Annotated in this window: 98 protein-coding genes, 3 tRNA genes and 1 other RNA gene (1 of these 102 running past the window's edge); 55 read left to right on the top strand and 47 right to left on the bottom strand. The window is 71.7% G+C overall.

The window, feature by feature from the left end; genetic code table 11:
* Positions 1 to 113 precede the first annotated feature (113 nt).
* Positions 114 to 1,061 (top strand): cyclase family protein, encoded by a 948-nt coding sequence (locus ACZ6N8_RS15075; protein ID WP_466010391.1) that lies wholly within the window; start codon positions 114 to 116, stop codon positions 1,059 to 1,061.
* 2 nt (positions 1,062 to 1,063) lie between these two features.
* On the opposite strand, the gene ACZ6N8_RS15080 is transcribed toward ACZ6N8_RS15075, so the two are convergent.
* Complete coding sequence (locus tag ACZ6N8_RS15080) at positions 1,064 to 2,884, bottom strand: VanW family protein (RefSeq protein WP_466010393.1); 1,821 nt, start codon at positions 2,882 to 2,884, stop codon at positions 1,064 to 1,066.
* 182 nt (positions 2,885 to 3,066) lie between these two features.
* On the opposite strand from ACZ6N8_RS15080, the gene nudC reads away from it, so the two are divergent.
* On the top strand, positions 3,067 to 3,984 hold the full coding sequence (gene nudC, locus ACZ6N8_RS15085) for an NAD(+) diphosphatase (protein WP_466010395.1): 918 nt from the start codon (positions 3,067 to 3,069) through the stop codon (positions 3,982 to 3,984).
* Here the strand turns inward: nudC and ACZ6N8_RS15090 are convergent.
* Together ACZ6N8_RS15090 and ACZ6N8_RS15095 are read right to left on the bottom strand one after the other, a co-directional pair.
* Positions 3,981 to 5,183, bottom strand: a complete 1,203-nt coding sequence (locus ACZ6N8_RS15090) for a polysaccharide biosynthesis protein (RefSeq protein WP_466010397.1) — start codon at positions 5,181 to 5,183, stop codon at positions 3,981 to 3,983. The genes nudC and ACZ6N8_RS15090 overlap by 4 nt on opposite strands.
* On the bottom strand, positions 5,180 to 9,478 hold the full coding sequence (locus tag ACZ6N8_RS15095) for an alpha-(1->3)-arabinofuranosyltransferase (RefSeq protein ID WP_466010399.1): 4,299 nt from the start codon (positions 9,476 to 9,478) through the stop codon (positions 5,180 to 5,182). The genes ACZ6N8_RS15090 and ACZ6N8_RS15095 overlap by 4 nt, the downstream gene beginning before the upstream one ends.
* A gap of 167 nt (positions 9,479 to 9,645) precedes the next feature.
* Between ACZ6N8_RS15095 and ACZ6N8_RS15100 the strand changes: the two genes are divergently transcribed.
* From ACZ6N8_RS15100 to ACZ6N8_RS15110, 3 genes are read left to right on the top strand one after another with little or no spacing between them, the layout of a single operon-like run.
* Positions 9,646 to 11,523, top strand: coding sequence for a hypothetical protein (locus ACZ6N8_RS15100; RefSeq protein WP_466010886.1), 1,878 nt, complete (start codon positions 9,646 to 9,648; stop codon positions 11,521 to 11,523).
* Entirely contained in the window at positions 11,524 to 13,275 is a 1,752-nt protein-coding gene (locus ACZ6N8_RS15105; RefSeq protein WP_466010401.1) for an MmpA family trehalose lipid delivery protein, read from the top strand.
* Between the two features lie 35 nt (positions 13,276 to 13,310).
* Positions 13,311 to 13,505 carry a hypothetical protein gene (locus tag ACZ6N8_RS15110; protein WP_139584335.1) on the top strand — a complete coding sequence of 65 codons (195 nt, stop codon included), beginning with the start codon at positions 13,311 to 13,313 and terminating at the stop codon, positions 13,503 to 13,505.
* Here the strand turns inward: ACZ6N8_RS15110 and ACZ6N8_RS15115 are convergent.
* Both ACZ6N8_RS15115 and ACZ6N8_RS15120 read right to left on the bottom strand, forming a co-directional pair.
* Positions 13,490 to 14,668 carry a glycosyltransferase family 4 protein gene (locus ACZ6N8_RS15115; RefSeq protein WP_466010888.1) on the bottom strand — a complete coding sequence of 393 codons (1,179 nt, stop codon included), beginning with the start codon at positions 14,666 to 14,668 and terminating at the stop codon, positions 13,490 to 13,492. The two genes, ACZ6N8_RS15110 and ACZ6N8_RS15115, sit on opposite strands and share 16 nt — an antisense overlap.
* Before the next feature lie 115 nt (positions 14,669 to 14,783).
* Positions 14,784 to 16,037 carry an acyltransferase family protein gene (locus tag ACZ6N8_RS15120; protein WP_466010403.1) on the bottom strand — a complete coding sequence of 418 codons (1,254 nt, stop codon included), beginning with the start codon at positions 16,035 to 16,037 and terminating at the stop codon, positions 14,784 to 14,786.
* 111 nt (positions 16,038 to 16,148) lie between these two features.
* On the opposite strand from ACZ6N8_RS15120, the gene pgfA reads away from it, so the two are divergent.
* From pgfA to ACZ6N8_RS15135, 3 genes are all read left to right on the top strand, one after another.
* A complete protein-coding gene (gene pgfA, locus ACZ6N8_RS15125) occupies positions 16,149 to 17,366 on the top strand; it encodes a cell envelope lipid trafficking protein PgfA (protein WP_466010405.1) in 1,218 nt (405 codons plus the stop codon).
* A gap of 382 nt (positions 17,367 to 17,748) precedes the next feature.
* The gene (locus ACZ6N8_RS15130) at positions 17,749 to 18,363 is read left to right on the top strand and encodes a DUF6230 family protein (RefSeq protein WP_466010406.1); all 615 of its coding nucleotides are present in this window, start codon (positions 17,749 to 17,751) and stop codon (positions 18,361 to 18,363) included.
* A 71-nt stretch (positions 18,364 to 18,434) separates the two neighbouring features.
* A complete protein-coding gene (locus tag ACZ6N8_RS15135) occupies positions 18,435 to 19,964 on the top strand; it encodes a DUF6114 domain-containing protein (protein WP_466010408.1) in 1,530 nt (509 codons plus the stop codon).
* A gap of 66 nt (positions 19,965 to 20,030) precedes the next feature.
* On the opposite strand, the gene ACZ6N8_RS15140 is transcribed toward ACZ6N8_RS15135, so the two are convergent.
* Positions 20,031 to 21,701 carry a DUF885 domain-containing protein gene (locus tag ACZ6N8_RS15140; protein WP_466010410.1) on the bottom strand — a complete coding sequence of 557 codons (1,671 nt, stop codon included), beginning with the start codon at positions 21,699 to 21,701 and terminating at the stop codon, positions 20,031 to 20,033.
* Between the two features lie 128 nt (positions 21,702 to 21,829).
* Here ACZ6N8_RS15140 and ACZ6N8_RS15145 point away from each other — a divergent pair, with 128 nt between their 5' ends.
* Positions 21,830 to 22,807, top strand: a complete 978-nt coding sequence (locus ACZ6N8_RS15145; RefSeq protein WP_466010412.1) for a DMT family transporter — start codon at positions 21,830 to 21,832, stop codon at positions 22,805 to 22,807.
* Between the two features lie 6 nt (positions 22,808 to 22,813).
* On the opposite strand, the gene ACZ6N8_RS15150 is transcribed toward ACZ6N8_RS15145, so the two are convergent.
* Complete coding sequence (locus tag ACZ6N8_RS15150; RefSeq protein ID WP_466010414.1) at positions 22,814 to 23,884, bottom strand: PHP domain-containing protein; 1,071 nt, start codon at positions 23,882 to 23,884, stop codon at positions 22,814 to 22,816.
* Between the two features lie 29 nt (positions 23,885 to 23,913).
* Entirely contained in the window at positions 23,914 to 24,678 is a 765-nt protein-coding gene (locus ACZ6N8_RS15155; protein WP_466010415.1) for a M23 family metallopeptidase, read from the bottom strand.
* Positions 24,679 to 24,743: 65 nt separating this feature from the next.
* Here ACZ6N8_RS15155 and ACZ6N8_RS15160 point away from each other — a divergent pair, with 65 nt between their 5' ends.
* The 4 genes from ACZ6N8_RS15160 to ACZ6N8_RS15175 all read left to right on the top strand — a co-directional run bounded on the left by ACZ6N8_RS15160 (position 24,744) and on the right by ACZ6N8_RS15175 (position 26,624).
* The gene (locus tag ACZ6N8_RS15160) at positions 24,744 to 25,133 is read left to right on the top strand and encodes a hypothetical protein (protein ID WP_466010417.1); all 390 of its coding nucleotides are present in this window, start codon (positions 24,744 to 24,746) and stop codon (positions 25,131 to 25,133) included.
* 88 nt (positions 25,134 to 25,221) lie between these two features.
* Positions 25,222 to 25,389, top strand: a complete 168-nt coding sequence (locus tag ACZ6N8_RS15165; RefSeq protein WP_167454701.1) for a hypothetical protein — start codon at positions 25,222 to 25,224, stop codon at positions 25,387 to 25,389.
* A 118-nt stretch (positions 25,390 to 25,507) separates the two neighbouring features.
* A complete protein-coding gene (locus ACZ6N8_RS15170; RefSeq protein WP_139587623.1) occupies positions 25,508 to 26,035 on the top strand; it encodes a tRNA adenosine deaminase-associated protein in 528 nt (175 codons plus the stop codon).
* Positions 26,036 to 26,180: 145 nt separating this feature from the next.
* On the top strand, positions 26,181 to 26,624 hold the full coding sequence (locus ACZ6N8_RS15175) for a nucleoside deaminase (protein ID WP_466010890.1): 444 nt from the start codon (positions 26,181 to 26,183) through the stop codon (positions 26,622 to 26,624).
* A 137-nt stretch (positions 26,625 to 26,761) separates the two neighbouring features.
* Here ACZ6N8_RS15175 and deoD read toward each other — a convergent pair whose 3' ends face one another.
* Complete coding sequence (deoD, locus tag ACZ6N8_RS15180; RefSeq protein ID WP_074315244.1) at positions 26,762 to 27,469, bottom strand: purine-nucleoside phosphorylase; 708 nt, start codon at positions 27,467 to 27,469, stop codon at positions 26,762 to 26,764.
* A 75-nt stretch (positions 27,470 to 27,544) separates the two neighbouring features.
* Between deoD and ACZ6N8_RS15185 the strand changes: the two genes are divergently transcribed.
* Positions 27,545 to 27,631, top strand: a tRNA-Ser gene (locus ACZ6N8_RS15185).
* A gap of 57 nt (positions 27,632 to 27,688) precedes the next feature.
* On the opposite strand, the gene ACZ6N8_RS15190 is transcribed toward ACZ6N8_RS15185, so the two are convergent.
* Positions 27,689 to 28,438, bottom strand: a complete 750-nt coding sequence (locus tag ACZ6N8_RS15190) for an SDR family oxidoreductase (RefSeq protein ID WP_466010419.1) — start codon at positions 28,436 to 28,438, stop codon at positions 27,689 to 27,691.
* A 120-nt stretch (positions 28,439 to 28,558) separates the two neighbouring features.
* On the opposite strand from ACZ6N8_RS15190, the gene ACZ6N8_RS15195 reads away from it, so the two are divergent.
* A complete protein-coding gene (locus ACZ6N8_RS15195) occupies positions 28,559 to 29,191 on the top strand; it encodes a TetR/AcrR family transcriptional regulator (protein WP_466010421.1) in 633 nt (210 codons plus the stop codon).
* Between the two features lie 4 nt (positions 29,192 to 29,195).
* On the opposite strand, the gene ACZ6N8_RS15200 is transcribed toward ACZ6N8_RS15195, so the two are convergent.
* Positions 29,196 to 29,366, bottom strand: a complete 171-nt coding sequence (locus ACZ6N8_RS15200; RefSeq protein ID WP_466010422.1) for a hypothetical protein — start codon at positions 29,364 to 29,366, stop codon at positions 29,196 to 29,198.
* A gap of 356 nt (positions 29,367 to 29,722) precedes the next feature.
* Between ACZ6N8_RS15200 and ACZ6N8_RS15205 the strand changes: the two genes are divergently transcribed.
* From ACZ6N8_RS15205 to ACZ6N8_RS15220, 4 genes are all read left to right on the top strand, one after another.
* Positions 29,723 to 30,313 carry an AAA family ATPase gene (locus ACZ6N8_RS15205; protein WP_466010424.1) on the top strand — a complete coding sequence of 197 codons (591 nt, stop codon included), beginning with the start codon at positions 29,723 to 29,725 and terminating at the stop codon, positions 30,311 to 30,313.
* 15 nt (positions 30,314 to 30,328) lie between these two features.
* Complete coding sequence (locus ACZ6N8_RS15210; RefSeq protein ID WP_466010425.1) at positions 30,329 to 31,807, top strand: SIR2 family NAD-dependent protein deacylase; 1,479 nt, start codon at positions 30,329 to 30,331, stop codon at positions 31,805 to 31,807.
* On the top strand, positions 31,804 to 32,700 hold the full coding sequence (locus ACZ6N8_RS15215; RefSeq protein ID WP_466010427.1) for a radical SAM protein: 897 nt from the start codon (positions 31,804 to 31,806) through the stop codon (positions 32,698 to 32,700). The genes ACZ6N8_RS15210 and ACZ6N8_RS15215 overlap by 4 nt, the downstream gene beginning before the upstream one ends.
* A gap of 79 nt (positions 32,701 to 32,779) precedes the next feature.
* A complete protein-coding gene (locus ACZ6N8_RS15220; protein ID WP_466010891.1) occupies positions 32,780 to 33,298 on the top strand; it encodes a deoxycytidylate deaminase in 519 nt (172 codons plus the stop codon).
* 109 nt (positions 33,299 to 33,407) lie between these two features.
* Here the strand turns inward: ACZ6N8_RS15220 and ACZ6N8_RS15225 are convergent, their stop codons facing one another.
* From ACZ6N8_RS15225 to ACZ6N8_RS15240, 4 genes are all read right to left on the bottom strand, one after another.
* Complete coding sequence (locus tag ACZ6N8_RS15225) at positions 33,408 to 35,837, bottom strand: hypothetical protein (protein ID WP_466010428.1); 2,430 nt, start codon at positions 35,835 to 35,837, stop codon at positions 33,408 to 33,410.
* 158 nt (positions 35,838 to 35,995) lie between these two features.
* Complete coding sequence (locus tag ACZ6N8_RS15230) at positions 35,996 to 36,490, bottom strand: hypothetical protein (RefSeq protein WP_466010429.1); 495 nt, start codon at positions 36,488 to 36,490, stop codon at positions 35,996 to 35,998.
* 92 nt (positions 36,491 to 36,582) lie between these two features.
* Positions 36,583 to 37,137 carry a hypothetical protein gene (locus ACZ6N8_RS15235; RefSeq protein WP_466010431.1) on the bottom strand — a complete coding sequence of 185 codons (555 nt, stop codon included), beginning with the start codon at positions 37,135 to 37,137 and terminating at the stop codon, positions 36,583 to 36,585.
* 85 nt (positions 37,138 to 37,222) lie between these two features.
* Positions 37,223 to 38,212 carry an aldo/keto reductase gene (locus tag ACZ6N8_RS15240; protein WP_466010432.1) on the bottom strand — a complete coding sequence of 330 codons (990 nt, stop codon included), beginning with the start codon at positions 38,210 to 38,212 and terminating at the stop codon, positions 37,223 to 37,225.
* Between the two features lie 188 nt (positions 38,213 to 38,400).
* Between ACZ6N8_RS15240 and ACZ6N8_RS15245 the strand changes: the two genes are divergently transcribed.
* Positions 38,401 to 38,640, top strand: a complete 240-nt coding sequence (locus tag ACZ6N8_RS15245; RefSeq protein WP_466010434.1) for a flavin reductase — start codon at positions 38,401 to 38,403, stop codon at positions 38,638 to 38,640.
* Between the two features lie 13 nt (positions 38,641 to 38,653).
* On the opposite strand, the gene ACZ6N8_RS15250 is transcribed toward ACZ6N8_RS15245, so the two are convergent.
* Positions 38,654 to 39,490: a class I SAM-dependent methyltransferase gene (locus ACZ6N8_RS15250; RefSeq protein ID WP_466010436.1), complete on the bottom strand. Its 837-nt coding sequence runs from the start codon at positions 39,488 to 39,490 to the stop codon at positions 38,654 to 38,656.
* Positions 39,491 to 39,595: 105 nt separating this feature from the next.
* Here ACZ6N8_RS15250 and ACZ6N8_RS15255 point away from each other — a divergent pair, with 105 nt between their 5' ends.
* Complete coding sequence (locus ACZ6N8_RS15255; RefSeq protein ID WP_466010437.1) at positions 39,596 to 39,964, top strand: SCO4402 family protein; 369 nt, start codon at positions 39,596 to 39,598, stop codon at positions 39,962 to 39,964.
* 98 nt (positions 39,965 to 40,062) lie between these two features.
* Here the strand turns inward: ACZ6N8_RS15255 and ACZ6N8_RS15260 are convergent.
* Positions 40,063 to 40,147: transfer RNA gene (locus tag ACZ6N8_RS15260), tRNA-Ser, on the bottom strand.
* 82 nt (positions 40,148 to 40,229) lie between these two features.
* On the opposite strand from ACZ6N8_RS15260, the gene ffs reads away from it, so the two are divergent.
* Both ffs and ACZ6N8_RS15270 read left to right on the top strand, forming a co-directional pair.
* An RNA gene (ffs, locus tag ACZ6N8_RS15265) (signal recognition particle sRNA small type) lies at positions 40,230 to 40,319 on the top strand.
* Positions 40,320 to 40,509: 190 nt separating this feature from the next.
* Positions 40,510 to 43,350 carry a DNA polymerase III subunit gamma and tau gene (locus ACZ6N8_RS15270; protein WP_466010439.1) on the top strand — a complete coding sequence of 947 codons (2,841 nt, stop codon included), beginning with the start codon at positions 40,510 to 40,512 and terminating at the stop codon, positions 43,348 to 43,350.
* Here ACZ6N8_RS15270 and ACZ6N8_RS15275 read toward each other — a convergent pair.
* Entirely contained in the window at positions 43,247 to 43,987 is a 741-nt protein-coding gene (locus ACZ6N8_RS15275) for a DUF998 domain-containing protein (RefSeq protein ID WP_466010441.1), read from the bottom strand. The genes ACZ6N8_RS15270 and ACZ6N8_RS15275 overlap by 104 nt on opposite strands.
* Positions 43,988 to 44,203: 216 nt before the next feature.
* Between ACZ6N8_RS15275 and ACZ6N8_RS15280 the strand changes: the two genes are divergently transcribed.
* The 7 genes from ACZ6N8_RS15280 (at position 44,204) to ACZ6N8_RS15310 (ending at position 51,350) form a co-directional block, all read left to right on the top strand.
* On the top strand, positions 44,204 to 44,512 hold the full coding sequence (locus tag ACZ6N8_RS15280; protein WP_244296072.1) for a YbaB/EbfC family nucleoid-associated protein: 309 nt from the start codon (positions 44,204 to 44,206) through the stop codon (positions 44,510 to 44,512).
* Between the two features lie 8 nt (positions 44,513 to 44,520).
* Complete coding sequence (gene recR, locus ACZ6N8_RS15285) at positions 44,521 to 45,114, top strand: recombination mediator RecR (RefSeq protein WP_357989293.1); 594 nt, start codon at positions 44,521 to 44,523, stop codon at positions 45,112 to 45,114.
* A gap of 243 nt (positions 45,115 to 45,357) precedes the next feature.
* A complete protein-coding gene (locus ACZ6N8_RS15290) occupies positions 45,358 to 47,031 on the top strand; it encodes an ABC transporter substrate-binding protein (RefSeq protein WP_357989292.1) in 1,674 nt (557 codons plus the stop codon).
* 99 nt (positions 47,032 to 47,130) lie between these two features.
* Positions 47,131 to 48,138, top strand: a complete 1,008-nt coding sequence (locus ACZ6N8_RS15295; RefSeq protein ID WP_466010442.1) for an ABC transporter permease — start codon at positions 47,131 to 47,133, stop codon at positions 48,136 to 48,138.
* Between the two features lie 65 nt (positions 48,139 to 48,203).
* Positions 48,204 to 49,163, top strand: a complete 960-nt coding sequence (locus ACZ6N8_RS15300; RefSeq protein ID WP_466010893.1) for an ABC transporter permease — start codon at positions 48,204 to 48,206, stop codon at positions 49,161 to 49,163.
* A gap of 103 nt (positions 49,164 to 49,266) precedes the next feature.
* Positions 49,267 to 50,253 (top strand): ABC transporter ATP-binding protein, encoded by a 987-nt coding sequence (locus ACZ6N8_RS15305; RefSeq protein WP_466010444.1) that lies wholly within the window; start codon positions 49,267 to 49,269, stop codon positions 50,251 to 50,253.
* On the top strand, positions 50,250 to 51,350 hold the full coding sequence (locus tag ACZ6N8_RS15310) for an ABC transporter ATP-binding protein (protein WP_357989289.1): 1,101 nt from the start codon (positions 50,250 to 50,252) through the stop codon (positions 51,348 to 51,350). Before ACZ6N8_RS15305 ends, ACZ6N8_RS15310 begins: the two co-directional genes overlap by 4 nt.
* A 53-nt stretch (positions 51,351 to 51,403) precedes the next feature.
* On the opposite strand, the gene ACZ6N8_RS15315 is transcribed toward ACZ6N8_RS15310, so the two are convergent.
* Both ACZ6N8_RS15315 and ACZ6N8_RS15320 read right to left on the bottom strand, forming a co-directional pair.
* Positions 51,404 to 51,796 (bottom strand): hypothetical protein, encoded by a 393-nt coding sequence (locus tag ACZ6N8_RS15315; RefSeq protein ID WP_466010446.1) that lies wholly within the window; start codon positions 51,794 to 51,796, stop codon positions 51,404 to 51,406.
* Positions 51,796 to 52,437, bottom strand: coding sequence for an HNH endonuclease family protein (locus tag ACZ6N8_RS15320; protein ID WP_466010448.1), 642 nt, complete (start codon positions 52,435 to 52,437; stop codon positions 51,796 to 51,798). The genes ACZ6N8_RS15315 and ACZ6N8_RS15320 overlap by 1 nt, the downstream gene beginning before the upstream one ends.
* Before the next feature lie 107 nt (positions 52,438 to 52,544).
* Here ACZ6N8_RS15320 and ACZ6N8_RS15325 point away from each other — a divergent pair, with 107 nt between their 5' ends.
* On the top strand, positions 52,545 to 54,038 hold the full coding sequence (locus ACZ6N8_RS15325) for an MFS transporter (protein WP_466010450.1): 1,494 nt from the start codon (positions 52,545 to 52,547) through the stop codon (positions 54,036 to 54,038).
* A gap of 31 nt (positions 54,039 to 54,069) precedes the next feature.
* Here the strand turns inward: ACZ6N8_RS15325 and leuA are convergent, their stop codons facing one another.
* Together leuA and ACZ6N8_RS15335 are read right to left on the bottom strand one after the other, a co-directional pair.
* Positions 54,070 to 55,821, bottom strand: coding sequence for a 2-isopropylmalate synthase (gene leuA / locus ACZ6N8_RS15330; protein WP_466010451.1), 1,752 nt, complete (start codon positions 55,819 to 55,821; stop codon positions 54,070 to 54,072).
* Between the two features lie 237 nt (positions 55,822 to 56,058).
* Positions 56,059 to 57,330: an MFS transporter gene (locus tag ACZ6N8_RS15335; protein ID WP_466010453.1), complete on the bottom strand. Its 1,272-nt coding sequence runs from the start codon at positions 57,328 to 57,330 to the stop codon at positions 56,059 to 56,061.
* Positions 57,331 to 57,398: 68 nt separating this feature from the next.
* On the opposite strand from ACZ6N8_RS15335, the gene ACZ6N8_RS15340 reads away from it, so the two are divergent.
* Entirely contained in the window at positions 57,399 to 58,391 is a 993-nt protein-coding gene (locus ACZ6N8_RS15340) for an ArsR/SmtB family transcription factor (protein WP_466010454.1), read from the top strand.
* A 6-nt stretch (positions 58,392 to 58,397) separates the two neighbouring features.
* Here the strand turns inward: ACZ6N8_RS15340 and ACZ6N8_RS15345 are convergent, their stop codons facing one another.
* Together ACZ6N8_RS15345 and ACZ6N8_RS15350 are read right to left on the bottom strand one after the other, a co-directional pair.
* A complete protein-coding gene (locus tag ACZ6N8_RS15345; protein ID WP_387114535.1) occupies positions 58,398 to 58,928 on the bottom strand; it encodes a nitroreductase family protein in 531 nt (176 codons plus the stop codon).
* Positions 58,929 to 59,012: 84 nt separating this feature from the next.
* A complete protein-coding gene (locus ACZ6N8_RS15350) occupies positions 59,013 to 59,804 on the bottom strand; it encodes a hypothetical protein (RefSeq protein ID WP_466010455.1) in 792 nt (263 codons plus the stop codon).
* Between the two features lie 257 nt (positions 59,805 to 60,061).
* On the opposite strand from ACZ6N8_RS15350, the gene ACZ6N8_RS15355 reads away from it, so the two are divergent.
* Together ACZ6N8_RS15355 and ACZ6N8_RS15360 are read left to right on the top strand one after the other, a co-directional pair.
* Positions 60,062 to 61,327, top strand: a complete 1,266-nt coding sequence (locus ACZ6N8_RS15355; protein WP_466010456.1) for an aspartate kinase — start codon at positions 60,062 to 60,064, stop codon at positions 61,325 to 61,327.
* A gap of 5 nt (positions 61,328 to 61,332) precedes the next feature.
* Positions 61,333 to 62,394 carry an aspartate-semialdehyde dehydrogenase gene (locus ACZ6N8_RS15360; RefSeq protein WP_466010458.1) on the top strand — a complete coding sequence of 354 codons (1,062 nt, stop codon included), beginning with the start codon at positions 61,333 to 61,335 and terminating at the stop codon, positions 62,392 to 62,394.
* A gap of 14 nt (positions 62,395 to 62,408) precedes the next feature.
* On the opposite strand, the gene ACZ6N8_RS15365 is transcribed toward ACZ6N8_RS15360, so the two are convergent.
* Entirely contained in the window at positions 62,409 to 63,830 is a 1,422-nt protein-coding gene (locus ACZ6N8_RS15365; RefSeq protein WP_466010460.1) for a GGDEF domain-containing protein, read from the bottom strand.
* Between the two features lie 176 nt (positions 63,831 to 64,006).
* Here ACZ6N8_RS15365 and ACZ6N8_RS15370 point away from each other — a divergent pair, with 176 nt between their 5' ends.
* The 3 genes from ACZ6N8_RS15370 (at position 64,007) to ACZ6N8_RS15380 (ending at position 67,422) form a co-directional block, all read left to right on the top strand.
* Positions 64,007 to 64,786: a phosphodiesterase gene (locus tag ACZ6N8_RS15370; protein WP_466010462.1), complete on the top strand. Its 780-nt coding sequence runs from the start codon at positions 64,007 to 64,009 to the stop codon at positions 64,784 to 64,786.
* Between the two features lie 11 nt (positions 64,787 to 64,797).
* The gene (locus ACZ6N8_RS15375; RefSeq protein WP_466010463.1) at positions 64,798 to 65,466 is read left to right on the top strand and encodes a histone deacetylase; all 669 of its coding nucleotides are present in this window, start codon (positions 64,798 to 64,800) and stop codon (positions 65,464 to 65,466) included.
* A gap of 228 nt (positions 65,467 to 65,694) precedes the next feature.
* On the top strand, positions 65,695 to 67,422 hold the full coding sequence (locus ACZ6N8_RS15380) for a bifunctional metallophosphatase/5'-nucleotidase (RefSeq protein WP_466010465.1): 1,728 nt from the start codon (positions 65,695 to 65,697) through the stop codon (positions 67,420 to 67,422).
* A gap of 534 nt (positions 67,423 to 67,956) precedes the next feature.
* Here ACZ6N8_RS15380 and ACZ6N8_RS15385 read toward each other — a convergent pair.
* On the bottom strand, positions 67,957 to 69,240 hold the full coding sequence (locus ACZ6N8_RS15385) for an MFS transporter (protein WP_466010467.1): 1,284 nt from the start codon (positions 69,238 to 69,240) through the stop codon (positions 67,957 to 67,959).
* Between the two features lie 86 nt (positions 69,241 to 69,326).
* On the opposite strand from ACZ6N8_RS15385, the gene ACZ6N8_RS15390 reads away from it, so the two are divergent.
* Complete coding sequence (locus ACZ6N8_RS15390; RefSeq protein WP_466010468.1) at positions 69,327 to 69,800, top strand: hypothetical protein; 474 nt, start codon at positions 69,327 to 69,329, stop codon at positions 69,798 to 69,800.
* Between the two features lie 47 nt (positions 69,801 to 69,847).
* Here ACZ6N8_RS15390 and ACZ6N8_RS15395 read toward each other — a convergent pair.
* Positions 69,848 to 69,924, bottom strand: a tRNA-Pro gene (locus ACZ6N8_RS15395).
* Between the two features lie 97 nt (positions 69,925 to 70,021).
* Entirely contained in the window at positions 70,022 to 70,915 is an 894-nt protein-coding gene (locus ACZ6N8_RS15400; RefSeq protein ID WP_466010470.1) for a metallophosphoesterase, read from the bottom strand.
* A gap of 25 nt (positions 70,916 to 70,940) precedes the next feature.
* On the opposite strand from ACZ6N8_RS15400, the gene ACZ6N8_RS15405 reads away from it, so the two are divergent.
* Positions 70,941 to 71,396 carry a GatB/YqeY domain-containing protein gene (locus ACZ6N8_RS15405; RefSeq protein ID WP_466010471.1) on the top strand — a complete coding sequence of 152 codons (456 nt, stop codon included), beginning with the start codon at positions 70,941 to 70,943 and terminating at the stop codon, positions 71,394 to 71,396.
* 86 nt (positions 71,397 to 71,482) lie between these two features.
* Here ACZ6N8_RS15405 and ACZ6N8_RS15410 read toward each other — a convergent pair whose 3' ends face one another.
* Complete coding sequence (locus ACZ6N8_RS15410; protein WP_466010473.1) at positions 71,483 to 73,921, bottom strand: penicillin-binding protein; 2,439 nt, start codon at positions 73,919 to 73,921, stop codon at positions 71,483 to 71,485.
* Positions 73,922 to 74,328: 407 nt separating this feature from the next.
* Between ACZ6N8_RS15410 and ACZ6N8_RS15415 the strand changes: the two genes are divergently transcribed.
* Positions 74,329 to 74,649 (top strand): WhiB family transcriptional regulator, encoded by a 321-nt coding sequence (locus ACZ6N8_RS15415; protein WP_030328078.1) that lies wholly within the window; start codon positions 74,329 to 74,331, stop codon positions 74,647 to 74,649.
* Between the two features lie 6 nt (positions 74,650 to 74,655).
* Here the strand turns inward: ACZ6N8_RS15415 and bagB are convergent, their stop codons facing one another.
* From bagB to ACZ6N8_RS15430, 3 genes are read right to left on the bottom strand one after another with little or no spacing between them, the layout of a single operon-like run.
* A complete protein-coding gene (gene bagB / locus ACZ6N8_RS15420; RefSeq protein ID WP_466010475.1) occupies positions 74,656 to 75,804 on the bottom strand; it encodes an ATPase BagB in 1,149 nt (382 codons plus the stop codon).
* Between the two features lie 57 nt (positions 75,805 to 75,861).
* On the bottom strand, positions 75,862 to 76,839 hold the full coding sequence (gene bagA / locus ACZ6N8_RS15425) for an ATPase BagA (protein ID WP_387114582.1): 978 nt from the start codon (positions 76,837 to 76,839) through the stop codon (positions 75,862 to 75,864).
* 26 nt (positions 76,840 to 76,865) lie between these two features.
* A complete protein-coding gene (locus tag ACZ6N8_RS15430; protein WP_466010894.1) occupies positions 76,866 to 77,483 on the bottom strand; it encodes an Rv0361 family membrane protein in 618 nt (205 codons plus the stop codon).
* Positions 77,484 to 78,021: 538 nt separating this feature from the next.
* On the opposite strand from ACZ6N8_RS15430, the gene ACZ6N8_RS15435 reads away from it, so the two are divergent.
* The 7 genes from ACZ6N8_RS15435 to ACZ6N8_RS15465 all read left to right on the top strand — a co-directional run bounded on the left by ACZ6N8_RS15435 (position 78,022) and on the right by ACZ6N8_RS15465 (position 85,837).
* Positions 78,022 to 78,507 carry a hypothetical protein gene (locus ACZ6N8_RS15435; RefSeq protein WP_466010477.1) on the top strand — a complete coding sequence of 162 codons (486 nt, stop codon included), beginning with the start codon at positions 78,022 to 78,024 and terminating at the stop codon, positions 78,505 to 78,507.
* A 44-nt stretch (positions 78,508 to 78,551) separates the two neighbouring features.
* Positions 78,552 to 78,707, top strand: a complete 156-nt coding sequence (locus ACZ6N8_RS15440) for a DUF4177 domain-containing protein (RefSeq protein WP_007466198.1) — start codon at positions 78,552 to 78,554, stop codon at positions 78,705 to 78,707.
* On the top strand, positions 78,704 to 79,165 hold the full coding sequence (locus tag ACZ6N8_RS15445) for a RidA family protein (protein ID WP_364372334.1): 462 nt from the start codon (positions 78,704 to 78,706) through the stop codon (positions 79,163 to 79,165). The genes ACZ6N8_RS15440 and ACZ6N8_RS15445 overlap by 4 nt, the downstream gene beginning before the upstream one ends.
* A gap of 123 nt (positions 79,166 to 79,288) precedes the next feature.
* Positions 79,289 to 80,125: an MBL fold metallo-hydrolase gene (locus ACZ6N8_RS15450; RefSeq protein ID WP_466010479.1), complete on the top strand. Its 837-nt coding sequence runs from the start codon at positions 79,289 to 79,291 to the stop codon at positions 80,123 to 80,125.
* Positions 80,122 to 83,706 carry an adenylate/guanylate cyclase domain-containing protein gene (locus ACZ6N8_RS15455; protein WP_466010480.1) on the top strand — a complete coding sequence of 1,195 codons (3,585 nt, stop codon included), beginning with the start codon at positions 80,122 to 80,124 and terminating at the stop codon, positions 83,704 to 83,706. The genes ACZ6N8_RS15450 and ACZ6N8_RS15455 overlap by 4 nt, the downstream gene beginning before the upstream one ends.
* 133 nt (positions 83,707 to 83,839) lie before the next feature.
* On the top strand, positions 83,840 to 84,319 hold the full coding sequence (locus ACZ6N8_RS15460) for a hypothetical protein (protein ID WP_466010482.1): 480 nt from the start codon (positions 83,840 to 83,842) through the stop codon (positions 84,317 to 84,319).
* A 30-nt stretch (positions 84,320 to 84,349) separates the two neighbouring features.
* A complete protein-coding gene (locus tag ACZ6N8_RS15465; protein ID WP_466010484.1) occupies positions 84,350 to 85,837 on the top strand; it encodes a serine/threonine-protein kinase in 1,488 nt (495 codons plus the stop codon).
* On the opposite strand, the gene ACZ6N8_RS15470 is transcribed toward ACZ6N8_RS15465, so the two are convergent.
* The 10 genes from ACZ6N8_RS15470 to ACZ6N8_RS15515 all read right to left on the bottom strand — a co-directional run bounded on the left by ACZ6N8_RS15470 (position 85,824) and on the right by ACZ6N8_RS15515 (position 97,287).
* Positions 85,824 to 86,165, bottom strand: a complete 342-nt coding sequence (locus tag ACZ6N8_RS15470; protein WP_364372349.1) for a hypothetical protein — start codon at positions 86,163 to 86,165, stop codon at positions 85,824 to 85,826. The genes ACZ6N8_RS15465 and ACZ6N8_RS15470 overlap by 14 nt on opposite strands.
* A 101-nt stretch (positions 86,166 to 86,266) precedes the next feature.
* The gene (locus tag ACZ6N8_RS15475; protein ID WP_466010485.1) at positions 86,267 to 87,430 is read right to left on the bottom strand and encodes an acyl-CoA dehydrogenase family protein; all 1,164 of its coding nucleotides are present in this window, start codon (positions 87,428 to 87,430) and stop codon (positions 86,267 to 86,269) included.
* On the bottom strand, positions 87,430 to 89,406 hold the full coding sequence (locus ACZ6N8_RS15480) for an ATP-binding protein (RefSeq protein WP_466010486.1): 1,977 nt from the start codon (positions 89,404 to 89,406) through the stop codon (positions 87,430 to 87,432). The genes ACZ6N8_RS15475 and ACZ6N8_RS15480 overlap by 1 nt, the downstream gene beginning before the upstream one ends.
* Positions 89,407 to 89,478: 72 nt before the next feature.
* Positions 89,479 to 91,080 carry an acyl-CoA carboxylase subunit beta gene (locus ACZ6N8_RS15485; protein ID WP_466010488.1) on the bottom strand — a complete coding sequence of 534 codons (1,602 nt, stop codon included), beginning with the start codon at positions 91,078 to 91,080 and terminating at the stop codon, positions 89,479 to 89,481.
* Positions 91,077 to 92,273, bottom strand: a complete 1,197-nt coding sequence (locus ACZ6N8_RS15490) for an acyl-CoA dehydrogenase family protein (RefSeq protein ID WP_466010490.1) — start codon at positions 92,271 to 92,273, stop codon at positions 91,077 to 91,079. Before ACZ6N8_RS15490 ends, ACZ6N8_RS15485 begins: the two co-directional genes overlap by 4 nt.
* Positions 92,270 to 93,889 (bottom strand): acyclic terpene utilization AtuA family protein, encoded by a 1,620-nt coding sequence (locus ACZ6N8_RS15495; protein ID WP_466010896.1) that lies wholly within the window; start codon positions 93,887 to 93,889, stop codon positions 92,270 to 92,272. Before ACZ6N8_RS15495 ends, ACZ6N8_RS15490 begins: the two co-directional genes overlap by 4 nt.
* Before the next feature lie 56 nt (positions 93,890 to 93,945).
* Positions 93,946 to 94,743 (bottom strand): TIGR03084 family metal-binding protein, encoded by a 798-nt coding sequence (locus ACZ6N8_RS15500; protein ID WP_466010492.1) that lies wholly within the window; start codon positions 94,741 to 94,743, stop codon positions 93,946 to 93,948.
* A 36-nt stretch (positions 94,744 to 94,779) separates the two neighbouring features.
* Complete coding sequence (locus ACZ6N8_RS15505) at positions 94,780 to 95,415, bottom strand: TetR/AcrR family transcriptional regulator (RefSeq protein ID WP_466010493.1); 636 nt, start codon at positions 95,413 to 95,415, stop codon at positions 94,780 to 94,782.
* Between the two features lie 338 nt (positions 95,416 to 95,753).
* Complete coding sequence (locus tag ACZ6N8_RS15510) at positions 95,754 to 96,497, bottom strand: metallophosphoesterase family protein (protein ID WP_466010494.1); 744 nt, start codon at positions 96,495 to 96,497, stop codon at positions 95,754 to 95,756.
* Between the two features lie 112 nt (positions 96,498 to 96,609).
* A complete protein-coding gene (locus tag ACZ6N8_RS15515) occupies positions 96,610 to 97,287 on the bottom strand; it encodes a Crp/Fnr family transcriptional regulator (RefSeq protein ID WP_007073398.1) in 678 nt (225 codons plus the stop codon).
* A 143-nt stretch (positions 97,288 to 97,430) separates the two neighbouring features.
* Between ACZ6N8_RS15515 and ACZ6N8_RS15520 the strand changes: the two genes are divergently transcribed.
* The 6 genes from ACZ6N8_RS15520 to ACZ6N8_RS15545 all read left to right on the top strand — a co-directional run bounded on the left by ACZ6N8_RS15520 (position 97,431) and on the right by ACZ6N8_RS15545 (position 102,715).
* The gene (locus tag ACZ6N8_RS15520) at positions 97,431 to 98,093 is read left to right on the top strand and encodes an adenosylcobinamide amidohydrolase (RefSeq protein WP_466010495.1); all 663 of its coding nucleotides are present in this window, start codon (positions 97,431 to 97,433) and stop codon (positions 98,091 to 98,093) included.
* A 56-nt stretch (positions 98,094 to 98,149) separates the two neighbouring features.
* Positions 98,150 to 99,325 (top strand): CapA family protein, encoded by a 1,176-nt coding sequence (locus ACZ6N8_RS15525; protein ID WP_466010497.1) that lies wholly within the window; start codon positions 98,150 to 98,152, stop codon positions 99,323 to 99,325.
* A 41-nt stretch (positions 99,326 to 99,366) separates the two neighbouring features.
* Entirely contained in the window at positions 99,367 to 100,155 is a 789-nt protein-coding gene (gene nth / locus ACZ6N8_RS15530) for an endonuclease III (RefSeq protein WP_387114631.1), read from the top strand.
* Positions 100,152 to 100,784, top strand: coding sequence for a TlpA family protein disulfide reductase (locus ACZ6N8_RS15535; RefSeq protein WP_466010499.1), 633 nt, complete (start codon positions 100,152 to 100,154; stop codon positions 100,782 to 100,784). Before nth ends, ACZ6N8_RS15535 begins: the two co-directional genes overlap by 4 nt.
* A complete protein-coding gene (locus ACZ6N8_RS15540; protein ID WP_466010501.1) occupies positions 100,781 to 101,473 on the top strand; it encodes an NUDIX hydrolase in 693 nt (230 codons plus the stop codon). The genes ACZ6N8_RS15535 and ACZ6N8_RS15540 overlap by 4 nt, the downstream gene beginning before the upstream one ends.
* 63 nt (positions 101,474 to 101,536) lie before the next feature.
* The gene (locus ACZ6N8_RS15545) at positions 101,537 to 102,715 is read left to right on the top strand and encodes a MarP family serine protease (RefSeq protein ID WP_466010503.1); all 1,179 of its coding nucleotides are present in this window, start codon (positions 101,537 to 101,539) and stop codon (positions 102,713 to 102,715) included.
* Positions 102,716 to 102,728: 13 nt separating this feature from the next.
* Here the strand turns inward: ACZ6N8_RS15545 and ACZ6N8_RS15550 are convergent, their stop codons facing one another.
* From ACZ6N8_RS15550 to eccCa, 4 genes are all read right to left on the bottom strand, one after another.
* A complete protein-coding gene (locus tag ACZ6N8_RS15550) occupies positions 102,729 to 103,424 on the bottom strand; it encodes a phosphatase PAP2 family protein (RefSeq protein WP_466010505.1) in 696 nt (231 codons plus the stop codon).
* Between the two features lie 37 nt (positions 103,425 to 103,461).
* Complete coding sequence (locus tag ACZ6N8_RS15555; RefSeq protein WP_466010506.1) at positions 103,462 to 104,250, bottom strand: phosphatase PAP2 family protein; 789 nt, start codon at positions 104,248 to 104,250, stop codon at positions 103,462 to 103,464.
* A 58-nt stretch (positions 104,251 to 104,308) separates the two neighbouring features.
* On the bottom strand, positions 104,309 to 105,628 hold the full coding sequence (gene mycP, locus ACZ6N8_RS15560; protein WP_466010508.1) for a type VII secretion-associated serine protease mycosin: 1,320 nt from the start codon (positions 105,626 to 105,628) through the stop codon (positions 104,309 to 104,311).
* Positions 105,629 to 105,702: 74 nt separating this feature from the next.
* Positions 105,703 to 109,683, bottom strand: coding sequence for a type VII secretion protein EccCa (gene eccCa, locus ACZ6N8_RS15565; RefSeq protein ID WP_466010510.1), 3,981 nt, complete (start codon positions 109,681 to 109,683; stop codon positions 105,703 to 105,705).
* Between the two features lie 101 nt (positions 109,684 to 109,784).
* Here eccCa and eccD point away from each other — a divergent pair, with 101 nt between their 5' ends.
* Positions 109,785 to 111,188, top strand: coding sequence for a type VII secretion integral membrane protein EccD (gene eccD / locus ACZ6N8_RS15570; RefSeq protein ID WP_466010512.1), 1,404 nt, complete (start codon positions 109,785 to 109,787; stop codon positions 111,186 to 111,188).
* Between the two features lie 31 nt (positions 111,189 to 111,219).
* On the opposite strand, the gene ACZ6N8_RS15575 is transcribed toward eccD, so the two are convergent.
* The gene (locus ACZ6N8_RS15575; protein WP_139583140.1) at positions 111,220 to 111,726 is read right to left on the bottom strand and encodes an inorganic diphosphatase; all 507 of its coding nucleotides are present in this window, start codon (positions 111,724 to 111,726) and stop codon (positions 111,220 to 111,222) included.
* Between the two features lie 557 nt (positions 111,727 to 112,283).
* Between ACZ6N8_RS15575 and dacB the strand changes: the two genes are divergently transcribed.
* Positions 112,284 to 113,714, top strand: the 5' portion of a protein-coding gene (gene dacB, locus ACZ6N8_RS15580; RefSeq protein ID WP_466010898.1) for a D-alanyl-D-alanine carboxypeptidase/D-alanyl-D-alanine endopeptidase. It continues 30 nt past the right edge of the window; the window shows 1,431 of its 1,461 coding nt (coding positions 1–1,431); it begins with the start codon at positions 112,284 to 112,286; its stop codon lies beyond the right edge, outside the window.

Genomic DNA, 113,714 nt, shown 5'->3' on the forward strand with positions numbered 1-113,714 from the left:
GGTGTGGGAGAGTAGGACGCCGCCGGACAATCATTCCAGAACGGGTCACCCTCACGGGTGACCCGTTCTGCGTTTCCCGGACCGTTTCCGCAGCCGGAGGAGTTGACGCTGAGATGGCCGCAGTGCGACCGACGCAGGACGACGTGCTCGGGTACTTCGACACGTTGTCGAACTGGGGACGCTGGGGCGACGACGACGAACTCGGGACCCTGAACCACATCACCGACGAGGTCCGGCTGGCGGCGGCGCGGGCCGTACGCCACGGCAGGAGCGTGTCCTGCGCGTGGGAGGTTGCCGTGCCGGACGACATGGAGCGGTCCACGACCACGTGCCCGCGCGCCGTCGAGATGCCGGGCGCCGAGAACATGCCGCCCGCCTTCCACGCCGACCGGCGCTGGGGCTTCTCGTCGGAGCGGCTCGGCCTCATGTTCCACGGCAACACCCTCACCCACGTCGACTCGCCGGCTCACATCTTCTGGGACGGCAGCATGTACAACGGGCGGCCGTCCTCGCTTGTCGACGCGGCAACGGGATCGGCCTGGGCGGCGGTCACGGCGGCGGCGAACGGGATCATCACGCGTGGCGTCCTACTGGACGTGGCCGGGGCCCGCGGCGTGCCGTGGTTGGAACCGGGGCAGGGTGTGTTCCCCGACGATCTTGAGGAGGCCGAACGCCGCCAGGGCGTACGTGTGCGACCAGGCGACGCGGTGCTCCTGCGCACCGGCTACGGCCGATCCCGGCACGAGAGCGGGCCGGCAGGCGGATTCAGCCAGGCCGGCTGGCACGCGTCCTGCCTGCCGTGGCTCCACGAACGCGACGTCGCGCTGATCGGCGCCGACACCCCTCAGGACGTTCAGCCGTCGGGGTACGACGACGTGTTGATGCCAGTGCACGCCGTGAGCCTCGTCGCGATGGGCCTCTGGCTGCTCGACAACTGCGACCTGGAGGCGTGCGCGGCAACCGCTGCCGAACTCGACCAGTGGGACTTCCAGCTCGCGGTCGCGCCGGTCCGCTTCGCCGGCACGTCCGGCAGCCCGGTCAACCCGATCGCCACCTTCTGACCTCAGGACGGCTTCGGGCCGCAGACGTAGCGGGGTTCCGCGTCGTAGCGCCAGCTGAACTTCTCCCGCTTGACCACCACGCCGCCCTTCTTGATGACCCGGAAGGCGTCCTGGGTGAAACCGTTTATGCCGTTGCTCGGAATGCACGACGGACCGGGTTCGAGGTGGATGACCTTCGGCGTGGTGATGTTGCGGCGCGGGCCGTACTCGGTCTTCACGCTGTCGTAGATCTTCGTGCTCCAGATCGACACGGTCACCGAACTCGACGTGACCGACGTGTCGATGAGCAGGCCGTACTCGGTGTTGTTGCGGAACTTGAAGTCCAGGTCCGGCCAGAAGATCGTCGACTCGATGACCGCCGGGTACCTGTCGAACCAGTACGAGTGCGGCTTGTGCTCGACGTCCTCCAGGCCTGCGTAGTAGGTGGCGTTGAACAGCGTCGTGGTGAACTGCGAGGTGCCGCCGCCGACGCCCGGCACCAACTTGCCGTCCAGGATCACCGGGGCATCCCGGTAGCCCTGCGCGTAGCCCCGTTCGCCGGTGTGGCCGTTCAGCGAGAACGTCTTGCCGGGCAGGACTACGGTGCCGTCCACCTCCTTGGCGATGGTGGCGATGTTCTGGCTGCGCGACGACGCCATGCCGCCGGTGAACCGGGTGGTGAATGTGGAAACCCGCTCCTTGATGCCCAGGCCGGCCAGTTTCTCGGCGGTCAGCGCCGGCGGTGTCGGCTTCAGCTCGCCGGTGACCTCGCGTCCCTCCGACTTCGGCAGCACCGCCAGTAGGTCGCGGCCCAGATCGGCCGTGTCGAGCTGCTGGCCGGGCCGGCCCTCGACGACCTTCGGCTGGCCGCCGGAGATGGTCATCGTGGCGTCCTTCGGCGGCACCTCGATGGCGTTCAGGTCGTCGCCGAGTGCCGTGCGCAGCCGCTTGACGTCCACGCTCGGGGTCAGCTTGCCGGTCTTGTCGGCGGTGAACCGCAGACTCTTCGCGATGGCGGCGGGCGGTACCTTCACCGAGCCCTTGTCGGTACGCAGCGTGACCGGCGCTGCCACCGCCGGCTTCGCCAGCTCGGTGACGAGCTTCTCCAGCTCCTCCGCAGTGGTCGCCGGGTGGCTCTCCACGAGCGGCACGGTGATCGGGTCACCGGCCAGCCAGCCGGCGCGGACCAGGTCGGCGGAGCGCTGCGGGTCGAGTGCCAGCCCCGGCTTGGGCTGCACGACCTTCGGGGTGGTGCCCTTGAAGGTGATCGCCGGCATGGTCATCCCACGGGCCTCGTCGCCGACTGCCTGGCCCAGTGCCGCGTCCAGCCGGCCCACGTCGATGGTGACCACCGGGTCGACGGTGCGGGAGCCGACCAGTCGACTGACCGGGTGCGCGTCGGCCTCGGCCGCCGCCGCGACGGTGGCGGGTACGTCGATGGCCAGCCCCACGTCCGCCGGGTTGATCTCGGCGGTGCGCTGCCCGACGGTGACCCGCAGCGGCGCGGCGAGGGCCGCCGCGCGCCGGTCCAGCTCCGCGCGCAAAGCGCGGTCCGCGTCGGTACGGCTCCGGCCGCCCAGTTCGGCGCCGAGCACCGTGGTGCCCCTGGGGACGTCTCCGGCGTACGCCCAGGCACCGGCGCCCGCCACGGCGGCGAACACACCACCTGTCACGCCGGCCGCGAGGAGGATCCGCATCCGGCGACCACGGCGTGGGGTGTCCTCCGGCTCACCGACGGCCGGCGCGGGCACTGTTGCCGGGCCGTCGTCGGGCCAGGTGACCGCGGTGACCTGCACGGTGGGCCGGTCGTCGGCGGGTGGACTTTTTTCGCCGTACAGCGTCACTACAACCTCGATCGCCAGGATGTCGCGGGAGGTCCACCCTCCCGGAGGACACCTACGGTAGCCAATGGCCAGCCGTGGTCGTGGGCTGCGCCCACCCGCGCGGGTACGGCGTGTCGGCCGGCGTGTCGTGCCGGGGCGGGGGCGGTGCCGGTGACGTGCCGCCGACCTGGCACGGTGACGGGGTGGGTGCTGCGGAGCGGGTGCTGGCGTACGGCGGTGGTCGGTTGGACCGGGCGGGTGCGCTGCGCACCGACGCGACCCGGCTGGACGCGCTGCTCGACAAGTCGGACACCGTCGTCCTGCCGCTGTGGCGGGACCGCTGTCTCGTCGACGGGGACGGTCCGGTCCGGTTGACCGCCGAGCGGGCGTCGCTCGCCCGGTCCGCCGCCGGTGAGACGGTCTTCCTGGGCCTCGACGGTGACGCCGCCGTGTTCGCCGTGGACCTGTCCGGGCTCGACGAGCGGTCCGCCGTCGAGATGGCAGGTGCGGTGCGGTCCACAGACGTACGGGCGCTTGTCGGTCGGCTCGACGCGGACGGCGCGGCCGTGCAGGCGTACGCCCGGGGGTTGCTGCACTGGCACCGGCAGCAGCGGTACTGCGGCACCTGCGGCGCGACGGCAGTGATCGGCGGCGGCGGACACGTCCGGACGTGCACCGGCGCGGAGTGCGGACGGCTGCTGTTCCCCCGCATCGAACCGGCGATCATCGTGCTGGTCGAGGCGCCCGGCCCGCCGGGACGCTGCCTGCTGGCCCGGCACGCCGGTGCGGCCCCCGACGCGTACTCGACGTTGGCCGGCTTCGTCGAGGTCGGTGAGAGCCTGGAGGACGCGGTCCGTCGCGAGATGGCCGAGGAGGCCGGGATCATCGTCACCGACGTGACCTACCAGGGCTCGCAGGCGTGGCCGTTCCCCGCCGGCCTGATGGTGGGCTTCCGGGCCACCGCCACGTCCGAGGAGGTACGTGTCGACGGCGAGGAGCTGCTGGAGGCACGCTGGTTCACCCGGGCGGACCTGCGGGAGCGGGTGGCCTCCGGTCGTACGCTCGGCCGGGTCGACGCGATCGACCACCGCCTGCTGCACGACTGGCTCGCGGAGAGCTAGACGGATCGGCGGGCGGGCAGCGCCATCAGCACAGTCGTCACGAGGGCCGTGCCGAGGGCGAGCAGGAGGAGATCGGAGACGGTGCGGGGTCGCGTGATCGCCGCGACGGTGACGAGCCCGGCCGTGCCCACCCACAGGGGTGCCGCGGGCCACCGTACGCCGGCCGCGAGACGGTCGTTGAGCAGCACAAACGCCACCGCGTAGAGCCCACCGACCGTGGCGAAGATCGGCGCGTACCGGCCCAGGTGGGTGTAGTCCGGTCCACCGGCGAGCCGGAAGGCCAGCCCGCCGGCCAGCGTCGACGCGAGCACCAGCACCAGACCGCACCCACCGGTCACGGCGAGAGCCACGGTACGGCTGCGGCGGTCGCCGCGCGCCAGACGTGGCAGGGCGAGGACGGCGGCGACCTGCGGCGCCCACAGCGCGCCCTTGCTCAGGACGGTGCCCACCGCGTACGCCCCGGACCCGGACGGGGGAAGCAGTTGCCGGGCCAGGAGCAGGTCGGCGTAGGAGACGACGAGCATCGCCAGGGTCGCGCCGCAGCCGGCGGTCACCTGGGCGACTGTCAGTCGTGGCGCGGTGGTCGACCGGTCGGGTGTGCGGGCGATCCGGGCCAGCACGACCGGGGTGAGCGCGGCGGTCAGCGCGCCGGCCGTGAGCGCGCCGGTCAGCCCGGTGCCGAGCAGCAGCCCGGCGATCACTCCGCCGTACCGGCCGGCGGCGAGCAGGGCCATCGCGGCGGCCAGGCGCAGGAACCGTTGGCTGCCCTGCAACTCGCCGAGCGAACGGGACGACAACACGACCGCGGCGGTGGTGACCGCCAGCAGTGCGGGTACCTCGACGGGCAGGTCCAGGGCGGTGACCAGCAGCGGTGTCGCCAGGATCAGCGCCGTGGCGCTCACGGCGGCGGTCACCGCGGTGAGTCGCCTCGTGTCGGACGAACCGTGCCGGGCGTGGTGCACGGCCACGGCCAGTTGCAGGCCGAGGCCGGGTACGGCGGCGATCGCCACCAGACCCAGGGCTGTGGCGAGCGCGCTGAGGCCGGCCGGGTCGAGCCGGCGGGCGGCGAGGACCGGCACCAGGTAGGCCAGGCCGTTGACGAGGACGCCGGCCAGGGTGACGGCGGCTCCGGCCGCGCCCAGGCCTGTGCTGCGTCCGCCCGTCGGGGCCGTCTCCGTCGTCGGCTCGGGACGGCTCATGTGATCTCGCTGAGGGCGGGCGCGGTCGGTTCCGGCTGCTCGTCCGGGGCGGTGCGCTGGGCGGGAGCGGCGGGTGCCGCGGTCGGCCTGATCCGGCGTACGGGTCGTCGGCGGGCGGCGGTGGAGATCCAGAGGGCACCCAGCGCGACGACGATCGCGAGCTGCGAGGCGGCGTCGGTGTGCCGGTGCGCCGACTCGAGGTAGAGCCATCCGGCGAGCACGACGAGCCCACCGGGGAGCCAGGTCTCGACAGCCCGGCTGATCATCCGGGCCCGCCGGGGATCGGTCGTCCAGGGCAGGCGGCGCGGTCCGGGTACGGCAAGCATGAACCCGGCCGCCACGAGCAGGCCACCGATGAGCCCGCTGGACAGCACCAGCGCGCCGGCGCCCACGGCCAGCAGCGGCAGGGACCGGGTGAGTCGGCGCCTGCCGCGCGGTACGGCGGTGCTCCCGGCCGGCGTGCGCTGCGGCAGCACCGCGAGGAGGACCACCACCGCCAGCAGGATGCCGCCGAGCAGCAGACCCGCCCGGTACGTGGTGTCCGGGGCGAAGCGCAGCACCACCTCGCCGGAGACGCCGGCGGGAAGGACCCAGCCCTGCTGCCAGCCGTCCACCACAAGTGGCGTGAGCGTCCGCCCACCGATTGTCGCCTGCCAGCCGGTGTTGGTGTTCTCCCGCACGGCGAGCACCCGGTCGACGGGGCGCTCGTCCACCCGTACCCGTCGTTCGGTGGCTGCCCACGACTCGACCTGGACGGGACTGGCGGCCACCGCCGGGGCGGGCGCGACCTTCTGCGGCACGAGGGCGACAAGGGTCGGTGCGGCAAGCGTGCCGGCGGTGGCGACGACGCGGTGCTCGCCGCGGTCCAGGTCCAGGCGCCTGGGTGTCTCCCTGCCGCACGGCGTGACCGGCATGTCGCGCAGCTCGAGCAGGTCGCGCAGGGTGCCGCTGAGGGTGGTGGTGACCCGGGCCGTGCCGACGGCGAGCGTCGGCCCCGATCCGCAGGCCAGCTTCAGGGGGGTGTCGAGGCGCGGCGTGACGGTGGACGCCCCGGGCAGCACTGTCACCTCACCGACCGCGACGGGCAGCGTCTCCGGCAGCCGCAGCTTGTACGGGTCGGTGCTGGTGGCGGACGGCTTGTCGAGGAACTGGATGGTGATCTCGTCGGTGCGCATCGGCGGGTCCAGGCGGAGCAGCCCGTCGTCGCCGACCAGGCTGCTGCGGAAACCGTCGTCGCCGACCACCCGGACACTGCCGATGCGCGTGGCCGCCGCCTCGTCGTCGACGGAGAAGCGGAGCCCACTGATGGTCTGCGGCTTGAGCCACTTGAGGCGCAGGATCGGGGCCTCGTCGTTGGCCGCCGGCGACCAGCTGGTCGCCGGATTGCCGTCGAGCACCACCCCGGCCCGGCCGGTCGGGTCGGGCACCGACGTCGAGGAGGCGCTGATCTGCGGCGCGAGGCGCAGCGGCTGCGCGTCGGCCACCAGCTTGTCGACTGTCGCGTCCAGGTCCGGGCCGGGTGTCGGCCGCGCCCACAGCCGGGCGTCGTACGCGCCGGCGCTGGGCAGGGTCAGGGTCCGGTCGACCGTGGACGCGTCCTCGGAGCCGCGGACGGCGTCGGTGGAGCAGCGGGGCCGCCCGTCGACCGAGAAGCAGGCAGGTGTGCTGGGGGCCGCCGACATCACCACCGTCGCCGGTTGCGTGGTGGCCGGTGCGGCGGGAAGCACGAGGGTCCGGCCGGTCCTGATCCCGGGAATCTTGATCTCGGCGATGCCCACCGACCCGTTGCCGAACGGGCGGAGGTCGTACGCGCCGTCGACCGAGACCTGGACGTCGCGGGTGGCGTGCACGCCTGGCAGTTCGAAGACCATGTGGTCGGTGAACTGCTCGATCGTGCGGCTCTCGTACCCGGCGGTGACTGTCACCGTCGTGGGCAGCGCGTCGGCCTTCAGGTCGAACCACACCTCAACCCTCGTGACCCGTGTCGCGTTCGCGAGGGCAACCTCGATCCACTGCCTGTCGCTCGGCGCGTACGGGGCGGACTGCCAGGAGGTCGCCGGGTTGCCGTCCATCGCCGCGTACGGCTGGTGCTCCGGACGGGTGCCGCCGGGCGAGTCGACCTGCGACCTCGCCGTCGAGGCGCGGACCGCGCTGATGCCCTCGAAGCGGGCCACGGTGGATCGCTCCGCGCCCCACTCGGGCAGGTAGTCGTGTGCCGGCGCCGACACGTCGAAGGTGTCGTCGGCGGTCAGGGTCTGCGAGGAGTTGTCGCGCAGCCGGCCGAACGACACGTCCCGCCTGCGCAGCCCGTCGGTCATGGCGACCGACCCGGCGTCACCGGGCGGCGCGTCGCCGGCCAGGACCGTGGGCGCCGCGCTCAGTTGACCCGCCGCGGCGAGGTCGAGAAGCGACTCGGGGCCGCCGACGACCGTGGTCACGTCGTCCCGGTCGTAGGCGACCACCGGATCGACGGCCCGGTCGACCCGGTAGACCTCCAGCGCGCGTACCGGCACGTCGAGGCCCTGGTCGCGGAACTCGTCGGGAGACGACGGGCCGCCGCGTACCGGGCCGAACGAGGTGACGAGGGTCAGCCCCGGTGAGCGGTCCAGGGCCTGCCGGACCACCGCCGGGCGGGCCGTGTCGGAGCGGCCGTGGTCGAGGTCGGCGCGGAACAGGACGTGGCTGATCCCGGATCGGGCGAGCAGGTCGGCCAGACCGGTCGAGCCGGCGCCGGTGGCGAGCGTCGCCTCGATGGCGTCCAGCAGCCGGATCGTGGTGGGCGGCGTGAACGGGATGGCGTTGCGGACGGCCCACCGGCTGTCCAGCAGCGGCTGGGTGATCTCGTCCGTGGTGCTGCCCCAGTCGTACGACGGGAAGCGCGCCCCGGGAACGACGAGGACCCGGCCGCGGCCCGTGTTCGCGTCGAGCCAGTCGGTGGCCTCGTGCCAGTAGCCGGGCACGTTCTTCACGCTGCCCGGCGTGGCGAGACCGCCGGCGAGCGCGGGCGTGGCGACCCCCGCCACGGCGACCATCGCCACGCCGGCGGTGAGCCAGGCGCGCGCGACGGTACGTGGGCGCTGCCGTTCGGGTGCCGTGCGGGCCGCCCGGACGGCAAGGCCGATCAGGTGCGCCATGCCGAGCGCCAGCGGCAGTCGCAGCAGGACGTCGAACTTGTGCACGTTGCGCAGTGGCGCGCCGACGCCGTCGAGGAACTCCTGCTGCGGCCCGGCGAGGATGTTCGGCAGATCGCCGACGTGGCCGAGACCGACGAGCGCGGCGCCGAGCACCAGACCGGTGACGAGGAACCGGCGGTGCGGCATGCCGCGTCGGGACAGCCCGAGGACGCCGAGGGCGGCGACCGTCAGGGTGGCGGCGACCAGCAGCGACTCGTTGCCGAGCCGCGAGCCGGACGGGATCGTCGGACCGAACGCGGAGCCCAGGTACGCCACCCAGTAGGAGGCGCCGCGCAACGTCGTCACCGCGTCGGTGACGCTCGTGGTGTTCCGGGCGGTCTCGATGTAGTCGAGGAACGGTGGGCTGTACCGCCCGAGGACCAGCAGCGGCACCAGCCACCATGCCGTGGCCAGGGCGACCGCGCCGCACCAGGCGGCCAGCGCGGTGACGCGACGGCGTACCGGCGTGAGGGTGGCGAGCCAGAGCAGGGCGAGCGGCACCACCGCGGCCACGGCCGTGGCGTTGACGCCGCCGGCGCAGGCCACGGCGACCGCCGACCCGGCGACGGCACGCCGCAGCGGGGTGGTGCCCTTGGCCAGACCCACGAGGGGGATGAGCACCCACGGGGCGATGGCGCTCGGCCACGCCTCCACCGACGACCAGCCGAGCTGGGTGAGGATCCGGGGCGACAGCGCGAAGGCGACACCCGCGATCATGCGTCCGGCGGGTGTGCCGATGCCGAGCCGGCCCGCGAGCCGCACCGCACCCAGGTACGCGACGCAGAAGAGCAGTGCCCACCACAGCCGCTGGACCACCCACGGCGCGAGACCCAGTTCCGACCCGAGCAGGAAGAACGGACCCATCGGCCAGAGATATCCGTACGCCTGGTTCTGGAGCTGACCGAACGTGCCGGTCGGGTCCCACAGGTGCAGCGAGCGCAGCAGCCACCCGGCCGGGTTCACGTTCAGGTCGACCTTGGTGTCGGGGACGACCTGCCCCGGGGCCTGCTGGAAGGCGAGGGCGGTGAGCGCGATGCAGATGGTCAGGTGCCGGAAACGCCGGGCGGTACGCCGGGTACGACTGGACGCCGGAGCGACGTCACCTGTCACCTCTGCACGCATTTCGGCTCCTGTCTCCGCCAGCCGGACACGCACGCGCAGCCGACATGTGTCGCGCGACGTTATCCGGACCGGGCACGGACTGGCGACCTGGGGCGCTGCGGTGGCGTTATCGGGAGAACGGCCGTCCCCACGGCGTGTAAGCGTGTGGCAGGCTGCCGACCATGTCAATGCCAGAAGCTGAGGCCGAGACGCGTCCGGGGGGTGTCGACGGCGACGGCGACGGGCCGGGGCCGGTCGGCCGATGGCTCCGGGCCGACCGGGTTCGCGCGGTCGCGGTCGCCCTCCTCGTCATGTCCGTCGCCTGGCGTGCCGGCCTCGCCGCCCGTGGCTGGTTCTCCCAGGACGAGTTCGTCATCGCCGCGCAGGTCCTGGACACCAGGCTGGACGTGGACTACCTGATGCGGACGTTCAACAACCACCTCATGCCGGGCGGTCTGCTGGTGGCCTGGGCGATGGTGCGGGTGGCCGGCTTCGCCAGCTGGCCGTGGGTGCTGCTGCTCGCGTTCGGTCAGGCGGCGGTCGGCTTCGCCCTGTACCGGCTGCTGCGGGACCTGCTCCGGCCGGGCTGGGGACTGCTGATCCCGCTGTGCCTGTTCGTGTTCAGCCCGCTGACGCTCGAGGTGTCGTCGCTGTGGCTGGTCGGCCTGCTCGTGTTGCCGACACAGCTGGCGCTGGTCCTGGCGGTGTCGGCCCAGGTGCGGTACGTGCGGACGGGCCGCCTGCGGCACCTCGTCACGGTCGCCGTCTGGGTGGTGTTCGGGCTGCTCTTCGACACCAAGGCCCTGCTGATCGTGCCGCTGCTGTTCCTGCTCACCGCCTTCCTGTTCACGTCGGGGCGGGCGTGGCGCAGCCTGGTGACGACAGTGCGTCGGTACTGGCCGGCGTGGCTGGTGCTCGGGGTGCTCTCCGGGGCGTACCTGGCGTTCTATCTGACCCGCCCGGCTCGCGAGCTGGACGAACCCACGTCGGTCGGTCAGGTCCTCACGTTCCTCGGTGACCTGGTCGGCGACACTGTCGTACCGGGTCTGCTCGGTGGGCCCTGGCGGTGGACGTACGCCGGTGACGGGCCACCGCTTGTGGATCCGTACGAGGTCGCCAAGTGGTTGTCCTGGGCGGTGCTGGTGACGCTGGTCGTGGTCACGGTGCGGCGACGCCCGTCGGCCGGGCGGGCCTGGCTCCTGCTCGTGTGCTACCTCGGCCTGGTCGCGGCGCTCTTCGCGGTGACCCGGCTCGGTGGGCCGCTCGGCCCGCTGGTGGGCGTGATCCCCCGGTACGTCGCCGACGTGGTGCTCGTCGCCGCGATCTGTGTGGGCGCGGCCCTGCTGGGCACGAAGGACGCCAACGAGGACGACGTCTCCGCGTGGCCGGTGCCGACGGTCCTGCGGGAGCCGGGGGCCTTCGCGGTCGGCCTGGTCTCGATCATCGTCCTGCTGGCCGGCATCGGGGTGGGCACGCTGTGGAGCACTGCCCGTTTCGGGGACAACTGGAGCACCAAGCACGGGCGGGACTACCTCGCCACGGCGCAGGCCGAGCTGGCCGCCGCGCCGCCGACCACCGTCTTCTTCGACACCACCGTTCCGGAGCGGGTGGTGGCTGGGTACTTCTGGCCGGACAACCTCCAGTCGCACTTCTTCCGGCCGGCGGAGCGCAGGCCCACGTTCGTCGAGCTGGCCGAGAGGCCGTCGACGTTCGACGAGTCCGGCCGGATCCGTCCGGTAGCCGTCGAGGGGCGCAAGATCGTGCCGGGCCCGGTGGCCGACTGCGGGCACCTGGCCGAGGGCGGGCGGACCACCCGGATCATGATGGACGGCTACCTGGAGGAGTGGCCGTACGTGGTGCAGTTCGGTTACCTCAGCTCGGGGGACTCGACGGCGCTGTTCCAGCTCGGCGACGCCACCCGGGAGATCACCCTGCGGCGTGGTCTGAACGAGGTGTTCTTCCTGATGGAGGGCGGCGGAGACTCCGTCCGGATCACCGTGGCCACCCCGGGGGTGGGGGTGTGCACCCAACTGATCACCGTCGGCCGGGCGGTACCGGCGGCGTGAATGGTTGACCGACCCGCCGACGTCGACACCCCGCGACGGTGGGCGCGGGACACACTGCCGCTGTACGTCGCGGCGGTGACCGTCACGGTGCTGGTGCTCGCTCCGTTGGCCGCACCCGGGTACGCGCTGCTGTACGACATGGTGTTCGTACCCCGGCAGCCGTTGACCTGGGATCTCGTCGCCCCGGCGCAGAGCCTGCCCCGCGCGGTGCCGATGGACGCGCTGGTCTCCCTGGTCACCCAGCTCGTCCCGGGCTGGTTGGTGCAGCGGTTGGCGCTGGTGGGGGCGGTGCTGCTGGCCGCCGTCGGGGCCGGCCGGCTGGTGCCGACCGACCGCCTCGCCGTCAGGTTGTTCGCCGCCGTGGCGTACGCGTGGACGCCGTACCTCGCCGAGCGGCTGCTGATCGGGCAGTGGGGGCTGCTGCTCGCGTACGCCGCGCTGCCCTGGTTGGTGCGGGCGGCGCTGGCGCTGCGGGAGGGTCGTGACGGCGCGCTGGCCCGGGTGGTGCTCGCCGCGGCTCCCGCCGCGATCACGCCGACCGGCGGGCTGATCGCGCTGGGTGTGGTTGTCCTGCTGGTGCCGCAGCGCCGCATCCCGGGCCGCCCGCTGACCCGACCTGTTCTCCTGAGCGCCAGGCGGGCGCGCGAGATGAGGTACGCGGTGGCCGGTCTGACGCTGCTCAACGCTCCCTGGGTGGTGGCGGCCCTGGTCACCGGCGCCGGTGGGTCCTCCGATCCGGCGGGGGTGGGGGCGTTCGCGGCGCGCGCCGAGAACTGGGCCGGTCCGCTGGTGGCGCTCGCCGGTACCGGTGGCATCTGGAACGCGCAGGCCACCCCGGGCAGCCGAGCCGCGCCGCTGGTGCCGCTGGCGACCCTGCTGCTGCTGGTCCTCGCCGGTGTCGGTGTCGGGCTGCTGCGGCGTCGGCTGCCGGCGGGTACGACGTTGCGGCTGGGCGTGCTGGCCGGGGTCAGCTTTCTTCTCGCCGCGTTCGCTGTGCTGCCCGGCGGGGACGCGGTGCTGCGCTGGGCCGTGGTGCACCTGCCCGGTGCGGGGCTGCTGCGGGACGGCCAGAAGTTCCTGGCCCCGTACGCCCTGCTGCTCGTGGTGTGCGCGGCGCTGGGCGCCGAGCGGCTGGTGGCCCGGCTCGACCGGGAGGTGGCGGGGGTGGTGCTGGCCGGGCTGCTGCTCCTGCCGGTGGCGGTCATGCCGGACCTGGCGTTCGGCGGCGCCGGCCGCGTCCGGCCGGTGAGCTATCCGGCGGAGTGGCGGACGGTGGCCGCGATCATCGAGGAGGAACCGGGAGAGGTCCTCTCGCTGCCACTGAACGCCTACCGGGGGTACCCGTGGAATCCCGACCGGGTGGTCCTGGACCCGGCGCCCCGCTACCTGCCGGGCACGGTCCTGATCGACGACAGGCTCCGGGTCGGCGACGTCGCGGTGGCCGGAGAGAATCCCCGGGTCCGCGAGATGCGCCAGGCGTTGGCCGAGGACCGGCCGGTCTGGACCACCGGGGTGCGCTGGGTCCTCGTGCAGCACCAGGTCTCCGGCGACCTGCCCCCCGGAACGCTCGACGGCCTGGAACTCATCCACCAGGGGCCACTCCTGAGCCTGTACCGCAATCCGACGATCGTGCCGGGACCCGAGGCGTCGGGGCCGGCCCGGCTGGCCGTCGTCGTGGCGCTCGGCATCGCCCTTCTGGTGGTCGTGGCTGCCAGCTTTTCGGCGCTACACCGGCGAGCTACCGCGTGGTAACGTCCGCTCGCACGTCTCGCCATTGGAGGATTGGCATGCGTAGAGCACTGACCCTGGTCGTGTCCGGCCTGGTGGCGGCGTTGCTGGGGATCCTGGCCCTCGGTGGGCTCTCGGCCGCCGCGACCGCCACCGACGAGGAGGCCGCCACCGAGGCCAAGAACGTCTCGGAAGCGGCCAAGCGCAACGGAAAGCAGGACCCGTACGCCCCCGAGGTTTACGGCAACAGGTAGGACGGCTCGCCCCGCTGCTGCACCGGGCGGGGCGACTCCGCATTCTCCAGCAGGGCCGCGAAGCGTCCACCCGCGACCTGCCAGGTGAAACTCGCCGCGTGCTCCCGGGCCTGCGCGCCCATCTCGCGTCGCATCTCGTCGCCGTGCAGAAGCGTGCGCACCTTCATCAGGTAGTCGTCGATGCCGTCGGCCAGCAGGCCGGTACGCCCGTCGACGACCGCCTCGGCCACGCCCCCGGCCTCCCGGAACGCCACCGTTGGCGTACCCGCCGCGCCGGCCTCCACGATCGTCAGCCCCCAGCCCTCCTTCAGCGACGGGGTCAGGGCGACCCAGGCCGAGGCGAGCAGGGCTGCCTTCTCCTCCTCGGTCACGAAGCCCCGGAAGTCCACCCGTTCGGTGATGTCCAGCTCCGCGGCCATCTCCCGCAGGTGCGGCTCCCACCAGCCCTGGCCGGCGACCACCAGCCGCAGTTGGGGCAGCTCGTCGGCGAGCGCCGCGACGGCCCGCAACGCCACCTCGACCCGCTTGTGCGGCACCAGGCGGTTCAACGTCACGAGCAGCGGGAACGGCGCCCGCTCGACGTCGGTGGGGGGCAGTTCCGGGGTGCCGTTGTGCACGACTGCCACCTGCTCGGGCGGCACGCCTAGGGTGGCCAGCTCCCGGCGGGTGGCCTCGGAGACGGTGACGTATCGGCACCGCCGGTAGACACGTACGGCGAGGGACGACTCGATCCACCAGCCGAACCGGGCGGCCCACTGTGGAAGAACCACAGGCCACTGCTCGCGGTGCACGTGGTGGATCAGCTTGACCACCGGCCGTCGTGCCCAGAGCGGGGCCAGGAACGGCAACCCGTTGCAGACGTCGACGAGGATGTCGGGCCGGCCGCCGCGCCGCGCCGCGAGCGGGCCGGCACCCAGCGCGCCCGCCAGGTAGCAGAGCGCCGCCCACAGGTAGACGGTGTGCCGCCCACCGCGCCGTACCACCCGGACGCCCGCCTCGTTGACCTCGTCGGCGGGCGCCTCGCTGTGTGCGGCGCAGAAGAGGGTGGCGCGGAAACCACGCGCCACCAGCTCGGCGGCGATCCGTTCCACGTACACCTCGGAACCGCCGCCCTCGGGGTTACGGGTGTCCCGCCAGTTGAGGAACAGCACGTGTCCGGGCATGCCGAAGCTACGCTCCACGCGAACCCTACTCTCAAGTAATTTAGGGACGCGCGTCACACTAGGGGTTGGGGCAGCCGCCCGGCAATGCCCGACGGGCCAGCGCTTGCCGACTCCGCTACGCGCCGGCCGTCGGCACCGGGGCGCCCGCGGCGACGGCCGGCGGAACGGGTGCCGCCTCGACCGGTGGAACGGGTGCCGGCGCTGGCGTCGCCCGTCGGCGCCGCCGCTGCGTACCGAGAAGTTGCAGTGGACGTTCGACTCCGTAGTAGCTGACCGCCGCGTACACCAGGCCGAAGGCCATGGTCAGGGCGAAGGTGTTGAGCAGTCCGCCGCTGAACAACGGCCTGTCGTCGAGCAGGTAGATGAGTTCGATGACCAGCGGATGCCACAGGAACAGGCCGTACGAGACGGCGCCGAGCCACCGGGCGGAGGAGCTGGCGAAGACCTCCTTGACCCGACTCGGCCCACCGAACGCCACAGGGACCAGGATCAGCACCGCGATCGCGAGGTACAGGGCCAGCTTGACGGCGAACTCGGCTGCCGTGGGACCGGCGAGGTCGCGGGGACCGGCGACTGGCGTCGTCGCGATCGCCATGAGGGCGACGGCCGCGGCCCAGCAGGCGAGCGGCGCGGAGGCGAGGTCGTCCAGCACGCGGAAGGCGGCGGGAGCGGTCCCCGTGCGCAGGGCGACGTGCGCCGCGCCCAGGGCCATGCCGGCGCCGAACCACCCGCCGTACGACGGGAGCCACATGGTGTGCAGCGCGTTGTCGAGCAGGCCGAACCCCATCATGGTGAGCCAGCCCGCGGTCAGCAGCGCCCCCGCGCTGACGATCGCGATGGTGCGGACGGGACGCCAGGACCGGCCAACGGCGAGGACTGCGACCAGCGGCAGGAGCAGGTAGAAGGCGACCTCGGTGGCGAGGCTCCAGGTCTGGCTGAGCCCGTACCGCAGCTCGCCGGGCTGGTAGATCTGCGTGAAGGTGAGGTGGCGGATCCAGTCGCCGGCGGACGCCGGCCGGTTCTGCGGCAGGACGACGAGGCAGACCAGCACCGCCAGCCAGTAGGCGGGCAGGATCCGCAGGGCGCGGCGCCACAGGTAGCGGCCCGCGCGCGGCCGGGGCCGGCCCGTCGCGGCGCTCAGCGCCCAGGGCCGGAACAACAGAAACCCGGAGAGTACGAAGAAGATGGCGACGCCTACGTCGAGGCGTGCCAGCCAGCCGCCCCAGGTGGTGTTCATGGTGACGGCGGTCTGGAACCCGACGTGGTGGCCGACGACCGCCACGGCGCCGATCGCTCGCAGCGCGTCGAGGGCGGGGAGTCGGCCGGCTACCGAAGGCTCCGAAACTGTTGGCGCGGCGGCTGCGGACATCTGGACATCCAGGGGGTCGCTTTGAAGTTGACTGGGGAGTAACCTCCCGCCATGTTAAGGATCGGGAGCCCCGGACAACAGGTCGTAGGGCGGCAGGTTACAGGAGGATGAGTGAAGCTACGCGTGGGCGCCGCGCTCTTTGGGCTCGGCGTCTTGTTGCTGGTCTTCGCGGCTGGGCTGCCGTTCTACGTGGCGCCCGCCGTGTCCAAGCTCCCCTATGACCTCGAACCAACGACGTCCATCGCCGAGGCGAAGGACGCGAAGTTTTTGAAGATCACCGCAAGCGGAAGCTCGGTGAGCATCGAGGTCCCGCAGGGCAACCTGCGGTCCAGTGTCGAGGTCATTCCGCAACCCGACGACACGAAGAACCGGCTTCCGAAGGAGCTCAAGGGCGACGCGGTGATCTGGGACGTTTTCCAGACCGTCAAGCGTGTCGACACCGAGGAGGTGGTCAGCCAGTACAGCACCGAGTTCGCTCTCTACCGGATCTCGGGCGCGGCCGCCCCGTGGAAGGACCAGTGGCTCAACGAGAGCGGGGCGAACGAGACCCCGGTCGGCAACGTGAACTACTCCGGTCAGCTCTACAAGTTCCCGTTCGGCACCGGCAAGCGGGACTACCAGGTGTTCGACCGTGACCTGAAGCGGGCGCTCCCGGCGAAGTTCACCGGCACCGAGAAGATCAAGGGCATCGAGACGTACCGCTTCGAGCAGCGGATCGAGAACGAGGTGCTGGCGACTCCGGAGGCCAGCATCCAGACGCTTGTCGGCAAGTTCGCCCCCGGCGCGACAAGCGGTCAGATCGTCTACAGCAACACCCGGACGGTCTGGGTCGACCCGGTGACCGGCTCCTACATCAACGTCCGGGAGCAGCAGCACAAGGAGCTGCGCCCGAACACCGGCACCCCGACCGTGCTGCTGGACGCGGACTTCAACTACACCGACGAGACGGTGACCCGCAGCGCCGACACGGCCAAGGACAACCGTTTCAAGATCGGCCTGATCAGTCTCTGGGGCCCGATCGCCGCAGGTGTCCTCGGTCTGCTCGCCCTCATCGCGGGCGTGTGGCTGGTGACGCGGCGGAACGACGGTGGCGGCGCCGCCGCCCGGCACCGCGCCGAGCCGGCTCCTGTCGCACCCGCCGCCGACTCCACTCCGACCCGGGTGGACCAGGAGCCGGTACGCGACACGGACACCGTCGAGCAGCCCAGGCCCCAGCCTGTGGGTGGTCCGCTGACCGACGAGATCCCGCCGGCGTCGACGAACTGGAAGTCCGACGACCCGACCGTGCCGACGCAGCGCCCGGCCCCCGGCGAGGTGGAGCAGCGCTGACGCGCGTATGACCGGCTGTACGACCTGAGGGGTGGACCGCGCTGCGGTCCACCCCTCAGTGCTGCGGCAACCTGGGCACTTTACATTTGTTACCCGATTGTAATTGGTCGATTCGTCCTCACTCTTCGTGGCGCACGCAGGAAGTTGTGTCGCTCTTGTCCACTCCCGGTCTGATTTTCGTCACCAGTGGATCAACACTTCGTGAGGTCACGGCATCGATCGGTGACGCAAGTGTTACCGGCGGGTAATTGGGGGGTTGTGACCTGCGCCGCACCGGGTGCACCATCAACCTCGGTCGTTACCCGCCGGTAACAGATGACGGGCCGGTGCGGGGCCGCCAGTCGGGCCCGGCCACCCGCCCGCGTCCAATAAGGAGGAACCCGTGCAGAAGCGGTTGGACAATCAGGGCACTACCCGCTGGCGGCGGTTCGCCGCCATGATGGTGCCCGCCACGGCGGCCGCCGGTGCCATCCTGTTCGGCATGTCGACCGGCGCCATCGCGTCCGACATCACGGTCTCCGGACAGACCTTCAAGATCGGCGCCGAGCGGCTGGAGGGCGACGGTTTCAAGCAGTACGGCGGCATCGTCCGGGAGAAGGGCAAGGACGGCAAGGTCCACCCCGTGGCCCTCTCCGAGATCAGCAGCGCCGAGCTGTACAAGCTCTGCCAGTCGGTCCGCGCGGACCTGCCCGGCCTGCCTGTGGTGCTCACCATCAACGCCGGTGACGGCAAGGAGCCCGCCCGGGCCAAGGATCTGCTCATCGCGATGGACTCGCTGAACGGCAACGCGACATTCACCAACATCAAGATCGGCCGGGACGCCACCGACCTCAACCCGACGGCGCAGGCGGGATCGTTCGGCCAGAACTCCGAACACGTCACCATCACCAACCTCGAGCAGGTGTCCCGCTACACCACGGCGGCCACCTTCAACCTGGTCGGGCTGCGGCTGAAGGTCAACGTGGGCGACGCCGCCGAGGGCAAGGAGTGCTTCTGAGGTGAGGCCCGCGGTGGTCGACCACCGCGGGCCAGCCCGTGTCCCTGTCCCCGCTCCGCCAGGAGGAGTACGTGACAACCACCAACCCGGCCCACGCCCGGCCCGGCGGTCCGGCACAGGTGTGGCAGAGCTTCCGCCGCTGGCGGCGCAGCCGCCCGTTCTGGGGTGGCCTTCTCACCGCCCTGGCCGGGGTGGAGATGTTCGCCTCCACCCGGATGACGGTCAACGGGCTGAGCTTCCACAGCGGCGCCACCGGCCTGCTCTCCCTGCTGATCCCTGTCATCCTGGTGGCCTGTGGCCTGCTGCTCTGGCTCAGCCCGGCGCAGCGACCGTTCTACTCGATCGTCGCGGCGTTCACCGCTGTCTACTCGCTGATCGGGCTCAACCTCGGCGGCTTCTTCGTCGGCCTGCTGCTCGGCATCGTGGGCAGCGCGCTCGCCTTCGCCTGGACGCCGGCCAGCCCGGCTCTGCCGGCACCGGACCAGGCCGACGAGCCGACAGCCGAGCTGCCCGTCGCCGAGCAGGACGCCGAACGCGCCGACGATGAACAGGACGCCCGCGAGCAGCCTGTCCCCGAGCAGGTCGCTCCCGAGCAGGTCGCTCCCGAGCAGGTCGCTCCCGAGCGGATCGTCGTCCGGGAGCAGGTCGCTCCCGAGCAGGTCGTCCGGAAGCAGCCCGTTCCGGAGCGAGGGTTGGCCGACGGCGGCCCGCCGCCCGAGTGGCCGGGACGGTCTGTCGATCCGCGTACCCTCGGCGTCGTCCTGGTGGTGCTCGGCCTGGCCGTCGTCGGTCTGGCCGCCCAGCCCAGAGCCGTGCAGGCCGCGCCGAACCGCCCCACCACCGCCTGCCCCGCCCCGTCCCGGACCGCCACCCCGTCGCCCAGCCGCACCACGGCGACCCCGACGCCGACGCCGACGCCGAGTCCCGAGCGCCGGGGCAACCTGATCGGCGACATCCTGGACGGGATCGGTGACCTGTTCACCGGCGGAAACCGTGCGGAGAGCGCGTCGCCGTCGCCGAGCCCGACCGTCCAGCCGAGCGGGACGCCGACGACCCGCCCCGAGCCCGGCACCTGCCCACCGTCGCCCCCCGCCAAGCCGGGCAAGCCGGGAACGCCCGACAAGCCGGGCACTGTGGAACCGGGCAAAATGCTGCCGCGTATCGCCGCCGACCCGAATCTGCCGAAGGTGGCGCAGACGCCGTCCAAGCTCACCGGCTCCTCGGTCAAGATGACAGGTCTGCGGTTCGACGGGATCACCGACCTGCGCACCGAGAAGGGCGACCTCAAGGTGCTGAAGTTCAGCATGCGGGAGGCGGAGACCAAGGACTTCCTGCTGGTCGCCGACGGGCCTTCCGGGCGCAACCAGCGGTACGCGACACGGACGTTGACCGTCAGCGGTGACGTGGCCTTCTACTCCACCCGGTTCGTCGGCAAGCTGCTCGGCATCAAGATCACCTTGACGCCTGATCTGCCGTTTCCGGACGGCATCCCGGTCACAGTGCCCATCTCTGTCACGTTCACCGACCCGGTCATCGACCTGGCGTACGTCACAAGCAACACACTTACCGCCGAGCCGAATTTGGCGCTGAGTCTGGCCTGATCAGCGCAGTGCCGAGGCCCCGGGTGCCGGGCGGTAGTCCCGCCGGCACCCGGGGCCTTCGTCACCTCAGATCCGGGCCAGCGCCCGCCGCAGAGGGTCGAGACCCAGGGCCCCCAGGTCCAACGCCTGCCTGTGGAACTCCCGCAGGTCGAAGTCGGCGCCCTTGCGGGCCTTGGCGTCCTCGCGAGCCTGAAGCCAGATCCGCTCGCCGACCTTGTACGACGGGGCCTGCCCCGGCCAGCCCAGGTAGCGGTTCAGCTCGAAGCGCAGGTTCTCGTCCGGCACCCGGCAGTGCGCCCGCATGAACTCCCAGCCCAGTTCCGGCGTCCACCGCTCGCCCGGGTGGAAGCCGAACGGATTGTCCCGCGGGATCTCCAGCTCCAGGTGCATGCCGATGTCGACGATCACACGGGCGGCGCGCATCGCCTGGCCGTCGAGCATGCCCAGCTTGTCGCCCGGGTCCTCCAGGTAGCCCAGCTCGTCCATCAACCGCTCCGCGTAGAGCGCCCAGCCCTCACCGTGCCCGGACACCCAGCAGAGCAGCCGCTGCCAGCGGTTGAGCACGTCGGCCCGTACGGCGGTCTGTGCCACCTGAAGGTGGTGACCCGGCACGCCCTCGTGGTAGACGGTGGTCACCTCCCGCCAGGTGGAGAACTCGGTGATGCCCTGCGGCACCGCCCACCACATCCTTCCGGGGCGGGCGAAGTTCTCGCTCGGCCCCGTGTAGTAGATGGCGCCGTCGCTGGTCGGGGCGAGGCAGCACTCGATGCGGCGGACCACCTCCGGAATGTCGAAGTGGGTGTCGTTCAGCTCGTCGAGCGCCTTGTCGGCGAGGGCCTGCATCCAGTCGCGGAACGCCTCCTTGCCGTGGATGGTCCGCGCCGGGTCGGCGTCCAACGTGGCGACCGCCTCGTCGACTGTGGCACCCGAGCCGGCGATCCGCCCGGCGACGACCCGCATCTCCGCCTCGAGGCGGGCCAGCTCCGCGAAACCCCAGGCGTACGTCTCGTCCAGGTCGACCTTCGCGCCGAGGAAGTACTGCGAGGCGAGTTCGTACCGTTCCCGACCGGCGGCCTGCTTGTCCCGGCCGTGCGGGGCCAGCTCGGTACGCAGGAACTGACCGAACTCGGCGGTCGCCGCGGTCGCCGCCGCCGCGCCCCGGCGCAGCTCCGATCCGAGCGTGCCGTCCGCGTCCAGCCGTTCGACAAGCCCGTGGAAGAAGTTGTCACCCGTCGGGTCGGTCCAGATGTCGCACTGCTTGGCGACCTCGACCAGCTGCACCTTCGAGCTGACGTGGCCGGCGGCGAGCGCCTCGCGCAGGGTGGTCTTGTAGCCCTCCAGCGCACCTGCGAGTCCGTTGAGTCGGGAGGCGATGTTTGCCTGCGCCTCCTCCGTGGCGGTCGGCATCAGGTCGAACACCATGCGGATCCCGTGCAGTCCGCTGGTGATGACGCTGACCTCGCTTGTGGTTTCGCCGGCGTCGTACCTGGCCAGTTCCAGGCCGAGCCGTTCCTGCATCGCCTCCTTGGCGATCCGTTCCGTCTCGGTGTCCGGCTCGGTGACCTCCAGCTCGGCGAGGGTCCGCCGGGTCAGGTCTGCGCGCGCCCGGTAACCCTCGGGCGACAGGTCGTCGAGTTCGTCGTCATGGCCGGCGATGCCGACAAAGGTCGCGTCGGTGGGGCTCAACGGCGCCCACTCGGCCACGTAGCGGTTCGCGAGTTTATCGATTTGTCCCACACGCCGACCCTACGTGAGTTCGGCCCCTCGGTGTCGTCGCCGCTTGCCGTGATCGGCTCACCCGCCCGACAGGTGCGACGTCCGAAAGGCACGCGACTTTGTCGGACGGTTGCGGCAGAGTGTCAGGGGTGACCACCGATACCACTCCTGACAAAGCGCCGGTCCGCGCCTGGCTGCCGGGCTTCCTCGCCCTCGCCGCGATCTGGGGTTCCAGCTTCCTCTTCATCAAGATCGGCGTGGCCGAGCTGCACCCGGTCCAGCTCACGCTCTACCGGGTCGGCACCGGTGCCCTGACCCTGCTCGTCGTCCTCGCGATGCTGCGCGACCGGCTGCCCCGCGAGCCCCGGGTGTGGGCCCACCTGACAGTCGTGGCCGCGTTCGGCGTGGCCGTGCCGTTCACCCTCTTCGGGTACGGCGAGCAGCGGGTCGAGTCGATGCTGGCAGGGATCTGGAACGCGACCACCCCGCTGATCGTGCTGCCGCTGGCGGTGCTGGTGTTCCGCACCGAGCGGTTGACCGCGCGCCGCGCGATCGGTCTCGGGCTGGGCTTCCTCGGTGTGCTCGTGGTGCTCGGTGTCTGGGAGGGCGTCGGCGGAGCGCACTTCGTCGGGCAGTTGATGTGCTTCGGCGCGGCGGCCTGCTACGGCGTCGCCATCCCGTACCAGAAGCGGTTCGTCGCCGGCAGCGCACACTCGGGCCTGTCGCTCTCGACCGCGCAACTGCTGCTCGCCGCCGGGCAGCTGGCCATCGTCACCCCGTTCGTCGCGGGCGCGCCGCCGCTGCCCACCGAGCTGTCGGCGAAGGTGGTGGCCAGTGTCCTGACGCTCGGGGCGCTCGGCACCGGGCTCGCCTTCGTCATCAACATGCGCAACATCCGAGTGGCCGGTGCGAGCACCGCCTCCACTGTCACGTACCTGATTCCGATCTTCGCGGTGCTGATCGGTGCCGTGGTGCTCGACGAGCGGCTCAACTGGCACCAGCCGGTCGGCGCGCTCATCGTGCTGCTGGGTGTCGCGGTCGCGCAGGGTGTGGTCGGCCGCCGCAGGCCCCGGCCGGTGGTCGGTGCCGGCGTGCTCGCGCCCGCGGCCGAGCCCGCCCACCACTGAGTCGGCTCAGGCCCGGGTGCTCGTCCACTCGACCAGCTGCTCCGCAGACCAGGTGTTGACCACCCGGTCGGCGGGGACGCCGCAGAGAGCGGCCCGCTCGCAGCCGAACCGCTGCCAGTCGAGCTGGCCGGGCGCGTGCGCGTCCGTGTTGATCGCGAACCGGCAGCCGGCCTCCAGGGCGCGGCGGATCAGCCGCTTCGGCGGGTCCTGCCGCTCCGGCCGCGAGTTGATCTCGACGGCGGTGTCGTGCTCGGCGCAGGCGGCGAAGACGGCGTCCGCGTCGAAGTCGCTCTCCGCGCGGGTCCGGGGACGGTGCGCCCGATCGCCGGGACCGGTCACCCCCGCCGGGCGGGACGACACCATCCGGCCGGTGCAGTGCCCGAGGATGTCCAGGTGCGGGTTGGCGACGGCGGTCAGCATCCGCCGGGTCATCTTCGCCCGCTCGTCCTTCAGGCCGCTGTGCACCGAACCGACCACCACGTCCAGCCGGGCCAGCAACTCCTCGTCCTGGTCGAGCGAACCGTCGGCGAGGATGTCCACCTCGATCCCGGTGAGGATGCGGAAGCCCTCCGGCAGCGCCGCGTTTACCTGCTCCACGTGGTCGAGCTGTTTGCGCAGCCGGGCGGCAGTCAGCCCCCGCGCCACTGTCAGTCGGGGCGAGTGGTCGGTCAACACCAGGTATTCGTGGCCCAGTTCCACCGCGGCCAACGCCATCTCCTCGATGGGCGAGCCGCCGTCGGACCAGTCCGAGTGGGTGTGGCAGTCGCCGCGCAGCGCGGTCCGCAGCGCCGTGGCCTCGGCGTCGAGGTCGCTGCCCTCGGTCGCGACAAGCCGGCGCAGGTAGACAGGTTCCTCACCGGCAAGCGACTCCGCCACACACCGGGCCGTCACGTCGCCGACACCTGGCAGCTCGGCGAGTGTCCCGTTGCCGGCCCGTTCGGCAACCTCGGCCGCCGGCAGGCCGGCCAGCGCCTTCGCCGCCGAGCGGAACGCCCGGACCCGGTACGTGGCCTCGTTGGCCCGCTCCAGCAGGAACGCGATCCGGCGCAGGTCGGCGATGGGGTCCCGGGCGTTCATTTCACCGAACCTAGTCGATGCGGCACCGGTCAGGGAGCCTTCGGGCAGCCGTGTGTGCGCTGCCACGCGGTGACCTCGGCGGCCGGTTCGCGATTGCCGCCACGCCGCCACGAGTCCAGGTAACGCGCCGGCCAGAGCACGCCGCGCCGGATCCACCAGCCGTCCTTGCCGGTACACGGCGGCGAGATGCCGAAGTGCACGTGGCATACGTTGTTCGCGTTGCCGGTGCGGCCCACCTTGCCGAGCTGCTGCCCGGCGCGGACCCGTACCCCGGCGTCGACACCTGCGGACACCGCGCTCAGGTGCGAACCGTAGTAGCGCACCCCGTCGTCGCCGAGCAGGGAGACGGACAGGCCGCCGTTCTCCGGGCCCTGCTGCCCCCGCTTGGAGTACCTGTCGACGCGACTCACCTCCAGCACCGTCCCGTCGGTCACCGCGACGAACGGCTCACCGCAGTCGGCGAAGAGGTCGGTGGCCGGGTACGCGCCGTGCGTCGGGTGGTAGTCCACGTTGTCGGCGCGTACCGGGAAGACATGCCGCAGCCCGGCGCGGGGTGCGCCCGCCGACGGCCCGCCGGACGATGGCGCCGGGCGCGCCGGGACGCTCGCCGTCGGCGTGGCAGACGGCGCGGGCGGCTGCTCGCCCGTCGACCAGATCGCCGGCGGCGTCGGCGCGGCGCCCTCCGGCGGCACCCCCGGCCGGGTGGTCGCGCAGCCGGCGGCGAGCACCGGGGCGAGCAACAGCAAGATCGGGTACGCGGAACGCGCGCGGCGACCGAACGTCGGCGAGGGCATCCGGTCATCCTGGCAGAGCCGGTACCGTGGGCACGAACGGCGCGCGTAACGGAAGGGCAGCGACGGTGACCATCGCCCGACCCGACCCCGTCCCGGATCCCGGTGCCGCCCGCCCGGTGCCCCGTGCCCCGTCGGGGCTCTTCCCGGCCGGCCCGCCGGCCCGACCCACCTTCCGCGAACCGCACCCGGTCACCGGCGGTGGTGTCGCCGCAGGCGGTGGTGCGGCGGCCGGTTGGCTGCTCCTGTTCGGTCTGCTCGGCACCGATGTGCCGAGCTACGCGTGGTGGACGGTCTTCGCCGGCCTGCTGGCCTGGGTGACCGCCCTGGTGCTGGTCCGTCACGGCGACCGGGGAGTCGCCACCGGGGTGGCCATCGTGACCGCCGGTGGTTGGAGCATCGCAGCCGCCGCGGTGGCGGTCCGGTGGGCCACCAGTGGCGACTGGCCGCTGTGGTGACCGTGCTGTTGACTGCGCGCAGTGCCCGGTTGGCTGCGTAGCGAACGCCGTCTTGACGTGGCCGTCGAGACTCGGCACGCTCGGCACTATGGCCTGGACCACCCCGCGGCAGGACCCGGATCGCAGCCGCCGCCGCCTGCAGTTGCTCGCCGAGTTGGCGGGTGCCCGGGCGGTACGCCAGCGCAGTCGGCCGCAGCGACAGCGCACCGAGCGTCTGCGCCAGCTCATCGCCACGCGCCGTCGGGTAGCAGGCTGATCCGACTTTGTCAGGAATGACCGGCCCGTCGGGGCGTTGACCGGTCGCCTGCCGACCCGACCGGCTAACGTGCACGCGTAACGAGTCGGCGCTGTGCCGAGGGGCTATTGGGGGGACCGTGTCGTACTTCGCTGCGGCCGTGGTGCGCGACGACAGTGGCTGGACCGCCGCCGAGGTCAGCCTGCGCGGCGCCACCGACATCGACGAGGTCGCCGACCGGCTGCGTGACGTCGACCAGGAGGCCGACGTCTCGCTGCTCTTCGTCGAGGCCGACGACGCGTACCTGGTGATCCTGCGCCTCGACGAGGGTGAGGACCTGCGGGTGTTCGGGTCGGACTCGGCGTTCGCCGAGGAGTCGCGGCTGGGTTCGCTGCTTGTCGGCGACCTGAAGACCTCGGTCACCGGCCTCGACGGCGACGAGGAGCCCCGACCGGCTGCCGGCGGTGACGACGAGACCGAACAACCTGTCGTCGACCCGGAGGCCGACCCGGTGGGCGACGCGGACCTGCTGGCCAACCTGGGTATTTCCGCGCAGAAGCTGCTGACCCTGTGCACGCACGAGGGGATGCTCCCGGCGGACGTCACCGCCGAGATCTGCGAGGTGCTGGGCTGCGTCGACGAGGTCGAGGAGCTGCGTGAGGTCTGAGCCGGCCGACGCCACCGACCCGTCGTTGGAGATGATCCGGCCGGGGCAGCCGACCCCCGGCGCGGTGGGTCGCGCCGGGCCGGGCGCCCACGAGGGCCTCGCCGAGCCGGGGGAGGTCGGGCGACGGCAGCGGCACGAGCTGTGGATGCGGCGGGCGCTGGAGGTAGCCGTCACCGACCCGGCCGCCTCCGCCCCGTCCACGGCGATCGACGACATCCCGGTGGGTGCGGTGCTCTACGGGCCGGACGGCACCGAACTGGCCGTCGGGCGCAACGAGCGGGAGCTGACCGGCGACCCGACCGCCCACGCCGAGGTGCTGGCCCTGCGCCGGGCCGCCGAGCGGACCGGCGCGTGGCGGCTGGACGGCTGCACCCTGGTGGTCACCCTCGAACCGTGCACGATGTGCGCGGGTGCGCTGGTGCTGGCCCGGGTCTCCACCGTCGTCTTCGGGGCGTGGGAGCCGAAGACCGGCGCGGCCGGGTCACTCTGGGACGTCCTGCGCGATCGTCGACTCAACCATCGGCCCGAGGTCTACGGCGGTGTGCTGGAGGCCGAGACCTCCGCCGTGCTGCGCGCCTTTTTCCGCTGAAGTCACCCCGTCCCGCCCCGCCCGCTCGGCGTGGCGGCCTGGGGACGGCATGTTGCGAAAGAGCGGTATGACTCTGAGTCATAAATATGCCTCAGAGTCATACCGCTCTCGGTGGTGACACCGCCCCGGAGAACGGGTCAGGCGATGATCGTGTCCAGGGCGATCTCGACCATCTGGCTGAAGGTCTGCTCCCGCTCCTCGGACGTGGTCTTCTCGCCGGTCTTGATGTGGTCGCTGACGGTCAGCACGGTCAACGCCCGAGCCTTGAACCGGGCCGCGATCGTGTAGAGCGCCGCCGACTCCATCTCCACCGCCAGCACGCCGTAGTCGGCGAGCGTGTCGTACAGGTCCGGTCGGTCTGTGTAGAAGGCGTCCGCCGCCAGGATCGGCCCGACGTGCATGGTGATGCCGCGCCGCTCGGCCACCTCGACCGACGTACGCAGCAGCCCGAAGTCGGCCACCGGGGCGTAGTCGATCAGCCCGTCGAAGCGCATCCGGTTCATGTTCGAGTCGGTCGACGACCCGATCGCGGCCACCACGTCCCGCAGTTGCAGGTCGGTGCTCAGCGCACCGCAGGAGCCGACGCGGATCAGCGTCTTCACGCCGTACTCGTTGATCAGCTCGTGGGCGTAGATGGAGGCGGACGGCATGCCCATGCCGGAGCCCTGGACGGAAACCTCGACGCCGTTCCAGCGGCCGGTGAACCCCAGCATGCCCCGAACCGTCGAGTAGCAGGTGGCGCCCTCGAGGTAGGTCTCCGCGATCCACTTGGCCCGCAGGGGGTCACCCGGCATCAGGACCCGCTCGGCGATCTCGCCCGGCTTCGCGCCGATGTGCGTACTCATGGCAAAGATCCTGCCAGGCCGGCTCGGGCGATACCGGTTCGGCGTCCGAACCGGCGGTCCTGTACCCTCGTCGGCGGTGGCGTGTCCGAGTGGCCTAAGGAGCACGCCTCGAAAGCGTGTGAGGGTTTACGCCCTCCGCGGGTTCAAATCCCGCCGCCACCGCTCGTGAGATGCGGAAAAGCCCGGTCGATCCGTGAGGATCGCACCGGGCTTCTCCGTTCAGATCTGCTGCTCGCCGCCGTCGACGACCAGCTCCCCGCCGGTCATGAAGCTGCTCTGGTCCGAGGCGAGGAACAGCGCGGCGTTGGCGATCTCGTCGGGGTGGGCCATGCGTTGCATGGGGACGCCCGAGGCGATGGTCTGGAGCAACCCGGGCGCCTCCTGCGGGCTGGGTGCGAGGCCCGCGAGCCCGGGAGTCTCGGTCGAGCCGGGAACGAGGGTGTTGACGCGGATCCTGCGGTCCATCAGTTCGGCGGCCCAGGTGCGGCCGAACGAGCGGATGGCGGCCTTGGAGGCCGCGTACACGCTGAAGGCCGGGGTGCCGTTGAGTGCGGCCGTCGAGCCGGTCAGCACCACCGATGCGCCCTCGTTGAGCAGGGGCAGGGCCTTCTGCACGGTGAACAGGGTGCCGCGGACGTTGTTGTCGAAGGTGTTCGCGAAGTGTTCGACGGTGATCGAGCCGAGCGGGAGGAACTCCCCGCCGCCGGCGTTGGCGAACACCACGTCCAGCCCCGCTCCCCGGTCCTGGATGGCCCGCATCACCCGGTCCAGGTCGTCGAGATTGCTGACGTCGCTGGCGATGCCTGTGACGTTCTCGCCGATGCTGCTCACCGCCTCGTCCAGCGGTCCCTTGCGCCGGCCGGTGACGAAGACGTACGCGCCTTCGGCGGCGAAACGGCGTGCGGTGGCCAGGCCGATGCCCGTGGTGCCCCCGGTGACGAGGGCGGTCTTGCCGTCGAGCTGTCCCACGTTCGATCCCCTCCCAAGAATTCTGTACCGATCGGTACTGAGGCGACCGTAGCAACCACCGGGTCGGCCGGCAAATTTCTGTACCGATCGGTTAGGGTGGAGGCCGGGAGGTGGTGACAGGTGCCACAGCGAGGGCGACCACGCGGGTTCGACGCCGATGAGGTGCTGGAGCGCGCGCTCGAGGTGTTCTGGCGTTACGGGTACGAGGGCGCCTCGGTGAACGACCTCGCCGCGGCGATGGGCATCAACAAGCCGAGCCTCTACGCCGCCTTCGGGGGCAAGGAGGAGCTGTTCCGCAAGGTCGTGGCCCGCTACGCCGAAGAGGACATGGAGTACGCGCGCAAGGCCTTCGCCGAACCCACCGCGTACGAGGTGGTCGCCACCCTGCTGCGCGAGAACGTGCTCGCCGTCACCCGGGACGACCGCCCGGCCGGCTGCCTGTCGATCCAGGGCGGCACCGCCTGCTCCACGGAGAACGCCCCGGTCGCCGAGTTCCTCGCCGCCAGCCGCCTGGCCGGGGAACGCGCCCTCGCCGACCGGTTCGTCCGCGCCGTCGCCGAAGGTGACCTACCCGCCGACGCCGATCCCGCCGCGCTTGCCCGCTTCGTCATGAGCGTGACCGAGGGGCAGGCGATCCATGCCGCCGCCGGAGTCAGCCGGGAGGACCTGCGGCAGACAGCGGAGATCGCGCTTGTCGGTTTCGCCGCCGCGTCCGGAGCGCGGCTGCCGGAGCACACTACGAACGCGGCCTGAGCGATCACGGTTCGAGCAGCACCGCCACCCCGTCGAGCAGCCGTTGCAGGCCGAACTCGAACAGTCTCTCGACCTTCAGGTCGACAGCCGTCCGGCTGGCCGGGCCAGGTGCGGAAGCTCGCCAGCCGCGAGCAGCCCGCCCAACACGTCGGCCTGGCCACCATCCACTCGTCATCGGTCAGGCCGATGTCCTGCCGCCGGTAGACCGACCACTGGAGCCGGCAGAGCAAATCCAGTTGGGCTCGCCAGCCGGCCGGAAACGTGTGGGGCAACCGATGCGCGGCGAAGGCCGCGTCCGCCATCAGCAGCAGAAGGTGCCTGCCGGTGCAGCGACTGGGTGGGGACGTCCAGCCCGGTTGCGATGCGCCGCATGCTCAGCGCCGCCAACCCCCTGCGAGCCTGAGCCGCCCGAAGATGTTCGGACGATGGCTTTGGTTAATGAATCACCGTAGGCTGTCAGCGCCGATGACTGACCATGGCGACGACTGTTGATCAAATTCACTGTGATCATTGATGGCCGCAGGGGGGACCGTGTCGCTATTTGTTGTCTTCGAGGGGCCGGACGCGGCAGGTAAAACCACACTGGCGCGAAAGTTGGCTGAGAACTCGGGATTGCCGTACGAAAAGAGCATTCCTCGGGAGCTGCTCGGGCTTAGAGGGGAGGTCGATCAGTTGCCGCACGAAGACACCTTTTCCTATTACTCTCTCTGCAATGCTGTGCAGGCGGCACGAGCGAAGGCCGCCGTGGGAATGGTCCTTGACCGCTACATCTTCTCTACGGCCGCATATCATCATGTCATCTCCGGGCAGAGGTATGATTCATACGTTGCGCGTATGTTGAACAACCAGTTTTACCCGACACCCTGCTGTGTCGTTTTCGTTTCTGCGGACACTGCCGTCCGTGCCAGGAGAGCCGCCGGCGATGGCACTGTCGACAAGTGGTTCAACCTGTCAAAAAAGCAGGCCCTTGAAGCGGAGTATCGCCGCCTCTTCTCACTGACAGGAGTCCCGGTTGTCGATGCTGACACCACGACTTCTGATGCCGAAGAGAGCTATCAGGAGTTGTGTCAGAAGATTCTCCGGTCTCCGGATATCTCCTCAGAGTTCAAACGGCGGCTGTGACGGAGGGAGATCGGGATGGTTGACTTCGACGAGCCGCCGCAGCGCCTCAAACAGCTAATCGCAGAAGGTAAGGTTGTCCTGTTTGTCGGGTCTGGGCTCTCTGCCCTGGCCGGCGTGAGTATCTGGACCGATTTAGCTCATGAATTGATCAACGAAGCGATTTCTACCGGTGTGATCGGGCGCAGCGAGGCGGCGGATCTCGGTTCCTGGGAACCGCGACGCGTCGGTACCTATCTCCTTAGCCGATTGGCGGATCCAGACCGAGCCCGATTCTTCCGCAGACACTTCTGGCAGACGGGACTGTCGGCGGCACATCATCTGGTGCGGGAGATCCAATTCCGTCGAGTACTTACCACCAACTGGGACTGCTTGATGGAGGAGGCCAACAGGGATCTCCTTGATAATCATGACCCTGGCTATCCCTGGCAAAACGGACGCACAGCCGTATTTACAGCAAAGGATCTTTACCAGTTGGATGCCGCCCGCAAGGGCGATATCTCTACCTGGATCTTCCACCTGCATGGCCTGTACTACAGGCCGGACACCATCGTGTGGGATGAAAAATCATATGACCAGATAATGGAAGATCTGTTTATCCAGGACTTCTTCCGTTCGGTGCTGCGGGACCATGTGGTCCTGTATGTTGGCTTCAGCCTGGCCGATGAACACTTCGACCGGGTAGCCAGACTGCTGAGTAGGAGCAGTCCGAGCGCCGTCGAACGGCATTACGCCATACTGCCCGAGGTTGGCGCGGCGCAGCGGCGTCAGCTTGCGGAGGATCGCAACGTCACGGCTATCTCGTACGACCGGGACGACTCCCTCGTCGGGCCCTCAAGGTATCTGCCCGGTGTGGTGGAGGTACTGAGCCGGCTGACATCCGTGGGCGGTGCAGAGCGGCGGGGCCCACAGTTTCAGTGGGGGCGGGCCGGCCAGACGATCCGCGAGCGCTTTCGGCAACTGCTGGCATCTGATTCCGAACCAGTCAGGTCGCTCGGTGTCTCAGTTTACGCCTCGACTGGTCGAGATTTCCTGCGGGAGCACTATGACGCGCTAGCCGAGTGCCTCGCCGCTGGTATTCCTGTTCGTCTTCTGCTTATCGATCCACGGGTCCGTGTCTTGCGTCGGGACGATCAAAAGCCGGTAAGAATCCATGACTGGCGTGCTGATGTCGCTCCTAACCTTATCGCTGGCGCCTCGCCTGCTCTGGCCGAGGTTCTCGAGTCGCGCGATCTGCAAGCCGAGATCAACGCCAAGGCCGCGACAATCAGCACTACCGCCCTACAGACGTCAACGCGATTCAGTGATGGGTTCCCGCGAGAGACGATCTGCCAGGTGGGGGCGTCGCTCTTCAACTGCCCGAGGCCGGTTCGCGAGTTGAGTATTCAGGGGCCGATGTTCGAGTATGTGACAGGTAGTGCCGAGTTCGGCTACTATCGCCGCGTTTTCGACCATCTTTGGGAACGATCAATGACCGCCGACTGGGAGCAGATATGAGTGAGGGAATCCTGATTTCCGGGGGAGATCCCGACGATGATGCACTCTTTAGGCCTGTGAATGTTTCCTGGTTGCTTACGAACAACTGCAACTACGCCTGCGGATTCTGTTGGCGAGTGCTCGATCGTCGCAACTTGACGCTTCCGGTGGCGAAGGAGGTGACTTCGCGCCTGGTGGCGGCTGGTATGCGGAAGATGTCCTGGGCGGGTGGCGAGCCCCTCCTTTTTCGAGGGCTCTGGGAATTGATCGAATATACCAAGAGTCTTTCCGTCGAAACAATGTTAATCACCAACGGGTCGCTCCTTGGCAGGCAGTGGGGCGGACGGCTTCCTCCAGGGCTGGACTGGCTTACCTTGCCTGTCGAGGGTGTCGGCGACCAGATCAATCAGGAGATGGGGCGCAGTGCTGGCCATTATGAACTCGTGTGCGAGATATTTACTCGACACCGGCACGACAGTGGCCTGAAGCGCAAGGTGAACACGGTCGCGTCGAGCAAGAATTTCGACAAAATCGTCGACCTGGTTCCGAGAATGCGGGATTGGGGCATCAGTCGTTGGAAGGTTTTTCAATTCTATCCAGTGCGCGGGATCGCGGTGGAGAATGCCGATGAATTCGAATTGTCGGCTGAGCTGTTTGCGGATATGAGAACTGAGCTGTTGGCGCGGTGTGCCCGGGACATCCCGGAGGTGGACGTGGTGATCGAGAGCAAGGGTGATCTCGACAGAAGCTATTTCACTCTCGCGCCGGACGGCTCGGCTTATGTGAGTATTGACGGCGCGGACGTGTACCTCGGTGACCTGTGTACTGATGATCCAATGGAGGTGTTCAGGCGTCCGGAGTTGGATAAGCGGGCCTATCGGGCGCGATCGCTCTGGATGGCAAAGGGTGGTTAGGTCTTGCATCATCAACCGGGGTGTAGGCTTGTCGCGTTAGTCAGTGGGTCAAGGAAAGCAGTCGGTGAAAGCGGGAAATATGCAGGAACGGCCGAGCTGGGATGAATACTTCACGGATTTGGTCGTCCAGGTTGGGCGAAGGGCGACTTGTGACAGAGGGAGGTCAGGCTGCGTTGTCGTTCGTGAGAAGCAGATCCTCTGTACTGGCTACGTCGGGTCGCCGCCAGGGCTCGAACACTGCGACGATGTCGGTCATCTACTGAAGAACGTGACCGGAGCCGACGGGCGGACACGCCAGCATTGTGTTCGTACGATACACGCGGAGCAGAACGCGATCGCGCAGGCAGCGCGGCACGGCATCTCCCTCGCCGGCAGCACCTTCTACTGCTCTATGGAACCCTGCCGTACCTGTGCGATGTTGATTGTCAGCGTCGGTGCCAGTCGAGTGGTGGCTCGCGCCGCCTACCATGCCGCCGAGGAGAGTCGGCTGATCCTCGCGTCCGCCGGCGTTCAGCTCGACGTCCTTGATCAAAGGACCGTCGAATATTTCGGACAGTTGGTTGGCGTCTCCCAGAGCGCCGACGCCGCGGAAGACTGACTTCAGTTCAGAACTCAGCCTGGCGGCATCAATCCCACCGCCTCCGGACAAAGTGCGAAAAACCCGGCCGACGCGAGGGTCGACCGGGCTTTTCCCGTAGGGCTGGCTGTCAACCCGCCGGCAGGTTCCCGTCCCGGTGGGTCAACCGGTACGAGGCGTCGACGGCGTCCGTCTCCAGGAGCACCGTGACCGGGCCTGCCGGCAGGGTGCAGGTGAGGGTCCGTTCGACGGCCTGGCTGGTGGGACCGCAGTACCTGATGCCCTGGCTGTCGAAGACCGACATGCGGGCGTCACCGGAGCCGGCGGTACGCGTCCAGGTGAAGCTCTCCCGGCTGGCGCGCTGGTCGGCCGGAACTGTGAAACAGACAGCGAAGCGGTCGGCCCCGGTGGTCACCGTGGCACCGTCCGCGTCCGCGGGTAGGACCGGGCAGGCCGGCGGCCCGTCGGTCCGGGCGAAGCCCACGGCGTACGAGGTGGTGGGGACTCCCGCGTCCGCGGTGAGGAGCACCGAGAACGGTGCCTCGCCGGTCAGCTCGCAGCTGTACTGACGCAGCGAGGAGTAGTCGCACACCTGCTCGCCTGCGGCGTTGAGTACGACGATCTCCGGTGAGGTCCCGGCGGTCACGTCCCCGGCCAGCAACTCGGCGATGTGCGCCCCGGTCGGGCTGGGCAGTTGGAGGCAGTTGTGCTGCCCGGCGGTCTCGAACGTGCCCCGGTGCGGAGCGTCCTGCCAGCCGGTGTCGGACACCGGCGTGCAGTCCGACGGCTTCCACGGCAGCAACGCGACGGCGTAGAGGAAGTCGCTGTCGATCACCGAGTTGGGTACGCCCCCGTTGAGCACCATCGTGTACTTCCCGGCGGCGGGGACCTCGCACCAGGTGTCGGTGCAGACCCTGACGCCGGCGGAGTCGTAGACGGTGGCGTACGTCCGGTAGTTCTGGGCGTCCACAGCCGTGATCCGGTACGCGCCGGCGCTGGGAAGGTCCAGGGTCCGGCAGCGGATGCCACCGGGGGCGCCGGCCGGTGCCGAGTTGTACGTGCCAGGCGTGACGGTCGGGCAGCCGACCGCGTCGGAGAGTCGACGGACCTGGACCTTGTACGTGAGGTCCACGCTGTCGTCGGCCCAGTTCGGCAGGTAGGAGACGACGCGGTAGGTCCCGGTGGAGGGCAGGACGCATCCGTCCTGTTCGGACCATTCGGTGCACAGCACGGCACCCTGCTCGTCGACGATCCAGGAGGCGACCTCGTTGTACCGGTCCGGGGCCCGGTAGACCATGACCCGCTCACCGGCTTCACCGTGGAACGGCTGGCAGTTGGTCTGCACCGCCGAGGTCTGGTGCACGGTCAGGGCCGGCTGGTCCCAGTTGAGCCCGGTGGGGACGGCGCATCCGTCGGTCTGGTCGAGGCGGGCCGCCGCCACCCGGTAGGTGACCGGTTCCCAGTTCCCGTTCTGCGACACAAGCGTGTACGCGCCGGCCGTCGGCGTCAGGCAGGACCGCGAGGAGTCGTACTCCGTGCACACCACCTGACCGGCGTCGTCGTACAGCTTCCAGTCGAGGTACTGGTTCGCGAACTGGTCGAGGCGGACGACCAGCCGGCCGGGGGTGGTGACCCGCAGCGACTGGCAGCTGATCCCGTGGTTCGGCGGGACGGTGCCGGTGCCGACCGCCGCGCCCGGGTCTCCGAACCCGGTCAGGGGCAGAGCCGGACAGCCGACCGACTGCGAGATCCGGGGCATCTTGAGGGTGTAGTCGGCCTTGCTGCCGTAGGTCTCCTCCAGGAAGAGCCGGTACGGCCCGGGCTCGCGGAGGGTGCACTCCGTGGGGTACCGCACCGAGCAGATCGGCTGGAACTGGGCGTCCAGGATGCTGCCCTGGATGTCCTCGGCGCCGCCTGGGTCGGCCAGGTGCAGGACCGTGCCGGTGGGCTGCTTGAAGGTGAAGCAGCGCGCGGCGAGGCCGGCGGGCAGCGTGCCGCTGCGACCGGCGGAGGTGAAGGAGAAGAAGCTCGCGGGCAGGCTGGCGCAGGTGGACGGGGTCCGCATCGACTCCGCCGACAGCGAGTACGCGCCCTGGCCGGTGCCGTAGCTGAGCTTCACCGTGATCGTGTAGGTGCCGGCGACGCCGAGCTTGCACTCGTTGAGGTACGGGCCGACGTAGCAGACGGTGGCGCCGTCGGGGTCCTTGACCTGTGCGCCGACACCGTCACCGGAGACCTCCCGGAGCCGGACGTACAGGGTGTCCTGGTCGGCCGTGGAGGTGACCGTCCAGATCTGCTGCGTCGCGCCGGTGATCGAGGCGCAGTTCGTGACCTTGCCCAGCGGGAGCTGCCCCCCGCAGACGGCGGTGGGGCTGACGGCCGACGTCTGGCCCGCGGTGGCCCGCCCCGGAGCGGGAGTCGCGGGCGTCGGCTTCGAGGGCGTGGTGACGGCGGGCGGTTGCCCGGTGGTCAGTGTCGGTCGCGGCGACGGCTCGGCCGTCGGGGCGGCGCTGGCGGGGGCGGCCAGCAGGCCCGCCCCGGCGAGGCTCAGGGTCGCCACGGCGGCCCACCTCGCTACGTGTTTCCACAATGGATCGGGCACGGTCGTACGCACGATGTCTCCCCGTGTTTGTCGCGCGATCTGCGCGAGTGGGGAGATGATTCCACGGCGGTCGATCGCGGACAATCAGCTTGTCGGGTCGACCGGGGACGGGTCGATCAGCACGGGCCGACGCCCTCGTCGAAGAGGCGGCGCGCCCAGTCGGCGTACCCCGCGATGGTTTTCCGGACCGTGCGCCCGTCGTGCAGGAACAGGTACGCGCGGTCGCCACTGCGCGCCAGCAGCCCGTCGAGGCGTTGTGTCCCCTGTGGAGCGCGCAGGCGGGTGACCGACCGGTAGCGGGCCCAGACCTGGTCGACGGGTGAGCCCGCCGCGATGCCCTCCGGTGTGCGCATCGGGGCGCCGACCCAGAGCAGGACCAGTCGGTCCTCGATGAAGACCGGGCTGACGGTGTCGTGCCCGGTGAGCATCGGCCCGCACGCGTCCAGGCCGGTGCGCAGGACGCCGCGACGGGTCAGCTCGTCCTCGGTGTCACCGAACTCGATGTTGGTCAGACCGTTCAGGTCGATGGTCTCGACGCTGCCGGCGGGCCGGCCGTCCGGGCCGGGCCCGGACGACGGTACGCCGCTGCCGGCGATCGAGGCAGCAGTCATCAACGCAGCAATAAACGCGAATTGTCGCAATTTCATGGAATCCCCCAGTCCCCAACGGGACGGGAGCCTTCAGGTTGCTGCCCGGCGACGGATTACTGGTTTTCCCACTGTTCGACCAGCTCGTCCCAGTAGTCGGCGCTCAGTCGACGGCGCCCGTGCGCCAGCCAGCCGGCGGTGTTCCGCTCCAGGTGCAACCCCAACTCGGCGAACGGGTCGAGCCACGCGCCCCGCTCCACGCCGAGCCGGGTCAGCGCCGAGTTGATCGGCCACTGCTCGCGCGGCGCGTCGAACACGTCGTCGAAATGTGGACCCCAGGACAGCGCCCCGCCCAGCCACACCGCCGCCGACTGGTGGCCGGCGCCGCCGCCGAACTCCGCCTCCACGTACGCCACAGGCCCCGACCGCGACCAGCCGGCCAGCACCTCGACAAGCGGCGGCGACAACACCAACCCGAATGGCTGCTCGGCGCTGCGGTCGTCCACCGCGTAGTCCGGCAGTGAACCTGTCAGCTCGGCCACCAGTTGCGGGGTGACAGGCAGCAGCGCGAAATCCTGGCGCAGCTCGCCGAGGACTGCGTGATCCAGCTCGGCGGTCTGCTCGCGGAGCAGGTCCGCGTCCGCTACCACCGCGCTGAGCTGGTAACTCATCGGGCCCTCCGCCGTCCACAGCCTGTGGATAGAACATGTGTACGACGGGCTCCGGGTCCGCCGGTCCCTGAAACGGTACCGGTGCTCAGGGCGACGGTACGGGGGCGTCCGCGCGCAGCAACCCGTCGGCGCGGAGCTGTTCCCACAGCCCGGCCGGGACATCGCCGGCGCGCCTGTCGATGTTGCGCGCGACCTCGTCGGCGGTGCGTACGCCAAGCGTCACGTTGACAACCGCCGGGTGCCCGAACGGGAAGGCGATGGCCGCCGCGGGAAGTGTGGTGCCGTGCCGCTCGCACACCTCGGCGATCCGGGTGGCCCGTGCCACCACCTCCGGCGGGGCCTCCGCGTAGTTGTACCTCGCGTCCGGGCCGGGCCGCTCACGAGCCAGCAGCCCCGAGTTGAAGACCCCCACCGCGATGACACTCTTGCCGTGCTCGACGGCGGCAGGCAGGACGTCGTCGAGGGCGTCCTGCTCCAGCAGCGTGTACCGGCCCGCCAGCATCACGACGTCCGCCGCCGTCTCCCGCAGGAAGCGCGCGAGCATCGCCGACTGGTTCATCCCCGCGCCGATGGCCCCGACGACACCCTGGTCCCGTAACTCCGCCAGGGCCGGCACGGCCTCGTCGGCGGCCTGCGGCCAGTGGTCGTCCGGGTCGTGCACGAACACGACGTCGAGCCGGTCGAGCCCGGTGCGCTCCAGAGTCGCGTCGATCGACCGCAGCACGCCGTCGCGGCTGTAGTCGCGCTCCGGACGTACGGCGTCGGGAACGTCGAAGACGTCCACACCCTGGCCGGTCGGACGGGCGTTGGACACCAGGAGGCGGCCCACCTTCGACGAGACCACGAACTCGTCCCGGGGTCGACCCCGCAGAGCGCGACCCAGACGACGCTCGGACATCCCCAGCCCGTAGTAGGGGGCCGTGTCGAAGAATCGGATGCCGCGATCCCACGCCGCGTCGACTGCCGCAACGGCATCGTCGTCGTCCACCGCCTGGTACAGGTTGCCGATCGCGGCGCCGCCGAAGCCCAGCTCCGTCACCTCGACCGGGGTGCCCGCAATACGTCGCCGTCGCATCCAGCAACGCTAGGACGTGCCCGCCGGCTGATCAATGCCGGTGGGCGCCCGCTCACACCCTCGGGGGGAGCTGTGCGGCGACGGGCATTGTTCGTACTGGTCGAGGGGTTGCAGTGGTTGTCACCGGCGACGCTGGCGCCCACGGTTGCTGGGCGCGCGGGCGTTCGGCATGGCGTCGGCGCCGGCTCGTGAGCCGTCGCTACCGGGACCACCTGCCCACCCGACCCACCTGGCGTTGTCGGGCGTGCGGCATCGCCTGGCCCTGCTCGGCGGCGAAGCTGCGGCTGCTCGGGGAGTACCGGCACGACCGGCTCGCGTTGACCGTCTACCTGGCGACGCTCCAGGCCGAGGCCAGCGCACAGCTCACCGACGTCGACCCGGCCCGGTTGACCGACCGCTTCCTCTCCTGGGCCCGCGCCCGCGGCTGATCCTGTGCCTGGATCAGGGTCGCCAGATCACGACCTCGATGTCGCGCCGTCGCTCCGCGAAGCGGCAATCGTCGGCCGCCGCCGTCAACAGGCCGCGCAGGTCCGCCTCGAAGGCGGGGAGCCGGTCGGCGAACAGGTGCGGCGCCGAACTGGACAGCGAGAACACCGCCGAGGCGACCTCACCCACCGAGCGTTCCACGACCATGCCCTGTTCGACAGTGACACGGGTGGGGCCGGTGAAGCCCGCCTCGCGCATGACCTCCTCCTCACCGCCGGCGGTGCCCCTGGGCAGCCACCCCTGCCCGGCCCGGCGGATCGGCCCCAGGTAGCTGGCGACCAGCTCGTCGATCCGGGACCAGGGCGGGCGGGGGTACGGCAGCGGGTCGTCACCGGCCACGCCCCGGTGCGTGTTGGCACCGACGTGGACCCAGGCCCCGTCGGACGTGAGCAGGTCGCGGACCCGCCGGGCCACCAGCTGGCGATCCATCCAGTGGAACGACTGGGCGAACGTGACCACCCGGAACGTACCCAGGTCGGCCGGCAGATCCTCGGCGCGCAGGTGCCGCCACCCGACGTTCGTGACCCCTGCCTCACTGGCCTGGCGCTGCGCCTCCACAAGCATGTCCCGGTCCGCGTCGACACCCACCGCCGCCTCGAACAGGGGCGCGAGCAGCAACGTCAACGAGCCCGGTCCGCAGCCGACGTCGAGGAGCCGACCGGTGCCGTCCAGGTCGAGCGCGGTGTCGACGGCCTCGGCGAGTTCGGGCGGGTAGTGCCACCTGCCGACGCTGTAGTGGCCGGCGCTGCCCGCGTACAACGACTCGTCCCACTCCCACGCGGTCTCCGGCATGACGTCGATGAGACCACAGCAAAAACGCCCAGCCGACCGGTTATCGGTCTGCTGGGCTATGAGTTGGCCGGGTCACGTCTGGGGCTGGAGTAGGAGAGTTGACATATGAGCACCATCGCCTGGCCCGACCGCAGGAACGACATCATCAACGCCCTGTCCATACTCGCGGCCCTGCGACAGCACAGCAGTACGTCCTGGCCTGGCCTGACCGAAGCCGTGCATTGGCTCATTGACGACACGTTCTGGGACCATCACCAGCCCGACGACACCATCGGAACCATCCTCGCCAACACCAGCGAGGCCGATGCGATCACCGCAACCCTCGAACCTCTAACCGCCATCCTCGACGAACTCGGACCCACCGCCCCCGACGACAATTACCTCACCCACCCCAGATGGCATGAAGTCGCTCAAGCGGCAACCGACGCTCACCAACTCATGACGGCGAGGGGGAGCCAGGGTGGGTCGGAGTAGGGCAAGTGAGACGACAACTGAGGACGAGTGCGGCCGTAGAGACGACTCAGGGCCGGTTCCCCGTGGGGGCCGGCCCTGTCGTTTCCTGCTCGAGCGAGCGGAGGATACGAGATTCGAACTCGTGAGGGTGTAAACCCAACACGCTTTCCAAGCGTGCGCCCTAGGCCTCTAGGCGAATCCTCCGCGAGCCAGGATACAGGCCTCCGTCGGCCGGGCCACCCCACCACCCCCTGAAGATCGACGGGCTGTCGGGTAGGCTGGGCGTCACCTCCCGTGCGGCGGTATCTCGTGAACCTCCCCAGGGCCGGAAGGCAGCAAGGATAAGCGAGCTCTGCCGGGTGCACGGGAGGCCTTTTTGTCTCCGGAGCCCTCGATCGACTCCAGGGCGCCGATGTGGGGCCGTCCCGGGGCCGCGGACACCGCCGGATCGCCGACATGGAGTCGATCAAGCGCGGCAACCCGGGTAACCCAAGGTGTTCGGCGGGGTGGGTGGTCACCCGCGCCGGACCGGCGCAGAATGGCTCGGTCGAGAGGAGGCGGGACGAGTGACGCTGGCGCTGTACCGCAAGTACCGGCCACGTACCTTCGCCGAGATGATCGGCCAGGAGCAGGTCACCGAGCCGCTGTCACAGGCGCTGCGGAGCGGCCGACTCAACCACGCCTACCTCTTCTCCGGCCCGCGCGGCTGCGGCAAGACCTCGAGCGCCCGGATCCTGGCCCGTTCGCTCAACTGTGAGCAGGGCCCCACTCCCGAGCCGTGCGGCAAGTGCGAATCGTGCCGCTCGCTGTCCACCGACGGCGCCGGGTCGATCGACGTCATCGAGATCGACGCGGCCAGCCACGGTGGTGTGGACGACGCCCGCGACCTGCGCGAGAAGGCGTTCTTCGCGCCGGCCCGCAGCCGCTTCAAGATCTACATCATCGACGAGGCGCACATGGTCTCGACGCAGGGCTTCAACGCCCTGCTCAAGCTCGTCGAGGAGCCGCCGGAGTACGTCAAGTTCATCTTCGCCACCACCGAACCGGAGAAGGTCCTCGGCACGATCCGGTCGCGGACCCACCACTACCCGTTCCGGCTGTTCCCGCCGAAGGTGGTCCGGCCGTACCTGGAGCAGCTCTGCGAGGCGGAGGGGATCAAGGCCGAGCCGGCGGTCTTTCCGCTTGTGGTGCGCGCCGGTGGCGGCAGCATGCGGGACAGCCTCTCCGTGCTCGACCAGCTCATCGCGGGTGCCGGCCCCGAGGGAATCAGCTATGCGCGGGCCGCCGCTCTGCTCGGCGTGACCGACGCCGCGTTGATCGACGAGATGTGCGACGCGCTGGCCGCCGGGGACGGCGCCGCCGCGTACGCCACCGTCGACCGGGTCGCCGAGGCAGGGCACGACCTGCGTCGGTTCGCCTCCGACCTGCTGGAGCGGCTGCGTGACCTGATCGTCCTCCAGCAGGTGCCGGACGCCGCCGCGAAGGGTCTCATCGACGGCCCCGCCGACCAGATCGAGCGGATGGCCGCGCAGGCCTCCCAGCTCGGCCCGGGCACGCTCTCACGCTGCGCCGACATCGTGCACGACGGCCTGGTGGAGATGCGCGGCACCACAGCGCCCCGCCTGCTGCTGGAGCTGATCTGCGCCCGGATGCTGCTGCCCGGCGCCGACGACTCCACAGGCGGCCTGCTCCAGCGCCTGGAACGCATGGAACGCCGGCTCACCCTGGGCGGTGGTGACACCCAGACCACCACCCCAGGGGTACGCCCGCAGCCGGCGACCCCGGTCCCGGCTGCCGCCGCCCCGGCGCCCGCCGCCCCGGCGCCCGCCGCCGCCCCGACCTCGGCACCGCCGTGGAACGTCGACCCGACGCCGTCCCCGGGCTCCGCCAGCCCGAACCCCCCGGCCCCGAACTCGCCGGCCTCGCCCACCGACTCGCCGATCCCGGTGTCACCCGGTGCGTCGGCGACGACCGCCGCGCCGACATCCGCCGACCGGAACGCACCCGTCTCGCCGGCCGGCGGTGGGTCTCCAGCCCCGCGCCGAGCGGTGCCGCCGTCGGCGGTGCTGCCCGATCCGGCGACGCCGGAGCCGCCCCGACCTGGTGCGCCGGCCGCCGCGCTGGACGCTGTCGCGGTCCGTCGGGTCTGGCCCGACGTGGTCGGCAAGGTCAACCGGACCAACAAGCGGATCGCGGCCCTGATGCGCGACGCGGTGGTACGTGAACTCGACGGCGACATGCTGGTGCTGACGGTGAAGTCCACAGTGCTGGCCAAGATGATGGCCGACCACGCGGCGGTGCTCACCGACGCGCTCTACGAGGAGTTGGGCGGGCGCTGGCAGATCCGGTGCGAGGTAGCCGGTGAGCGGGGTGGCGTGCCGCTGTCCGGCCCGCCGCGCTCCCAGCCGACCCGCCCCGCCGCCCCGCCGCTCGACGCCGCCGCCCCGCCGAACGTGAGCGCCGGCGGCCCGACGAGCGCGCCGAGCGCGAGCGCCGCCCCGGCCGCTCCGCCGAACGCGAGCCCGGGCGCCCCGTCGAACGCGAGCCCGGGCGCCCCGTCGAACGCGAGCCCGGCTGCCTCGTCGAACGCAGGTGCTGGCGGCCCGACGGGCGCGCCGACGACCACCACCGGCGCGGGCCCGGTGAGCGCCCAGCCGAACGGCACCGCAGCCGCCGGCTCGACGAGCGCGGCACCGAACGGCAACGCCGTCGCCGGCCCGCCGGCCGCCGCGCCGAACGGCAACGCTGTCGCCGGCTCGGCGGGCGCGCCGGCTGTCGCCGAGGATGACTGGCCGGAGGCGGCACGCCCCGGCGGTGGTTCCGCTGCCGCCGAGGCGACCGACGACGAGGACTGGCCGGAGGCCGCCCGCCCGGGCGGCGCGTCGGCCGGAAACCAGCCAGGCGACGGCTCGACACCCCTGCCGAACGGCACGAACGGCGGTGGCACGAACCGCGGCGGCACGAACGGGGGCGGCGCACCAGGCGGCCCTGGCGGCGCCGGCACGGCGAACAACGGCGACAGGCCGGGTGGGCGGGGCAACCCGACACCGGCGGCCCGGCAGCCGGCGGCAGCCGGTGGCGCCCCGGTGAGCAGCGCCATCGCCGCGGCCCGCGCGGCGGCGGCGGGGCGCGGTGCGCGTACCCCTGCGGCGGCCCGGCCCACCGCGGACGCCGAATGGGCGGGCGAACCGCCCTACGACCCGGACTTCGACGGCCCGCTGCGCGGTGGTCGGCCGGGTGGCGCGGCGCCGGCGGCCCCGGTCTACGAGGGGTTCGACCCGGGTGACGAACCGCTCGACGAGGTCATCGACGAGAAGACCGCTCGGGAGTCGAGCGAGGAGCAGGCGGTACGGCTGCTCCGGGAGACCTTCGGCGCGGAGAAGATCGACGAGGTCGACGCGCGCTAGTCGGCGCCTCGGCCAGCAGGACGCCCAGGCAGCAGGCCCAGAGGGGGAAGGGCAGCACGGCGACGCGTTCCATGCCGCCCACCCCGATCCCGAGGCCCTGCTGGGCGAAGAACAGCACGGTCCCGACCAGGGCGATCACCCCGGCGGTGCGGGTGAGCGGTCGCCACCGGCCGAGCGTCGTGTTGCCCGGCGCGAAGCCGGCGAGCAGCAGGCCGACGTTGCCCAGACCCATGATCATGACTGCGCCGAGGACGTGCATGTTCTCGTCGACGTCGGCCGGGTAGACGGCCACCAGGGCGAACCCGACGGTGGACAGCAGCAGGAGCGTCTGGGCCGAGCGCACCACACCGCCGCGACCGAGGTGTCGCCAGGTCAGCAGGAGCCCGACGGCGAGCAGCACGGCGGCGAGTAGTGCCGCGGCGTTGAACAGCGGATGCCAGGGCGAGCAGACGTAGCGGGGCCTGGTGGTGTCCCAGATGCCGCAGTGGACGTTGCCGAGGTCGCTGATGTTGTGCAGCGCCCAGCTGTAGGTGGGGTCGCGCCACCGCAGGCCGGTGATCAGACTGGCGACGAGGTAGATGGGCGCCGCGGCGACCCAGCACAGCGCGGCGACCCTGCCGGTGCGATTGAGATCCATGCGGTCGAGCACACCAGCGCGGGGGTTCGCGGCGCACTACCAGCAGATGGCCAGCTCGGGGTAGGGGTAGCCGTACCCGACGGGGAGCGGGGAAGCGCCGGCGTGGGCGCGCGCCACCGGGCGGGGCGGGGTCGGTCACAGCGGTTAGGCTGGGCGGCGGCCCAGCAGACGAGTGCGAGAAGGAGCCATCCCGTGCGCCCAGGTGGACAGCCGAACATGCAGCAGATGCTGAAGCAGGCGCAGAAGATGCAGCAGCAGATCGCCGCCGCGCAGGCCGAGCTGGCCGAGGCCGAGCTGACCGGCACCGCCGGCGGTGGGCTGGTCACCGCGACGGTCTCCGGCGCCGGCGAGCTCAAGAGCATCAAGATCGACCCGAAGGCCGTCGACCCGGACGACGTGGAGACGCTTGAGGACCTGGTCGTCGCGGCCATGCACAACGCCGCCGAGGCGGCCCGTGAGCTGACCGAGCGCAAGATGGGCCCGGTCGCCGGCGGCATGGGCGGCCTCGGCCTGCCCGGTTTCTGAGCCGGCAGATGTACGAAGGTGCCATCCAGGATCTGATCGACGAGCTGGGCCGGCTGCCGGGCGTGGGCCCGAAGAGCGCCCAGCGGATCGCGTTCCACGTCCTGTCGGCGGATCCGGCCGACGTCAACCGGCTGGCCGGCGCGCTGCGCAAGGTCAAGGAGCTGGTGCGGTTCTGCACGACCTGCTACAACGTGGCCGAGTCCGAGCAGTGCCGGATCTGCCGCGACCCGCGCCGCACCAACGAGGTGCTGTGCGTGGTCGAGGAGCCCAAGGACGTGGTGGCCATCGAGCGGACCGGTGAGTTCCGCGGCCGGTACCACGTCCTCGGCGGGGCGATCAACCCGCTGGAGGGGATCGGACCGGACAATCTGCGCATCCGGGAGTTGCTGATCCGGCTCGGTGACGGATCGGTGCGGGAGCTGATCCTGGCCACCGACCCGAACACCGAGGGTGAGGCGACGGCCACCTACCTGGCGTTGATGGTGAAGCCGATGGGCATCTCGGTCACCCGGCTGGCCAGCGGGCTGCCGGTCGGCGGCGACCTGGAGTACGCCGACGAGATCACCCTGGGCAGGGCGTTCGAGGGCCGTCGGGCCGTCTGAGTCGTACCCGTGGGGGTGGTGCCGTCGACGACGGCGCCACCCCTTTGTCGTGCCCGCCGCCGCACGCATCGATGTGTCGCTCGATGTGTTGGCTGTGCCGTCGACTGTCAGACGTCCGCGCAAGGTGTCGGCTTGGTAGCGATTGCATGACGCCCGTTCCGCTTCCGGTGTGACATGTCATAGCCTCCCGCACACGGACCGAGCCACAGCTCGGCGTGGTCATGCGCATGACAGAGGTGAGAGATGCAGGCGAGAAGGCTTAAATCGGCTGTGGCCATCGCGGCCGTTGCCGCTCTGGCGGTCGGCGCGGCCGGCTGCGCGGAGAGCGAGCGCGACGGCGACAGTGGCGAGGCCAAGACTGGCGGCACCTTCATCTTCGCGGGTGCCGGTGACCCGAAGAACTTTGATCCGATCTTCAACGATGACGGTGAGTCGTTCCGGCCGGTCCGGCAGATGTTCGACACCCTGGTGAGCCACAAGCCGGGCACCGCCGAGCTTCAGGGCGGCCTGGCCGAGAGCTGGGAGCACGACCCCGAGGGCAAGGTCTGGACGTTCAAGCTCCGTCAGGGCGTGAAGTTCCACGACGGTACGCCGTTCAACGCCGCGGCGGTCTGCTTCAACTTCGACCGCTGGTACAACATGAAGGGCGCTGCCGCCCAGTCCCAGATGATCTACTACATGGACGTCTTCGGCGGCTTCGCCAAGAACGAGAACGAGGACGCCGGCAAGCCGATCTACAACAAGTGCGAGGCGAAGGACGACGGCACCGCAGTCGTCACCCTCAACCAGTACAAGGGCGCCTTCCCGGGTGCCTTCGCGCTGACCTCGCTGTCGATCGCCAGCCCGGAGGCGCTGAAGAAGTACGACGCCGACACGGTGAAGCAGAACGGCGACTCGTTCGAGTACAGCGCCTTCGCCACCACCAACCCGGTCGGCACCGGCCCGTTCACCTTCGGTGGCTGGGACAAGGCCAAGAACGAGATCACCCTGAACCGGAACCCGGACTACTACGGCGAGAAGGCCAAGGTAGACAAGATGATCATCAAGGTCATCAAGGACGAGAGCACCCGTAAGCAGGAGCTCCGTGCCGGCACCGTCCAGGGCATCGACTTCCCGGCCCCGGCCGACCGCAAGGCGCTCGAGGGCGAGGGCTTCCAGGTCATCAACCGCCCGGCGTTCAACATCCTCTACCTCGGCATCAACCAGAAGAACCCGAAGCTCAAGGACCTGCGGGTGCGCCAGGCGATCGCCTACGCGCTCAACCGCCAGCAGCTCGTGCAGACCAAGGGCCCGGGTGGCGCGAAGGTCGCCGACGAGTTCCTGCCGGACACCGTGCTCGGCTACGCCCCGGACGTGCAGAAGTACGAGTACAACCCGGACAAGGCCAAGCAGCTGCTCAAGGAGGCCGGCGCCGAGGGTCTGACGCTGAACTTCTACTACCCGCCGGACGTCTCCCGGCCGTACATGCCGAACCCGCAGGAGATCTTCACCGTCCTCGCCAACGACCTGCAGGCCGTGGGCATCAAGGTCAACGCCACTCCGCGTCCGTGGAACGGTGGCTTCAAGGACGACGTGCAGCAGTTCGGCAAGCACGACCTGCACATCCTCGGCTGGACCGGTGACTACAACGACCCGGGCAACTTCGTCGGCACGTTCTTCGGCCGCGGCAAGGCCGAGTTCGGCGACCAGTCGATGACCGAGATGTTCGACGCCATCGCCAAGGCCGACGGCACCGTCGACGAGGCCGGCAAGAAGGCGGCCTGGGAGCAGGTCAACCGGGACATCGCCGCCAAGTGGCTGCCGGCCGTTCCGGTCTGGCACGCGCCGCCGGCGATCGTCGTCACCAAGGATGTCAAGGGCCTGGTGGCCAGCCCGCTGACCGACGAGCGATTCAACACGGTCAGCATCAGCAAGTGACGTCCGTCGGCTGACGCCGTAGGCGTGAATCGGCCCGGTCCGGGGCTTTCCCCCCGGCCGGGCCGATTCCGCGATCTTTGAGAGTCTGGTGTGTGAGAGATGTTGCGAGTCATAGTCCGCCGCCTGTTGCAGCTGGTGGTGACCCTCATAGCGCTGTCGGCGCTGATCTTCATCTGGCTGCGGAACCTGCCCGGTGGCACGGTCGAGGCGCTGCTCGGCGAACGGGCCACGCCCGAGCGTCGTGAGCTGCTGACCAAGGCGCTCGGCTACGACCAGCCGATCCTGGTGCAGTACGGCAAGTTCATGCAGCGGGTGGTCACAGGCGACTTCGGCAACTCGATCCGGACCGGCGACCCGGTCACCGAGGTCATCAGCCGCGCCTTTCCGGCCACCATCGAGCTGGCCCTCGCCGCGATGATCATCGCTGTCGGTCTCGGCATTCCGCTGGGATATCTCGCGGCGCGCTGGCGGGGACGCTGGCCGGACAACCTGACCATCGCCGGCACCCTGCTCGGCATCTCGATCCCGATCTTCTTCCTGGGCTACCTGCTCAAGGACGTGTTCACCCAGAACATCCACTGGTTCCCGCCGTCGGGGCGGCTCACCACAGGCCTGGAGAACACGAACGTCACAGGGTTCTTCGTGCTCGACGGCCTGCTCACGCGCGAGTTCGACGCCAGCGCGGACGCGTTGTGGCACCTGATCCTGCCGGCGATCACGCTCGCCACCATCCCGCTGGCGGTGATCGTACGGATCACCCGGGCCAGCGTGCTCGACGTTCTCAACGAGGACTACGTACGCACCGCCGAGGCGAAGGGCCTGCGGCACCGCACCATCCGCGGCCGCCACATCCTGCGCAACGCGCTGCTGCCGGTGGTCACCACCATCGGCCTGCAGACCGGCGCGCTCCTCTCCGGCGCGGTGCTCACCGAGAAGGTCTACAACTGGGGCGGCATCGGCACACTGATCACCGACTCGATCAGCGGCGGCCGGGACTACCCGGTGCTCCAGGCGATCATCCTGCTCGCCGCGCTGGTCTTCGTGGTGGTCAACCTGCTGGTCGACCTCTCCTACGCCTTCATCGACCCGAGGGTGCGTGTGCGATGAGTGATCCGATCACCCAGCCGGGAACGCCGGCCCCCCGCAGTGGGGACGAGAAGCCACGCCCCGGCATGAGCGAGCGCAGCATCGGTGTGCTCGGTGACCGCAAGAAGGCGCGGCTCGACGAGCTGGCCCGCGCGAGCGCATCCGACCGGGGCGGGATCAGCCTCGTCCGGGACGCCGTACGCCGACTGCGCCGCAACCCGGTCGCCATCGTCGGAGCCACGATCGTCGGGCTGTTCGTCCTGGTGGCGATCTTCGCTCCGCTGATCGCCCCGCACGACCCGGTGCAGCGTTTCGACGAACTGACCAAGAACCTGACCGTGGACAGCATCCCGGGCAGCAGCAGCGAGTTCCCGCTCGGCTCCGACCCGCTCGGTCGGGACTTCCTGTCCCGCATGATCCACGGCGCGCGGCAGACGCTCTTCGTCGGCGTGGTCGCCACACTCATCGGCCTCGCCCTGGGCGTGCTCATCGGTGCGATCGCCGGTGCCTTCGGCGGCTGGGTCGACGTGGTGCTCATGCGTCTTACCGACGTGATGCTGGCCCTGCCGAGCCTGCTGCTCGCGATCACCCTGGTCGCGATGGCGAGCCGGTCGAGCCAGTGGACTGTCATCTTCGCGGTGGCAATCGTGAGCGTGCCGATCTTCGCCCGGCTGCTGCGCGGCTCGATGCTGGCGCAGCGGGAGAGCGACCACGTGCTCGCGGCCCGCGCGCTCGGCGTCAAGGAGCGCAACATCGTGCTGCGGCACATGCTGCCCAACTCGCTGACCGCTGTGATCGTGCAGGCCACGCTGACCTTCGCGGTGGCCATCCTGGACGCCGCCGCGCTGTCCTTCCTGGGCCTCGGCGACCCGGACATCAACCGGGCCGAGTGGGGCCTGATGCTCGGCGTGGACGGCCAGCGTTACTTCGAGGTCCGCCCGGAGCTGGCGTACTTCCCGGCGCTCGCGATCATCGTGGTCGCGCTCGGCTTCACCCTGCTGGGTGAGGCGATGCGCGAGGCGATCGACCCGAAGAACCGGCGGTGAGCACGGTGTGCAGGACAAGCACGGCCGCCCCGCGCCTCGGGGCAGTGAGCTCGCGAGCCCCGCGGTCGCGAGTGAAGGACCACAGCAGTGAGGAAGTGACCCGATGAGCCTGCTCGACGTCCGTGACCTGAGCGTCGTGTTCCAGCGGCGCGGCGAGCGGTCCTTCACCGCCGTCGACAAGGTCAGCTTCACCGTGGAGCCCGGCCAGACCGTCGGCCTGGTCGGCGAATCCGGCTGCGGCAAGAGCGTGACCAGCCTGGCCATCATGGGCCTGCTGCCCAAGCGGGGCAACAAGGTCACCGGCGAGGTGCTGTTCGAGGGCACCGACCTGCTGAAGCTGCGTCCCGACGACATGCGCGACAGGCGCGGCCGGGAGATCAGCATGATCTTCCAGGACCCGCTGTCCTCGCTGAACCCGGTCATCCCGATCGGCGTCCAGGTGGCCGAGGTGCTGGAGCGCCACCAGGGCCGGGACCGCAAGCAGGCGCTGCGGGAGTCCCGGGACCTGCTCGACGCGGTGGGCATCCCGGACCCGAGCAGGCGGCTCAGCGAGTATCCGCACCAGATCTCCGGCGGCATGCGCCAGCGCGCGCTCATCGCCATCGCGCTGGCCTGCAAGCCCCGGCTGCTGATCGCCGACGAGCCGACCACCGCCCTCGACGTGACCATCCAGGCGCAGATCCTCACCCTGCTCAAGCAGCTCGTCGACGAGACAGGCACCGCGCTCGTCATGATCACCCACGACCTGGGTGTGGTGGCCGGGCTCTGCGACACGGTCAACGTGCTCTACGGCGGCAAGGTGGTCGAGCGGGCGCCACGGCACGAGCTGTTCGCGCACGCCCGGCACCCGTACACCCACGGGCTGCTGAACTCGGTGCCCCGGCTCGACTCGCCGCGCGGTGAGCGGCTGCACGCGATCCGCGGGTCCGTCTCGGACAACATCCCGTGGGCCGAGGGGTGCGCGTTCGCACCGCGCTGCGACAACGTCGTGGACGCCTGCCTGGAAGGGCCGCCGCCGCTCGAACCGACCGCCACCGGCGGCGACCTCCGCTGCAACAACCCCGTCTCCGAGGAGGTGGCGGCCCGATGACCGAACCGACCGATGCCCTGATCGAGCTGCGCGACATCAAGGTCCACTTTCCGATCAAGAGCGGCCTGCTCTTCGACCGGACCGTCGGATACGTCTACGCCGTGGACGGCGTGTCGCTGAGCATCCGCAAGGGCGAGACGTACGGCCTGGTCGGCGAGTCGGGCTGCGGCAAGTCGACGCTGGGTCGAGGCCTGCTGCGGCTCGTCGAACCCACCAACGGCGAGATCATCTTCGACGGCACGGACGTCCGCGCGCTCAAGGGCGAGGCGATGCGCAAGGCCCGCCGCCGTATGCAGATGATCTTCCAGGATCCGCTCTCCAGCCTCGACCCCCGCCAGTCGGTGGAGTCGCTGCTGGTGGAGGGGCTCAAGGCGCACGGGTTGGCCGACGACAAGGTCGAGACGAACCGCCGCCTGCGGGAGACGCTGGAAGCGGTGGGCCTGCCCGCGTCGGCCCTCGGCAAGTACCCGCACGAGTTCTCCGGCGGCCAGCGCCAGCGCATCGGCATCGCCCGGGCGCTGGTGCTCAACCCGGACCTGATCGTCGCCGACGAGCCGGTCTCCGCGCTGGACGTGTCGATCCAGGCGCAGGTGCTCAACCTGCTGGAGGACCTCCAGAACGAGCGCGGCCTGACGTACCTGATCATCGCGCACGACCTGGCGGTGGTCCGGCACATCGCCGACACGGTGGGTGTCATGTACCTGGGTGGGCTTGTGGAGGAGGCGTCCAGCGACGACCTCTACCGCGAGCCGATGCACCCGTACACGCGGGCCCTCATGTCCGCGGTGCCGGTGCCCGACCCGCTGGTGGAGGACCGCCGGGAGCGGATCCTGCTCGCCGGTGACCTGCCGTCGCCGACCAACCCGCCGTCGGGCTGCCGGTTCCACACCAGGTGCCCGTGGGCGCAGCCGACCCGCTGCGCCGACGAGCGGCCGGAACTGCGCGACGTGGTCGGCGGGCACCGGGTGGCCTGCCACTTCGCCGAGGACATCGCCGCCGGCCGGATCCGGCCGCACGAGGTCGAGGTCGAGCTGGTCCGTCCGGTGGACGGCACCGGCCCGGTCGACCCGCCGGGCGAGCTGATCCCCACGCCGTGACATGGTCGGGGGCCGTCCGGTGACGGACGGCCCCCGATTCGTGTGCGGGCGACTCAGCCCTCGGGTCGGTGCAGCAGACCCACCGCCACGCCGTGCACCGCGTCAAGGCCCGCCGGGTCGGCAAGCGGTACCGACCCGCCGGTCACCGCGTACCACTCGTCCGCGTCCTTGTACTGCACCCGCAGGGTGACCTTGCCGTCCGCGTACTCGGTGCGCAGGGTCAACTCGCCGGTGACGACCCCCACCTCGTCGGTCATCACCCCACCCGGCCCGGGAACGATGTCGGCGGTCCGGCTCTGCGGGCCGGCGGCACCTGTCGAGTCCGCGACCATGCCTGCCCCCGGCACCGCGGCCGGCGTGTCGGCAGTGCCGTCGGCGGTCATCCCCGCGGCGGCCGGGGCGGTGTCACCGCTCGCCTCGCCGCCTGTCGCAGCTCCCTCACTCATCAGCAGCCTTCCAGCATGTCGGTCAGGGCGGCCTTCTCGGCACTGGTCACCGTCAACCGCCAGTGATGCTTGACCGTCACCCAGTCCTTGGCGTACTGGCACCAGTACGACCGGTTCGCCGGCTTCCACTGGGACGGATCCTGGTCACCCTTTGCCCGATTGGAGGACGCGGAAACCGCGATGAGCTGCGGACGCGTCGTGTCGTTTGCGAAGTCACCGCGTTTGGCGTTGTCCCATTCGTTGGCACCGGAACGCCAGGCGTTCGCCAACGGCACCGTGTGGTCGATGTCCACATCGGAGGGATCCGTCGCGCTGCGGCCGTCGTACACGCTCTCCCAGCGACCACCGACCACGTTGCAGCCGGAGAGCTTCACGTCCTTACCGTCGCGTTGCAGGATGCTGTCCCGCACGTCGCAGTTCTTACCGGTGTCCCGCCAGTGCGGGAAACGATCCCGGCTGTAACCCTTCATCGAGCCGGCGCTGGCGACGGTCAGCTGGCTCAACTGTTCGACGGCGTTGCCGCCGTCCCCCGGTGGCGGCGTCGCCTCCGGCTCCTCGGGCGGGACACAACCGGCCACGCCGAGCGCCAGCGCCGCGACGAGCGCGGCCACCGACGCACGCTGTCCTGATCTGGTACGCACAGACGACACCTCTCCAGCTTGCGGGCTCCCGGCGATTGCGCACAGTACCCGGGGATGGTTTCGGCGTTTCGTGGCGTCTCCCACATCCTGCAAGGCAGATTGGTGGGATGACCGCTCCCGTACCGTCACCCACGCTGAGGATGGGCACCGCCGCAGGGCGGGGGACGCTGGTCGCGGCGGTGCTCGCCTCCGGCATGGTCTTCCTGGACAGCACCGTCGTCAACGTGGCGCTGCCGAAACTCGGTCAGGATCTCGGGGCGAACGTGGCCGATCTCCAGTGGACCGTCAACGGGTACCTGCTGACGCTTGCGGCGTTCGTCCTGCTCGGCGGATCCCTCGGGGACCGCTTCGGTCGACGGCGGGTCTTCCTGATCGGGGTGCTCTGGTTCACAGTCGCCTCGGTGCTGTGCGGGCTGTCGCAGGGCACCGGCTGGCTGATCGCGGCCCGGTTCCTCCAGGGCGCGGGCGGCGCGCTGCTCACCCCCGGCTCGCTGTCGGTGCTCCAGGCCAGCTTCCACCCGGACGACAGGGGCCGGGCGATAGGCGCGTGGGCCGGGCTCTCCGGGGTGTCCACGGCGTTGGGGCCGTTCATCGGCGGCTGGCTGATCGACGCGCTGTCCTGGCGGTGGATCTTCTTCCTCAACCTGCCGATCGCCGCGCTCGTCCTGCTGGCCGCGCTGCGCTGGGTGCCGGAGAGCCGCGACGAGAACGCCTCCCGTACGCACGGGCCGGGCCGCACCCGCCGCCGCTTCGACGTGGCCGGAGCGCTGCTCGGGGCGCTCGCGCTCGCCGGCGTCACGTACGCGCTGATCGACGCGCCGGCCCGCGGGTTCGACTCGGCACCCGTGCTGGTGGCGGCGCTCGTCGGGGTGCTGGCGGCGGTGGCCTTCGTGCTCCTGGAACGCCGGCGCGGCGACACGGCCATGCTGCCCACCGGGCTGTTCAGCAGCCGGCTCTTCTCGGCGCTGAACATCTTCACTGTGGTCGTGTACGCGGCGCTCGGCGGGTTCACCTTCTTCTTCGCCGTCTACCTCCAGAACGTCGTCGAGTGGTCGGCGTTCCGTACCGGCATCGCGTTGCTGCCGATGACGCTGCTGCTGTTGGTCGGCTCGGCGCGGGCCGGCGCGCTCTCGGCGCGGATCGGCCCGCGGCTGCCGCTGGCCGTCGGGCCGGTGATCGCAGCGGCCGGGCTGCTGCTGCTGCGCGGCGTGGCACCGGGCGCGTCGTACTGGCGGGACGTCCTGCCCGGGGTGCTTCTCTTCGGCATCGGGCTGACCCTGGTGGTGGCACCTCTCACCGCGTCGGTGCTGGCCGCCGTGCAGGACCGGTTCTCCGGAGTGGCAAGCGGTTTCAACAACGCCGCGTCCCGGGCCGGCGGCCTGCTCGCGGTGGCCGCGCTGCCGCTGCTCGTCGGCCTCTCCGGCAGCGGGTACGAGCAGAAGCCGGAGCTGACGAGCGCGTTCCGCGCCTCGCTGGCGTGGTGCGCCGGGCTGCTGCTGGCCGGCGCGGTGCTGGCCCTCGTGCTGGTCCACCGGCCACCCCGCGAGGCGCCCCCGTCCCAGCCCTGCCACTCGATGCCCGCCGCCACACCCCCGAGGTAGGGCTCCTCCTCGGGGGCACGGCGGGTGCCACCTATTGGCGGGCGCGGTTGACGGCGCTGGTGACCGCCTTGATCGAGGCGGTGACGATGTTGGCGTCGGTGCCGACACCCCAGACCGTCCGGCCGTCCACCTCGCACTCCACGTACGCGGCGGCCTGCGCGTCCCCACCCGAGGAGAGCGCGTGCTCGTGGTAGTCGAGCACCCGTACGCCCACCCCTACCGACTGGAGGGCGTTCACGTACGCGTCGATCGGGCCGTTGCCGACCGCGGCGAGCGACCGCTCGTCGCCGCCCACACCGACCTCGGCCTCGATGTCGACCTTGCCGTCGGTGGTGCGGATCGTGTAGCCGGCCAGCCGGACCGCCGGGTCGGGCTGGTGGTCGAGCAGGTAGTGCGTCGCGAAGATCTCCCACATGGCGGCCGGGTCGACCTCGCCGCCGTTGTGGTCGGTGACCTGCTGGACCACCCCGGAGAACTCGATCTGGAGCCGGCGCGGCAGGTCCAGCTGGTGCTCGCTCTTCATGATGTACGCGACGCCGCCCTTGCCGGACTGCGAGTTGACCCGGATGACGGCCTCGTAGGTGCGGCCCAGGTCCTTCGGGTCGATCGGCAGGTACGGCACCGCCCAGGTGTACTCGTCGACAGGTACGCCGGCGGCCTTCGCGTCGGCGTTGAGGGCGTCGAAGCCCTTGTTGATGGCGTCCTGGTGCGAGCCGGAGAAGGCGGTGTAGACGAGGTCGCCCGCGTACGGGTGGCGTTCGTGCACCGGCAGTTGGTTGCAGTACTCGACGGCCCGGCGGATCTCGTCGATGTTCGAGAAGTCGATCATCGGGTCGATGCCCTGGGAGAAGAGGTTGAGCCCCAGCGTCACCAGGTCGACGTTGCCGGTGCGCTCGCCGTTGCCGAACAGGCAGCCCTCGATGCGGTCCGCGCCGGCCAGCAGACCCAGCTCGGCGGCGGCCACGCCGGTGCCCCTGTCGTTGTGCGGGTGCAGGCTCAGCACCACGCTGTCCCGCCGCGGCAGGTGCCTGTGCATCCACTCGATCGAGTCCGCGTACACGTTCGGGGTGGCCATCTCGACTGTCGCCGGCAGGTTGATGATCAGCGGACGGTCCGGCGTCGGGTCGATCACGTCGATGACCCGGGAGCAGACCTCCAGCGCGTACTCCAGCTCGGTGCCCGTGTAGGACTCCGGCGAGTACTCGTAGAAGATCTCGGTGTCCGGGGTGTGGATCTCCGCGTACTTCTGGCAGAGCCGAGCGCCGGAGGTGGCGATGTCGGCGATGCCGTCCTTGTCCAGGCCGAAGACCACCCGGCGCTGGAGCGTGGACGTCGAGTTGTAGAAGTGCACGATTGCCCGCTTGGCGCCGCGCAGCGACTCGAACGTCCTGTCGATCAGGTGCTCCCGGCACTGCGTGAGCACCTGGATGGTGACGTCGTCCGGGATCATGTCCTGTTCGATGAGCTGCCTGACGAAGTCGAAGTCGGTCTGGCTGGCCGACGGGAAGCCAACCTCGATCTCCTTGTAGCCCATCTGTACGAGCAGCTGGAACATCCGGCGCTTGCGCTCGGGCGACATCGGGTCGATCAGTGCCTGGTTGCCGTCCCGGAGGTCCACCGCGCACCAGCGTGGCGCGGCCTCGACGGTACGGGTGGGCCAGGTGCGGTCCGGCAGCTCCACCCGGAACTGCTCCCGGTAGGGCTGGTAGCGGTGGTACGGCATCCGGCTCGGGCGTTGCCGGGCGATCGGATCGGTCTCAGCGTCGGTGACAGGTTGAGCCATCTCGGAGTGCTCCCTGGAACATGTGGCGTCAGCAGATCGGAAGGTGTCGGCGAGGTGCCGGGCGACGGTGCGCGGCGGTGCCGAGAGGAAACTCAGATGTGCTGGACGGCGCGATGCGACTCCGCGACGAGGTGCCGGCCGGTCAGGCCTCGTCGCGGCGGCTAAGGAGGAGCAGCGCCTGCCACATGACCACGTCACCCTACGTGATGTGACGGGGGGTGGGAAGGCGGGTCCGGACTATGGGACCGGCGTCATGGCCCGCTCCGGGGCGTCGGCGCCCAGCCTCGGCGTCCGTTGCGCCCAGGCCACCGCCGGCACGATCGCCGCCGCCACCAGCACGAAGATCGCTGCCGTCGGTAACCAACCCCACCCGCCGGTGCTCACCCCGAGGGCGGTCAGTCCCGCCGGGGCGATCAGGTACTGCACCTGCTCGCCGAGCCGCAGCGCCCCCACGTACGCGCCGCGCTGGTCGTCCGGCGGCAGGGTGGCGGTGAGCCCCCAGGTGCCCGCTGACTCGATCAGCTCGGCCAGGATCAGCACCGTCGCGGCGGCCACCAGCACCACCACGGTGAGCGGGCCCCGGGTGACCCCGGAGATCGGCAGGACCAGGCAGGACAGGGCGATCAGCAGGCCACCACGGCGGGAGGCCCGCGCCGCGCCCTCGGCGGTGTCGGCGCCCCTGCTGACGCGTACCTGGAGCAGCACGATCAGGACCGTGTTGAGCAGCACGAGCGCGGCGATCACGGTCTTCGGGGCGTCGGTGTGGGTGAGGATCCAGAGCGGCAGCACCGTCAGGTAGAGCACCCCGTGCGCGGTGAGCAGCCCGGACAGCAGGGACACCGCCATGAACGGCCGGTCCCGCAGGACGGCGAGCCGACCCATCGGCTCCACCGGCCGGGTCACCTGAGGCAGCCGGGGCAGCCGCCGTACGAACAGCGCCGTGAGCAGGAAGACAGTCGAGATGAACCAGACCATTCCCCGGTACGCCTCGATCGTGTCCACGGCCAGAACCAGGCCGCTGATCACTGCGCCCAGCCCGAATCCGACGTTCAGCGACGAACGCTGGTAGGCCATCGCCGTGACCCGTTCGGCAGGCGGGAGAGCGTTGATCGAGTAGACCTGACGGGCCACACCTGTCGACGCGTCCACTGCCGCCAGCGCCACCACCACGGCGAGGAATCCCGCGAAGCCGCCCACGAACGGGTAGGTGGCGAAGAGCGCGGCGTTCAGCACCAGCCCCACCACCCAGACCCGCTGCGGCCCGTACCGGTCGGTGAGGCCACCCAGCGGCACCGTGCCGAGCAGCGACACTCCCGCCGCGATGGACAGCCCCAACCCGACCTGGGTGGCGCTGAGCCCGAGCGCCCTGGTGAAGAAGACGGCGCTGCCGGCGTGGAACAGGCCGCTGCCGACGGCGTAGACCATTGCCTGTACGGCCAGGGCGCGGGTCAGCCCGGCCGGCGGTACGACGTGTCGGACAACTGTGTGGATGGTGTCTCTGGCCCCCATGGGCGGTGAGTGAATCGTGTCCCCATGGTTCCGGTCGAACCTTTTAGGCTGGACCGAATCGTGCGGGGGTGCGTGTGTCCGAGTTGCGGTTCAGCCTGGCCGACGTCGCCGGAGTCCGGCTCGCCGTGTCGCCGGTCAACGAGACCGTCCTGAGCATGTGGGCGCTGGCCAACCCGCTCCGCTACGCGGTGCACCTGCCCTGGATCGACCGCGCCCGGGTGACGCTGCGCCGTCCGGAGGTCGCCGCCCCGGTGCGACCGCTGACGGAGCTGACCTGGCAGGGCTGCCCGTTGCCCGACTTCCTCACCCCGGCGGCCCGACCGAACGTGGAGATGGCCGAGCAGCTCGACCAGCTCGCGGCGACGCCACCGGCAGTGGTGGTCAAGGATCTGCTGGCCACCACCGCGCGCCGGCCGCTCAGTCCGTTCGGGCTGGCGCTTCTGGGCGACCCTCGCGGGCTGCTGCCGCAGCTCGTCGACGCGGTGCGGGTCTGGTACGACGAGGCGATCGCCCCGGACTGGCCGCGGATACGCGCGCTGCTCGACGCCGACGTGGCGTACCGGGCCGCCCAGCTCGCCGAGAACGGCGCCGGTCGGTTCTTCGAGCAGCTGCACCCGAGCCTGCGCTGGCTCGGTGACCGGGTGGTCAGCGACGACCCGTTCGAACGGGACTTCGACCTGCGCGATCGTGGGCTGGCGCTGAGTCCGGCCCTGTTCACCGACCGGCGGGTGCTGTGGAACCTTCTGGAGGACTCGGTGCCGGCCGGGGCGTACCCGGTCCGGGCGGTCGGGACGCTCTGGGAGGCGGCCGCGACGCCGTCCGGCGATCCGCTGGCACGGGTGGTCGGCCCAGGCCGGGCCGCGCTGCTGCACCTGCTCGACACGTCGTCGACCACCACCGACCTGGCCCGACTCACCGGGATGTCCGCCGGGAACGTCTCCCAGCACCTGGCCGCGCTGCACGCAGCCGGCCTGGTCGGTAGGTCCCGGCAGGGTCGGCACGTCCTCTACCGCAACACCGACGCCGCGCACGTCCTGCTCCGGGCCAGCCGGGGCGGGTGAGCCCGATCAGCGGAGCAGCAGGTCGGCGACCGGGTGACGGTGCCGCAGGCCGGTCTCCAGGGCGAGCAGCTCGGCCGGGAGGCCGTACGGGTCCCCGAGGCGGCCGACGGCGGCGACCACCAGCGGGCGGACGCCGTCGGGCAGGTCCAGTTCGGTGGTGAGGCCGGCCCGGTCGAAACGGGTGAGTTGGTGCACGTGCAGGCCGAGCGCGGTGGCCTGCACGGTCAGGTGGGCGATCGCCTGACCCAGGTCGTACGCGGCCCGCTCGGCGTCGCGCCCGGTGTGCGCGCCGACCACCAGGGTAGCGGCGTTGCGGGCCCAGCCCTGGTCGTCGTCCGGGAGGTTGATCAGGATCCGCTTCCAGATCTCGTCCTCGCGGTGACCGAGGGCGAACCGCCAGGGCTGCCCGTTCTCCGTCGACGGCGCCCAGCGGGCCGCCTCCAGCAGCGAGGCCGCCTCGTCCGGGGTGAGTGCGGCGCTCGGGTCGAACGCCCGTGGACTCCAGCGGTACGCGAGCAGCGGAGTGAGGTCAGCCATGCGACAGATCGTCCTGTATGGGCGATTCGCCACTCAGTCTGGGTAGTCTAAATGTGGTCAAGAGCACCCGTAACGGGACGAAGATCAGGACGTTCCCGCGCTCGGGCTGTCCGACGGGTCAGCGGTAGGCGTCGGCGGAGCCTCGGTCCCGAGCGGTTCGCCGTCCGTCACCGGGCCGGCCAGCTGGACGGTGGCCGGCGGCGGCCCGGGCGGGGCGGCCAGCCGCAGCGTCCCGTTACCGGTGCGGACGCCTGTCGGTGTGCCGTCCCGGTCGTAGCAGTAGATGCCCACGTCCAGCGGGGCGTTGAGCGAGGCGGTCGTGGAGTCCACCGAGTAGCAGGTCCCGGTCAGGCCCTTCGGTGCGCTGGCGGGGGCGACGGCGAGCGGGGCCCGCCGGTCGGTGAGCACGTCCAACCAGTCGGTGAACGGATGCTGGACCCGAGGGTCCAGCCGGCGCGGGAGGGGCTCGTCGCGGTCGCCGACACGTACGCAGCTCGCCGACTCCGGCCGACCGGGCGACGGCAGGGCGCACTGGAACAACCCGTCGGCGGTGGCTGCCAACGAGACGTCCACCGTGCCGCCCAGCGCGCCACCCGGCACGTCGACCCGCCAGCTGCCGTCGTTCGCGCTCGTGAACACGACCATGCGGTCCGGCTGGCCGGCCCGGCTGTGCACGTACTGGGCCACCAGCCGGCGGTCCTGAGCTGCCGCCGCGAGCGCGGCCAACTCGTCCCGGGCGGCGTCCACCTGGGCGGGCGGGCTGTCGGTGGGCGGCGGGGGCGCGGGCTGCTCATCGGCGCAGGCGACCAGGCACGCCGGCAGGGCGAGCACGAGCGGCCCGAGCACGCGGCCGGCCGAGCGGAGAAGGACGGGCACCGGCTCATTCTGGTGGGTGACGGCGGCTGGTGGGGACCGGCACGTGCCGCGCCCGCTCCGGCGTGTCGGGTCGGGCCGCTCCGGCGTACCGCCGCCCTGGCCAGCGGGGCCGCGCCGTCCCGGACGGGCCGGATGGTGGGATCACCTGACCCGCCGTCGTTACCCGCCGGATACCCTCAAGGGGTCTGACACGCGCCGCCGGCCCCGGTTCCGGCGGCGTCGGCACGCTCAGGGTCGCTGGGAGGGAGTGCACCGTCGTGGCACTCGTGGTGCAGAAGTACGGCGGGTCCTCCGTCGCCAACGCCGAGCGGATCAAGCGGGTGGCCGAGCGCATCGTCGCCGCCCGCAAGGCCGGCGACGACGTGGTGGTGGTGGTCTCCGCGATGGGTGACACCACCGACGAACTGCTCGACCTGGCCAACCAGGTCAGCCCGCTGCCGCCGGGCCGCGAACTGGACATGCTGCTCACCGCCGGGGAACGGATCTCGATGGCCCTGCTGGCCATGGCCATCCACAACCTGGGGTACGAGGCCCGCTCGTTCACCGGCTCGCAGGCCGGCGTGATCACCACGTCGGTGCACGGCCGCGCACGGATCATCGACGTCACCCCGGGGCGGCTCAAGGGCGCGCTGGACGAGGGTTCGGTGGTCATCGTGGCCGGCTTCCAGGGCGTCTCGCAGGACACCAAGGACGTCACCACCCTGGGCCGCGGCGGTTCGGACACCACTGCGGTGGCGCTCGCCGCCGCGCTGCACGCCGACGTGTGCGAGATCTACACCGACGTGGACGGCATCTTCACCGCCGACCCGCGGATCGTCCCCAACGCCCGGCACATCCAGCAGATCACCTACGAGGAGATGCTGGAGCTGGCCGCGTGCGGCGCGAAGGTGCTGCATCTGCGTAGCGTGGAGTACGCCCGGCGGGCGGGGTTGCCGATCCACGTCCGTTCGTCATACTCGACCAACACCGGCACGATGGTCACCGGATCGATGGAGGACCCTTCCGTGGAGCAGGCACTGATCACCGGGGTCGCGCACGACCGTAGCGAGGCCAAGATCACGATCGTCGGGGTGCCCGACGAGCCGGGTGCCGCCGCGCGGATCTTCGACACCGTCGCCGGCGCCGAGATCAACATCGACATGATCGTGCAGAACGTCTCCACCGAGGGCACCGGCCGCACGGACATCTCGTTCACCCTGCCCAAGGCCGACGGCCCGACCGCGATGGCCGCACTCAGCAAGATCCAGGAGCCGGTCAAGTTCAAGGGCCTGCTGTACGACGACCACGTCGGCAAGGTCTCGCTCATCGGCGCCGGCATGCGCTCGCACCCCGGTGTGGCCGCCGGCTTCTTCGCCGCCCTCGGCGCGGCAGGGGTCAACATCGAGATGATCTCCACCTCCGAGATCCGGGTCTCCGTGGTCTGCCGCGACACCGACCTCGACGCCGCCGTACGCGCCATCCACGACGCGTTCGAGCTGGGCGGCGACACCGAAGCCGTGGTCTACGCGGGGACGGGTAGGTAGCGCCGATGACGGCGCTGCCCACCCTCGCCGTGGTCGGAGCGACAGGTGCCGTCGGCACCGTGATGTGTGAGCTGCTCACCGGTCGCCGCAACGTCTGGGGTGAGATCCGTCTGCTCGCCTCCGAACGCTCGGTCGGGCGGCGGGTCCGCTGCCGGGGCGAGGAACTCGTCGTCCAGGCGCTGACCCCGGAGGCGTTCGACGGCGTCGACGTGGCGATGTTCGACGTGCCGGACGAGGTTTCCGCCGAGTGGGCGCCTGTCGCGGTCGGCCGGGGCGCGATCGTGGTGGACAACTCAGGCGCGTTCCGGATGGACCGGGACGTCCCGCTCGTCGTTCCGGAGATCAACCCCGAGCAGGTCCGCAACCGGCCCCGGGGCATCATCGCGAACGCCAACTGCACCACCCTCGCGATGATCATCGCGGTGGCTCCGCTGCACCGTGAGTACGGCCTACGGGAGCTGGTGCTCGCCTCCTACCAGGCGGTCTCCGGCTCCGGGCAGGCCGGCGTCGAGATCCTGCACGACCAGCTCGCCAAGGTCGCCGGCGACCGCCTGCTCGGCTCGCGTACCGGCGACGTGCGGCAGGCAGTCGGCGACGACCTGGGCCCGTTCCCCGCGCCGCTCGCGCTCAACGTGGTGCCCTGGGCCGGCTCGGCGGCCGACAGCGGCTGGTCGTCCGAGGAGATGAAGATCCGCAACGAGTCTCGCAAGATCCTCGGCCTGCCCGACCTCAAGGTGTCCGCCACCTGCGTACGCGTGCCGGTGGTGACCGCCCACTCGGTGGCCGTACACGCGGTCTTCGCCACCGAGGTGGACGCCGAGGGCGCCCGCGAGGCGTTGCGCAACGCCCCCGGGGTGATCGTCGTCGACGACCCCGGCGCGGGCGAGTTCCCGATGCCGATCGACGCGGTCGGCACCGACCCGTCCTGGGTCGGCCGGATCCGGCGCGCCCTGGACGACCCCCGCGCGCTCGACTTCTTCGTCACCGGCGACAACCTGCGCAAGGGCGCGGCCCTCAACACCGCCCAGATCGCCGAGCTGCTGGCCAAGGAGTTGAAGACCTCCTGACCCGAGGGTCGGGGTCAGGCGGCGGACAGCTGCACGCCGTCCCTGCCCTGGCGTTTCACCGCGTAGAGGGCCTGGTCCGCCCTGCGGAGCGTGCGATCGGGTGACTCGCCCGGACGGGGCAGCGCGACACCCACGCTGATGGTGCGGCCGACGCGCCGGGCCGCCTCGGTCAGCCGCTCCGCGATCCGGACCGCCTCCTCCGGGCGGCTCACCTCGATCACCGCGACGAACTCGTCCCCGCCGATCCGGTACAGCTCGTCGCCGTGCCGCAGCGCACCCTCCAGGGCCCGGGCCAACCCGACCAGCACCTGGTCGCCGGCCTGGTGGCCGTACGTGTCGTTCACCGTCTTGAAGCCGTCCACGTCGATCGCCAGCAGAGCCGTACGCCCCGGGGTGGCCGCCGCGATCCGCTGCCCGAACGGGCCGGTGTGCCGCAGCCCGGTCAACGGGTCCGAACTGGCCTGTTCCCGCAGGCGAGCGAGGGTGCGCAGCCGGTCCAGGGTCGTCCAGGCCTGCCCGGCCAGCAGTTCCATGAGGCTGACGGTTGTCGGGTCCGGGCGCAGGGACCGTTCGTCGGCGACCAGCAGCACCCCGCCGGCGTCGGCTGGCCCGACCGGGACGGCGACAAGTGTGCGTACCCCGGCCCGGGTCAGCGGCTGGTAGTCCTCGGTCGGCGGGTGCCCCGCCTCACCGAGGGTGTAGCCGGCGCCGTACCGGTGCGCCCGCTCGATCATCCGGGCGAGCGCCGCGGGTTCCGCCTCGGTCAGCTCGACCCGGATCCGGGTCTCCAACCCGTTCGGATCCAGCGGCGCCGGCCCGATCCGGACCTCGCCCGCGTCGGCGATCAGCAGCACCGCCGTGGAGAGGGTGGAGACCTCCCGGGCGGCGCGGGTGGCCACGCCCAGCACGTCACCCTCGGTGGGCGCGGAGGAGAGCGCTGCGGCGTGCCGGAGCAGCTTCTCACTGCGGCTCTCCGCCGGCGGGCCGCCGAGGGCCGTGATCCGCGCGCCGAGCCGGGCGGCCAGCCGCTGCGCGACCTCCCGCCACGGGGTCAGGTCGACCGGATCGGTCCACTGCAGGTCGAGCACGCCGATGGTCCGGCCGTCCGGGTCGGTGACCGGTACGCACAGCTCGGCGGTCACGTCGGGGCGTACCGGGAGGTAGTCCGGATCGACGGTGACGTCGGGGACGACCGCCGTGACGCCTGTCGCGTACACCCGGCCGACGATGCCGGTGCGGGCCGGCACGGTGGCGAACACCTGCCACGCCCCGGTCGCCGCGATGCAGCGCAGCCGGTCCTGGACCTCGAGCAGCACGGAGATCGTCGCCGAGGTGTGGCGGGACAGCGCGGTGACGGTCCACCGACAGGCTTCCGGCGTGGTCGACGCCATCGGCAGACGGACGGTGACGTCGCGGACAAATTGCTGATGATCCACTCGCACGTCGTTCCAGGTAGGGGAGGGGCCGACGATCAAGGGTACTTCCGCGGGGAGGGACCGACCTTCGTACACATGTGCTATCCACAGGCTGTGGACGGAGCCTGTGGGCTCGGGACGCCACGCGGCGCGCTCCGGCGATAGCGTGGAACTCCCGGCGCGGAGGAGGCGAGCCCATGCTCATCGCCCAGCTCAGTGACCCGCATCTGACGACCGGCCTGCTCGCCGCCGCCCCGGCCGCCGGGCTGCACGGCGCGCTCGGCCGCGTGCTGGCGCTGCGACCCCGACCGGACTGCGTGGTCATCACCGGCGACCTGGTCGACCACGGGCGCCCCGACGAGTACGCGGCGCTGCGCGAGCTGATCGGCCGCTTTCCCCTCCCGGTGTACCTGGTCGCCGGCAACCACGACGACCGGGAGTCCCTGCTCGACGCGTTCGGTGGCACGCCCTGGCTGGGCGGCGGCTTCTCCGCCTACTACCACGTTGACCACGAGGCGGCGACCATCGTGGTCCTCGACTCGCTGATCCCCGGCAGCGACGGCGGCCAGCTCGGCGAGGAGCAGCTCGGCTGGCTCGACGGCGTCCTCTCCGGGCGGCCCGAGGTGCCCGCCGTGGTCTGCCTGCACCACCCGCCGGTCGCGGCCGGCATCCCGGCGGCCGACGCGATCCGGCTCGCCGACGGCGCCGCGCTCGCCGAGGTGGTCGGCCGGCACCGGCACGTCGTGCGGGTCGCCGCCGGGCACCTGCACCGCCCGGTCACCACCGGGTACGCCGGCACTGTGCTCACCGTGGCCCCCAGCACCTGGAGGCAGAGCACCCTCACCATGGCCGCCGACGAACAGATCGGCTGGGTCGCCGAGCCCACCTCCTTCCTGCTGCACCTGGTCGAGTCGGGCGGGTGCGTGACGCACACCGTGCAGGTCAGCCACTCCGCCGGCCAGACCTGCGGCTTCTGACGGCGGCGCACGTGGAGGCGGTCGAGGAACGGCTGGTCTGGTACGTCGCGTACGGCTCCAACATGCACGCCGCCCGCCTGGCCTGGTACATCGGCGGCGGATGCCCGCCCGGCGGGCGGCGGACGTACCCCGGCTGCCGGGACCCCCGTCCGCCCAGCCGGTCGGTGCCGGTGTCCCTGCCGGGCGGGATCTACTTCGCCGGAGAGTCCCGCGCCTGGACCGGCGGGATGGCCTTCTACGACCCACAGCTCCCGGGGGTGGCCGCGGCCCGCGCCTACCTGGTCACCGTCGAGCAGTTCACCGACATCGCGGCCCAGGAGATGTACCGCCCGGCGGGTGGCACCGGCGACCTCGTCCCGGCCGCCGAGGCGGCGATCGACGCGGCCGTCGCCGACGGGCGGGCCACGCTGGGCCCCGGTCGGTACGAGACGCTGGTCTGCCCGGGCAGCCACGGCGGTGTCCCGATGCTCACCTTCACGGCCCCCGGGCCGGCGTCCGCCGTGCGGTGCCGTCCACCGGCGGCGATCTACCTCGGCATGATCGTCCGCGGGCTGTACGAGTCGCACCGCTGGCCGGCGGAGCGGATCGCCGACTACCTGGCGGCCCGGCCCGGGATCGCCGACGGCTGGTCACCGCATGCTGTCACGGACCTGGTCGTCGAGGTGCTCGCCGCCGGCTGAACGATGACCGTCCGGTCCTTTCCGGACCCCACTCGACTCGACAATCGTGCGTATTCGCAGCTCTGATGGTGCCCGGCTCGACGGGTCGGCGTCCGGATGAGAGGCTGGCCGGGACGGCGACGGTCCCAACGTCGCCAACCGCGATCGACCCTTTTCGACGGCGTCGGTCGGCGGCCCGGTCGACCCACCGGCCGGCCACCGCGCACGCCGATTCTCACGAGGAGTTCCATGTCCAGTTCCGGGATGCGTCGGGCCGCTGCCGGCCTGACCGCACTCGCGGTGGCCGCGCTCGGCGCGGTCGCCACCACCCCCGAGCAGGCCGACGCACGGCCGAAGCCGGTCGACGTCACCCTGCTTGCGCTGAACGACTTCCACGGCAACCTCGAACCGCCCACCGGCTCCAGCGGCAGCATCGCCGGGCAGGCCGCGGGCGGTGTCGAATACCTGGCGACGCACCTGGCCGAGCTGCGCGCCGCCGCCAAGAAGAAGAACACCATCACCGTCGCCGCCGGTGACCTGATCGGCGCGTCCCCGCTGCTCTCCGCCGCGTTCCACGACGAGCCGACCATCGAAGCGCTGAGCATGGCCGGGCTCGACTACGCCAGCGTCGGCAACCACGAGTTCGACGAGGGTGCAGCCGAGCTGCTGCGCATCCAGAACGGCGGCTGCCACCCGGTCGACGGCTGCGCCGACGGCACGCCGTACCGCGGCGCCGGCTTCCAGTACCTCTCCGCCAACGCCTTCAAGACCGCCACCGGCAAGCCGCTGATGGCTCCGTACGCGATCCACAAGGTGCAGGGCGTCAAGGTCGGCTTCATCGGGATGACCCTTGAGGGCACCCCGCAGATCGTCAGCCAGCAGGGCGTCGCCGGCCTCACCTTCACCGACGAGGCGGACACCGCCAACCGGTACGCCCGCGAGCTGCGCCGCAAGGGCGTGGAGACGATCGTCGTCCTGCTGCACGAGGGCGGCGCCCAGGCGGCGACCGGTGGCATCAACGACTGCGTCGGCATGACCGGCCCCATCGTGGACATCGCCAACCGGATGGACCCGTCCATCGACGTGGTGGTCAGTGGCCACACCCACCAGGCGTACAACTGCGACATCAACGGCAAGCTGGTCACCAGCGCCAGCTCGTTCGGTCGCCTGGTCACCGACATCGACCTCAAGATCGACCGTCGGAGCGGTGACGTGCTCTCCGCGTCCGCCAACAATGTGGTGGTCTCCCGGGACGTCGCCAAGGACCCGAAGCAGACCGCGCTGATCGGCCGGTACAAGACCGTGCTCGGCCCGGTCGCCGACCGCCAGGTGGGCGTGACCAGCACAGCCCTGGTGACAACGCAGGAGAACCTGCTCGGCACCTGCTCGGTGCAGGTGCCGGCCTCGTGCGGTGAGTCGCCACTGGGCAACCTGATCGCCGACGCGCAACTCGCCGCCACCGACGACGAGCAGAACGCTGTCGCCGCCCTCATGAACCCGGGTGGAGTCCGCGCCGGCCTGGACGCCGGCCCGGTCACCTACGGGGAGGCGTTCACCGTGCAACCGTTCGCCAACAACCTGGTGACGTTGGACCTGACCGGCGCGCAGCTCTACTGCGTACTGGAGCAGCAGTTCGTGACCGGCAAGGTGCTGTACCCGTCCTCGACCGTGGGCTATGTGGTCGACCTGAACGGCACCACGGCTCCCGCGACGGACCCGTGCGCCGGCACCCGCGTGGTCCGGGGCAGCCTCACCATCGGCGGCACCGCCGTCGACACCGCCGCCACCTACCGGGTGACGGTGAACAACTTCCTGGCCGGCGGCGGCGACGGCTTCAGCGTCCTCACCGGCGGCACGAACCAGGTCACCGGCCAGATCGACCTGGACGCCTTCGTGGACTACCTGACCGCCCAGTCGCCGGTCTCCGCACCGGCGCTGGACCGGATCCGCACCACCGCCGAGGTCCCCGCCGCCTGACGGACGACCCGCGACACTCGGGCCCCGGAGCACCCCGCTCCGGGGCCCGACCCGTCCCCTGCCTCCTGTCCGACACCCTCTTCGCCCGGCCCCGCCGCGCTTGCGTGCCCCGCTCGCCCCGCCCCGCCCCGCCGCGCTCGCGCGGACGCGTCGGGCCGCATGATCGCGCTCGAACATGGAAGTAGTGGCCTCCGGCGGCGAGGATGCCACTCGATCCAGGATCGAGCGCGATCTTGCGGCTCTGGCGAGATCCGCGAGCAAGATCCTCGCAGCATCGGGGATATTGCTCCCACCCGCGCGTCGGAGGCAGCAACATCTGCGAAGTTGCGCGGATCTTGGTGCGGCGTGCGGCGTGCGGCGTGCGGCGTGCGGGCGTGCGGGGTGCGGCGTGCGGCGTGCGGCGTGTGCCGTGCGGCCTGCGGCCTGCGGGCTGCGGCGTGTGCCTTGCGGCCTGCGGGGTGCGGCCTGCGGCGCGCGGCGTGTGCCGTGCGGCCTGCGGGGTGCGGCCTGCGGCGTGTGCGGTGCGGGGTGCGGTCAGGCGGTGGCGGGGGTCGGCTCGGGGGAGGTCGGCTCGTGCGTCATCCGGCCGTCCTGGGCGGGGGTGAGCAGCCGGCGTAGGGAGAGTGCGACCAGCGAGGCCACCAGGCAGCCACCGACCACTGTCGCCACCCAGACCCGCCCGTCGGCGGCGGCGAGGAGGGGGCCGGCGGTGACCGGGCCGATCACACCGCTGATCCCGAAGATCATCGAACTCATCGCGTTGTACCGTCCGCGCAGTTCGTCGGTGGCCAGCGCGTTGGTGAGCGCCGGCATCATCGGCGACAGCATCGTCTCACCGAAACCAAAGATCGCCGAGCAGGCCACCACACACAGGGCGGCGAGCACGGCGCTCTCGGTGCTGATCAGGCCGCCGGCGCCGAGGACCAGCCAGGCGGCGGCGAACACCGTGCCGACCAGGGCCAGTGCGGCGGTGCGGCTGCGGCCCTCGATCCGGCGCAGAACCAGGAGTTGGGCGAGCACGATAGTCACGGTGTTCGCCGCGAGCGCCCAGGCCACCACCCGAGGGCTCACCTCGACGACCCGCACGGCGTACGCGGCGAAGCCCACCTCGATCTGGGCGTACCCGCAGGTGGTGAGGATCAGGCCGAAGATCACCAGTCGGCGGAACGGACGGTCCCGCAGCACTGTCAGGTAGCCGCCCGGCGACGGCTGGCCAGCGGCCCGGCCGGCGCCGAGCCGGTGCCCGACACCCGGCAGCGTGAGCAGGATCAGCGCCGGCATCAGGTAGCTCACCGCGTCCAGCAGGTAGACCGCCTGGAAGGTGACCGGCCGGTCGGTGTCGACGATCGCGCCGGACGTCATGCCGCCGATCCCGATACCGAGGTTGAGCAGCGCGAAGTTCAGCCCGAAGACGCGTTGCCGCTCGCCGTCGTCGGTAAGCGAGGCGAGAATCGTGTTCTGCCCGGACCAGATCGCCGAGCTGCCCACGGCGATCACCGTCATCACCGCGAACGCGGAGGCGCTGGAGTCGACGAGGGCCAGCGAGCCGGTGCCCACCGCCTCGATCAGCAGGCACGGCAGCACCACCCGTCGCGCCCCGAACCGGTCGATCAGCGTCCCGCCCAGCGGCGACAGGACCAGCGTGACCGCGCCGTACCAACCGATCGCCAGGCCGGCCCGTGTGTCGGTGAGACCGCGTACGTCGGTGAGGTAGATGAACAGGAACGGCAGGGTGAGGCCACGCCCGATCGCCGACAGCAGGGTGCCGACGAGGAGCCGGCGAGCTTCCGGGCGGCGGGGTAGGGCGCGACGCAACATGACCGGCATTGTGTTCGTCAGGTGTGACACCGCGCGAACCGTTTACCGAGGCGGCGGCTGTCGGTGCGCTCTGCCATGCTGGCCGGGTGAGCGTGACCTGGCGACACCTGCCCGCATCCGCCCGCGAGATCGCCGGCGCCGCCTCCGACGCGGTCGAGGCCGCGAAGACCCAGGACAACGAGGCGTACGACGTGGCCACCGCCCGGCTCGCCACGGCCGAGCGTTCCGGCCTGGTGCTGGGTTCGGTGGTGCGGCTGCTGCTGGAGGCGACCCATCCGGACGGGCTGGACGGCGACGACGTACGGCAGGTGCTCCAACGGTGCGTGCGCGCGGCGGCGCCCTGGCGACCGGACGTCGACCCGCATGTCGTGCTGGTCCTGCTGGCCGGGGCGCTCGGCGTGTACGACCCGGGCGAGGACGACTCTCCACCCGAGCCGACCGCACTCGTCCAGCATGGCCCACTTCTCGTGGCCGACCTGCTGGCGGTGACGGGCCGGCCGCTCGACGGTTATCTGAGCGCGGCCTTCGCCGAGATCGAACGCACCGAGACACAGGACTGACAACCAGAAGAGGGCACATCCACCGAGTGGATGTGCCCTCTTGCCTCTGGTCGGGGTGGCCGGATTCGAACCGACGACCTCTTCGTCCCGAACGAAGCGCGCTACCAAGCTGCGCCACACCCCGAGGCGTGCCGACAAATAGTAGCCCACCCGCCCCGAGGGTCAAACTCGGTACCCCCGCCGCTCGACCGGGCCGCCAGGAGGCCTGGGCGTGGGTCGGGTCAGCGGGGGATGAGGGTGAGGATGGAGGCTTCGGGTGGGCAGGCGAAGCGGATCGGCGCGGTCGGGTGGGTGCCGAGGCCGGCGGAGACGTGCAGCCAGGAGTCCGATCCGGGCCACCGGTGCAGGCCGCGTGCCATCGAGCGGGGCAGCCCGCAGTTGGTCACCAGCGCCCCGTACCCGGGTACGCAGACCTGACCGCCGTGGGTGTGTCCGGCCAGCAGCAGTCCGAAGCCGTCGGCGGCCATCTGGTCGAGCACCCGTGGCTCGGGGGAGTGCGTCAGCGCGATGGACAGGTCTGCCGAGGAGGAGACCGCGCCCGACACGGCGGGGTAGTCGTCCCGGTCGATGTGGGGGTCGTCGACGCCGACCAGGTCGAGCTGCCGTCCGCCGGCCTTCAGCGTGGTCCGGGCGTTGTTGAGGTCCGCCCAGCCGGCGCCGGTGAACACCTGGCGCAGTTCCTCGTAGGGCAGGTCGACGCCCTCGGTGTACTCGCGGTCGGGCAGGAAGTAGGTGAACGGGTTCTTCAGCACCGGCCCGGTGTAGTCGTTCGAGCCGAACACGAACGCGCCCGGGTAGTCGAGCAGCGGTTGCAGCGCCCGCAGCACGCCCGGCACGGCGTCGGGGTGCGCCATGTTGTCCCCGGTGACGACCACCAGGTCCGGGTCGAGGGCGGCGAGCGATGCCACCCACCCCTGCTTGCGCGCCTGGTCGGGCATCATGTGCAGGTCCGACAGGTGCAGTACGCGCAGCGGCTCCGCGTCGGCCGGCAGCACCGGTACGTTGTACCTCCGCAGGGTGAACATGTTGCGCTCGATGAGCGACGCGTACGCGAGGGTGGTTGCTCCGACGGCGGCGGTTCCGGCGGCGAGCCGGAATAGTGTGCGCTTTCGCATGGCGTTCAGGGTAGTTTGACCGTCCATGAGCACGCTGAAGGACCGCCTCACCGCCGACATGCGTTCCGCGCTCAAGGCGCGCGACGAGCTGACCACCTCCACGCTGCGGATGGCCCTGGCCGCCGTCGGCAATGCCGAGGTCGCCGGCAAGGCCAAGCGCGAGCTCACCGATGACGAGGTGCTCGCGGTGCTGACCAAGGAGGCCAAGAAGCGTCGGGAGGCGGCCACCGCCTTCGCCGACGCCGGCCGCTCGGAGCAGGCCGCCAAGGAGACCGCGGAGGGTGAGGTGCTGGACCGCTACCTGCCCAAGCAGCTCTCCGACGCCGAGCTGACCGGGCTGGTCTCGGGGGCGCTCGCCGCGGGCGGCTTCACCGGCAAGGCCCAGATGGGCCCGGCCATGAAGGCGGCCCAGGCCGCGGTGGCCGGCCAGGCCGAGGGCGGTCGGGTGGCTGCGGAGGTACGCCGACAGCTCGGCCTCTGACCCGCGAGCAGCGGTAGTCCGGACAGACGAACGGGCGGGCACCCCGTGGAGGGGTGCCCGCCCGTTCGCGTGTGTTGCCTGTCGGCTCAGCCGCCGGGGCGACCGCCGCCGCCGGGGCGACCGGGGATGTTCGGCTGGTTCGGCTTGTTGTCGGGCGGGGTGGCGCCGCCACCGCTGCTGACCTGGATGGTGACGATGCCGCCCTTGATGGTGCGCCCGTCGGGGCTGGTGCCCGCCGCGGTGCCGACCGGGCAGGAGGACGGGACCTTCGCCTCGGAGACGACCGGCTCGAAACCGGCGCCCTTGATGCGCGACTTCGCCTGCTCGACCGACACGCACTTCACGTCGGGGATGCTGCGCTGGTCACCCTCGGAGATCTTCTGGCCCGGAGGCTCGAAGTTGATCCGCGGCTTGCCCTTCATGGCGTCGCGCAGCGTCTCGTACACCGGAGGGTTGATGCCGTCCTTCTCCGCGTGCTTCATCTTGACGTTCGTCTGCGGCCAGTCCGGGTCGGCCATGATGCCGGCCACCGCGTACTGCTTGGTCATCGCGACCAGGGCGGCGGTCTTCTCCGAGTCGGTGGTGCCGGACTTGCCGGCGACAGGCGCGTCGACGATGCCCTTCACCACGCCTGCGGTACGGCTGTTGCCGCACTTGCTGGTCTTGGAGTTGTCACCGACCGGGCAGCGGGCGGCGTCCACGGCGGCCCGGGCCACCTCGGTGCTGAACCGCTTTTCGCAGCGCGGGTTGGCGATGTCCAGCTTCTTGCCGTCCGGGTCGCGGATCTCCTGCACCGGGATCGGCTCGCAGTACTTGCCGTCCGCCGCGAAGGTCGCGTACGCGTTGGCGAGGTCCAGTGGCGTGGTCGAGGAGACGCCCAGGGTGAAGGCGCCCCACTGGTGCGCCGCCTCCTTGGTGGCGGCGAACTTCGCGTCGTTGCTGGCCCGGAACTGGATGCCGGCCCGCTTGGCGACGTCCACCACGTTCTCCGCGCCGACCTGCTGCTGGAGCGGGACGAAGTAGGTGTTGACCGACTGCGCGAACGCGGTCCACATGTTCTGCATGCCGCCGGCCTTCAGGCCGGAGTTGGTCGGGCAGTAGAAGTGGGTGCCCTTGCAGGCGGCCGGGCTGCTGCTGTCGATGATGTATTCCGACTTGAACTGCTGCGGCGCGTTGAACGGGTAGCTGAGCGCAATGCCCTTCTCGGCCGCGGCGACGATGGTGAAGAGCTTGAAGGTCGAGCCGGCCTGGTAGCCGGTGATGCCGTCGCCGCCGGTGAGCAGCGGGTTGACGGTCGCCGGGTAGTTGCCCCGGATGCCCTTCTTGCTCTTCGCCGGGTCGCTGGACAGCTTGTTCTTCGGGTTCTTCGGGTCGTCCAGCTTGAACTGCCGGTTCACGGCGAGCGCCCGCACCCGGCCGGTGCCGGGCTCGACGACCGCCACCATGGCGGCTTCCTTGCTGTTCTCGCTCTTGGCCTTACGGACGGCCTTGTCGGCGCCCTTCTGCGCCTGCACGTCGATCGACGTCACGACCGTGTAGCCGCCGCTCTTGAGCCGCCGCTCCCGGTCGTACGTGGTCGAGCCGAACGTCTCCTGCTGCATCCACCAGCGGTAGAAGTAGTCGCAGAAGAAGCCCCAGCTGTTGACGTTCGCGGCGACGCAGCCGTTCGGCGTGCGCTTGTCCTTCACGACCAGCTTGGTCGCCTTGGCCGCGTCGGCCTCCTGCTGCGTGATGGCCTTGATGTCGACCATGTTCTGGATGACGTAGTTGCGACGGTCCAGGGCGAGCGGGTAGCCGGCCTTGGTGGTCGGGTCGTTCGTGGTGGGCGCCTTCACCATGCCGGCCAGCAGCGCCGCTTCCTCGATCTTGAGCTTGCTCGGCGGCTTGCCGAAGTAGACCTGGCTGGCGGCGTAGATGCCGTACGCGCCGTTGCCGAACGAGGCGAGGTTCAGGTAGCGGGTGAGGATCTCGTCCTTGGAGAACTCCTTGTCGACCTGCAGGGCCAGCCGCATCTCGCGCAGCTTGCGGGCGCTGGTGTCCTCGGTCGCCGCGACCACGTCGGCCGGGTGGGTGGCCGAGTACGCGATGGCCAGCCGGACGTACTGCATGGTCAGCGTCGAGGCGCCCTGCCGGCCGGAGCCCTCGCTCTGGTTGTTGACGAACGCACGGGCGACGCCGTTGATGTCGACGCCGTTGTGCTTGTAGAAGTCGTGATCCTCGGCCGCGATGATGGCCTTCTGCATGGCCGGCGAGATGTCGGCGAGTTTGACGTCCCGCCGGTTCTCGTCGTACATCGTCGCGAGCGGTGTCTTGCCGTCCGATGCCAGCAGGTAGCTGATCTGTGGCGCGCGGGCCACAGTCAACTCCGTGGGCAGGGCGCCGAAGGTCTCGGCGCCGGCCTTCGCGGCCAAGCCGGACATCGCCACCGCGGGGAAGGCCGCCGCAGCGACCACCACGCCGGCCAGTAGGCCACACACGGCTAGCGATGCGGCGTTGGTCAGCACATTGTGGTCACGTTTCCGCATCCAGGTCACCTCGGCATGGTACGCGAGTAGGGAACGAGGGGCGCTGGGGCGTTCTTTCCCCATTTCCTGCGCGCGCTGCCCTCGTTGTGCTAAACGCACGACCCCCGGTGCGTGGTTGCGTGTGACCTGCCGCGAGTCTCCACCGATTGGTGGAGGCGGCGCAGCGTTTTCGTCGACCTCGGCGGGGTAAGCGGCGGTCAAGAGCCCGGGAAGCCGGGAGTGTCCGGAATGATGGATTTCGTCGACAACGTTGCGTAATCGGTCGACTACAGAGCATGATGGGGGCGGCGACAGCGCCACATGTCGTCCGCGCCGCCTTGGGGAAGGCAGGCCGGGCGATCGGGGGGAATTGCCGGCTGACGTGCATCGACGAGGTCGGTAGGTACTGCAAGGGGGGACGTGTACACATGGGCATGATCACTGACTGGCCGTCGCTGGCGGCGTGTCAGAACGGGGACCCGGACGCGTTGTTCGTACAGGGCGCCGAACAGAACGTGGCGAAACGGATCTGCCGGAGCTGCCCAGTTCGGTACGAGTGCCTGGCCGACGCGCTGGACAACCGGATCGAGTTCGGTGTGTGGGGCGGGATGACCGAACGCGAACGCCGGGCGCTGCTGCGCCGCCACCCGCAGGTGACGAGCTGGCGCAAGATGTTCGAGGCCGCGATGAAGAAGAACAGCAAGGACAAGGCCGGCAAGGACAAGATCCTGGTCAGCGCGGCCAACTGACGCGGATCACTGCCGGCTGATCGCCGCGCCGATCGTCCGCAGCCCGTCGACGTCGTGAACGTCGGCGGGCTGCGCCGTCACCGAGACCGCCGGCACGGCCGGGAACGCCTCGGTGAACCGCGCGGCCACCTGCTGCTCGCGTACCGCCTGGCGGGCCAACGCGGCGTGCGCCCGCAGCACGTCGGCGGTGGCCTCGTGCCCACCCAGCTCGGTCAGCCGCTCGGCGGCGGCCCGGCTCTGCTCGGCGTCCAGCTCCGGCACCGCCGGGCGGTGCACCCGGTTGAGCACCAGGCCGGCCAGCGGCATCTTCTCCTCCCGCAGCCGGCCGGCGAAGTACGCGGCCTCCCGGACCGCGTCCGGCTCCGGGGCCGCGACAAGCACGAAGGCCGTCTCCCGTGCCTGGAGGATGCGGTACGTCTGCTCGGCCCGCTGCCGGAAACCGCCGAACATCGAATCCAGTGCGGCCACGAACCCGGACAGGTCGGTGAGCAGCTGCGCGCCGAGCACCTTCTGCACCACCTTCGAGAACATCCCGAACGAGGCCGTGACCAGGCTGAACATGCTCCGACCACCGGTGCGCGCCGGTGCCAGCAGCAGGCGCAGCATCCGGCCGTCCAGGAAGCGGGACAGTCGGGCCGGCGCGTCCAGGAAGTCAAGTGCCGAGCGCGACGGCGGAGTGTCCACCACGATGAGGTCCCACTCGCCGCGGGCGTGCAGCTGGCCCAGCTTCTCCATCGCCATGTACTCCTGCGTGCCGGAGAAGGTGGAACTCATGGCCTGGTAGAACGGGTTCGCGAAGATCTCCGCGGCCTTCGCCGGATCGGTGTGCTGGAGCACCACGTCGTCGAAGGTGCGCTTCATGTCGAGCATCATGGCGTGCAGCTCACCGCCGCTGGCCTCGACGTCGATCCCCTTGACCTGGCGAGGCGTGTTGTCCAGCTCGGTCAGGCCCAGCGACTGGGCAAGGCGGCGGGCCGGGTCGATGGTGAGCACCACCGTGCGGCGGCCGTGCTGCTCGGCGGCCCGCAGCGCCAGCGCGGCCGCCGTGGTGGTCTTTCCCACCCCGCCGGCACCGCAGCACACGATGATCCGCACGCCGGGGTCGGCGAGGATCTGGTCGACGTCCAGCTGCGGCGCCGCGTCTTCGGAAGGCACCAATCGAGCGTATCGGGCCGCGTGGGTCCGTGCGTCCGTGCCGACCTCAGGTGTGAGTCAATCCGCCCTGACGAGGGCACGGGACAGCGTCTCGAGGCCAGCCCGGTCCACCCCGTCGGGCAACAACGGAAGCTCGAACATCGGCAGCCCCAACTCCACCAGGTCGGCGCGGAGCGAATCCTCAAGCTCCCGACGGATGACCTGGTCCCGGGCCTCGTCGTGCAGGCCGGCCACGATCTCCCGGTCGGCAGGCAGCCCGGCGGCGACCAGCCCTCGCTTCAGCTCGGCGGCGGTGACGGCCCGGCCTGCGGGCAGCGGCGGACGGGTCGCGTTGACGATCACATTGCCGATGCCGAAGCCGAGCGACGTCAGGTCGGCGACGGCGTCCACCGTCTCCTGCACCGGCATTTCCTCCAGCAGCGTGACCACGTGCACCGCCGTCATCGGGGAACGCAGCAACGCGGCGACCCCCTCGCTCTGGGTCTTGATCGGGCCGACCTTGGCCAGCCGGGCCGTCTCGGCGGTGACGTTCAGGAAACGGCCGATCCGCCCGGTCGGAGGAGCGTCCAGCACCACCGCGTCGTACGCCCGACGCTGACCCGAGGTGCGGGTGGTGGCCTCCTTCACCTTGCCGGTGAGCAGGACGTCGCGAAGTCCCGGGGCGATGGTGGTGGCGAAGTCGATGGCGCCGAGCTTGCGCAGCGCCCGGCCCGCAGCGCCCAGCTTGTAGAACATGTCGAGGTATTCGAGCAGCGCCTCCTCGGCGTCCACCGCGAGCGCGCGCACCTCACCGCCGTCCGGGGCGTCCGCGAGGTGTCGCTCCTCGTACGGCAGCGGGTCGATGCCGAAGAGCTGGGCGATGCCCTGGCGACCCTCGACCTCCACCAGCAGGGTGCGCCGGCCACCGGCGGCCAGCGCCAGGGCCAGCGCCGCCGCCACGCTTGTCTTGCCGGTGCCACCCTTGCCGGTCACCACGTGGAGACGCGCCGACCATCCGGTACCGGCCGGGTCGGTCGGCCGCTCAGCTGCACGCACCAGTCGAGCCTATCCAGGCTTGCCGGTCACGCGACCTCGCAGACCCACCAACCCGTCTTCTGCACCACAGTGAAGCGCAGGTCCTGGTCGGCCACCTTCTCGTCGGCGGTGGTCATGGTGACCCGGGTGGAGACGGTGGCGCGGTCCCCCGTCTTGTTGTCCACCTTCGGGGTGGTCCAGCGGAAACGGGGGCTCTTGTACTCGGAGGCGTACTTCTGCACCTCCGCGACCTTCGCGGCGATCTTCTTGTCGTCACGGGAGGCGGCGCACACGTGACTGGCCGCCTTGGACGCGTCGCGGTCCTTGTAGATCGCGGTGAGGAACTCGTCGACTGCTACCGCCGGCTCCTTGGCGCCCTCGCCGCTCTCGGCGTTGCGCAGGGTCAGGAACGCCACCACACCGCCGCCCACGCAGAGCACCATGATCACGACGAGCGCGATCGCCGCGATCAGCAGGCCGCGCTTCTTCTTCGGCGGCACGGGGGCGCCCTGGTAGGGCGGGTAACCGGGTGGGGGTGGCGGGATGTCCGAGGTGGTCGGGCCGCCCGGCCCCGCCGGCGGCTCGGCCGTGCCGGGACCGCCCGGGCCGGCGGCGGCAGCCTGACCGGGGAAGGTCGGCGCGGAGACGGCAGGCGCGGCGGGCAGGGCGAGCTGGCCGGACTGACCGGTGGGGGGCGACTGGGCGGGTCTTGCGGTGGGAGCCGCCTGGCCGGGAGCAGTCGGAGTCGCCTGGCCGGGAACGGCCGGGGTGCCGGGCTGGCCGGCGGGATCCGGGCCGGCCGGCGGGAGGGCGGGCGTGCCGGCCTGGTCGCCGCTGGGTGGCTGGGTCATGTCTTTCCCCCGGGGGTGCGGCGCCCGCCGCCGGCGGGGCGTCGAGCGTGATCGAGCGGTCGGCCGGGCGCGGCGCGACCGTCCGACCGGAAGGGTAGCGGTCAACCGCGGGCCGGGTGTCGCCCCTATCGTGCTGTTCGCGCCACCGGTTCGGCCGACGAAGAGGTGGAATCTGCCGCAGTCGGGATTACTAACCCCAAGGTGTCATATATGCGACTTTAGGTGACTGATCGTGCGCGTCCTGTTGGCGGGACTGCTGCCCCGGACCTACCTTCGTCCCGGTGCGGGGGGCGGAACGGGCGGATCGTCCGGGCCGGAAGCGTGATCCGACTGGTACTACCGGAGGCAGTGCATGCGCGACGCGGACAACATCCCTCGCACCCAGTTTCCGACGAACGATCGGCTCCGCCGGACGGCTGCCGTGGGCGAGGCGACCGGCGGGCCGCTCGGCAGCCCGCCGGTCAACGAGCGGTCGTACCGCCGGGTTCCGGAGCCGCCGGAGGTGGTCCGCGTGTCCAACCGTCCCGCCGAACGGGTCCGGGACGACGACGAGCCGGGCTTCGTCATCCACCTGCCGATCCGGGTGCCCGACCTGGCGGCGGCCACCGCGCTGGCCGGTCGGGTCGCGGTGTCCCTGGGATTCCTTCCGGAGCTGGACGCCGGCGAGACCACCGTGTCGAACGCCGACGACCAGAACAACAGGCACCGGGTCTTCTGCGACCTGCTGCTGCCCGACCGCTCCCGGTGCCCGCAGGGGTACGAGCACGAGGGGCCGTGCGGCGAGCTGCCGACCACGCCGGAGCAGCGTCCCGCGCCTCGCTCGGCCAGCGGACCGTAGGCTGTGCCTCGAACAATTCCGCACCGAGAGGGAGCCCTTCAGCGATGCAGAAGTGGGAATACTCCACGGTCCCGCTGCTGGTCCACGCGACCAAGCAGATCCTCGACAACTGGGGCGAGGACGGGTGGGAGCTCGTCGCCGTGGTCCCCGGCCCGAACCCGGACCAGCTGGTGGCGTACCTGAAGCGGCCCAAGGCATGAGCAACGGTCCGCACGCGAAGCTCGCCGAGCTGGGTCTCGAACTGCCCGACGTGGTTCCGCCGGTGGCCAGCTACGTGCCGGCCGTGCAGTCCGGCCAGCACGTGTACGTCTCCGGGCAGTTGCCGATCGCCGAGGGCAAGCTGCTGGCCACCGGCAAGGTCGGCGCGGGGATCTCCGCCGAGCAGGCGAAGGACCTGGCCCAGCGCTGTGCGCTCAACGCCCTGGCGGCGGTCGACTCGCTGGTTGGTCTGGAGACAGTGGTCAAGGTGGTGAAGGTGACCGGTTTCGTGGCCTCCGCGCCCGGCTTCACCGGACAGCCCGCCGTGATCAACGGTGCCTCTGACCTTTTCGGCACCGTGTTCGGCGAGGCCGGCCGCCACGCGAGAAGCGCGGTAGGCGTCGCCGAGCTCCCGCTGGACGCCCCCGTCGAGATCGAACTGATCGTCGAGGTCGCCTGACCCGCCGCACCACAGCCGCGATCTTGCACTTTCTGCCCCGACGAATGCCCTGAAGGGGCATGAATCAGCAGCAGCAAGTGCAAGATCGCGGGGCAGGGTGACCGGGGTCGTACGATCGCAGCCATGAGCGGGCACGTGACGGGGGCGGTGGCGGCGCTTGCCGACGAGCTGCCCCGCTGGGTTTCTCTGCTGCGCGCGCCGAACCCCGGCCCGATGACCCTCGACGGCACCAACACCTGGGTGCTGCGCGCCCCGGCGGCGGAGTACGCCGTGGTGGTCGACCCGGGGCCCGCCGACGAGGGGCACCTGACCCGGATCGCCGAGTACGGCCCGATCGGGCTGGTCCTGATCACCCACGGCCACCCCGACCACACCGAGGGCTCCGCCCGGTTGAGTGACCTGCTCGGCGGAGCGCACGTCCTCGCCGTCGACCCGGCGCACACCATCGGCGGCGAGCCGCTGACCGAGGACGGCGAGCACCTGGGCGGCTACGGCCTCGACATCCGCCTGCTGAGCACCCCCGGGCACACCGCCGACTCGGTCTGCTTCCTCGTCGAGCACGACGGCGAACGGGTGGTCCTCACCGGCGACACCATTCTCGGCCGGGGCACCACAGTCGTCGCCCACCCAGACGGGCACCTCGGTGACTACCTGAGCAGCCTGGAGCTGCTGTCCGCGTACACCGGGATCCCGGCGCTGCCGGGCCACGGCCCGGCGCTCGCCGACTGCGCCGCCGCCGCCGACTTCTACCTGGCCCACAGGCGGGCCCGGCTCGACCAGGTCCGGGCGGCTGTCGATGCCGGCGCCCGCACCCCCGCCGAGGTGGTCGCGGTGGTCTACGCGGACGTGGACCGCTCGTTGTGGTGGGCGGCCGAATGGTCGGTCCGTGCCCAACTGGAGTATCTGGGCGTCGCCGCCGGGGAATCCGCGCCGGGGGTCAGTGGGTTGGAGCACATGTGACCTGCCCGGTGTGCGGAACCGTCGCCGTCCCCGGCGCGCGGTTCTGCCACAACTGCGGTGCCGCGCTGCCGGCCGCCGCGACGTTGCCGGCGGCCGAGCGCCGGGTGGTCACCGTGCTCTTCGGCGACCTCTCCGAATTCACCTCCTGGTCCGAGGATCTCGACCCGGAACGCGTCGGCGCGGTCACCGACCGGGTACTCGCGGCCCTCGCGGGCGCCGTGAAGACCTTCGGCGGGCACGTCGACAAGCTGACCGGCGACGGGATCATGGCGGTGTTCGGCGCCCCCGTGGCGCACGAGGACGACGCCGAACGCGCGGTCCGCGCCGCCCTGTCCATGCAGCGGGCGGTCCGTCGGGTGCTCGACGACGAGCGCGGCGGCGGCGCGCCGCTGGGCCTCCGGGTGGGGCTCAACACCGGCGACGTCATCGCGGGCATCCAGGCCGCGATCGAGTACACGGTCATCGGCGACACGGTGAACACCGCCGCCCGGCTGGCCGACGCCGCAGCCGTCGGCGCGGTCTACGCGGGCGGGCGGACCGCCGCCGCCACCCGGCACGTCGCGTCCTGGCGGGCACTGCGCCCGCTGCGCCTGAAGGGCAAGCGGGAGCCGGTCGAGGCGTACGAGCTGCTGGGTCTGCTGGACGCGCCGGGCACCCGCTCGGGGCTCGGCGACGAGGCGCCCTACGTCGGCCGGGAAACCGAGATCGGTCGGGTGGCCGGCCGGCTCGCCGAGGTGATCGACCAGGGCGACCCGCGGGTGCTGCTGATGACGGCCGAGGCGGGTATCGGCAAGTCCCGGTTCGCGGCAGAGGTGGAGCGCCTCGCCGCCGGGTACGACGTGGGCGCCGGCCGGTACGCCGCGCACACCGGCGCCCGGGTGCTGTCGGTGCGTTGCGCCGCCTTCGGCGAGCGCCGCCGTCTCGCGCCGCTCGCCGACCTGGTCCGCGCCGCCGTCGGTCTGCCCAGCGACGCGGCCACCGGGTTGACCCGACCCGCTGTGGAGGAGCGGCTGCGCCGGCTCGGCCAGCGACTCACCCGCGCCGGCGGTGAGGTGCCACCGATCGCCACGGAGCAGTTGCTCGCCCTTCTCGGCTACGCCGAGCTGCCCGCGCACACGGGCACCGACAACGGTGAGTGGGGCGGCGCGGCAGCGTTGACCGCCGACGCCGAGGCGGTGCCGAACGCGGTCGCCGACCTGCTCAGCGGGCTCGCCGCCGAGGCGCCACTGGTGATCGTGGTGGACGACCTGCACGACGCAACGGCCGAGACGATCCGTGCCCTCGGGCTGACCCTGTCCCGGCTCAGCGGCCCGGTGCTGGTGCTCCTGCTCGGGCGTCCCGAGCTGGTGCGTACCGCAGGCGCGCTGACCCGGGTCGCGGACGCCGAGGTGCACTCCCTGCCGCCACTGCGCGGGGCCGACGCGGCCCGCCTGCTCACCAGCTACCTCGGTGGGGGCAAGCTGCCGCAGGCGGACGCCGACCGGCTGCTCGCCACCGCCCAGGGCAACCCGTTCTACCTGGCCGAGCTGGTCACGCTGCTCATCGAGCGCGGGGCGCTCACCACCGCCCCCGGCGCTCGGGACCAGGGTTCGTCCGGCTGGCGGCTGGTGCCGGGCTCGTTGGGCAGCCGGCTGCTCTCCCGGGACCTCGCCGCCGTGCTGGCCGCCCGGATCGACGCACTGCCGCCGGACGCCCGCTCGGTGCTGCGGGACGCCGCCGTCGTCGGCGACACGGTGCCGACAGGTGCGCTGGAGGCGCTGCGGGAGCAGCGCGCCGGCCGCGACGGGCGGCCCTCAGCGGTGGTCGCCGTGGAACTCGACAGGGCGGTGGAGGAGCTGCTGCAACGCCGGATGCTGCACCGCACGCGTTCCGGCTACGCGTTCGCGACGCCCCTGATGCGCGAGGCCGCGTACGCCGGGGTGAGCAAGGCGGAACTGGCCGAACGGCACGCCGCGCTGGCCCGGTGGGCGGCACCTGTGGACGGGGCCACCGCCGGCACGGTGGGCGGTTTCACCGAGGAGGCACGCGACGACTTCGTGGCGACGCACGTCGAGCGGGCCGCCCGGCTCGCCGACGCGGTGAAGCTGCGTCCGGACGCGCCGGCCCGGGCGGTGGGCCCGCTCGGGGTCGCCGCCCTCGGCCGGGCCGCCCGCCGGTCGCTGTCCGCCGGGGAGCCGGCGATGGCCGTGGAGTACGCCGAACGCGCCGCCGAACTGGCCCGCGACGGGGTGCCGGCCGCCGACCGGGTCGTGCACGCACGGGCGTTGCTCCAGATCGGCCGGGTCGTCGACGCGCTCGCGTTCGCCGAGAAGATCGCCGCGAACACGGGCGACGAGGCGGTACGGGCAAGCGCTCTGCTGCTCGCCGGCCAGGCCCAGCAGACCCTCGGCGACCAGGGTCGGGCGGTGTCCGCCTGGCAGGAGGCGTTGCAGGTCGCCACAGCCGGTGGCCTGCCCACCCTGCGCGCCTCGGCGATGCGCCGGCTCGGCATGGCCGACTTCGTGGGCGGACGGTTGAGCCAGGCGAGCAGCCGGCTGGCCGCCGCGTACCAGGTGAGCCTCGGCGCGCAGGACCGACGCGGGCAGGCGTGGTCGTTGCAGAACCTGGCCTGGGTGACCACCACCCGGGGCGACTTCGCCGGCACCGACGCGGTGCTCGGCCGGGCCGCCCGGCTCTTCGCCGAGCTGAAGGACCCGTACGGGCGGGCCTGGCTGCGGGGCACCACCGCGTTCGCCCGCCTGCTCGCCGGGCGGTTGGGCGAGGCGTGCCGGCTGGCGCAGGTCTTCCTGCCCTTCGGTGAGCGGGTCGGCGAGGCGTGGGCGGTGGGCACGCTGCGCGCGGTGGCGGCGTACGCCACGGCCGAGCTGGGTGAGCTGGCCGAGGCGGACCGGGAGGCACGACGGGCGTACCGCGAGTTCGCCGCGGCGTCCGACGACTGGGGGCGCGGCTTCGCGCTCGTGGTCCGTGCCGTGGTGGCGCGCGGGCTGGGCGAGCCGGAGCACGCGGCGGACCTGCTGACCGACGCCCTGTCGTACGCCGAGTTGACGTCGCATCCGCTGCTCACCGGGATGGCCGGGACGCTGCGCGGCTTCGTGGCCCTGGACATGGGGGACTGCGAGACGGCCGAGCGGGTGGCCCGTGAGGTGCTGACCGCTGTGGAGCCGCACAACCCGCAGGCGCCGGCGCAGGTCGCGCCCCGGGTGCTGCTGGCCACCGCCCGGCTGGCGGCCGGTGACCCGGCGACCGCGGTCGGTCTGCTCGCCCCGGTGGCGACAGTCGCCGCGAGCGCCCCGTCGCTGCTCTTCTCCCGCCGCCAGACGATGGCCCGGTACGCGTCGGCGCTGCTGGCGCACGGTCAGCGGGAGCAGGCGCTGGACTGGGCGCGGCGGGCGGTCACCGCGCCGGCCGAGGACGTCCGCAGCCAGGTGATCGCGGCAGGTGTGCTGGCCGAGGCGCTGGCGGCCTGCGGCCATCCGCAGGACGCCCGCGCCTGCGCGGACGAGGCGGTACGCCTGGCGTACGCGACCGAGCAGCGCAGTGAACGCGCCGAGGCGGACGCCCTGCGCGGCCGCCTCTCCTGACCGGAACTCCTTGATCAACGGGCCGGGGGTTTCTGCCGGTTCCGGGGATGTGGTCGTCGGACCTACCGGCTAGCGTGTTGGCACCGTCGGTGGTCCACAGTGGTGATCGTCGCCGTGCCTGGGGAGGCTCTTCATGAAGCTGCCGCGTTCCATCGCGGGCTGGACCATCGCGGTCTTCGGTGTGCTGGCGCTGGTGATGGGCGCGGTCGGGCTGCTCTGGCCGGAGGCGCAGCTGCGCATGCTCGGTCTCGAGGTGCCGCAGACGCGTGCCGTCGGTGACCACACGGGCACGTTCCTGCTGGCGTCCTCGATGGCGGCGTTCAACATGGGCGTCTACTACCTGCTCGCGACTGTCACCGAGTGGCGGGTGTTCTACCGCTTCACAGTGGTCTTCCGGCTGGTCACGTTCACCGTGTTCACCATCGCCGTGCTTGCCGACATCGCGCCCGACCGGTTCTTCGGGGTGGCCGCGTGGGAGGGGCTGGGCGCGGTGGCCACCGCGATCGGTCTGCGCCTGGACGCCCGTCGGGGCGGCGTCGGGGCGGCGCCTGCCGTCGACACGTCGGGCGACGTCGGGGACGCCGGTGCCGCTCCGGCGGACGCGGTGCGCTGAGCCTCCGGCCGGGTTGGGTATTTTCGAGCAGTGACCGACACCCCGACTGGAGGTTTGCCGGTGCCGAACGTGCCCGGCCTGACCGATCTGCGGGTGTTTGCCCGGGGTGGTTACGCGACCGTCTACCAGGCCACCCAGATCTCGGTCGGCCGTGAGGTCGCCGTCAAGGTGGAGAACCGGACGCTCGACAACGAGCGGGACCAGGCCCGCTTCCTGCGTGAGGCGCGGGCGGCCGGCCGGATGTCGTCGCACCCGCACGTCGTGGACCTCTTCGACGTCGGGGTCACCGTCGACCAGCACCCCTACCTGATCATGGAACTCTGCGACGGGTCGTACGCCGAACGGATGCGCACCTCGCCGCTCGGCCCGGTCGAGACCCGCGACCTCGGCATGAAGATCGCCGACGCGCTCGCCCACTCGCACGCCGCCGGGGTGCTGCACCGGGACGTCAAGCCGGCAAACATCCTCTACTCGAACTTCAACTCCGCGGTGCTCGCCGACTTCGGGCTGGCCGTGCTCGCGGAGCACCGGGACGCCTCGGTGACCCTGGAGGTGCTCACCCCGGCGTACGCGCCGCCGGAGATGTTCAGCCACAGCCCGCCGTCCCCCGCCGTCGACGTGTACGCGCTCTGCGCCACCCTCTACGCGGTGATGCACGGCCGGCCGCCGCGCTGGCAGTCCGAGCGCAATCCCAGCCTGGTCACCGTGCTGGAGATGTTCAACCAGCCGCTCCCCGGCCTGCCCGGCGTACCGGACGAGCTGATCGACGTGCTGCGCGCCGGCATGGCCAACGACCCGGCCGAGCGGCCCTCCGCCCTCGAACTGCACGAGATGCTCGCCGGCCTTCCCCTCGGCCCGCCGGTCAGTGGCGCTCCGGTCAGCGGAGGGGCCTACTCCGGCCCGTACGTGGCCAGCCAGCCATCGCCCCGACCTGCCGTCGAGGACACCCAGCAGGCGGCCCCCGCCGGCCGGCGCTGGCGACGGCGCTGGTTCCTCGGCGGCGCGGGTGCGCTCGCGCTCGCCGCCTCGGCCACCGCGGGTGCCTGGGTGGCCGGCAGTGCGCCGCCGCCCGGGCCGTCCCCCTCCGCCAGCCAGGTCGCCGCACCGGCCACCGGACCGCTGCCCGGCTGCACGACAAGCGCCGGCGCGCCGACCGCCCTGCCCGGCGGCGCCCGCTGCCTGCCCGAGCTGGAGTGCTTCGGCCCGATGCGGATCCGTGGGAGCCGCGCCGAGGCGGCCCGCCTACCGTGCGCCGGCCCGCACACCTGGGAGACCTACGCCGAGGGTCTGCTGCCGGTGTCGCTGGTCGGCGCCGAGTACGACGAGGTGGTCGCCGCCGAGCCGGTACGGCAGGTGTGCAGCGCCACCACCTTCCGGTTGACCACCGGGATCGCCGAGGCGACCGGTTGGCACCTGGAGGTGCTGCCGCCCGTCGAGGGCAGCGTCGACCGCGCCTACCGGTGTCTGGCCGGGAAGGGCGTGAACGCGCTCAGCGCGCCCACCCTCACCGATCGCTGAGCCCGCCCGACCCTCGCCGCCTGTCCCGCACCGCGCGCAACGCGTCCCGGCTGTCCAGCGCGTCGAGGGTGTCGGCGTCGAGGCCGTAGGGCATCAGCTCGGGCGGTCCGGCCGCCAATGGCCGCTCCGCCGGCTCGGGGGCGTCGCCCTGCCGGGCTGCCGAGGCGGCCACTCCGGCGACCATGGCCAGCAGGACGCAGAGCAGTGCGAGCACCACGCCCACCAGATCCTGGCGTCGCCAGACGGCAAGCGTGACCAGCGGCGCGAGGGCTCCCAGCCCCGCGATCACCGCCACCGTCCGCGCATCGGGCCTGGGCAGTCGACTCACCCCTCCAGCATGTCCGGCTCCGGCCGACTGTCAACCGCAGAGCCGACCGACGCGCCGACAGTCGGGATCGACTCGGCGTGTGCTCAGTAGGAGGCGTGTGCTCAGTAGGACTTGTCCTGGCCCAGGACGTGCTGGGCGACGAAGTTGAGGATCATCTCGCGGCTGACCGGGGCGATGCGACCTGCCCGGACCGCGCCGAGCAGGGTCGCCACCCCGTACTCGGTGGTCATGCCCGCCCCGCCGAGGGCCTGGACGGCGGTGTCCACGGCGAGCGCGGCGGCCTCCCCGGCGGCGTACTTGGCCATGTTGCCGGCCACCCCGGCCTCCAGGTCACGGCCCGCGTCGTACAGGGTCGCCGCCTTCTGGATCATGAGGCGGGCCAGTTCCACCTGCACTGCCGCGTGGGCGAGGGGATGCGACACGCCCTGGTGCGTGCCGATGCTCCGGCCACCCCAGACCTTGCGGGTGGCGGTGTAGTCGCTGGCCCGCTCGATGGCGTACCGGCCGGTGCCGGCGCCCATCGCGGCGACAGTGATCCGCTCCGGGTTCAGCCCGGCGAAGAGCGCCGGCAGGCCGGCGTCCAGCGACTCGCCGAGCAGCGCGTCGGCGGGCACCCGCACGTCGTCCAGGTAGAGCAGGAACTGGTTCTCCGGGGACACGATCTCCATGTCCAGCTTGGAACGGGTCAGCCCGGCGGCGTCGGTCGGCACCAGGAACAGCGCCGGTTTGAGCTTGCCGGTGGAGGAGTCCTCGGTACGGGCCACCACCAGCACGTGACCGGCCTCGTCGACCCCGGAGATGTAGCACTTGCGGCCGTTGAGCAGCCAACCGTCGCCGTCACGTCGGGCCACCGTGCTCAGGCGGTGGAAGTTGGAGCCGGCGTCCGGCTCGGTAATCGCGAAGACGATCTTCTGGGTGCCGTCGGCGAGGCCTGGCAGGTGCCGTTTGCGCTGCTCCTCGGTGCCGTGCCGGTTCAGCACCGTCGCCGCGATGGCGGGGGAGACCACAAGCAGCAGCAGCGGGCAGCCGGCCGCGGCCAGCTCCTCGCAGACGATCGCCAGGTCGGTGATGCCGCCGCCCCCGCCGCCGTACTCGGTGGGGATGTTGACCCCCAGGTAGCCGAGCTGTCCCGCCTCGGCCCACAGCTCGGTGGTGTGCTCGCCGGCCTTCGCCTTCTCGACGAAGTAGCTGTGGCCGTAGCGGCGGCCCAACGCCCTGACGGCGTCGCGCAGCTGGTCCTGCTCGGGGGTGAGGTCGAAGGTCATCAGGAGTTCTCCTCGGCGTTGTCGATGACGGCCAGCACGGCACCGGTACGTACCTGACCGCCGGCCGGCACCGGCAGCTCGGCGACCACTCCGTCGATCGGGGCGACCACGGGGTGCTCCAACTTCATCGCCTCAAGCGTGAGCAGCGGTTCGCCGGCCGAGACCCGCTGGCCGACCTCGACGTGCACCCGGGTCACCGCGCCGGGCAGCGGCGCGAGCAGCGACCCTGCCGCCAGCTCCGCCGTCGGCAGCGGGAGACGCGGCAGCTCGGTGAGGCTCGCCGCCCCGTCCGGACCGTCCACGAAGACCTCCGACCCCACCCGGTGTACGCGGTACGCGCGGCGAACCCCGTCGACGTCGAGCACCACCCGGCCCGGGGTGGCCTCGACGAGCGCCACTGTCAGGTCAGGGCTGCCGGGGTCGGCGGACCATTCGGCGAGGGCGCCAGTGCGGTCGAGCCGGTAGCGGACCTCGATCTCGCCGTCCGGGCCGGTGAAGCGGGTGACCTGCGGGACGGCCGGCACGTTGCGCCAGCCCGACGGCAACCCGGCCAGGACCCGGGCCCCAGCGCGACGGCCGGCGGCCGAGGCGAGCGCCGCCGCGAGCGCGACCACCGGAAGCTGGCCGGCGGGCAGCAGCGGCGCGAAGACCTCGGAGTGCCGGTCCAGGAAACCCGTGTCGATCTCGACGGCGGCGAACGCCTGACTGCGCAGCACCCGGACCAGCAGGTCCCGGTTAGTGGTCACCCCGTGCAGCTCGGCCCGGGCCAGCGCGCCGGCCAGCAGCCGGCTCGCCTCGGTGCGGGTACGACCCCAGGCCACGAGCTTCGCGACCATCGAGTCGTAGTGCACGCCTACCACCGAGCCGGCCACCACACCCGAGTCGAGCCGCAGGCCCGGCCCGCTCAGCCCGCCGAACTCGGCCGCCACCTGAGGGACGGCGAACCGGTGCAGGGTGCCGGCCGCCGGGCGCCACCCCGCCGACGCGTCCTCGGCGCAGAGCCGTACCTCGATCGCGTGGCCGGTGCTCGCGCCGAGGGTCGCCGGAAGCGGCTGACCCTCCGCGACGAGCAGTTGCAGCCCCACCAGGTCCAGTCCGGTGCACAGCTCGGTGACCGGGTGCTCCACCTGGAGCCGGGTGTTCATCTCCAGGAAGAAGAACTCCCCGCCCGGCGCGAGCAGGAACTCCACAGTGCCGGCACCCAGGTAGTCGACGGCCCGGCCGGCGGCCACCGCCGCCTCGTGCAACGCCGTCCGCACCGACTCCGGTACGACCGCCGGCGCCTCCTCGACGATCTTCTGGTGCCGGCGCTGGATCGAGCACTCCCGGTCACCCAGGGCCACCACCCGGCCCTCGGCGTCGCCGAAGATCTGCACCTCGACGTGCCGGCCGCGCTCGACGTACCTCTCGATGAAGACCGTGCCGTCGCCGAACGCCGCAGCGGCCTCGCGGCCCGCCGAGGCGACAGCCTCGGCCAGCCCGTCGGCGTCCCGGACGATCCGCATCCCCCGCCCGCCTCCGCCGGCGGACGCCTTCACCAGCACCGGAAAGTCGGTCACGTCGGCGGTGTCGGTCCAGCTCGGCAGCATCGGCACGCCCGCCTCGGCGAGCAGCGTCTTCGCTGCCAGCTTGTCACCCATCGCCGCGATCACCTTGGCCGGCGGGCCCACCCAGGTCAGCCCCGCGTCGGTCACCGCCGCCGCGAACTCGGCGTTCTCCGCGAGGAACCCGTAACCCGGGTGGACGGCGTCCGCGCCGCTGCGCCGGGCCGCCTCCAGGATCAGATCGACCCGAAGGTACGTCTCGGTGGGCGTGTCCCCGGGCAGCCGGACCGCCTGGTCGGCTTCGGCCACGAACGGCGCGTCCGCGTCCGCGTCCGAGTGCACGGCTACCGTCTCCACGCCGAGCGCCCGGCAGGTCGCGAAGACCCGGCGGGCGATCTCCCCCCGGTTGGCGACGAGTAATCTCGAAATCACTGAGCCTGCCCTTCGTTCGCGACTGCCGGACTCCGCTTCGCTGTGTTCCTCGTGCTCACCGGACCAGCCCCCCTACATCCGGAAGACGCCGAAACCGTCGGCGCCCTTCACCGGGCCGTTGTGGATCGCCGAGAGGCAGAGCCCGAGGACCGTACGCGTGTCCCGTGGGTCGATCACCCCGTCGTCGTAGAGCCGGCCGGACAGGAACAACGCGCCGGACTGCGACTCGATCTGCTGCTCGACCATCATCCGCATGGCCGCGTCGGACTCCTCGTCGTAGTCGCGCCCACGAGCGGCGGCGGCCTGCCGGGCCACGATGGACAGCACCCCGGCCAGCTGCGCCGGGCCCATCACCGCCGACTTCGCGTTCGGCCAGGTGAACAGGAACCTCGGCTCGTACGCCCGGCCGCACATGCCGTAGTTGCCGGCCCCGTACGAGGCGCCCAGGTTGACAGTCAGGTGCGGCACAGTCGAGTTCGACACCGCGTTGATCATCAGGGCGCCGTGCTTGATGATGCCGCGCTGCTCGTACTCGGTGCCGACCATGTAGCCGGTGGTGTTCTGCAGGAAGATCAGCGGAGTGTCGGAGGCGTTCGCGAGCTGGATGAACTGCGCCGCCTTCTGCGCCTCCTCGCTGAACAGCACCCCCCGCGCGTTGGCCAGCACACCCACCGGGTAGCCGTGCAGCTCTCCCCAACCGGTGACGAGCGCGTCCCCGTACGCCGGCTTGAACTCGTCGAAGTCACTGCCGTCGAGGATCCGGGCCAGCACCTCACGCGGGTCGAACGGCACCTTCAGATCGGCGCTGGCGATGCCGAGCAGCTCCTCCGGGTCGTACTTGGGTGGCTGCGGGACGGCCGTACGCGGCGCCGGGCCGTGCTTGCGCCAGTTCAACCGTCGTACGCACTGCCGGGCCAGCCGGATGCCGTCCCGCTCGTCGGCGGCCAGGTGGTCGGCGAGCCCGGACGTGCCGGCGTGCATCGCCGCGCCGCCAAGCGACTCGTCGTCGGTGACCTCACCGGTAGCCATCTTCACCAGCGGCGGTCCCGCCAGGTAGACCTGCGACCGGTCCCGAATCATGATCACGTGGTCGGACATCCCCGGCACGTACGCGCCACCTGCCGTGGCGTTGCCGAAGACCACGCTTACCGTGGGAATGCCCGCCGCCGAGAGCCGGGTCAGGTCCCGGAACACCCGTCCGCCCGGGATGAAGATCTCCGCCTGGGTGGGCAGGTCCGCCCCGGCCGACTCGACCAGGTTGACCATCGGCAGCCGGTTGGCCAGGGCGATCTCGCCGGCCCGCCGGGTCTTGGCGAGCGACCACGGGTTCACCGCGCCACCCCGGACCGTCGGGTCGTTGGCGACGATCAGGCACTCCACGCCCTCGACCACACCGATGCCGGTGACCACGCTGGCCCCCACCGGGAAGTCAGTGCCGTACGCGGCGACAGGCGACAACTCCAGGAACGGGCTGTCCGCGTCCACAAGCAGTTCGATCCGCTCCCGGGGGAGCAGCTTGCCCCGCTTGTGGTGGCGGGTGACGTACTTCTCGCCGCCGCCCGCCCGGGCCTGGTCCAACGCGGCGTCCAGCTCGGCCAGCCGTTCCAACAACGCGGTCCGGTTCGCCGCGTACCCGGGCGCGGACGTGTCGATCGCGCTGTCCAGGATGCTCATAGGCCCATGCCCTTCGCGATGATCTCGTTCATGATCTCCGTGGCGCCTCCGCCGATGCCGAGGATCCGGGCGTCGCGGTAGTGCCGTTCCACCTCGGCGTCGCGCAGGTAGCCGAACCCGCCGTGCAGCTGCAACGCCTGGTCGACGACCTGGTCGCAGGCGGCCACCGCGACGTTCTTCGCCATCGCCACCTCGGTCACGACCGGCTCGCCGGCCGCCACCCGCACGGCCACCTCGTGCACGTACACCCGGGCCGCCTCGGTTCGGGTGTGCATCTCGGCCAGTCGGTGCCGGATCACCTGCCGGCTGGCCAGCGGACGCCCGAAGGTCTCCCGGTCCCGGCACCAGCGCGTGGCCAGCTCGACGCAGCGCTGCGCGGTGGCGTACGCCTGGGTGGCCAACGAGAGCCGTTCCGCGGCGAAGTTCTGCATGATCGCCAGGAAGCCGGTGTCCTCCGCGCCGATCCGGTTGGCCACCGGCACCCGCACGTCGACGAAGGACAGCTCGGCGGTGTCCGAGCAGTGCCAGCCCAGCTTCTCCAGCCGGCGGCCCACAGTGAACCCGGGGCTGTCCTTGTCGATGACCAGCAGGGTGAGGGAGCCGCTGCCGGGGAAGTCGGTGCAGACCGCGGTGGTCACGAAGTCGGCCCGGTGCCCGCTGGTGATGTACGTCTTCGACCCGTTCACCACGTAGTGGTCGCCGTCGCGGCGGGCGGTGGTACGGATGCCCGCCACGTCGGAACCGCCGTCCGGCTCGGTGATGGCAAGGGCGCCGATCATCGTGCCGGCCAGGGTGGGCCTGACATACCGCTCGATCAGGTGGTCGTCGCCGGGCGCGGAGGTGCCGCCGGCCCGGCCGCCAAGCGAACCGCCGACGCCCACTCCCGCCGCCGCGACCATGTGCGGCAGCGCGATGCCGTGCGTGAACAGGGCCGCGATCAGGCCGGACGAGCCGCCGGAGCGGATCACCTCCTCGGTCACGATGATCGAGTCGAGCAGGTCCCCGCCGCTGCCGCCCACCGACTCGGGGAAGCCGACCCCGAGCAGGCCGATCTTCGCGGCTGTCTCGTGCAGGGCGCGGGGCACCTCGCCGGCCCGCTCCCAGTCGTCCAGGTGCGGCAGCACCTCCCGGGTCACGAAAGCCCGGGTCAGCTCGCGCAGTTGCCGGCGTTCGGGTGTGTCCACGATGCTCATCGGCCCGCTCCCGTCGGCACGTCGGCCGGCAGGTCGACGATCCGGGCGCGCAGCAGCTCACCAAGCGCCTTGGCCTGCGGGTCGAACCGGGTGGACGCGGCCACTCCCGCCCCGAGCAGGCCCTCGATCACGAAGTTGACAGCCCGCAGGTTCGGCAGCTCGTAGCGCCGTACCGTCAGCGGCCCGGTCTCCGGCAGCAGTTCGGCCAGCCGCTCCACGGTCAACCAGGCGCGCAGCCACGCGTACCCGGCGTCGGAGCGCGCCCAGACACCGAGGTTGGCGTCCCCGCCCTTGTCCCCGGAGCGCGCGCCGACCAGCTCGCCGAGCGGCCCGCGCCGGGTCGGACCGTCCACCGCCGCCGCCGGGTCGCCAGGGACCGTCTCGTCCCCGGAGGTGGCGGCGGTACGGATCGGCGGGGCGACCGGCACCCGCGCGCCGTCGGGCAGCACCGCGACGTGGGTGACGTCGTCCTGTGGGATGTCGTCGGAGGTGAACACGCCGTACGGTGTCGCGTCGCCCGGCAGGGTGGTCAGCGTGCATCCCGGGTACGAGGCCAACGCCAGTTCCACAGCCGCGGCCGAGAACGCCCGCCCGGCCCGCGCCTTGTCACTGTCGCGCAGGTGTACGTGCAGCAGTGCGCTCGCGGCCTCGGTGTCGGCGGCGTCCGGGTGGTCGGTGCGGGCGAGCGTGAACTCCAGCCCGTCCTTGCCCACCGCCTCCTCGATCTGCCCCCGGACCAGCGCCGCCTTCGCCTCGATGTCCAGTCCGCAGAGGACGAAGGTCATCGAGTTGCGGAACCCTCCGAGGTTGTTGACGCCGACCTTGAGCGTGGGTGGCGGCGGGGTGCCCCGGACCCCGCGGACCCGGACCCGGTCCGGCCCCTCGGGTCGCAGCGTCACAGTGTCCAACCGGGTGGTCACGTCCGGCCCCAGGTACGCCGGCCCGCCGATCTCGTAGAGCAGTTGGGCGGTGACCGTCTCGACGGTGACCGCGCCGCCGGTGCCCTGGTGTTTGGTGAGCACGGTGGAGCCGTCCGGGTACACCTCGGCGATGGGGAAGCCGGGGCGGCGCCCGCCGTCGGGCAGTTCGGTGAAGAAGCTGAAGTTGCCGCCGGTGACCTGCGCGCCGCATTCGACGAGATGTCCCGCGACTGTCGCCCCGGCCAGCTCGTCGAGGTCGTCGCGGCTCCACCCGTAACGGGCGATGGCCGGGCCGACGACAAGCGACGCGTCGGTGACCCGCCCGGTGACCACCACGTCCGCTCCACCGTCGAGGCAGGCGGCGATGCCGTACGCTCCGAGGTAGGCGTTGGCGGTCAGCGCGTCCGGCCGCCCGATGGCGTCACCCTCGACGTACCCGACCCGGGCGGTCAGGCCCAGCCGGGCGGCGAGGGTCTCGATGGCCGAGGCCAGGCCGGAGGGGTTCAGTCCGCCGGCGTTCGTCACGATCCGTACCCCCCGGTCGAGGGCGGTGCCGAGGCAGGTCTCCATCTGGCGCAGGAACGTCTTCGCGTAGCCGAGGTCGGGGTCGCGCAGCCGGTCCCGACCGAGGATCAGCATGGTCAGCTCGGCCAGGTAGTCGCCGGTCAGGACGTCCAGTTCGCCGCCGTCGAGCATGTCGCGCCAGGCGGTGAACCGGTCGCCGTAGAAGCCGGAGGCGTTGCCGATGCGGATCACGCCCGTACCCCGTTCGCGCTGGTCGGCTCGCGGCCGTCGCCCGGCGGCCCGGCGAAGGCCTGCGCCACGTCGAGCCACTCGTCGGCGACCGGGCCGGTGGCCAGCAGGGCGAGGTCCGCGCGGTGGCGGCGCTGGGTGACCAGCAGGCAGAAGTCCCGGGCCGGCCCGCTCACCCGGTCGGCGGCGTCCACCGGCCCCCAGGTCCACGTGTCGCCGTCGGGCGCGATCAGCTCGACTCGGACCAGCGTCGTGGGCGCCTCCCGGCCGTGGGCGGCGAAACCGTGCCCGAGGGTACGCACACCCAGGTGCGCCACGTGCCGGAGCCGGTCGGTGGTGGGGCGGACGACGCCGAGCGTGTCGGCCACGTCCTCACCGTGTGCCCAGGTCTCCATGAGCCGGGCCGTGGCCATCGAGGCGGGCGACATCCGGGTGCCGTACCAGGGCAGCTTCGTTCCGGCCGGGACGGCGGCCAGGGCGTCGACGAGTGCCGCCCGCCCGGCGCGCCAGCGGGCGAGCAGCTCGGCTGGGGGTGCCAGGAACTCCTCCGCACCCGCGTCCACCATCCGGGTCACGTCCGGTGCGGAGGTCACCGTCGCGTAGAACGCCTCCGCGTCGGTGGCGGAGAGCAGCGCCACGTGGTCGGTCCAGGCGAGGTGGGCGATCTGGTGCCCGATGCTCCAACCCGCCGCCGGGGTCGGCCGGGCCCAGTCGGTCGCGGGTAGCGGGGCCACCAGGGCGTCGAGGTCGGCGGACTCGTCGGCCAGGTCCGTGAGCAGGTCGGTGAGGTCGACCATGGTGCCTCCGGTGGGTGGGGCCGGTGCGGCCGGCGGTCAGGGCGTGAGCAGGGTGGCGAGTTGCCGCTTCCAGGTGGTCAGCAGGGCGGTGCGGCGGGCCGAGTCGTCGCTGAGCAGGTTGGCCACCCCGAGCCCGCGCAGGAGGTCGAGGGTCGCCTGCACCGCCTCGCGGACGCCGGGTCGGCGCTCGTCGACATCGAGCAGGGAGACGGTGAGGCGGTGCATCTCCCGGCCGACTGTCGCCTCCAGTGGCACCAGAGCGTCCCGGAGCTCCCGATCGGTGCGGGCGGCGACCCAGAGCTCGAGCGCGGCCACGAAGAGCGGCCCGGTGAACGCCGCCCCGAGCAGGTCGACCACCCGGTCCAACCGTTGCGGGCCGGCCGGCAGCGCCTCGGCCTCGGTGCGCAGCTCGTCGGCCCGTCGCTCGGCGAGGTGGGCCACGGCGGCCGTCACCAGCGCCGCCTTCGTCGGGTAGTGGTGCAACTGGGCGCCCCGCGAGACACCGGCCCGGGCGGCGACCACTGTGGTGGTGGTGCCGGACCAGCCGTGCTCCACCAGGCAGTCGACTGTCGCCTCCAGCAGCCGGGCCTGGGTGGCGCGGCTGCGCTCCTGCTGAGGGACGCGCGTCGCGCCGGCAGACGTGGCGGTGGCAGATGTTGATGCGGCGGACACGGCAACAGCCTGCGGCCTCCGAAACAAACAGTCAAGACTGACTTTTTATGGCCGGCTCGGTGATCGTGCTCGGATCGAGCCGACCTCGGGTGCCCTCCACAACCCCTGTCGAGCTGCCCCGCAAGTGGGGCAACGACAGTGCGCATCTGCCACTCCCGGGCCCTGTCGAGCTGCCCCACGAGTGGGGCAGCGGCGATACTTGGCCTGGCCCAGATCTGGGGCAGCTCGACAGGCAGCAGAGAAGGTCCTCAGGCCTCAGCTGATTCGGCGGCGTCGGCTGAGCGGCCAGCCGAGGCCGTCTGCACGTCTAGGGCCGTGTGCGGCACCGGGCGGGTGGGTCAGCGACCGTCGCGCGGGCCGAAGACGGCGAGGGCGTCGGCGTCGCTGTGCTGCGAGCGCAGGTACTCGTCGGCCCAGGCGGCGGCATCTGGGAAGGCCGACTCCGCCGCCACCCGGGCGCACGCCGCGTCCACGTCGAAATGGGTACGGCGCAGCTGCACACCCGGCCCGAGCAGAGCCCACCACGCGCCCGTGCCCCCGTACGGCATGCCGACGCTGCCCGGGTTGACCACCAGGCGCCTGTCGACAAGCCGGGTGAAGGGCATGTGCGTGTGGCCGCAGACCACCATGGAGACCTCGGCGGGGAGACCGTCGAACACCTCCGCCCATCGCGCCATCCGCGAGTCGACGAGGACGACCTCCTCGTCGTCGCGGGGCGTCGCGTGGCAGAACAGCGTCGGCCCGAGCCCGTCGATCTCCAGCGTCACCGTCGCGGGCAGCGCGGCCAGTCGGGCCACCTGGTCCTCGCGAAGCTGCCCGCCGGCCCAGTTGGACACCTCGAAAGCGGCGAGCCGGCCGGCCCGCGCGTCGATCAGCTCACGTTCGCAGTTGCCGCCCACCCAGCGGACCCGGTCACCCAGGTCGGCGAGCACATCCAGCACCTCGACCGGCTGCGGACCGGCCGCGATGTCGCCGGTCAGCACGATCAGGTCGGCGGCGGCGACGTCCGGCTCCGCAAGTACGGCCTCCAGAGCGGGCAGCACACCGTGGATGTCGGAGAGCACCGCAACGCTGTTCACCATGGCCCTACCCTCACCGCCTCGGCCGCCCCGAGCCAGCATTTCTGCGCCGGGCAGACGAAACGTCCCCGCCCTCCGTCGGTGACGGGAGGCGGGGACGGACCGTACCGCTGTCTCAGACGCGGGCGCGGCGGGCCAGGCGCTCCGGGTCGAGGATGATGATGCTCTTGCCGTCCAGCCGCAGCCATCCGCGCGAGGCGAAGTCGGCGAGCGCCTTGTTCACCGTCTCGCGGGAGGCGCCGACGAGCTGGGCGATCTCCTCCTGGGTCAGGTCGTGGGTGACCCGCAGGACACCGCCGTCGCGGGTGCCGAAGCGACCGGCCATCTGGAGCAGGTTCTTCGCGACCCGACCCGGCACGTCCGTGAAGATCAGGTCGGCGAGCGAGTCGTTGGTCCGGCGCAGCCGCCGGGCGAGCACGCGGAGCAGCTGCTCGGCGATCTCCGGGCGGTTGTTCAGCCACGGCCGCAGCGCCTGCTTGCGCAGTCGCACCAGCCGGGTGTCCGTCACCGCGGTGGCGGTGGCCGTACGCGGACCCGGGTCGAAGAGCGACAGCTCACCGACCATGTCCGACGGGCCCATCACCGCGATCAGGTTCTGCCGGCCGTCCGCGGCGCGGCGACCAACCTTGATCTTCCCGGACAGCAGGATATAGAGACTGTCGCCGGGCTCGCCCTCATTGAAGACGACCTCGCCCTTGCGGACCTCGATCGTCTCCATCTCCTTGGCAAGCGCCTCGGCAGCTTCCGGGTCGACACCCTGGAAGATCCCGCTGCGGGCCAGTACCTCATCCATCGCGCACCTCCGGTTACGCGTGCCGTCCGTCGGCCGGGTCCGCCGTCCGCTGATCCCCTCGCGCGCCGCCAAGTCTAGGCGCACGTGAGCACGAATCAGAGGTCGGCCCTGGAATCTTGATCGGTAGGCGTAACCTGCCCGACGTGCTGAGCGAGCCAACTCTGACCAGTCGCACCGAGGACGGGCGGCGCGTCCCGCTGCTCGTCTGGCGCGCCGACGTGCCATTGCGGGCGGTCAGCAGCGGCCCGCTCGGCGGTGGAATAGGCCTCCGGCGCTGGGTCCTGAACGCCACCGTACCGATGTCGTACGACCGGGACGACCCGGCCGCCCACCTGGCCGCGCTCGCCGCGGACCTGGCCCTCGACGGGCCCGGGGTGGGCCTGCTGACCGGCGTCGACGTGGCCGAGGTGGTGGGCCGCACCGACACCGGCGTGCGGGCCTGGGCGACTGTCGGTCTCGGCATCCCGGTGCTCGCCGCCGCTCCGACCCCGGCCGCGCTCGCGCAGCCCGTCGGCACGGTCAACATCGTGGTGTACGTGCCGGCCCGGCTCGCCGACCCGGCGCTTGTCAACGCGGTGGCCACCGCGACCGAGGCGAAAGCCCAGGCGATCATGGAGCTGGGGTTGCCGGGCACCGGCACCCCTACCGACTCGGTCACAGTGCTCTGCCCGGTGGACGGGCCGGAGGCCGCGTACGGCGGACCGCGCTCCGCCTGGGGCGCCCCGCTGGCCCGCGCGGTGCACGCGGCGGTGCTCGCCGGCGGCGACAGGCCTGTCGTTCCCTGGTCCGAGCAGCTCACCGGCTGAAGTTCCACCCGATCGGCTCTCGTCGGCGCGTTTGCCGGCCGGTAGGGTCGCGGGCGATGTATGCTCCCGCCCCCCTCGCGTCCCGCCCGCGTCGCCGCGTCGCCCTCGGCCTCGCCGCGCTGCTGGCCGCCCTGCTCGTCGCCGGCTGCGCCGACCCCGGCGGTGGTGAGGGGCCGGTCTGGCAGCCGGGTGCCGGTGGCGGTGGCACCGGCGCGCCGGTGACCACGGCCGGGCCGAAGGCCGGCGGCGACGCCACGGCCGGCGGTGCGATCTCGCTCTCGGCCACCGGCGACATCATCATGGGCAACGCGCCGAGCCGACTGCCCGCGGCCGGCGGCAAGGGCTTCTTCACCTCGGTCGCCGAGGCCCTCAAGGCCGACCTGGTGATGGGCAACCTGGAGGAGCCGCTGACGGTGGACACGGGCACCGGCAAGTGCGGGGCCAACTCCACCCGTTGCTTCCAGTTCCGGGCACCCCCGGAGTACGCGGCGCACCTGCGCGACGCCGGCTTCGACGTGCTCAACCAGGCCAACAACCACGGCTACGACTACGGCCCCAAGGGCTACGAGAACACCCGCAAGGCCCTGGAGAAGTACGACCTGGAGCACACCGGGGCGCCGAACCAGATCACCGTGGTCGACGTCAAGGGCGTCAAGGTGGCCGTGGCAGGCTTCTCGTCGTACGTCTGGTCGAACAGCCTCGTCGACATCGCCGCCGCCAAGGCGGTGGTCGCCAAGGCGGCCACCCTCGCCGACCTCGTGGTGGTGCAGGTGCACATGGGTGGCGAGGGCGCGGACAAGACCCGGGTGAAGCCGGGCACCGAGATGTTCCTGGGCGAGAACCGGGGCGACCCGGTCAAGTTCTCCCACGCCATGATCGACGCGGGCGCCGACCTGATCGTCGGCCACGGGCCGCACGTGCTGCGCGGGATGGAGTTCTACCAGGGGCGGCTGATCGCGTACAGCCTGGGCAACTTCGCCGGCGGCGGCAACTCGCTGAGCAACACCGGCCGGCTCGGCTGGGGCGGCGTGCTCAAGGTGTCGCTCAAGCCGGACGGAAGCTGGGCCGGCGGCTCGTTCACCTCGACGTACATGAACTCGGCGGGCAAGCCGACGATGGACCCGGACGACCGTGGTCTGGGCCTGGTCACCGAGCTGAGCCGCACCGACTTCCCCAAGGGCGGCGCCCGGTTCGACGGGCAGGGCAGGATCAGCGCGCCGACGGCGGGTTGACCCGAGCAGGAACGTCCGGGGCGCGACGTAGGCTGACCGTCGTGACCAGTAGCCCTCCCGGTGCCAGCGAGACCGACCTCGGGCGCAAACGCCGTGCCCGCAAGATCGGCCGGGTGCTGGCCGAGACGCATCCCGACGCGCACTGTGAACTGGACCACTCCAACGCGCTGGAGCTGGCCGTCGCCACCATCCTCTCCGCCCAGTGCACCGACAAGAAGGTCAACGAGGTCACCCCGAAGCTCTTCGCCCGCTACCCGACCGCGGCCGCTTACGCCGGCGCGGACCGGGGCGAGATGGAGGAGCTGATCCGGCCCACCGGCTTCTACCGCAACAAGACCGACTCGCTGCTCAAGCTCGGTCAGGCCCTCCTCGACAGGTACGACGGCCGGGTTCCCGGCCGGCTCGTCGACCTGGTGACGCTCCCCGGGATCGGCCGCAAGACCGCGAACGTCATCCTCGGCAATGCCTTCGACGTGCCGGGCATCACTGTCGACACGCACTTCCAGCGGCTGGTCCACAGGTGGCGGCTGACCACCGAGACCGACCCGGTCAAGATCGAGCACGCGATCGGCGCGCTGTACGACAAGCGCGACTGGACCATGCTGTCGCACCGGATCATCTTCCACGGGCGACGGGTCTGCCACGCCCGTAAGCCCGCCTGCGGTGCGTGCACGCTGGCGAAGCTCTGCCCCTCCTACGGCACCGGCCCGACCGAGCCGACAGTCGCCGTGAAGCTGCTCAAGGGCCCCCGGGCGCGTGACCTGGCGGTGGCCGCCGGGGTCGACCCGGAGCTGGTGCCCGCCCAGGCGGTCGCCGCGGAGGTGCCGTGAACAGGCGTCTCGCCCTGCTCGTCCTGCCGCTGCTGCTGGCCGTCGCCGGTTGCACGGCCGGCCCGTCCGACGACCCCGCACCCCGGCGCGCGGCACCGGAGCGGCCGTCGCCGTTCCGGGACTGCGCCACGCTCGACACCCCGCCCACCGCGGCGTCGCCCGGCGCCGCCACGCCCGGGTCGGGCACGTCGACGACTCCCGGCGGGGAGGCCCTGCCGGAGCTGACCCTTGCCTGCTTCACCGGCGGTGCACCTGTCGCGCTGCGGTCCGTCGCCGGCCCGGCCGTGATCAACATCTGGGCGTCGTGGTGCCCGCCGTGCCGCAAGGAGCTGCCCGCCTTCCAGCGGCTCAGCGAACGCGCGGCAGGTCAGCTCCAGGTGATCGGGGTGAACAGCCGGGACAGCCGTGGCGGCGCCCAGTCCATCGGCGAGGACTACGGCGTACGGTTCCCGATCCTCGTCGACCAGGGTGAGGCGTTGCAGCGGGCTCTGGAGCGCAACGCCATCCCGCTCACCCTCTTCGTCGACGCGCAGGGCCGGATCCGGCACGTCGACGCCACCGGCGCGCTCGACGACACCCAGCTCGCCAAGCTGGTCCGCCAGCATCTCGGCCTGGCAGTGTCGGCATGACCCGCAGACCGCCCGACTGGACCGAGCCGTTGCTGACCCGGCTGGGCACGGCCCGCGCCGAGGACTTCACCCGGCTGACCACACCTGCCGAGGGTGGCCGGGAGAGCGCCGTGCTGGTGCTGCTCGGTGAGCAGCCAGACGTCGGCCCGGACGTGCTGGTGCTGCAACGCGCCGCCACGCTGCGCAACCACGCCGGCCAGCCGGCCTTCCCCGGTGGGGCGGCCGACCCGGAGGACGCCGACGTCCGCGCGACAGCGCTGCGCGAGGCGAACGAGGAGGTCGGCCTCGACCCGTCCAGCGTGACGGTGCTGGCTGAGCTGCCGAAACTGTGGATCCCGGTGAGCGACTTCGTGGTCACCCCCGTCCTGGCCTGGTGGCACGACCCGCACCCGGTGCATCCCCGGGAACCGGCCGAGGTGGCACACGTGGCGAGACTGCCGGTCAGCGAGCTCGTCGACCCGGCCAACCGGCTGCTGGTCCGTCACCGCAGCGGCTGGATCGGGCCGGCGTTCTCGGCGCGCGGCATGCTCGTCTGGGGTTTCACAGCCGGGGTGCTGGCGGCCCTGCTGGAGATGGGCGGCTGGGCGCGTCCGTGGTCGCGCGACCGGGTGATCGAGCTGCCGCCGACGGGGGAGACCCCGGCACCGTCGGCCGGCACCGACGAGATCGACGAGAAGGCCCTGCGCTGACCACGCGGTCACCTTCCGCAAGCGATGGTCATCTCGCGGGCGTCCTGCCCGTACGCTTGACCCGTGTCCGCCGTGGATCTCGTCCTGTTGCTGCTCATGCTCGTGTTCGCGATCAGCGGATACCGCCAGGGCTTCGTCATCGGAATCCTGTCGTTCTCCGGCTTCTTCCTGGGCGCCCTGCTGGGCCTCCAGCTCGGGCCGCTGCTGGCCCGACAATTCGTGGACAGCGGCACCCGGGTGCTGATCTCGCTGGTGGCGGTGTTCGGGCTGGCGGTGCTCGGTCAGGCGTTGGCCGGCTGGCTCGGCTCACACCTGCGTAAGACGATCACCAGTGAGGTGGGCAAGCGGGTCGACGACGTCGGCGGGGCGTTCGTGTCGCTGTTCGCGGTGCTGCTTGTGGCGTGGCTCGTCGCCGTGCCGCTCGGGTCGTCCTCACTGCCCTGGCTGGCCGCCTCGGTCCGCAACAGCGCGCTCATCACCGTTGTCGACCGGGTGCTGCCGGACCAGGCCCAGCAGCTCTCCACCGCTCTGCGGGACACCGTCGACACCAACGGCTTCCCGGACGTCTTCGGCGACCTCGCGCCCACCCGGGCCCGGCAGGTCGAGCCACCCGACCCCGCGTTGGCCGGTTCCCAGGTCGTGGTCAACGGGCAGCGGTCGGTGGTCAAGGTGCTGGGCTCCGCGCCCAGCTGCTCGCGCCGCATCGAGGGCTCCGGTTTCGTGTACGCCGACGACCGGGTGATGACAAACGCGCACGTGGTGGCCGGCACCCGATCGGTGTCCGTGGAGCTGGGCGGCGAGCGGTACGACGGCCAGGTGGTCGTGTACGACCCGGACCGCGACCTGGCCGTGCTGCACGTGCCCGGGATGCCCGGTCCGTCACTGCGCTTCGCGGCAGGCAACGCGGGCAGCGGCTCCGACGCGATAGTGCTCGGCTTCCCCCTCGACGGCCCGTACAACGCGCAGTCGGCGCGGGTCCGGGACGTGGACCGGATCACCGGGCCGGACATCTACTCCTCAGGTGACGTCACCCGGGAGATCTACACGATCCGGGCGCTGGTGCGCAGCGGAAACTCCGGCGGTCCGCTGGTCTCCGCCAACGGTCTGGTGCTCGGCGTGATCTTCGCGGCGGCCGCCGACGACCCGAACACCGGCTTCGCGGTGACCGCCGCCGAGGCCCGCCCGGTGGCACTGGCCGGCGCCGAACGCACCAGGGGCGTCGGCACCGGCGAGTGCACCTGAGCGTCGTCCCGGGTCAGGTCCGCGCCGGCGCGGCCACCGGCAGCTTCGCCCGTCCCCACCGCAGCCCCCGGTCCAGCACCGCACGAGCCATGATCACGACGCAGGTGCCACCGTTGATGAACGACGCCACCACGTCGCTCGGGTGGTGCATGCCCCGGTACATGCGGGTCAGCGCCACGCCGATCGGCACCACAAGCAGCAGGGTCCACCAGGCGACCTTCGCGCCGGTGCTGCGCGCCCGCAGCGCCATCAGCACGGCGATGCCCACGTAGAGCGCCACCGCGGCCGAGGTGTGCCCGGACGGGAAGCTCGAGGTGGGCGGCGAGACGTCCATATGCTCCACAGCGGGCCGCCGCCTGTCGATCGCCAGCGTGGTCAGCAGGAACACCAGCGCCTGGGCGGTCACCGCCGCGCACAGGAACAACGGTTCCCGCCAGCGCTTGAGCCAGAGCCGCAGCGCCAGCGCCACCAGCACGGTGACCACGACGATCATCTGGGTGCTGGCCAACGTGCTGAACACCAGCGAGACGTCGTTCCAGCCGCCGGTGCGGTCGGCGGCCAACTCCCTGTTCACCGCGTCCTCGGCGGTGAACGGCCAGGTGTCGGCGAACACCCGGGTGACGAGCACCCCCAGCAGCACCATGACGCCGAGCAGGAGGGAGACCGGCAGCAGCACCCGCCGGACAATCTGGACCACGGTGTCGGACATGGGCCGGCAAGTACCCGATCGACGTCGTCGGCACGCCTCAGGTCGCGTCCGGGTGCCGCTCGACCTCGGGAGCGATGCCGTCGCGTGCCGGTCGGACCGGCCGCAGACCGGCGTGCGCCCGCCAACTGGTGAACGCGGCCGCGGTCGCCGCGACCACCGCCGCGCCGAGCAGCCAACCGCCGATCACGTCGCTTGTGAAGTGCACACCCAGCGCCGCCCTGCTCAGGCCGGTCACCACTGTGAGCAGCACCGCGACGACCCACAACACGACCCGCCACGCGCAGCGCCTGGCGTACGGCAGGAAGACCAGCAGCAGCACCCCGGCGGCCAGGGTGGCGTTCAGCGCGTGCCCGGAGGGGAACGAGTAGCCGGCGGCCCGTGCCACCGGGTCGAGCAGCTCCGGCCGGTCCCGGCCGACGAGCAGCTTGAGCAGGGGACCCATCAACCCACCGACCACCATGGTCGTGGCCGTCCAGGCGGCCAGTCGACGAGCCTTGCGGCGCAGCAGCCAGATCACCAGGAGCAGGGCGGCGACCCGCAGCGGCATGGGCGCGAACACCTCACTCCAGACCCGCATCACCATGACCCAGGCCGGGTGGTCGACCGCGTAGCCGTGCAGCGCGTCGGTGACCGACATGTCCAGTCGGTGCAGGGGCGCCCACGCGCCGAGCACCAGCAACGCCAGCAGCGAGAACGGCACCAGCACCAGGAACGCCGCCGTCACGGCCAGGGTCAGTCGCAATCCCAGCGAGTGATCCGGGTCGAGACGGCGGCGCTGCCAGGACGGACGGTCGGTGGCGAGGGCGTCTGGGCCGGGCGAGCTCATGGCGACGGTTCTACCCCACTCGCCCGCCGCTCAGGCCTACCAGAGCCCGAGCACCCGCTCAGCGCACCCGTTGCCGGAACCGGCGCACCATCATCGCCGCTCCCGTCGCCAGGGCGACGAAGAGCACCGCGCCGACCCACACCTGCTCGGGCGCCGAGTCGTCCTGCGAGCCCGCGGCGCGGGCCGTCCACCGGGTCTCGTTGCGCGGGGCGGTGAGACCGAGCGGGTCACTGCCCGCACCGGCGACCGGACTGTCGTCGGCGGAGCCCGGGGCCGGACCGAAACCGACCACACCCGGTGACGTCTGGTCGTCCAACGGGTTCGCGGTCACCGGCGGCACCTGCGCGGTAAGCGCGGCGACCGGATCCACCACCCCGTACCCGAAGCGGTCGTCCCGGCCGGTCGGCCCGATGTCGCGGGCGGTGACCAGCAGCCGGTTGACCACCTCGCCCGCGGACATCTGCGGGTAGTGCGACCGGACCAGCGCTGCCGTGGCGGCCACCAGCGGCGCGGCGAAACTGGTGCCCTGCACCCGCCAGTACCCGCTCGGTGGACGGGCGCCGACCAGGCCGTTGGCGGGCGCGGTGAGAGCCGTCGCCCGGCCCGTGATCGACCCGGACCACAGGTTGTCGCTGCTGCGCTCCAACCCGGAGACCGCTATGACGCCCGGCTCGCGGGCCGGATACCAGACCTTCAGGTCGGTCGAGGTCGCCAGGTTGCCGGTGCAGGCGACCACCACCACGTCCCGGGCGAACGCGTAGTCCAGGGCCGCGGCCAGGGCCGGGCTGTCACCGCTGCCGCCCAGCGACAGATTGATCACGCGGGCGCCGTGGTCGACAGCCCAGCGGACTCCCTGCGCGACGATCAGGGCGTCGTCGTACCGGTTCCGTTCGTCGAGCACCCGGACCGGCAGGATCCGGGCGTCAGGTGCCAGGCCGACCACGCCCCGCTTGTCGTCCTTGCGGCCGGCGATCAGGCCCGCGACAGTGGTGCCGTGCCCCACCGGGTCCGGCCCGGCGCCGCCCACCAGATCCCTGCCGGGCAACACCTGCCCGACCAGATCGGGGTGGTTGGGGTCCACTCCGGAGTCGATGACCGCCACCGTCACGCCGCGACCGGTCGAGGTGCGCCACGCCGTCTCGGCCCGCAACTCGTCGAGCTGCCACTGCTCGTCGCGGACCTGGTCGGTGCGGCTCACGCTGTCGCCGGGAGCCAACGCCACAGGCGCGCCGGCGAGCTGACCGCCGGTGGCGGGCACGGTGACGGGTGCGGTGGCGACGGTCGGGGCCGCCACGGCGAGCACCGCCGCCACGCCGAGCAGCGCCCGCCGGGTCGCTGCCGGACCGCTGTGCCGAACCCCAGTCACATCCTCAGCCATTCATCCCGACGGAACCATGACGATCGGAGATTACCGGTTTCCCCACCTGTCACGGGAAGAACCGGCCCAACAGGTCACGGTGGCGGCAGTTGGGCGAGCTGAACGAGGCGTACGCCCTCCCGGCGGGTGACCAGCCGGCCACGGCCCGGCGGCAGCGGGCCGGGTCGCACCGGACCGACAAGCGCCCCCTCGTCGGGGCTGCCGGCCATCACCAGACCGGCGGTGGACAGCTCCCGCAGCCGCTGGACGATCGGCTCGTACTGGGCCCGGCCCGCGCCACCCGAGCGGCGCGCCAGCACCAGGTGCAGCCCCACGTCCCGGGCGTGCGGCAGATGTTCCTCAAGCGCCCGCAACGGGTTCGCCGGGCCGGCCGCCACCAGGTCGTAGTCGTCGACAAGCACGAACAGCTCCGGCCCGGACCACCAGGACCTGTCGCGCAGCTGCTGCGGGGTGACCTCCGGGCCGGGTGCCCGCCGCTCCAGATAACCGGCGGCCGACTCCACCAGGTCGGCCGTGTGCGCCGCCGCGGTGCCGTACCCGATGAGGTGCGGCGTCTCGATGGCACCGAGCAGGCTGCGCCGGTAGTCGACGAGGATCACCCGGGCCTGCTCGGGAGTGAACCGGGTGATGATCGAGGTGGCGAGCGCGCGCAGGAACGACGACTTGCCGCACTCCGCGTCCCCGAAGACCACGAAGTGCGGCTCGGTGGCGAAGTCCAGCACCACCTGGCGCAGGTCCGCCTCCGCGACGCCGATCGGCAGCCGCAGCCCGGTCGTCGCGGCGAGATCCAGATCGGCGTACGGCAGTACCGGCGGGAGCAGCCGCACCCGGGGCGCCGCAGGGCCACCCCAACTGCCCGCGATCCGCTTGACCAGGTCTGCGGTGTCCCCGTGCGCGGCGAGCTGGGGCAGGGCGGTGAGAAAGTGCAGGCTCTCCGCTGTCACCCCCCGGCCCGGGCGCTCCGGCACGTTCGCGGCGGCGCGCCGGGCCACGAGCGAGTCGCTCGGGTCGCCGAGGCGCAGCTCCAGCCGGGAACCGAACAGGTCCCGGATCGCCGGGCGGAAATCCAGCCAGCGCAGCGCGGTGGCGACGACGTGCACCCCGTACGACAGGCCCCGGGTGGCCAGGTCGGTGACAAGCGGTTCCAGGTCGTCGTACTCGCCCCGGACGGTGCTCCAGCCGTCGATCACCAGGAACACGTCACCGAACGGGTCGGCCCCGGCCTGGCCGGCCGTCGCCGCCGACGCCCGCCGCTGCCGGTACGCGGCCATCGACTCCACTCCCAGCTCCGCGAAGCGGCGTTCCCGATCGGCGAGCAGTGTCGTCATCTCGCCTACGGTGCGTCGTACCGCAGTCGGGTCGGCGCGCCCGGCCACCCCGCCGACGTGCGGCAGGTCGCGGACGGCGGCCAGCCCACCGCCGCCGAAGTCGAGGCAGTAGACCTGCGCCTCGGTCGGGGTGTGGGTGAGCGCCAGCGCGCAGATCAGCGTACGCAGCACCGTTGACTTGCCGCTCTGCGGCGCGCCGACCACCGCGACGTGCCCGGCCGCGCCGTCAAGCGCCAGCCAGAGCAGGTCCCGGCGCTGCTCCAACGGCCTGTCCACGATGGCCACCGGCACCCCGAGGGCACCGTGCAGCTCCGGGTTGCCCACCACGAGCCCGCGCCTCGGGTCCACCTCGACCGGTCCGAGCAGTTCGTCCAGGGCCGGAGGGTCACCGAGCGGCGGGAGCCACACCTGGTGGGCGGGTGGGCCCTGCCCGACGAGCCGGTCGACCAGCAGGTCGAGCAGCGTCTCCTGGCCGGTCTCGTCCTCGGCCACCGCGGGCAGGGCCGGTGTGGCCGGTTCGGGCACCGGTACGACATGGGTGGTGAAGGTGAGCAGCCGGGCGCCACCGCCACCCGTGGCACCGGGCGGCGTGGCCCGGCGGCGGACCGCGCCGGACACGTACGCGGCCTTGAAACGGGCCAGCGGATCGGTGCCCGCGCGCAGGTAGCCGTGCCCCGGTGACCGGGGCAGCTCGTGCGCGTCCGGCACCCCGAGCACCGTGCGGGACTCCAACGCGGAGAAGGTGCGCAACCCGATCCGGTACGACAGGTGGGTGTCCAGCCCGCGCAGCCGCCCCTCCTCCAGCCGCTGGCTGGCGAGCAGGAGGTGCACACCGAGCGAGCGGCCCAGGCGGCCGATCTGCACGAACAGGTCGATGAAGTCGGGTTTGGCGGAGAGCAGCTCGGAGAACTCGTCGCAGATCAGCAGCAACGACGGCAGCGGGGCCAGCGGGCTGCCGGCCGCCCGTGCCCGCTCGTAGTCGCGCACGCTTGCGAAGTTGCCGGCCCGCCGCAGCAGCTCCTGCCGGCGGACCAGCTCGCCGTTGATGGCGTCGACCATCCGGTCGACAAGTGGCAGCGCGTCGGCCAGGTTGGTGATCACGGCGGCGGTGTGCGGCAACCTGTCGAACGACGCGAACGTGGCGCCGCCCTTGAAGTCGACGAGCACGAAGTTGAGCTGCTCCGAGCTGTGCGTGGCCGCCAACCCCAGCACCAGCGTCCGGAGCAGTTCGGACTTTCCGGAACCGGTGGCCCCGATGAGCAGACCGTGCGGACCCATCCCGTCCTGGGCGGACTCCTTGAGGTCCAGTTCGATGGCGCCACCGTCCACGCCCACCCCGATCGGCACCCGCAGTCGGTCCCGCGCCGACCGGGGCGCCCACCCCTGCTCGGCGGTGAAACTCTCCGGGTCGCCGAGGCCGAGCAGCTCGGGCAGCCCCAGCTCGGCCTGGAGCGGCGAGTCCGGTCCGCGTACCGCGCCGGCCAGCCGCAGCGGCGCCAACCTCCGGGCCACCGCCTCGGCGTCGGCCGGGTCGAGCTGGTCGGCCGTACCCACCTCGGCGTGCCCGTCGATCGACCACGAGTGCAGCCGCCTGCCCTTCAGCTCCAGCAGCAGCGCGTACCTGTCGAGCAGGCGCGGCGGTGGAGTGTCCAGGTCCACGACCGTCACCGCGTCGATGCCGCCGTCGCCGGTCAGGTCGGTGGCGCCGGTCAGGTCACCGCCGTCGAGGACCACCACCACGTGCGGGCCGTCGGTGGCCGGCCCGGCCGGACTGAACCGGGACCGGCTGGCCAGCACGTCGCCCAGCAGCCGCTCCAACTCGACGGCGGAGCTGGTGACCAGCCGTACCGGGCCGAGCGCGTCGGTGCGGCCGGGGTGGTGGGCGTGCGGGAGCCACTTCACCCACTCCCAGCAGGCCCGCCGTTCCGGGCCGGCGCAGACCGCGACGAGCAGCTCGTCGGGGGCGTGGAAGACGGCCAGCTGGGTCAGCACCGCCCGGACCAGCGCCTGCGCCGCCGGGTCGCCGGTCGGCGGCCCGGCGGTCGCCGGAGCGCCGCCCGGCCGGCCGGCGGTCCGCACGTGCACCCGGGCGAAGCTGCGCAGCGACAACGCCACCGGCAGGTCCGGCACCACGGAGTACGCGTCCAGGAAGCGGCGCAGCGCTCCGGCGGTCATCGGCTCCAGCTCCTCCAGCGGCCGGGTGACCGGGGGGACGAGCGGGGTGGCCAGGGTCTGCGGGCCGACGCCGACGCGTACCACTGCGAAGTCCGGGTCGGCGGGCCGGCGTTCCCAGACCCGGTGGCTGTCCACTGTCGACCACAGCCGGCCCGGGTCCGGGTGCCGGTAGTAGAGCCCGGCCCGCTGCCGCCCGGCGGTCTGCCGGACCCGTCGGCGCAGCGTCGCCAGGTGCCGCAGGTACTCGCGTCGGGCGGCCATCATCTCGGACTTCTTCGGGGTGCCTGAGGCGCTGCCCCAGGAGGTCACCAGCATCGCCAGCGAGGACAGCCCGAACATGCCGCCCACCACGTACGAGTACGCGCCCCCGCCCCGGCCGAACATCATGGCCATCGCCACCGTGCCGCCGAGCATCGGCAGCAGCATGAGCATCTGCTGCCACCGTCCACCTGTCACCGCGGGAATCTCCGGCGGCGCCTCGACCGGCAGCTCACCGGCCGGGATCTCGGGTGCCGGCCGGCGGGGCGGGCGCTTGATGACGACGGTGGACACTCGGCCTCCTGACCGCGCTGGGTAACCCGAGCCTGGCTCATCGTAGGTAAAGTCCTGTCGTCCGCGCAGCCTCCGATCCCCCTCGATATGGAGACCAGTCGATGACTACCGGGCTGGCCCGCGTCACCATCAGCGCGCCGCAACGACGGGTGGACGTCGCCCTGCCGGAGCAGGTTCCCCTGGCCGAGCTGCTGCCCGACGTGCTCCGGCACGCTGGTGAGGGCCTCGCCGACGACGGCGAACGGCACGGTGGCTGGGTGCTGCGCCGCACCGACGGGGCCCCGCTGGCGACCGCCCAGGCGCTGCTGGCGCAGGGGGTCCGCGACGGCGAGGTGCTGCACCTGGTGCCGGCCCGCGCGCACTGGCCCGAGCTGGAGTACGACGACGTGGTCGAGGCCATCGCCGAGGGCGCCCGTCGCCGCGGCGGTGCCTGGTCGGCCGACGCCACCCGGGCCGCGGCCCTGGCCGGTGCCGCCGTACCCCTCGGGGTGGGTCTGCTCGCCCTGCTCGCCGGTGGGCCGGCGCACCGGGCCGGCTGGTTGGCGGCGGCCGTTGTGGCGTTGCTGCTCACCGTCGCCGGCGCGGTCGCCTCCCGCGCCCACGACGACGGCGCCGCCGGTGCCACCCTCGGCGGCTACGCCCTGCCGTACGCGTTCGTCGCCGGCGCTCTGGCCGTCGGCTCCGGCGACCCGGTGGGGCCGTTCGGGCCGGTCCGGTGGGTGGGTGCGCCCGAGTTGCTGGCCGGGTCGGTGGCGCTGCTGCTGGCGGCGCTGCTCGGGCTGCTCGGGGTGGCCAGCCGGCTGCGGGTCTTCGTGGCAGGTGTCACGACCGGTCTGGTGGGCGCCGGTGCGGCGCTCGGTGGGCTGCTGCTGCCCCCGGCCGGGGCGGCGGCGATTCTGCTCAGCGCGCTGGTCTTCGCCGTCGGGGTGGTTCCTCTGCTGGCCATCCGGCTGGGCAAGCTGCCCCTGCCGCCGATCACCCTGCCTGCCGCGACCCCCGACGCGGAGCCGGAGCGGGTCCGGGACCTGCCGGACCGCAGCCGGGTGCACGCGGCGGTGATCCGCACCGAGGAGATGCTCACCGGGATGCTGCTCGGGCACGCCCTGCTCGTGGTGGCGGCGGCGGGTGTGCTCGGGCTGGCCGGCGGCACCTGGGGCCGGGTGCTCGTGGCGGTCGCCTCGGCCGTGCTGCTGCTGCGGTCGCGGCTGTTCGTGGCACTGCGCCACCGGGTGCCGACGGTGCTCGCCGGCCTCGCCGGCTACGCGGTGCTGGGCGTGGTGCTGGCCGGCCGGGTCGACGACGCGGGGCGGCTCGCGCTGGTCCTCGGCGGCGCGGCGCTGGCCCTGGTGGCCGTCGCGGCCGGCGCCGGGTACGCGAGCCGGCCGGTCTCGCCGTACCTAGGCCGGGTCGCGGACCTCACCGACACGGCGCTTGTGGTCGCCGTGGTGCCTGTCGCCTGCGCGGTGCTCGACCTGTACGACAGGGCCCGGGGGCTGCTCGGTTGAGCGGCACCCGGGCCCGGTGTGTCAGCGTTCGTCAGTGGTTGGTCTCGCCACGCGCCTCGGCGTCCCGGGCCCGCTGGTAGGAGGCCACGATCTCGGCCTCGGCCTCGGTGCGGCCGACCCAGGTGGCACCCTCGACCGACTTGCCCGGCTCCAGGTCCTTGTACACCTCGAAGAAGTGCTGGATCTCCAGGCGGTCGAACTCGCCCAGGTGGTGGATGTCGCGCAGGTGCTCCTGGCGGGGGTCCTCGTAGGGCACGCAGAGGACCTTGTCGTCGCCGCCCTTCTCGTCGGTCATCCGGAACATGCCGATGGTCCGGCAGCGGATGAGGCAACCCGGGAAGGTCGGCTCGGGGACCAGCACCAACGCGTCAAGCGGGTCGCCGTCCTCGCCCAGCGTCTCCTCGATGAACCCGTAGTCGGCCGGGTACTGGGTGGACGTGAACAGGGTGCGGTCAAGCCGGATCCGGCCCGTCTTGTGGTCCACCTCGTACTTGTTCCGGTGACCTTTGGGGATCTCAACCGTCACGTCGAAATCCATCTGCACGCTCCCTCGTCTGCCCACGCTGGCTAACGGAACCACTGGCGGCCCTCCGGACAGGTGAATGCCCACCCGCCGACTCCGGCCGCCGCATAGTCTTCGGACCGAAGTAGTGTCACCCAAGCCGATTTTCGTTGGGGGAGGAGGGGGTCGTGGGGAGGGAAGATTCACACTACCGCCCGGACGGGAGCGTCGCGCGCGGTACCGGACGATCCGGCTCCGGTGGTGCCACCGGGCGGGTGCCGGTGCCCGACGCCCACCTCCCGCGTGCCGCCGATCCGCAGCCCACGCCGTCGCCGGAGACGGTGAACGGCAGTCCCGCCCCGCTGCCCTGGAACCCCACTCCGGGGGCGGCCCCGGCCGGCCCGAACACCGGCCGCTTCCCCGTCCTCGGGGGTGAGCGGCCCACGAGCGCCCCGCCGCGGGGGAGCGCCGCCGTTCCGACCAGTCCGGCGCCTGGCGGCCCCTCACCGGATCAGAGGCCGACCGCTTCGAACGGCGTTCCGCCGGTGGCCCCGCCCAACGGCGTTCCGCCGGTGGGCCCGCCGATCTCCGCCCTGCCCGCGCCGGCCGACGCCGCACCCGAGCCCGCCGCGCCGCGTCGCCGACGCCGGCTGCCTGTGGTGCTGGCTGTCGTGGTGCTGCTGGTGCTCGCCGCCGTCGGGGTCGTCCTGACCAGGCCCGGCCCGGTGGCCGGCTGGCTGGGCGACGACACCGGGTCGGCGTCGACAGCCGCCGCCGCGACTCCCGAACCGGACCCGTCGGGCGTGCTTTCCGACCCGGACCCGAACGCTCCGATGCCCAGCCCCGACGGGGTCCGGGCCGCGCTCGACCCGCTGGTCGGGGCCGCCGCGCTTGGCGACCGGGTGAACGTCTCGGTGGCCGACGTGACCTCCGGCCAGACGCTGTTCGCCAAGGGCGCGGACGACGGCACGGTGCCCGCCTCGGTGACCAAGTTGGCGACCGCGGTGACCGTGCTCGCCGCGCGGGGGCCCGGGTACCGGATCCCCACCCGTGCCGTGGCCGGCGCGAAGCCCGGCGAGGTGGTGATCGTCGGCGGCGGGGACCCGACGCTGGCGGTCGACAAGAAGGGCTTCTACCCGGGTGCCGCGCGCCTGGACGACCTGGCCGCCCAGGTGCGTACGGCGCTCGGCGGCACCGCCCCGACGAGCGTCACCGTCGACGGTTCGGTCTACTCCGGTCCGGTCTACGGGCCGGGCTGGGACGACGACATTCCGACAGGCGGGTACGGCGGGGCGATGACCGCGCTGATGACCGACGGGGCGCGTAAGGACCCGGGTGCCGCCAGCGGTGGCGCCGAGCGCGTCGCCGAGCCGGATCTGGCCGCCGGCCGGTCGTTCGCCAAGCTGCTCGGCGTACCGGCGGGCACCGTCAAGCGCGGCACGGCCCCGACGCCGGCCGCGGCTGGCACCCCGGCGCCCGGCACCGAGCTCGGCGTGGTGCAGTCGCCGCCGATGATCAGGCTGGTCGACATCATGATCAGTCAGAGCGACAACCTGGTGGCCGAGGCGCTCGCCCGGCAGGTGGCGCTGGCCCGCAACCAGCCGGCCTCGTTCGACGGGGCCGCTGCCGCGATGGACGCCGAGGTGGCCGAACTGGGACTGCCCGCCGAGGAGATCACGCTCTCCGACGGCAGCGGGCTGTCCCGCAACAACCGGATCAGCCCGTCGCTGCTGACCGACCTCATCCGGCTGGCCGCCAGCCCGGACCACCCGGAACTCGCGGGTGTGTTCGGGGGGCTGCCGGTGGCCGGGTGGTCCGGGACGCTCGACGACCGTTACCGCGGTGCGCCGGGCACCGCCGCCGGGGCGGGCGCCGTACGCGCCAAGACCGGCACGTTGACCGGGGTGCACGCCATCGCCGGTCTGGTCACCACGGCCGACGGCCGGCTGCTCACGTTCGCGGTGCTCACCGACAAGGTGCCAGGCGGTACGGACACCGCCCAACCGGCCCTGGACCGGATCGCG

Source organism: Micromonospora sp. NPDC047521 (genome assembly GCF_055587305.1).

Coding starts and splice junctions, on each gene's coding strand:
- ACZ6N8_RS15490 (WP_466010490.1), bottom strand. CDS start 92,273: ATGAGCATCGTGGACACACCCGAACGCCGGCAACTGCGCGAGCTGACC.
- ACZ6N8_RS15400 (WP_466010470.1), bottom strand. CDS start 70,915: ATGCGAAAGCGCACACTATTCCGGCTCGCCGCCGGAACCGCCGCCGTC.
- ACZ6N8_RS15515 (WP_007073398.1), bottom strand. CDS start 97,287: ATGGATGAGGTACTGGCCCGCAGCGGGATCTTCCAGGGTGTCGACCCG.
- ACZ6N8_RS15150 (WP_466010414.1), bottom strand. CDS start 23,884: ATGAACGCCCGGGACCCCATCGCCGACCTGCGCCGGATCGCGTTCCTG.
- ACZ6N8_RS15370 (WP_466010462.1), top strand. CDS start 64,007: ATGCTCATCGCCCAGCTCAGTGACCCGCATCTGACGACCGGCCTGCTC.
- ACZ6N8_RS15200 (WP_466010422.1), bottom strand. CDS start 29,366: ATGACGAGTGGATGGTGGCCAGGCCGACGTGTTGGGCGGGCTGCTCGC.
- leuA (WP_466010451.1), bottom strand. CDS start 55,821: ATGGCTCAACCTGTCACCGACGCTGAGACCGATCCGATCGCCCGGCAA.
- ACZ6N8_RS15385 (WP_466010467.1), bottom strand. CDS start 69,240: ATGTTGCGTCGCGCCCTACCCCGCCGCCCGGAAGCTCGCCGGCTCCTC.
- ACZ6N8_RS15250 (WP_466010436.1), bottom strand. CDS start 39,490: ATGCCGGAGACCGCGTGGGAGTGGGACGAGTCGTTGTACGCGGGCAGC.
- ACZ6N8_RS15075 (WP_466010391.1), top strand. CDS start 114: ATGGCCGCAGTGCGACCGACGCAGGACGACGTGCTCGGGTACTTCGAC.
- ACZ6N8_RS15280 (WP_244296072.1), top strand. CDS start 44,204: ATGCAGCAGATGCTGAAGCAGGCGCAGAAGATGCAGCAGCAGATCGCC.
- ACZ6N8_RS15310 (WP_357989289.1), top strand. CDS start 50,250: ATGACCGAACCGACCGATGCCCTGATCGAGCTGCGCGACATCAAGGTC.
- ACZ6N8_RS15210 (WP_466010425.1), top strand. CDS start 30,329: ATGGTTGACTTCGACGAGCCGCCGCAGCGCCTCAAACAGCTAATCGCA.
- ACZ6N8_RS15475 (WP_466010485.1), bottom strand. CDS start 87,430: ATGACCTTCGACCTCACCCCCGAGCAGGACCAGCTGCGCGACGCCGTC.
- ACZ6N8_RS15525 (WP_466010497.1), top strand. CDS start 98,150: ATGTATGCTCCCGCCCCCCTCGCGTCCCGCCCGCGTCGCCGCGTCGCC.
- ACZ6N8_RS15300 (WP_466010893.1), top strand. CDS start 48,204: ATGAGCGAGCGCAGCATCGGTGTGCTCGGTGACCGCAAGAAGGCGCGG.
- ACZ6N8_RS15105 (WP_466010401.1), top strand. CDS start 11,524: ATGGTTGACCGACCCGCCGACGTCGACACCCCGCGACGGTGGGCGCGG.
- deoD (WP_074315244.1), bottom strand. CDS start 27,469: ATGAGTACGCACATCGGCGCGAAGCCGGGCGAGATCGCCGAGCGGGTC.
- ACZ6N8_RS15305 (WP_466010444.1), top strand. CDS start 49,267: ATGAGCCTGCTCGACGTCCGTGACCTGAGCGTCGTGTTCCAGCGGCGC.
- ACZ6N8_RS15120 (WP_466010403.1), bottom strand. CDS start 16,037: ATGTCCGCAGCCGCCGCGCCAACAGTTTCGGAGCCTTCGGTAGCCGGC.
- ACZ6N8_RS15155 (WP_466010415.1), bottom strand. CDS start 24,678: ATGCCCTCGCCGACGTTCGGTCGCCGCGCGCGTTCCGCGTACCCGATC.
- ACZ6N8_RS15110 (WP_139584335.1), top strand. CDS start 13,311: ATGCGTAGAGCACTGACCCTGGTCGTGTCCGGCCTGGTGGCGGCGTTG.
- ACZ6N8_RS15345 (WP_387114535.1), bottom strand. CDS start 58,928: ATGGCTGACCTCACTCCGCTGCTCGCGTACCGCTGGAGTCCACGGGCG.
- ACZ6N8_RS15100 (WP_466010886.1), top strand. CDS start 9,646: ATGCCAGAAGCTGAGGCCGAGACGCGTCCGGGGGGTGTCGACGGCGAC.
- mycP (WP_466010508.1), bottom strand. CDS start 105,628: ATGGCTGAGGATGTGACTGGGGTTCGGCACAGCGGTCCGGCAGCGACC.
- ACZ6N8_RS15095 (WP_466010399.1), bottom strand. CDS start 9,478: ATGCGTGCAGAGGTGACAGGTGACGTCGCTCCGGCGTCCAGTCGTACC.
- ACZ6N8_RS15510 (WP_466010494.1), bottom strand. CDS start 96,497: ATGGTGAACAGCGTTGCGGTGCTCTCCGACATCCACGGTGTGCTGCCC.
- ACZ6N8_RS15415 (WP_030328078.1), top strand. CDS start 74,329: ATGGGCATGATCACTGACTGGCCGTCGCTGGCGGCGTGTCAGAACGGG.
- ACZ6N8_RS15575 (WP_139583140.1), bottom strand. CDS start 111,726: ATGGATTTCGACGTGACGGTTGAGATCCCCAAAGGTCACCGGAACAAG.
- ACZ6N8_RS15550 (WP_466010505.1), bottom strand. CDS start 103,424: ATGTCCGACACCGTGGTCCAGATTGTCCGGCGGGTGCTGCTGCCGGTC.
- ACZ6N8_RS15445 (WP_364372334.1), top strand. CDS start 78,704: ATGAGCAACGGTCCGCACGCGAAGCTCGCCGAGCTGGGTCTCGAACTG.
- ACZ6N8_RS15175 (WP_466010890.1), top strand. CDS start 26,181: ATGCGGCGGGCGCTGGAGGTAGCCGTCACCGACCCGGCCGCCTCCGCC.
- recR (WP_357989293.1), top strand. CDS start 44,521: ATGTACGAAGGTGCCATCCAGGATCTGATCGACGAGCTGGGCCGGCTG.
- ACZ6N8_RS15115 (WP_466010888.1), bottom strand. CDS start 14,668: ATGCCCGGACACGTGCTGTTCCTCAACTGGCGGGACACCCGTAACCCC.
- ACZ6N8_RS15295 (WP_466010442.1), top strand. CDS start 47,131: ATGTTGCGAGTCATAGTCCGCCGCCTGTTGCAGCTGGTGGTGACCCTC.
- ACZ6N8_RS15275 (WP_466010441.1), bottom strand. CDS start 43,987: ATGGATCTCAATCGCACCGGCAGGGTCGCCGCGCTGTGCTGGGTCGCC.
- ACZ6N8_RS15500 (WP_466010492.1), bottom strand. CDS start 94,743: ATGGTCGACCTCACCGACCTGCTCACGGACCTGGCCGACGAGTCCGCC.
- ACZ6N8_RS15255 (WP_466010437.1), top strand. CDS start 39,596: ATGAGCACCATCGCCTGGCCCGACCGCAGGAACGACATCATCAACGCC.
- ACZ6N8_RS15495 (WP_466010896.1), bottom strand. CDS start 93,889: ATGCTCGACGGCGGCGAACTGGACGTCCTGACCGGCGACTACCTGGCC.
- ACZ6N8_RS15555 (WP_466010506.1), bottom strand. CDS start 104,250: ATGAGCTCGCCCGGCCCAGACGCCCTCGCCACCGACCGTCCGTCCTGG.
- ACZ6N8_RS15165 (WP_167454701.1), top strand. CDS start 25,222: ATGGCCTGGACCACCCCGCGGCAGGACCCGGATCGCAGCCGCCGCCGC.
- ACZ6N8_RS15290 (WP_357989292.1), top strand. CDS start 45,358: ATGCAGGCGAGAAGGCTTAAATCGGCTGTGGCCATCGCGGCCGTTGCC.
- ACZ6N8_RS15380 (WP_466010465.1), top strand. CDS start 65,695: ATGTCCAGTTCCGGGATGCGTCGGGCCGCTGCCGGCCTGACCGCACTC.
- eccD (WP_466010512.1), top strand. CDS start 109,785: ATGACTACCGGGCTGGCCCGCGTCACCATCAGCGCGCCGCAACGACGG.
- ACZ6N8_RS15215 (WP_466010427.1), top strand. CDS start 31,804: ATGAGTGAGGGAATCCTGATTTCCGGGGGAGATCCCGACGATGATGCA.
- ACZ6N8_RS15485 (WP_466010488.1), bottom strand. CDS start 91,080: ATGAGCATCCTGGACAGCGCGATCGACACGTCCGCGCCCGGGTACGCG.
- ACZ6N8_RS15230 (WP_466010429.1), bottom strand. CDS start 36,490: ATGACTGCTGCCTCGATCGCCGGCAGCGGCGTACCGTCGTCCGGGCCC.
- ACZ6N8_RS15335 (WP_466010453.1), bottom strand. CDS start 57,330: ATGGGGGCCAGAGACACCATCCACACAGTTGTCCGACACGTCGTACCG.
- ACZ6N8_RS15405 (WP_466010471.1), top strand. CDS start 70,941: ATGAGCACGCTGAAGGACCGCCTCACCGCCGACATGCGTTCCGCGCTC.
- ACZ6N8_RS15360 (WP_466010458.1), top strand. CDS start 61,333: ATGACGGCGCTGCCCACCCTCGCCGTGGTCGGAGCGACAGGTGCCGTC.
- ACZ6N8_RS15235 (WP_466010431.1), bottom strand. CDS start 37,137: ATGAGTTACCAGCTCAGCGCGGTGGTAGCGGACGCGGACCTGCTCCGC.
- ACZ6N8_RS15450 (WP_466010479.1), top strand. CDS start 79,289: ATGAGCGGGCACGTGACGGGGGCGGTGGCGGCGCTTGCCGACGAGCTG.
- ACZ6N8_RS15460 (WP_466010482.1), top strand. CDS start 83,840: ATGAAGCTGCCGCGTTCCATCGCGGGCTGGACCATCGCGGTCTTCGGT.
- ACZ6N8_RS15325 (WP_466010450.1), top strand. CDS start 52,545: ATGACCGCTCCCGTACCGTCACCCACGCTGAGGATGGGCACCGCCGCA.
- ACZ6N8_RS15220 (WP_466010891.1), top strand. CDS start 32,780: ATGCAGGAACGGCCGAGCTGGGATGAATACTTCACGGATTTGGTCGTC.
- ACZ6N8_RS15440 (WP_007466198.1), top strand. CDS start 78,552: ATGCAGAAGTGGGAATACTCCACGGTCCCGCTGCTGGTCCACGCGACC.
- ACZ6N8_RS15540 (WP_466010501.1), top strand. CDS start 100,781: ATGACCCGCAGACCGCCCGACTGGACCGAGCCGTTGCTGACCCGGCTG.
- ACZ6N8_RS15435 (WP_466010477.1), top strand. CDS start 78,022: ATGCGCGACGCGGACAACATCCCTCGCACCCAGTTTCCGACGAACGAT.
- ACZ6N8_RS15090 (WP_466010397.1), bottom strand. CDS start 5,183: ATGAGCCGTCCCGAGCCGACGACGGAGACGGCCCCGACGGGCGGACGC.
- ACZ6N8_RS15315 (WP_466010446.1), bottom strand. CDS start 51,796: ATGAGTGAGGGAGCTGCGACAGGCGGCGAGGCGAGCGGTGACACCGCC.
- ACZ6N8_RS15240 (WP_466010432.1), bottom strand. CDS start 38,212: ATGCGACGGCGACGTATTGCGGGCACCCCGGTCGAGGTGACGGAGCTG.
- ACZ6N8_RS15410 (WP_466010473.1), bottom strand. CDS start 73,921: ATGCGGAAACGTGACCACAATGTGCTGACCAACGCCGCATCGCTAGCC.